Annotated in this window: 101 protein-coding genes, 2 tRNA genes and 2 pseudogenes (1 of these 105 running past the window's edge); 53 read left to right on the forward strand and 52 right to left on the reverse strand. The window is 71.3% G+C overall.

What is annotated here, in order from left to right; genetic code table 11:
* Nucleotides 1-238: 238 nt before the first annotated feature.
* Complete coding sequence (locus ACGF4C_RS23320; RefSeq protein ID WP_030415566.1) at nt 239-1,000, reverse strand: GPP34 family phosphoprotein; 762 nt, start codon at nt 998-1,000, stop codon at nt 239-241.
* A 240-nt stretch (nt 1,001-1,240) separates the two neighbouring features.
* Between ACGF4C_RS23320 and ACGF4C_RS23325 the strand changes: the two genes are divergently transcribed.
* Both ACGF4C_RS23325 and ACGF4C_RS23330 read left to right on the forward strand, forming a co-directional pair.
* Entirely contained in the window at nt 1,241-4,060 is a 2,820-nt protein-coding gene (locus tag ACGF4C_RS23325) for a D-alanyl-D-alanine carboxypeptidase (RefSeq protein WP_393568752.1), read from the forward strand.
* 287 nt (nt 4,061-4,347) lie between these two features.
* Nucleotides 4,348-5,850 (forward strand): hypothetical protein, encoded by a 1,503-nt coding sequence (locus ACGF4C_RS23330; protein WP_393568753.1) that lies wholly within the window; start codon nt 4,348-4,350, stop codon nt 5,848-5,850.
* 45 nt (nt 5,851-5,895) lie between these two features.
* On the opposite strand, the gene ACGF4C_RS23335 is transcribed toward ACGF4C_RS23330, so the two are convergent.
* Nucleotides 5,896-6,735 carry an ArsR/SmtB family transcription factor gene (locus tag ACGF4C_RS23335; protein ID WP_393568754.1) on the reverse strand — a complete coding sequence of 280 codons (840 nt, stop codon included), beginning with the start codon at nt 6,733-6,735 and terminating at the stop codon, nt 5,896-5,898.
* A 63-nt stretch (nt 6,736-6,798) separates the two neighbouring features.
* On the opposite strand from ACGF4C_RS23335, the gene ACGF4C_RS23340 reads away from it, so the two are divergent.
* Nucleotides 6,799-7,632, forward strand: coding sequence for an isocitrate lyase/phosphoenolpyruvate mutase family protein (locus ACGF4C_RS23340; protein ID WP_393568755.1), 834 nt, complete (start codon nt 6,799-6,801; stop codon nt 7,630-7,632).
* A gap of 17 nt (nt 7,633-7,649) precedes the next feature.
* Here ACGF4C_RS23340 and ACGF4C_RS23345 read toward each other — a convergent pair whose 3' ends face one another.
* Nucleotides 7,650-7,934, reverse strand: a complete 285-nt coding sequence (locus ACGF4C_RS23345) for a hypothetical protein (protein WP_362139778.1) — start codon at nt 7,932-7,934, stop codon at nt 7,650-7,652.
* 314 nt (nt 7,935-8,248) lie between these two features.
* On the opposite strand from ACGF4C_RS23345, the gene ACGF4C_RS23350 reads away from it, so the two are divergent.
* Together ACGF4C_RS23350 and ACGF4C_RS23355 are read left to right on the forward strand one after the other, a co-directional pair.
* A complete protein-coding gene (locus ACGF4C_RS23350; RefSeq protein WP_393568756.1) occupies nt 8,249-9,142 on the forward strand; it encodes a hypothetical protein in 894 nt (297 codons plus the stop codon).
* Nucleotides 9,139-10,524 carry a sensor histidine kinase gene (locus ACGF4C_RS23355; RefSeq protein WP_393568757.1) on the forward strand — a complete coding sequence of 462 codons (1,386 nt, stop codon included), beginning with the start codon at nt 9,139-9,141 and terminating at the stop codon, nt 10,522-10,524. Before ACGF4C_RS23350 ends, ACGF4C_RS23355 begins: the two co-directional genes overlap by 4 nt.
* Before the next feature lie 72 nt (nt 10,525-10,596).
* Here ACGF4C_RS23355 and recQ read toward each other — a convergent pair whose 3' ends face one another.
* From recQ to ACGF4C_RS23395, 8 genes are all read right to left on the reverse strand, one after another.
* Nucleotides 10,597-12,573 carry a DNA helicase RecQ gene (gene recQ / locus ACGF4C_RS23360; protein ID WP_393568758.1) on the reverse strand — a complete coding sequence of 659 codons (1,977 nt, stop codon included), beginning with the start codon at nt 12,571-12,573 and terminating at the stop codon, nt 10,597-10,599.
* 311 nt (nt 12,574-12,884) lie between these two features.
* The gene (locus tag ACGF4C_RS23365) at nt 12,885-13,241 is read right to left on the reverse strand and encodes a carboxymuconolactone decarboxylase (RefSeq protein ID WP_393568759.1); all 357 of its coding nucleotides are present in this window, start codon (nt 13,239-13,241) and stop codon (nt 12,885-12,887) included.
* Nucleotides 13,242-13,604: 363 nt separating this feature from the next.
* Complete coding sequence (locus ACGF4C_RS23370) at nt 13,605-14,021, reverse strand: YeeE/YedE thiosulfate transporter family protein (RefSeq protein WP_388963425.1); 417 nt, start codon at nt 14,019-14,021, stop codon at nt 13,605-13,607.
* Nucleotides 14,021-14,695, reverse strand: coding sequence for a YeeE/YedE family protein (locus tag ACGF4C_RS23375; RefSeq protein WP_393568760.1), 675 nt, complete (start codon nt 14,693-14,695; stop codon nt 14,021-14,023). Before ACGF4C_RS23375 ends, ACGF4C_RS23370 begins: the two co-directional genes overlap by 1 nt.
* Nucleotides 14,696-16,120: 1,425 nt before the next feature.
* Nucleotides 16,121-16,196: transfer RNA gene (locus ACGF4C_RS23380), tRNA-Arg, on the reverse strand.
* A 171-nt stretch (nt 16,197-16,367) separates the two neighbouring features.
* Nucleotides 16,368-17,840, reverse strand: coding sequence for an IPT/TIG domain-containing protein (locus ACGF4C_RS23385; RefSeq protein WP_393568855.1), 1,473 nt, complete (start codon nt 17,838-17,840; stop codon nt 16,368-16,370).
* 329 nt (nt 17,841-18,169) lie between these two features.
* On the reverse strand, nt 18,170-18,472 hold the full coding sequence (locus ACGF4C_RS23390; protein ID WP_030416737.1) for a hypothetical protein: 303 nt from the start codon (nt 18,470-18,472) through the stop codon (nt 18,170-18,172).
* A complete protein-coding gene (locus tag ACGF4C_RS23395; protein ID WP_393568861.1) occupies nt 18,469-18,696 on the reverse strand; it encodes a hypothetical protein in 228 nt (75 codons plus the stop codon). Before ACGF4C_RS23395 ends, ACGF4C_RS23390 begins: the two co-directional genes overlap by 4 nt.
* 39 nt (nt 18,697-18,735) lie before the next feature.
* Here ACGF4C_RS23395 and ACGF4C_RS23400 point away from each other — a divergent pair, with 39 nt between their 5' ends.
* Nucleotides 18,736-19,380 (forward strand): TetR family transcriptional regulator, encoded by a 645-nt coding sequence (locus tag ACGF4C_RS23400; RefSeq protein WP_393568761.1) that lies wholly within the window; start codon nt 18,736-18,738, stop codon nt 19,378-19,380.
* A 13-nt stretch (nt 19,381-19,393) separates the two neighbouring features.
* On the opposite strand, the gene ACGF4C_RS23405 is transcribed toward ACGF4C_RS23400, so the two are convergent.
* Nucleotides 19,394-20,641 (reverse strand): M6 family metalloprotease domain-containing protein, encoded by a 1,248-nt coding sequence (locus ACGF4C_RS23405; RefSeq protein WP_393568762.1) that lies wholly within the window; start codon nt 20,639-20,641, stop codon nt 19,394-19,396.
* Between the two features lie 267 nt (nt 20,642-20,908).
* On the opposite strand from ACGF4C_RS23405, the gene ACGF4C_RS23410 reads away from it, so the two are divergent.
* Together ACGF4C_RS23410 and ACGF4C_RS23415 are read left to right on the forward strand one after the other, a co-directional pair.
* The gene (locus ACGF4C_RS23410; RefSeq protein ID WP_393568763.1) at nt 20,909-21,583 is read left to right on the forward strand and encodes a TetR/AcrR family transcriptional regulator; all 675 of its coding nucleotides are present in this window, start codon (nt 20,909-20,911) and stop codon (nt 21,581-21,583) included.
* A 134-nt stretch (nt 21,584-21,717) separates the two neighbouring features.
* The gene (locus ACGF4C_RS23415; protein WP_393568764.1) at nt 21,718-23,244 is read left to right on the forward strand and encodes an MFS transporter; all 1,527 of its coding nucleotides are present in this window, start codon (nt 21,718-21,720) and stop codon (nt 23,242-23,244) included.
* A 149-nt stretch (nt 23,245-23,393) separates the two neighbouring features.
* Here ACGF4C_RS23415 and ACGF4C_RS23420 read toward each other — a convergent pair whose 3' ends face one another.
* The gene (locus tag ACGF4C_RS23420) at nt 23,394-23,891 is read right to left on the reverse strand and encodes a MarR family winged helix-turn-helix transcriptional regulator (protein ID WP_030416731.1); all 498 of its coding nucleotides are present in this window, start codon (nt 23,889-23,891) and stop codon (nt 23,394-23,396) included.
* Between the two features lie 155 nt (nt 23,892-24,046).
* Between ACGF4C_RS23420 and ACGF4C_RS23425 the strand changes: the two genes are divergently transcribed.
* Complete coding sequence (locus ACGF4C_RS23425; RefSeq protein WP_393568765.1) at nt 24,047-24,823, forward strand: dioxygenase; 777 nt, start codon at nt 24,047-24,049, stop codon at nt 24,821-24,823.
* 33 nt (nt 24,824-24,856) lie between these two features.
* Here the strand turns inward: ACGF4C_RS23425 and ACGF4C_RS23430 are convergent, their stop codons facing one another.
* Nucleotides 24,857-25,906, reverse strand: a complete 1,050-nt coding sequence (locus ACGF4C_RS23430) for a questin oxidase family protein (protein ID WP_393568766.1) — start codon at nt 25,904-25,906, stop codon at nt 24,857-24,859.
* Between the two features lie 302 nt (nt 25,907-26,208).
* Here ACGF4C_RS23430 and ACGF4C_RS23435 point away from each other — a divergent pair, with 302 nt between their 5' ends.
* Complete coding sequence (locus tag ACGF4C_RS23435) at nt 26,209-26,736, forward strand: pyridoxamine 5'-phosphate oxidase family protein (RefSeq protein WP_393568856.1); 528 nt, start codon at nt 26,209-26,211, stop codon at nt 26,734-26,736.
* Between the two features lie 59 nt (nt 26,737-26,795).
* Here ACGF4C_RS23435 and ACGF4C_RS23440 read toward each other — a convergent pair whose 3' ends face one another.
* Nucleotides 26,796-27,368, reverse strand: coding sequence for a hypothetical protein (locus ACGF4C_RS23440; protein WP_393568767.1), 573 nt, complete (start codon nt 27,366-27,368; stop codon nt 26,796-26,798).
* A 185-nt stretch (nt 27,369-27,553) separates the two neighbouring features.
* A complete protein-coding gene (locus ACGF4C_RS23445) occupies nt 27,554-28,117 on the reverse strand; it encodes a GNAT family N-acetyltransferase (protein ID WP_393568768.1) in 564 nt (187 codons plus the stop codon).
* Between the two features lie 275 nt (nt 28,118-28,392).
* Here ACGF4C_RS23445 and ACGF4C_RS23450 point away from each other — a divergent pair, with 275 nt between their 5' ends.
* The 5 genes from ACGF4C_RS23450 to ACGF4C_RS23470 all read left to right on the forward strand — a co-directional run bounded on the left by ACGF4C_RS23450 (nt 28,393) and on the right by ACGF4C_RS23470 (nt 34,905).
* Nucleotides 28,393-29,394: an RNA polymerase sigma factor RpoD/SigA gene (locus tag ACGF4C_RS23450; protein WP_393568769.1), complete on the forward strand. Its 1,002-nt coding sequence runs from the start codon at nt 28,393-28,395 to the stop codon at nt 29,392-29,394.
* A gap of 281 nt (nt 29,395-29,675) precedes the next feature.
* A complete protein-coding gene (locus ACGF4C_RS23455; protein ID WP_393568770.1) occupies nt 29,676-30,482 on the forward strand; it encodes a DeoR/GlpR family DNA-binding transcription regulator in 807 nt (268 codons plus the stop codon).
* A 107-nt stretch (nt 30,483-30,589) separates the two neighbouring features.
* A complete protein-coding gene (pfkB, locus tag ACGF4C_RS23460; RefSeq protein WP_393568857.1) occupies nt 30,590-31,537 on the forward strand; it encodes a 1-phosphofructokinase in 948 nt (315 codons plus the stop codon).
* A gap of 151 nt (nt 31,538-31,688) precedes the next feature.
* On the forward strand, nt 31,689-33,776 hold the full coding sequence (locus ACGF4C_RS23465) for a fructose-specific PTS transporter subunit EIIC (RefSeq protein WP_393568771.1): 2,088 nt from the start codon (nt 31,689-31,691) through the stop codon (nt 33,774-33,776).
* Nucleotides 33,777-34,029: 253 nt separating this feature from the next.
* Nucleotides 34,030-34,905, forward strand: coding sequence for an NAD(P)-dependent oxidoreductase (locus ACGF4C_RS23470; protein ID WP_393568772.1), 876 nt, complete (start codon nt 34,030-34,032; stop codon nt 34,903-34,905).
* Between the two features lie 344 nt (nt 34,906-35,249).
* Here the strand turns inward: ACGF4C_RS23470 and ACGF4C_RS23475 are convergent, their stop codons facing one another.
* Complete coding sequence (locus ACGF4C_RS23475; RefSeq protein ID WP_362139828.1) at nt 35,250-36,581, reverse strand: Ig-like domain-containing protein; 1,332 nt, start codon at nt 36,579-36,581, stop codon at nt 35,250-35,252.
* Between the two features lie 83 nt (nt 36,582-36,664).
* Entirely contained in the window at nt 36,665-37,867 is a 1,203-nt protein-coding gene (locus ACGF4C_RS23480) for a CaiB/BaiF CoA transferase family protein (RefSeq protein ID WP_393568773.1), read from the reverse strand.
* 284 nt (nt 37,868-38,151) lie between these two features.
* On the opposite strand from ACGF4C_RS23480, the gene ACGF4C_RS23485 reads away from it, so the two are divergent.
* Nucleotides 38,152-38,466 (forward strand): hypothetical protein, encoded by a 315-nt coding sequence (locus ACGF4C_RS23485; protein WP_030417271.1) that lies wholly within the window; start codon nt 38,152-38,154, stop codon nt 38,464-38,466.
* A gap of 68 nt (nt 38,467-38,534) precedes the next feature.
* Here the strand turns inward: ACGF4C_RS23485 and ACGF4C_RS23490 are convergent, their stop codons facing one another.
* Nucleotides 38,535-39,167: a YIP1 family protein gene (locus tag ACGF4C_RS23490; protein ID WP_362139834.1), complete on the reverse strand. Its 633-nt coding sequence runs from the start codon at nt 39,165-39,167 to the stop codon at nt 38,535-38,537.
* 84 nt (nt 39,168-39,251) lie between these two features.
* On the opposite strand from ACGF4C_RS23490, the gene ACGF4C_RS23495 reads away from it, so the two are divergent.
* The gene (locus tag ACGF4C_RS23495) at nt 39,252-39,968 is read left to right on the forward strand and encodes a VIT family protein (protein WP_393568774.1); all 717 of its coding nucleotides are present in this window, start codon (nt 39,252-39,254) and stop codon (nt 39,966-39,968) included.
* Nucleotides 39,969-39,986: 18 nt separating this feature from the next.
* Here the strand turns inward: ACGF4C_RS23495 and ACGF4C_RS23500 are convergent, their stop codons facing one another.
* From ACGF4C_RS23500 to ACGF4C_RS23510, 3 genes and pseudogenes are all read right to left on the reverse strand, one after another.
* Nucleotides 39,987-41,102, reverse strand: coding sequence for a P1 family peptidase (locus tag ACGF4C_RS23500; protein WP_393568858.1), 1,116 nt, complete (start codon nt 41,100-41,102; stop codon nt 39,987-39,989).
* Nucleotides 41,095-41,928 (reverse strand): L,D-transpeptidase family protein, encoded by an 834-nt coding sequence (locus ACGF4C_RS23505; protein WP_201803475.1) that lies wholly within the window; start codon nt 41,926-41,928, stop codon nt 41,095-41,097. Before ACGF4C_RS23505 ends, ACGF4C_RS23500 begins: the two co-directional genes overlap by 8 nt.
* Nucleotides 41,929-42,283: 355 nt before the next feature.
* Nucleotides 42,284-43,255, reverse strand: a pseudogene (locus tag ACGF4C_RS23510) (low temperature requirement protein A); the annotation flags it as partial.
* Nucleotides 43,256-43,368: 113 nt separating this feature from the next.
* Here ACGF4C_RS23510 and ACGF4C_RS23515 point away from each other — a divergent pair.
* The 5 genes from ACGF4C_RS23515 to ACGF4C_RS23535 all read left to right on the forward strand — a co-directional run bounded on the left by ACGF4C_RS23515 (nt 43,369) and on the right by ACGF4C_RS23535 (nt 48,893).
* Nucleotides 43,369-45,051 carry a recombinase family protein gene (locus tag ACGF4C_RS23515; protein WP_393568775.1) on the forward strand — a complete coding sequence of 561 codons (1,683 nt, stop codon included), beginning with the start codon at nt 43,369-43,371 and terminating at the stop codon, nt 45,049-45,051.
* Between the two features lie 1,394 nt (nt 45,052-46,445).
* Nucleotides 46,446-46,703, forward strand: coding sequence for a hypothetical protein (locus tag ACGF4C_RS23520; protein WP_393568776.1), 258 nt, complete (start codon nt 46,446-46,448; stop codon nt 46,701-46,703).
* Entirely contained in the window at nt 46,696-47,154 is a 459-nt protein-coding gene (locus ACGF4C_RS23525) for a hypothetical protein (protein WP_393568777.1), read from the forward strand. The genes ACGF4C_RS23520 and ACGF4C_RS23525 overlap by 8 nt, the downstream gene beginning before the upstream one ends.
* A gap of 229 nt (nt 47,155-47,383) precedes the next feature.
* Nucleotides 47,384-48,220, forward strand: a complete 837-nt coding sequence (locus tag ACGF4C_RS23530) for a phage major capsid protein (RefSeq protein ID WP_393568778.1) — start codon at nt 47,384-47,386, stop codon at nt 48,218-48,220.
* A 322-nt stretch (nt 48,221-48,542) separates the two neighbouring features.
* Nucleotides 48,543-48,893: an HNH endonuclease gene (locus ACGF4C_RS23535; RefSeq protein WP_393568779.1), complete on the forward strand. Its 351-nt coding sequence runs from the start codon at nt 48,543-48,545 to the stop codon at nt 48,891-48,893.
* A gap of 266 nt (nt 48,894-49,159) precedes the next feature.
* Here ACGF4C_RS23535 and ACGF4C_RS23540 read toward each other — a convergent pair whose 3' ends face one another.
* The gene (locus ACGF4C_RS23540; RefSeq protein ID WP_393568780.1) at nt 49,160-50,500 is read right to left on the reverse strand and encodes a tol-pal system YbgF family protein; all 1,341 of its coding nucleotides are present in this window, start codon (nt 50,498-50,500) and stop codon (nt 49,160-49,162) included.
* Nucleotides 50,501-51,297: 797 nt separating this feature from the next.
* Here ACGF4C_RS23540 and ACGF4C_RS23545 point away from each other — a divergent pair.
* Both ACGF4C_RS23545 and ACGF4C_RS23550 read left to right on the forward strand, forming a co-directional pair.
* Nucleotides 51,298-52,206 carry a radical SAM protein gene (locus tag ACGF4C_RS23545; RefSeq protein ID WP_393568781.1) on the forward strand — a complete coding sequence of 303 codons (909 nt, stop codon included), beginning with the start codon at nt 51,298-51,300 and terminating at the stop codon, nt 52,204-52,206.
* Nucleotides 52,207-52,227: 21 nt separating this feature from the next.
* A complete protein-coding gene (locus tag ACGF4C_RS23550) occupies nt 52,228-52,575 on the forward strand; it encodes a hypothetical protein (protein ID WP_393568782.1) in 348 nt (115 codons plus the stop codon).
* A gap of 120 nt (nt 52,576-52,695) precedes the next feature.
* Here the strand turns inward: ACGF4C_RS23550 and ACGF4C_RS23555 are convergent.
* Together ACGF4C_RS23555 and ACGF4C_RS23560 are read right to left on the reverse strand one after the other, a co-directional pair.
* A pseudogene (locus tag ACGF4C_RS23555) lies at nt 52,696-52,890 on the reverse strand (low temperature requirement protein A); the annotation flags it as partial.
* A gap of 143 nt (nt 52,891-53,033) precedes the next feature.
* Entirely contained in the window at nt 53,034-54,065 is a 1,032-nt protein-coding gene (locus tag ACGF4C_RS23560) for a methyltransferase (protein WP_393568783.1), read from the reverse strand.
* 188 nt (nt 54,066-54,253) lie between these two features.
* On the opposite strand from ACGF4C_RS23560, the gene ACGF4C_RS23565 reads away from it, so the two are divergent.
* Together ACGF4C_RS23565 and ACGF4C_RS23570 are read left to right on the forward strand one after the other, a co-directional pair.
* Nucleotides 54,254-55,573, forward strand: coding sequence for an amidohydrolase (locus tag ACGF4C_RS23565; RefSeq protein WP_393568784.1), 1,320 nt, complete (start codon nt 54,254-54,256; stop codon nt 55,571-55,573).
* Between the two features lie 87 nt (nt 55,574-55,660).
* Nucleotides 55,661-56,788: a MerR family transcriptional regulator gene (locus ACGF4C_RS23570; protein WP_393568785.1), complete on the forward strand. Its 1,128-nt coding sequence runs from the start codon at nt 55,661-55,663 to the stop codon at nt 56,786-56,788.
* A gap of 18 nt (nt 56,789-56,806) precedes the next feature.
* Here the strand turns inward: ACGF4C_RS23570 and ACGF4C_RS23575 are convergent, their stop codons facing one another.
* From ACGF4C_RS23575 to ACGF4C_RS23585, 3 genes are all read right to left on the reverse strand, one after another.
* Nucleotides 56,807-58,012: an FAD-dependent oxidoreductase gene (locus ACGF4C_RS23575; protein ID WP_393568786.1), complete on the reverse strand. Its 1,206-nt coding sequence runs from the start codon at nt 58,010-58,012 to the stop codon at nt 56,807-56,809.
* 149 nt (nt 58,013-58,161) lie between these two features.
* Entirely contained in the window at nt 58,162-59,130 is a 969-nt protein-coding gene (locus tag ACGF4C_RS23580; RefSeq protein ID WP_393568787.1) for a sulfite exporter TauE/SafE family protein, read from the reverse strand.
* Nucleotide 59,131: 1 nt separating this feature from the next.
* Entirely contained in the window at nt 59,132-60,001 is an 870-nt protein-coding gene (locus ACGF4C_RS23585; RefSeq protein WP_393568788.1) for a GntR family transcriptional regulator, read from the reverse strand.
* A gap of 351 nt (nt 60,002-60,352) precedes the next feature.
* Here ACGF4C_RS23585 and ACGF4C_RS23590 point away from each other — a divergent pair, with 351 nt between their 5' ends.
* Nucleotides 60,353-61,903: a rhodanese-like domain-containing protein gene (locus ACGF4C_RS23590; RefSeq protein ID WP_393568789.1), complete on the forward strand. Its 1,551-nt coding sequence runs from the start codon at nt 60,353-60,355 to the stop codon at nt 61,901-61,903.
* 140 nt (nt 61,904-62,043) lie between these two features.
* On the opposite strand, the gene ACGF4C_RS23595 is transcribed toward ACGF4C_RS23590, so the two are convergent.
* Complete coding sequence (locus ACGF4C_RS23595) at nt 62,044-63,552, reverse strand: MFS transporter (RefSeq protein WP_393568790.1); 1,509 nt, start codon at nt 63,550-63,552, stop codon at nt 62,044-62,046.
* Between the two features lie 432 nt (nt 63,553-63,984).
* Here ACGF4C_RS23595 and ACGF4C_RS23600 point away from each other — a divergent pair, with 432 nt between their 5' ends.
* Entirely contained in the window at nt 63,985-64,533 is a 549-nt protein-coding gene (locus ACGF4C_RS23600; protein WP_393568791.1) for an AMP-binding protein, read from the forward strand.
* Between the two features lie 447 nt (nt 64,534-64,980).
* Here ACGF4C_RS23600 and ACGF4C_RS23605 read toward each other — a convergent pair whose 3' ends face one another.
* Entirely contained in the window at nt 64,981-65,430 is a 450-nt protein-coding gene (locus tag ACGF4C_RS23605; RefSeq protein ID WP_393568792.1) for a hypothetical protein, read from the reverse strand.
* 627 nt (nt 65,431-66,057) lie between these two features.
* On the opposite strand from ACGF4C_RS23605, the gene ACGF4C_RS23610 reads away from it, so the two are divergent.
* Nucleotides 66,058-66,363: a hypothetical protein gene (locus tag ACGF4C_RS23610; RefSeq protein ID WP_393568793.1), complete on the forward strand. Its 306-nt coding sequence runs from the start codon at nt 66,058-66,060 to the stop codon at nt 66,361-66,363.
* Nucleotides 66,364-66,414: 51 nt separating this feature from the next.
* Here the strand turns inward: ACGF4C_RS23610 and mscL are convergent, their stop codons facing one another.
* The 5 genes from mscL to ACGF4C_RS23635 form a co-directional block, all read right to left on the reverse strand.
* Nucleotides 66,415-66,918, reverse strand: coding sequence for a large conductance mechanosensitive channel protein MscL (mscL, locus tag ACGF4C_RS23615; protein WP_393568794.1), 504 nt, complete (start codon nt 66,916-66,918; stop codon nt 66,415-66,417).
* A gap of 961 nt (nt 66,919-67,879) precedes the next feature.
* A complete protein-coding gene (locus ACGF4C_RS23620; RefSeq protein WP_393568795.1) occupies nt 67,880-68,713 on the reverse strand; it encodes an S-methyl-5'-thioadenosine phosphorylase in 834 nt (277 codons plus the stop codon).
* A gap of 196 nt (nt 68,714-68,909) precedes the next feature.
* Nucleotides 68,910-69,251 (reverse strand): FmdB family zinc ribbon protein, encoded by a 342-nt coding sequence (locus tag ACGF4C_RS23625; protein WP_393568796.1) that lies wholly within the window; start codon nt 69,249-69,251, stop codon nt 68,910-68,912.
* 213 nt (nt 69,252-69,464) lie between these two features.
* Entirely contained in the window at nt 69,465-70,784 is a 1,320-nt protein-coding gene (locus tag ACGF4C_RS23630; RefSeq protein WP_393568797.1) for an MFS transporter, read from the reverse strand.
* A 327-nt stretch (nt 70,785-71,111) separates the two neighbouring features.
* Nucleotides 71,112-72,638, reverse strand: coding sequence for a potassium/proton antiporter (locus tag ACGF4C_RS23635; RefSeq protein ID WP_393568859.1), 1,527 nt, complete (start codon nt 72,636-72,638; stop codon nt 71,112-71,114).
* A 209-nt stretch (nt 72,639-72,847) separates the two neighbouring features.
* On the opposite strand from ACGF4C_RS23635, the gene ACGF4C_RS23640 reads away from it, so the two are divergent.
* On the forward strand, nt 72,848-75,565 hold the full coding sequence (locus ACGF4C_RS23640) for a penicillin acylase family protein (RefSeq protein WP_393568798.1): 2,718 nt from the start codon (nt 72,848-72,850) through the stop codon (nt 75,563-75,565).
* A 149-nt stretch (nt 75,566-75,714) separates the two neighbouring features.
* Here ACGF4C_RS23640 and ACGF4C_RS23645 read toward each other — a convergent pair whose 3' ends face one another.
* The gene (locus tag ACGF4C_RS23645) at nt 75,715-76,317 is read right to left on the reverse strand and encodes a 5-formyltetrahydrofolate cyclo-ligase (protein ID WP_393568799.1); all 603 of its coding nucleotides are present in this window, start codon (nt 76,315-76,317) and stop codon (nt 75,715-75,717) included.
* Between the two features lie 111 nt (nt 76,318-76,428).
* On the opposite strand from ACGF4C_RS23645, the gene galU reads away from it, so the two are divergent.
* From galU to ACGF4C_RS23680, 7 genes are all read left to right on the forward strand, one after another.
* A complete protein-coding gene (galU, locus tag ACGF4C_RS23650) occupies nt 76,429-77,331 on the forward strand; it encodes a UTP--glucose-1-phosphate uridylyltransferase GalU (RefSeq protein ID WP_030413383.1) in 903 nt (300 codons plus the stop codon).
* A gap of 4 nt (nt 77,332-77,335) precedes the next feature.
* Nucleotides 77,336-78,652: a gephyrin-like molybdotransferase Glp gene (gene glp, locus ACGF4C_RS23655; protein WP_393568800.1), complete on the forward strand. Its 1,317-nt coding sequence runs from the start codon at nt 77,336-77,338 to the stop codon at nt 78,650-78,652.
* Nucleotides 78,653-78,739: 87 nt separating this feature from the next.
* The gene (gene moaC, locus ACGF4C_RS23660) at nt 78,740-79,222 is read left to right on the forward strand and encodes a cyclic pyranopterin monophosphate synthase MoaC (protein WP_030413385.1); all 483 of its coding nucleotides are present in this window, start codon (nt 78,740-78,742) and stop codon (nt 79,220-79,222) included.
* The gene (locus ACGF4C_RS23665) at nt 79,219-79,722 is read left to right on the forward strand and encodes a molybdenum cofactor biosynthesis protein B (protein ID WP_393568801.1); all 504 of its coding nucleotides are present in this window, start codon (nt 79,219-79,221) and stop codon (nt 79,720-79,722) included. Before moaC ends, ACGF4C_RS23665 begins: the two co-directional genes overlap by 4 nt.
* A 14-nt stretch (nt 79,723-79,736) precedes the next feature.
* Complete coding sequence (locus ACGF4C_RS23670) at nt 79,737-80,369, forward strand: GNAT family N-acetyltransferase (protein ID WP_393568802.1); 633 nt, start codon at nt 79,737-79,739, stop codon at nt 80,367-80,369.
* A gap of 146 nt (nt 80,370-80,515) precedes the next feature.
* Nucleotides 80,516-81,568: a hypothetical protein gene (locus ACGF4C_RS23675; protein WP_393568803.1), complete on the forward strand. Its 1,053-nt coding sequence runs from the start codon at nt 80,516-80,518 to the stop codon at nt 81,566-81,568.
* 91 nt (nt 81,569-81,659) lie between these two features.
* Nucleotides 81,660-81,732 (forward strand) — tRNA-Ala (locus ACGF4C_RS23680).
* 170 nt (nt 81,733-81,902) lie between these two features.
* On the opposite strand, the gene ACGF4C_RS23685 is transcribed toward ACGF4C_RS23680, so the two are convergent.
* From ACGF4C_RS23685 to ACGF4C_RS23720, 8 genes are all read right to left on the reverse strand, one after another.
* Nucleotides 81,903-82,127, reverse strand: a complete 225-nt coding sequence (locus ACGF4C_RS23685; protein WP_393568804.1) for a hypothetical protein — start codon at nt 82,125-82,127, stop codon at nt 81,903-81,905.
* A gap of 29 nt (nt 82,128-82,156) precedes the next feature.
* On the reverse strand, nt 82,157-82,687 hold the full coding sequence (locus ACGF4C_RS23690; protein ID WP_393568805.1) for a murein hydrolase activator EnvC family protein: 531 nt from the start codon (nt 82,685-82,687) through the stop codon (nt 82,157-82,159).
* A 118-nt stretch (nt 82,688-82,805) separates the two neighbouring features.
* Entirely contained in the window at nt 82,806-84,074 is a 1,269-nt protein-coding gene (locus tag ACGF4C_RS23695; RefSeq protein ID WP_393568806.1) for a glycosyltransferase, read from the reverse strand.
* Nucleotides 84,075-84,156: 82 nt separating this feature from the next.
* Nucleotides 84,157-84,945: a MerR family transcriptional regulator gene (locus tag ACGF4C_RS23700; RefSeq protein ID WP_393568807.1), complete on the reverse strand. Its 789-nt coding sequence runs from the start codon at nt 84,943-84,945 to the stop codon at nt 84,157-84,159.
* Between the two features lie 135 nt (nt 84,946-85,080).
* The gene (locus tag ACGF4C_RS23705; protein ID WP_362139942.1) at nt 85,081-85,476 is read right to left on the reverse strand and encodes a GntR family transcriptional regulator; all 396 of its coding nucleotides are present in this window, start codon (nt 85,474-85,476) and stop codon (nt 85,081-85,083) included.
* 148 nt (nt 85,477-85,624) lie between these two features.
* Nucleotides 85,625-86,617, reverse strand: a complete 993-nt coding sequence (locus tag ACGF4C_RS23710; RefSeq protein WP_393568808.1) for an ABC transporter permease — start codon at nt 86,615-86,617, stop codon at nt 85,625-85,627.
* Nucleotides 86,614-87,546 (reverse strand): ABC transporter ATP-binding protein, encoded by a 933-nt coding sequence (locus tag ACGF4C_RS23715; protein WP_393568809.1) that lies wholly within the window; start codon nt 87,544-87,546, stop codon nt 86,614-86,616. Before ACGF4C_RS23715 ends, ACGF4C_RS23710 begins: the two co-directional genes overlap by 4 nt.
* Nucleotides 87,547-87,668: 122 nt before the next feature.
* Nucleotides 87,669-88,187, reverse strand: coding sequence for a GNAT family N-acetyltransferase (locus ACGF4C_RS23720; protein WP_393568810.1), 519 nt, complete (start codon nt 88,185-88,187; stop codon nt 87,669-87,671).
* Between the two features lie 118 nt (nt 88,188-88,305).
* Here ACGF4C_RS23720 and ACGF4C_RS23725 point away from each other — a divergent pair, with 118 nt between their 5' ends.
* From ACGF4C_RS23725 to ACGF4C_RS23740, 4 genes are all read left to right on the forward strand, one after another.
* A complete protein-coding gene (locus tag ACGF4C_RS23725) occupies nt 88,306-89,109 on the forward strand; it encodes an exodeoxyribonuclease III (protein WP_393568811.1) in 804 nt (267 codons plus the stop codon).
* A 292-nt stretch (nt 89,110-89,401) separates the two neighbouring features.
* The gene (locus tag ACGF4C_RS23730; RefSeq protein ID WP_393568812.1) at nt 89,402-89,629 is read left to right on the forward strand and encodes a hypothetical protein; all 228 of its coding nucleotides are present in this window, start codon (nt 89,402-89,404) and stop codon (nt 89,627-89,629) included.
* Nucleotides 89,607-90,134, forward strand: a complete 528-nt coding sequence (locus tag ACGF4C_RS23735) for a DUF6879 family protein (RefSeq protein ID WP_393568813.1) — start codon at nt 89,607-89,609, stop codon at nt 90,132-90,134. The genes ACGF4C_RS23730 and ACGF4C_RS23735 overlap by 23 nt, the downstream gene beginning before the upstream one ends.
* Nucleotides 90,135-90,157: 23 nt before the next feature.
* On the forward strand, nt 90,158-91,012 hold the full coding sequence (locus tag ACGF4C_RS23740) for a helix-turn-helix domain-containing protein (RefSeq protein WP_393568814.1): 855 nt from the start codon (nt 90,158-90,160) through the stop codon (nt 91,010-91,012).
* 578 nt (nt 91,013-91,590) lie between these two features.
* Here the strand turns inward: ACGF4C_RS23740 and ACGF4C_RS23745 are convergent.
* The 3 genes from ACGF4C_RS23745 to ACGF4C_RS23755 form a co-directional block, all read right to left on the reverse strand.
* Complete coding sequence (locus ACGF4C_RS23745; RefSeq protein WP_393568815.1) at nt 91,591-92,508, reverse strand: hypothetical protein; 918 nt, start codon at nt 92,506-92,508, stop codon at nt 91,591-91,593.
* A gap of 65 nt (nt 92,509-92,573) precedes the next feature.
* Entirely contained in the window at nt 92,574-93,110 is a 537-nt protein-coding gene (locus ACGF4C_RS23750) for a hypothetical protein (RefSeq protein WP_393568816.1), read from the reverse strand.
* A 98-nt stretch (nt 93,111-93,208) separates the two neighbouring features.
* A complete protein-coding gene (locus tag ACGF4C_RS23755) occupies nt 93,209-94,018 on the reverse strand; it encodes a MerR family transcriptional regulator (protein WP_393568817.1) in 810 nt (269 codons plus the stop codon).
* 228 nt (nt 94,019-94,246) lie between these two features.
* Here ACGF4C_RS23755 and ACGF4C_RS23760 point away from each other — a divergent pair, with 228 nt between their 5' ends.
* From ACGF4C_RS23760 to ACGF4C_RS23775, 4 genes are all read left to right on the forward strand, one after another.
* Nucleotides 94,247-95,785, forward strand: coding sequence for a flavin-containing monooxygenase (locus ACGF4C_RS23760; protein WP_393568818.1), 1,539 nt, complete (start codon nt 94,247-94,249; stop codon nt 95,783-95,785).
* Nucleotides 95,782-96,825, forward strand: coding sequence for an alpha/beta fold hydrolase (locus ACGF4C_RS23765; protein WP_393568819.1), 1,044 nt, complete (start codon nt 95,782-95,784; stop codon nt 96,823-96,825). Before ACGF4C_RS23760 ends, ACGF4C_RS23765 begins: the two co-directional genes overlap by 4 nt.
* Nucleotides 96,822-97,703, forward strand: coding sequence for an SDR family oxidoreductase (locus tag ACGF4C_RS23770; RefSeq protein ID WP_393568820.1), 882 nt, complete (start codon nt 96,822-96,824; stop codon nt 97,701-97,703). Before ACGF4C_RS23765 ends, ACGF4C_RS23770 begins: the two co-directional genes overlap by 4 nt.
* A 125-nt stretch (nt 97,704-97,828) precedes the next feature.
* Nucleotides 97,829-98,068, forward strand: coding sequence for a hypothetical protein (locus ACGF4C_RS23775; protein WP_030413406.1), 240 nt, complete (start codon nt 97,829-97,831; stop codon nt 98,066-98,068).
* Between the two features lie 195 nt (nt 98,069-98,263).
* On the opposite strand, the gene ACGF4C_RS23780 is transcribed toward ACGF4C_RS23775, so the two are convergent.
* The gene (locus tag ACGF4C_RS23780; RefSeq protein WP_393568821.1) at nt 98,264-98,890 is read right to left on the reverse strand and encodes a hypothetical protein; all 627 of its coding nucleotides are present in this window, start codon (nt 98,888-98,890) and stop codon (nt 98,264-98,266) included.
* A 244-nt stretch (nt 98,891-99,134) separates the two neighbouring features.
* Between ACGF4C_RS23780 and ACGF4C_RS23785 the strand changes: the two genes are divergently transcribed.
* Nucleotides 99,135-100,034, forward strand: a complete 900-nt coding sequence (locus ACGF4C_RS23785) for an RICIN domain-containing protein (RefSeq protein ID WP_393568822.1) — start codon at nt 99,135-99,137, stop codon at nt 100,032-100,034.
* An 80-nt stretch (nt 100,035-100,114) separates the two neighbouring features.
* Here the strand turns inward: ACGF4C_RS23785 and ACGF4C_RS23790 are convergent, their stop codons facing one another.
* Nucleotides 100,115-103,477 carry a S41 family peptidase gene (locus tag ACGF4C_RS23790; RefSeq protein WP_393568860.1) on the reverse strand — a complete coding sequence of 1,121 codons (3,363 nt, stop codon included), beginning with the start codon at nt 103,475-103,477 and terminating at the stop codon, nt 100,115-100,117.
* Nucleotides 103,478-103,821: 344 nt separating this feature from the next.
* Between ACGF4C_RS23790 and ACGF4C_RS23795 the strand changes: the two genes are divergently transcribed.
* Complete coding sequence (locus tag ACGF4C_RS23795; protein ID WP_393568823.1) at nt 103,822-104,340, forward strand: DUF6879 family protein; 519 nt, start codon at nt 103,822-103,824, stop codon at nt 104,338-104,340.
* 148 nt (nt 104,341-104,488) lie between these two features.
* On the opposite strand, the gene ACGF4C_RS23800 is transcribed toward ACGF4C_RS23795, so the two are convergent.
* Both ACGF4C_RS23800 and ACGF4C_RS23805 read right to left on the reverse strand, forming a co-directional pair.
* A complete protein-coding gene (locus tag ACGF4C_RS23800; protein ID WP_393568824.1) occupies nt 104,489-104,854 on the reverse strand; it encodes a hypothetical protein in 366 nt (121 codons plus the stop codon).
* A 13-nt stretch (nt 104,855-104,867) separates the two neighbouring features.
* On the reverse strand, nt 104,868-106,121 hold the full coding sequence (locus ACGF4C_RS23805; RefSeq protein WP_393568825.1) for a helix-turn-helix transcriptional regulator: 1,254 nt from the start codon (nt 106,119-106,121) through the stop codon (nt 104,868-104,870).
* Between the two features lie 188 nt (nt 106,122-106,309).
* On the opposite strand from ACGF4C_RS23805, the gene ACGF4C_RS23810 reads away from it, so the two are divergent.
* The 6 genes from ACGF4C_RS23810 to ACGF4C_RS23835 all read left to right on the forward strand — a co-directional run bounded on the left by ACGF4C_RS23810 (nt 106,310) and on the right by ACGF4C_RS23835 (nt 112,357).
* On the forward strand, nt 106,310-106,519 hold the full coding sequence (locus ACGF4C_RS23810) for a hypothetical protein (protein WP_393568826.1): 210 nt from the start codon (nt 106,310-106,312) through the stop codon (nt 106,517-106,519).
* A gap of 452 nt (nt 106,520-106,971) precedes the next feature.
* Nucleotides 106,972-108,150, forward strand: a complete 1,179-nt coding sequence (locus ACGF4C_RS23815; RefSeq protein WP_393568827.1) for a methyltransferase domain-containing protein — start codon at nt 106,972-106,974, stop codon at nt 108,148-108,150.
* Nucleotides 108,151-108,309: 159 nt separating this feature from the next.
* Nucleotides 108,310-109,479, forward strand: a complete 1,170-nt coding sequence (locus ACGF4C_RS23820; protein ID WP_393568828.1) for an energy-coupling factor ABC transporter permease — start codon at nt 108,310-108,312, stop codon at nt 109,477-109,479.
* Between the two features lies 1 nt (nt 109,480).
* Nucleotides 109,481-110,242, forward strand: coding sequence for a cobalt ECF transporter T component CbiQ (gene cbiQ, locus ACGF4C_RS23825; protein ID WP_393568829.1), 762 nt, complete (start codon nt 109,481-109,483; stop codon nt 110,240-110,242).
* Nucleotides 110,239-111,015 carry an energy-coupling factor ABC transporter ATP-binding protein gene (locus ACGF4C_RS23830; RefSeq protein WP_393568830.1) on the forward strand — a complete coding sequence of 259 codons (777 nt, stop codon included), beginning with the start codon at nt 110,239-110,241 and terminating at the stop codon, nt 111,013-111,015. The genes cbiQ and ACGF4C_RS23830 overlap by 4 nt, the downstream gene beginning before the upstream one ends.
* Nucleotides 111,016-111,151: 136 nt before the next feature.
* Complete coding sequence (locus ACGF4C_RS23835) at nt 111,152-112,357, forward strand: serine hydrolase domain-containing protein (protein ID WP_393568831.1); 1,206 nt, start codon at nt 111,152-111,154, stop codon at nt 112,355-112,357.
* A 487-nt stretch (nt 112,358-112,844) separates the two neighbouring features.
* On the opposite strand, the gene ACGF4C_RS23840 is transcribed toward ACGF4C_RS23835, so the two are convergent.
* Nucleotides 112,845-113,672, reverse strand: partial view of an EamA family transporter gene (locus ACGF4C_RS23840; protein WP_393568832.1) — the 3' portion only. 24 nt of this gene lie beyond the right edge of the window; 828 of the gene's 852 nt are visible here — the last part of the coding sequence; its start codon lies beyond the right edge, outside the window; it ends in the stop codon at nt 112,845-112,847.

Genomic DNA, 113,672 nt, shown 5'->3' on the forward strand with positions numbered 1-113,672 from the left:
CGCCCCCCCCCCCGGTGGGCCCCCCCGCAGGTAAAGGCCCCACCCCCGGCGCGCGGGGGGGGGGGGGGGGGGGGGGGCGGCCGGCGGGCCCCCCCCCCCCCCCCACCACCCCGCGCTTCCTTGCTGCGGCTCCCGAACGGGATCGTGGGACGGTGGTGCGCCGGTGGTGCTGGTGGGGCACTGGTGGAACGGTGGGGCGTCCTGACAGGGCGCCCGGTCGTACGGGCCCTTCAAGGCGTCAACGGGCGCCCACGCGGGCCATCCTGCCGTGACCGTGCCGCGACTGGCCCGGCGTGCCGGATGCGTTCGCCGTGGCCCGGGCCGCCGGTTGCCGCACGGCACCGCCGGCGGCGGCCTGCGACCGCCGTGGTTGCGCCGCGGCGCCGTTCTGCACGTCCATGACGGCGTGGGCCACCAGCCCGCCCATGGGGTCGTGCCGGATCAGATCCCGGAGACGGGAGCGCGATGACCGCCCCTCGTTCCCTGGGTAGAGGTGCTTGCCGAGTCCGACCGCATGGGCCAGCGCGGCGAGCGCCGCGGTCCGCGGGTCCGGGGGTACGCCGGTGCGGATCGCGTTGTCCAGCCGGGCCCTGATTTCCCGGCTGATGGCCGTCTCCGTCGCTTGGTAGCGCGTCGTCGGCAGTACTCCGCACATCTGGCCCGCCACGGCATGCACCATGCCGCACCGTTCGAGATGCGTGAGGTAGGTCTGGCGCAGCCCCAGCCGGGGCCCGCCGATCCAGTGGACCGCGCGCACCGGACTGCCGCGTCGGCGCAGCAGTTCGAGCGCGGAGTCCAGAGTCGGATCTCCTGTCGGCCGTGCCATCACCACGGCGATACGATCCCCGTCTGGGGCTATCCGTCCTGCCAGAGCCAGCTCTACTAGCTGGGCCCCGGCCAGGCCGAGGTCGAGCGACTGCGGCTGCGCTGTGGTGCCCGTCGCCGGGTCCAAAGCGAGCAGCAGAAGCTCCTCCGGAATTGTTCTGCGGCTCCTGCCCATCCATGCCTCCCCGCGTGGATGAATGACAGGGTGACCCCTCTCACATTCATCTGTCGAGAGTGCGTGGGGGGTTCGGTAGGGAACCGGTAGGTATGTCGTTCTCGTCTTGCACGTTGGCGACATCTATCCGTGGGGTGCGGCGCGTACCGATTCGCGTGGCGGCGAGGTGTTGCCACGGGAACACAGGACACTTGGAAACACTGGGCCAATGCGGCAGTGCGACATATGAAGGAGACATCGGTGGCGGGCGAGTCCCCCGACAAGTCGGACAAGAAGCAGTCGTCGGGGGAGACGGCGCGGAGCGAACGTGATCCGCGCCTGTCCGTCCTCCGAAGGGAGCCGGCCGAGCCGGCGGAGGAAGCGGCGACGGCCGGGGGCGAGGACTCGAATCCGGCCGAGGCGTCCGAGGCGTCCGGGGCGTCCGAGGCGGGCGAGGCACCCGAGTTGAACGGGGATGCCGAGGCGCCGGAGGCGTCCGAGGGGGCGCAGAAGGCCGCCGGTGACGAGAAGGACTCCGAAGCCGGCGACGAGCGTCTGCGGACGGCTGTGGCCGCCTGGGTCGCCGGGAAGGGCGACGAGGACGCCGAGGGCGGGGCAGCGGACGGGACCGAAACCGGTGCCGAGGCCGGCGCCGAAGCCGGTGCCGAGGGCGGTGCTGAGGGTCGCGCCGAGACCGATGGCGGGGGCTCGAAGGGCGATAAGGGGCGCGCGGAGACGGGCGACGCTTCCGCAAAGCCGGAGGGCGATGCCCGGGTCGAGGCCGAGGCGGAGCCCGGTGCCGGCGAGTCCGAGGGTGACGAGCCCGCGGGTGACGACAAGCCTGCGCCCAAGGGTTCGGCGGACGACGCCAAGTCCGAGGCGAAGGCCGAGTCCGAGTCCGCGTCCGAGTCCGAGGCCAAGTCCCGGTCCACGTCGAAGGTCAAGGCCAAGACTGAGGTTGTTGATCAGCCGACCGCCGTGTTCAAGACCGTCGGGCCGCAGAAGAGTAAGCCCGTAGAGGCGGCCGATGAGGAGGACGGGGCCGGCGGGTCGGCAGTGGATGACGCGACCCGGGTGTTCGCTGTTGCGAAGGCCAAGGGGAAGAGCGCCTCCACCGACGCGTCCGCCCCGGTCGACCAGGCGACCACCGCCCTCAAGATCAACCCGCCTGCCAAGGCACCCACCAAGTCCGCCGCCAAGGCCCCCACCAAGGACTCCGCCGAGGCTGCCGCCAAGGACTCCGACTCCACGAAGGATTCCGAGAAGGACTCGGCGAAGGACTCGGCGAAGGGCTCCGGCAAGGACTCCGCGAAGGACTCCGAGAAGGACTCCGGCAAGAGCGAGGACGCGAAGGGCACCAAGAAGGACAACAAGGAGACCAAGCCGCCCGCTGCCGAGAGTGATGCGGAGCGGACCAGCCAGTTCGTGGCGCTGAAGTCGGCGGACGACGGTACGGCCGGCAAGTCCCTCGGCAAGACGGCGCCCCGCACCCCCCTCGGGACGCCCGGCAAGCCCGCCGGCAAGGCGGGGGAGAAGACGACGGACAAGCCCGCCGACAAGACGACGGACAAGCCCGCGGACAAGGCCGGGACGAAGGAGAAGGCCTCCGGAGCCCAGCCGGCCGCCGCATCCACCTCGTCCGCCGCGCCCGCCGCCCCGTCCAAGCCCGCCGGTCCGCCCGGTGCGCTGCCGCCCGCCGCCCCGACGGGTGCCACCGCGCCGGCCCGTCCCGACGCGCTGCCCGAGTCCGAGCGGACCAAGCAGCAGCCGCTGCCACCGCTCGACCTCCTGGCGAAGCTCACCAACACCCCGCCGCCGCCCGAGACCCCGCTGCGCACGGTCGTCCGCCGGTTCAAGATCTGGACGCCGCTGGTGGTGCTGCTGGCGATCATCTTCGTGATCGTCCAGGGCGTGCGCCCGCTGCCCAACCCGACGCTCACCGTCGGCGACGCCACGTCCTCGTTCACCTTCGAGGGCGGCAAGCTCACCATCCCGTGGCCCGCGCAGGGCCAGGCGGCAATCAAGGTGGTGGGCTCCGGTGACCTGGGGACGTTCGGCCCGCAGAAGCCGGTGCCGACCGCGAGCGTGGCCAAGATCATGACGGCCTACGTCATCCTCCGGGACCACCCGCTCAAGAAGGACGAGGGGGGCCCGCAGATCGAGGTCGACGCCAAGGCGGTGACCGAGGGCGGTTCCAGGCACGAGTCCCGGATCGAGGGGCTGAAGGCCGGGCAGAAGTTCAGCGAGCAGAACATGCTCAAGATGCTGATGATCCCGTCCGGCAACAACATCGCCCGGCTGCTGGCCCGTTGGGACAGCAAGTCCGACAACGAGGCGGCGTTCGTCAAGAAGATGAACGCCGCCGCCAAGGACCTGGGCATGAAGAACACCACCTACACGGACGCCAGCGGCCTGGACCCCAAGACCGTCAGCACCGCGGTCGACCAGCTCAAGCTGGCCGAGGCCGTGATGAAGTTCGACGCCTTCCGGCCGATCGTCGCCACGCCCAACACCGAGATCCCGGGCCTGACGAAGCGGATCAACAGCAACATCGACAACCTGCTGCTGGCCGGCCTGAGCATCAAGGGCATCAAGACCGGCTCCAGCACGGCGGCCGGCGGCACGCTCTCCTGGGCGGCCTACAAGACCGTCGACGGCAAGGACCGGCTGATCCTGGGCACGATGATGGACCAGCACTTCAAGGGCCTGGACCCCGACGGCTCCAACAGCCTCACCCTGGTCAAGGACAACAGCCAGAAGGTCATCGAGGCCGTGCGCAACGCGCTGACCTCTGCCCCGGCGGTGAAGAAGGGCCAGGTCGTCGGCTATGTCGACGACGGCCTGAACGGTCTCACGCCGGTCGTCGCCACCAAGGACCTGAAGGCGGTGGGCGTCCCGGGCCAGAAGCTGAAGCTGAGTGTCGGTGACGGCGGCAAGACCGTCCCGCACACCGCGAAGGCCGGCACCGTGGTCGGTGTGCTGACCGTCGGCAACGGCGAAAGCCTCCAGAAGGTGCCGGTCGCCCTGAAGGAGGACCTGGTCGAGCCGACCTTCGGCGCGAAGCTGGTCCGCATCGGGTGAGCTGACCCGATGCGGAAGTGCGGCCACGGACTCCGGTGGCGGTGACGGGCAGACCGCCCGGCCCGTCACCGGAGTCCGTTCCCGGTCCCGCACCCGCCTCTCCCGCTCGCCCGCCACGCTCGCTCGCCCCGTTCACCGCCGCCCCGCTCCCCCCTCTTTCGCTCGCTCGCCCGTCCTCTCCGTCCCGTACGTGACCGGAGCCCGTCATCGATGTAGCGCAAGCACCGAAGCCGGCCTATGCGTCCGCCGTCGCCACCCGCCGAGCGTGGGCGGCGCAGGGCGCGGTGATGCTGATGCCCTCCGGGGTGATGCTGCTCCTGGGGGCGTGGGGGATCCGCCGCCAGGACGCCATATGGCGCGACGAGGCGGTCACCTACGACATGGCCCACCGCAGCCTGCCCGACCTGTGGCACACGCTGCTGCACGTCGATGTCGTCCACGGCCTGTACTACGCGCTGATGCACGTCTGGTTCCGGGTCTACGACGCCACCCTCGACGGGACGTTCGGCGAGGTGGTGGGGCTGCGGCTGCCGTCGGTGGCCGCGATGACCGCCGCCACCGCCGGCGTCGCCCTGCTCGGGCACCGCCTGGTCGGTCGGCGGGCGGGCCTGCTGGCCGGCTTCACGTTCGCGTGCATCCCCGTCGTCCAGCAGTACGCGCAGGAGGGGCGTTCGTACGCGACCGTCTGCGCGCTGGTCGTCTGGGCCACCTACCTGCTGGTCCTGACCGCGGCCGCGGCGGTCCCCCCGTCCGCGCCTCCGCACCCGCACGCGCCTCCGCAACCGCGTCCGTACCCGCGCCCCCGGCTGTGGCTCGGCTACACGGCGCTCATGCTGGCCGCCTGCCTGCTGCACGAGTTCGCGTGCCTGGTGCTGCCGGTCCACGCCGCCGCGCTGATCCTCGCCCGGCTGCCCCGCCGCGTACTGCGCGCCTGGGCGCTGTCCACGACCACCGTCCTCGCCGGGCTGGCCCCGCTCGCGGTCTTCAGCACCCGGCAGTCGGCGCAGATCAGCTGGCTGATGTGGCCGGACCCGCTGCAGCTGCTGACCTTCGCCGTGCTCGCGGTCCTCGGCCTGGCCTGCGCCCGCGTGCGGATCCGCTCCCGCGGCCCGATCGGCCTGCGCGCCCTGGGCATCCCGCTGCTGCTCCTGCCCACCCTCCTCCTGCTGCTGCTCTCGCACGTCGAACCGGCCTACGTCGACCGCTACGTCCTCTACTACGTCGTCGGCTTCGCCCTGCTCGCCGGCGCCGCGCTGGCCCGGCTGCTGCGTCCGGCCGGCGAAGCGGGGCAGACCCGGGCCCGCCGGCTGCGCCGGACCGCGGCCGTCGCGCTGGTGCTGGCTGCCCTGCTGCCCATCGACGTCCATCTGCGCAGCCCGGACAGCCGGGTCGACGACGTCACCGCGGTTGCCCAGGCCGTGCGCGCGGTGGCCGAGCCGGGCGACGGCCTGCTCTTCATGCCGGCCCGGCGGCGGATCTGGACGGCGACCCGGCCGCACGACTTCCGCGGCCTGACCGATCTCGCCCTGGACAAGAGCCCGTTGGCCTCCCACACCCTCTACGGCACCGAACGCTCCGGCGACGCCATCCGCGCCCGGATGCTGGCCAGCCGCCGCATCGTGGTCGCCGGTGACCCGGACGGCCAGCCCGCCGACGACAACGACCAGGAGATCGCCAAACGGTCCACCCTGCGCGACGCCTTCGACATCTGCAGCACCACGGAGGTCCGCGGCGCCCGCATCACGGTGTACGGGCGGGCCGGGGCATGCGGGGCGGGAGCCGCCCGGTAGGGCACCGGACCAGGGGGCCGATCCTGACCTCGGGCCCTGGGCCACTCACCGCAGCCCCGCCGCCGCCCCGTCGAGCCCCAGCAGTTCCTGGAGGGCCGCCGCGCCGTCGTCGGTGAGGCGTACCGCCCTGCCGCTGCCGATCCGGCGGACCCAGCGGCGGTCGAGCAGCCGGTCGCAGAGCCGGGCACCGGCCGTGCCCGCGAGGTGGTTGCGGCGCTCGGTCCAGTCGAGGCAGCCGCGGGCCTGCGGGCGGCGGCCGGTGCGCAGGTCGGCCGGTTCGACGCCCAGCGCGTCGGTGAACCAGTCCCGGCCGGCGTCGGTGAGCGCGAAGCCGCCGTCCTGGTCGACCAGGCCGCGGGCGGTCATCGCGTCGGTGATCGCCACGCCGAGCCGGCCCGCGAGGTGGTCGTAACAGGTGCGGCCCCGGGCCAGCGCCGTGGAGGCGGACACCGCGCGCAGCCCGCGCGGCGCGCCCTGCGGCGGATCGAGGTGCGCGGTCAGGGATTCCAGCAGCTCGGCGACGTGCGGGCCGGCGAGCTGGAGGTAGCGGTGGCGGCCCTGGCGCCGTTCGACGAGCAGTCCGCCCTCGGTCAGCCGGGTCAGGTGCTCGCTCGCCGTCGAGGGCGCGACCTGCGCGTACGCGGCCAGTTCGCCGGCCGTCCAGGCCCGCCCGTCGAGCAGCGCCAGGCAGAAGGCGGCCCGGGTACGGTCCGCGAGCAGCGCGGCCAGCCGTGCGAGCTCGGTGCTGTACGGCGGAGTGCCGTCCGCCGGGGTGCGGTGCGTCCCGGTCCGGTTCGTCACCGCCGGGTGCGTCCCGGTCCGGTTCGTCACCGCCTGGTTCGCCGCGGTCCGGTTCGTCGCGGTGCTGTACGCCGGAGTGGTCATGACTCGATTGTCCGCCGCGAGTCTTCGGTGCGTACCGAAGGGACTCGTGCCTACGGTGCCCGTATGAGCACCTCCCCGGAGTACGCCACCTTCCACTTCCACGCGTTGCACCACGCCGACCAGCCGCTGCTGCTCCCCAACGCCTGGGATGTCGCGTCGGCGGTCGCCCTCGCCGCGGCCGGATTCGCGGCGGTCGGCACGACGAGCCTGGGGGTCGCGGCGGCCCACGGCTATCCGGACGGCCGCGGGCTCGCCGAGGTCAAGGACGCCACCCTCGCCCTGGCACTGCGCCTCAACGGCCGGCTGACCTGCCCGTACACCGTCGACATCGAGGGCGGGTTCGGTGGCGGGCCACAGCAGGTGGCGGATCTGGCGGGGGCGCTGGCGGAGGCCGGCGCGGCGGGGCTCAATCTGGAGGACGGGCTGCCCGGTGGCGGGGGGCTGCAGGACATGGCGCGGCAGGCCGAGGTGCTCGCGGCGGTGAAGCAGCGGGCGCCCGGGCTGTTCCTGAACGCCCGGATCGACACCCACTGGCGGGTGACCAGCCCGCCTCCGCTGTCGGAGACGCTGGCCCGTGCCGAAAGCTATCTGACGGCGGGCGCGGACGGGGTGTTCGTCCCGGGGATCGTCGCCGACGAGGACATCACGGTGCTGGTGCGCGAGGTCCAGGCCCCGCTGAACATCCTCTTCACGCCGGGCCGGCACACCCTCGCCCGGCTGGCGGACCTCGGCGTGCGCCGGATCAGCACCGGTTCGCTGCTCTTCCGTACGGCCCTGCAGGCCACCCTCGGGACGGCGGAGGCGATCCGCACGGGGCAGCCGCTGCCGGAGCCGGGCGGTGCGGCGCTCATGTACGAGGACGTCCAGCGGATGGTGGGGGAGGAGCAGGGGGAGTAGGTCCCCCTGCTCGGCGCTCAGACCTGCCGGCCCCGGCCCGCCTGGCGGCGGCGGTGGACGGCGACGGCCGCGCCCGCCACACCCAGTGCGCCGGCGCCCCCGATCAGGCCCGCCTTGGGCAGGTGCCCGGCCTTCTCGGCCAGGCCGGCCAGCCCGTTGTCGGGGAGCATGATCGACGTACGGCTTTCCGTGGGCACGGTGGAATCCGCGGCGAAGGCGGCGCCCGTGGGCAGCAGCAGGACGGCGAGCGCACCGGTGGCGACGGTGGCGGTACGGATCATGGAGCGGCGCTGGGCCCGCATGGGTACTCCTCGTCGGGGGCGGCTCGGGCCGCCCGGGGTCACGGTACGGGAGGCACCTTACGGAGCGTCCTTAACGGCAATCCGTACGTTGTGTAACAGTCAGCAAGATCTCTGGGATCGGTCCCGTGACAATGCGCCTGCCAGTCCGGTCCAAAGGCCGCAACCCCGGCAAGGCGCTCGGGCCGTCGGCGGGGCTTCGGACGGGCGACGGCGGAGGCGCCCGCGCCCCCGTCGGATGGCCGCGCTGAAGATTCCCCCGCCCGCCGCGTTGGATAGCTTGAGGAACGGGCCCGACGGGAGGCGGTGACGACGGGATGCGAGGCGGCGAGGACGGCGAGGGCGGCGGCGCGCGAAGACGCCGCCGCTCCTGGGGGCGAGTCAGCTCGCGGCGGCGCAACGGTTCCTGGCGGTGCATCTGCCGCGCCACCGCCCTCTGCACGCTTCCGCTCCTCGCCGGATGCGCCGGTCTGGAGGGCCTGGAGAGTGACGGACCGGCCCGCGACGTCCAGGCGCCGCTCGCGCTCTGGCCGGAGTACACCCCCGCCCCGCTCGGCCGGGAGGACAACCCGGCCGCCCTCAGGCCGGTGGCCGGTGTGCCGCACGTCCCGAGCGGCAGCATGGCGGACGCCGACCCGCTCGCCGTCCTCGACGCGGACATCTCCGCGGAGGGACAGCATCCGCCCGCTCCCCGGGCCGTTCGCCGCCCCGCGCTGCACGACCTCACCGACGACGGCAAACCCGACCTGATCACCGTCATCGACCTCGATCCGCGCACCAGCGAACTCCGCGTCTACAGCGTGCGGAAGACGGTGGTGACCCGGGTGCTGGTGCTGCGCGGCGTGCTGGCCGGCGTCGAGCTGGCGGCCGGTCACCTGGCGGTGCGTGAGCCCACCAAGGACCCGCGCTTCGTGAGCGTCACCGACCTGGTCTGGGACGGCAGGGCGATGGCTCTGTGGGACCTCACCCTCGATGAGGTTCGCAGGCATCAGACCCGCCAGACCGGCGGCGGCAGCGCGAGGAGGGGAAGCGGGGCGAGCCGGGGGAGCAGGGGGAGCAGGGGGGCCGGGGTGACCGCGGGTGCCGGGGGGAGCAGCGGGACCGGGGCGACCGCGGGGGCCGGGGGGAGCAACGGGACCGGGGCGACTGCGAGGGCCGGGGGGAGCAACGGGAGTGCTGGGAGTGGCGGTAGCGGCGGGAGCGGTCCGTGAGGCGCCCGGCGGTCTCCCTCCGCTGGAAGATCGCGCTGACCGTGATGGCGGTGAGCTGCGCGGTCGCCGCCGTCCTCGGCGTGCTCGTCCACAATGCGGTGGCCCGTCAGACCGTGGGGCAGGTACGGAAGGAGACCCGCGCGAACCTCGACACGGCGCTGGACCTCTTCGAGTACGGCACCTCGCGCGAGGGCATCAACTCCCTCCTCGACCCGGTCGAACTACCTGAGCCGCTGCGGGAGTTGGCGCGTGCGGGGCAGCGCGGCAGCATGGTCGGGAGCTATCGCGGCCATCCGGTCATGTGGGCCGCGGCGCCCGCCGACGGCCAGGTCATGGCCGTCTGGTCGCCGTACGGCAACACCCGCCGCTCGCTGGAGAACTTCGACACCGCGATCCTCGGCTCGGCCGTACTCGCCGCCGCGGTCGTCGCGCTCGCCGGGCTGTTCCTCGCCCACCGCATCAGCCGCCGGCTGGCCACCACGGCGGCGGTCGCCCGCCGCATCACCGCCGGCGATCTGGACGCCCGGGTCGGTGACGGTGGCCGTGGCCGTGGCCGTGGCGGTGGCGAAGGCAGCGGCGGTGGCGGTGGCGGTGGCGGTGGCAGTGGGGGTGCCGGTGGGGGTGACGGTCACAGTGATGGTGCGGGCGGTGGCCGGAAGTCGGGCGGCGGGCCGGCGGCGCGGGACGAGGTGGCGGCGGTGGCCGCCGCGCTCGACTCGGTGGCCGGCTCCCTGCAGAGCCGGCTGCGGACCGAACAGCGGTTCACCGCCGATGTGGCCCATGAACTCCGTACGCCGCTCACCGGCATCCTCGCCTCGGCCGAACTGCTTCCCGAGGGCCGGCCCAAGGAGATGATCAACGACCGGCTGCGGGCGCTGCACCGCCTCACCGAGGACCTGCTGGAGATCTCCCGGCTGGATGCCGGCGCCGAACACGCCGATCTCGCCGCCTACGAACTGGGCGCCCTGGTCACCCGCGCCGTGCGCGCCACCGGCCTCGACACCGACGTACGGATCGCCGCGGACATCGTCGTCGAGACCGACCGGCGCCGCCTCGACCGCATCCTGGCCAACCTCGTCCTCAACGCGCACCGGCACGGCCGGCCGCCGGTCGTGGTCACCGTCGGCGCCCTGCCCGGCGGCCCACCGACCATCGAGGTCCGCGACCACGGCCCGGGCTACCCCGTCGACCTGCTGCAGCACGGGCCGCAGCGCTTCCGCACCGACGCGCCCGGCCGGGGCAGGGGCCACGGTCTCGGCCTGACCATCGCCGTCGGCCAGGCCGCCGTCCTGGGCATCGACCTCCGCTTCACCAACGCCCCCGACGGCGGCGCCCGCGCCCTCCTCCGCCTCCCCCAGGAAGACGCCCCGGCGCCTCCCTGATCGGCTCACGGGCCCTGAGCGGCCCACCGGTCAGGGACGGTGGGCCGCTCGATCACCGGCCGAGCCGTCCGCTCACCAGTCGATGTCGTCCGGCGGCTCCGGCAGTACCTCCTCGTCCGTGGGCCCGGGCCCCGCCCCGAGCTCGGGCTCGGGCTCGGCGACCGCCACCGCGTGCCCACCGCCCGCCGCGCCCTCCCCGTCGCTCTCCCGTCCCGCCAGCACGTCCAGAATCGGCTGGCCGTACTTCACGAGCTTGTTCTCGCCGACCCCGTTGACCGTGCCGAGCTCGGCCGTTGTCGCCGGACCCAGGAGGGCGATCTCCCGCAGCGTCGCGTCATGGAAGATCACATACGCGGGCACGCCCTGTTCCTTGGCCGTACGGGCCCGCCAGCCGCGCAGCGCCTCGAAGACCGGCAGCGCCTCCTCGGGCAGATCCACCGGCGCCCGCTTGCCCTTCGCGGTCTTCGCCTTCGCGGCCCGCGCGGCCTTCTCCGGCTCCCGCCGCATCGCCACCTCGCGCCGGCCGCCCAGCACCTCGCCGCTCGTCTCCGTGAGCACCAGCGTGCCGTAGTCACCCTCCACGGCGAGCAGACCCTGTGCCAGCAACTGCCGTACGACACCGCGCCATTCGGCCTCGCGGAGGTCGGCGCCCACCCCGAAGACGCTCAGCGCATCATGGTCGAACTGGATGACCTTCGCGGTCTTCTTCCCCAGCAGGATGTCGATGATCTGGCCCGCGCCGAACTTCTGCCCGCGCTCGCGCTGCAGCCGTACGACCGTCGACAGCAGCTTCTGCGCGGCGACCGTGCCGTCCCAGGTCTGCGGCGGGGTCAGGCACGTGTCGCAGTTGCCGCAGGTGGTGCCGGTGCTCTCCTGCCCGAAGTAGGCCAGCAGCCGGGCCCGCCGGCACTGCACCGTCTCGCACAGCGCCAGCATCGCGTCGAGGTGGGCGGACAGCCGCCGCCGGTGCGCCTCGTCGCCCTCCGAACCGTCGATCATCTTCCGCTGCTGGACCACGTCCTGCAGCCCGTACGCCAGCCAGGCCGTCGACGGCTGGCCGTCCCGCCCGGCGCGCCCGGTCTCCTGGTAGTAGCCCTCCACCGACTTCGGCAGGTCCAGATGCGCCACGAACCGCACGTCCGGCTTGTCGATCCCCATCCCGAACGCGATGGTGGCGACCACCACCAGCCCGTCCTCCCGCAGGAACCGCGCCTGGTGCTCCGCGCGGGTACGGGCATCGAGGCCGGCGTGGTACGGCACCGCGGCGATGCCGTTGTCCACCAGGAACTGCGCGGTCTTCTCCACTGAGGCCCGCGAGAGGCAGTAGACGATCCCGGCGTCCCCGGCGTGCTCGCCGCGCAGCAGCTCCAGCAGCTGCCGCTTGGGCTCGCTCTTGGCCACGATCCGGTACTGGATGTTCGGCCGGTCGAAGCTCGCCACGAAGTGGCGGGCCTCCGCCATCTTCAGCCGGGAGGTGATCTCGGCGTGCGTGGCGTCGGTCGCCGTGGCGGTCAGCGCGATCCGCGGTACGTCGGGCCAGCGCTCGTGCAGCATCGACAGCGCCAGATAGTCCGGCCGGAAGTCGTGCCCCCACTGCGCCACGCAGTGCGCCTCGTCGATGGCGAAGAGGGAGATCTTCCCCCGGTCCAGCAGGCCCAGCGTCTGCTCCACCCGCAGCCGCTCCGGCGCCAGATACAGCAGGTCCAGCTCACCGGCCAGGAACTCCGCCTCGACGAGCCGCCGCTCCTCCAGGTCCTGCGTCGAATTGAGGAACCCGGCCCGCACCCCGAGCGCCCGCAGGGCGTCGACCTGGTCCTGCATCAGCGCGATCAAGGGCGAGATCACGACCCCGACACCCGGCCTGACCAGCGACGGAATCTGATAGCAGAGCGATTTGCCGCCACCGGTCGGCATCAGGACGACGGCGTCGCCGCCCCCTATGACGTGCTCGATGATCTCCTGCTGGCTGCCCCGGAACGCGTCGTACCCGAAGACACGGCGCAGCACCTGCACCGCCTCGCCCGCCTCCGGAGCGTCTGTTCCATCCATGTTCTCGACCATTCCCACGTCCGCCAGAGCCACCCCGAAAGCCTACGAGCTCCGCCGCCCTCCCCGCGGCCCCTGTGGATAACTCCGGGATCGGCCCGTTCCGCATCCCGGGGGCCCGGGACCCGGGGGCCCGGGCGGGTGTGGCACGCGTCCCCGCACATGCCAAAGGACCGGTCACCAGGATCAACCCCTGTGACCGGCCCTTTCGGGGTGCCGCCGGCACGATTCGAACCCGCGACGTCAGAGGTGGATGTCAGTGGTGGATGCCAGTGGTGGACATCAGCGCGGAAGGAGACCGGCTCGGTCCTTGCTCAGGACTTGCTCCGGCTCTGGGCTTCCGCCTTGACCATCGCTTCGGCCTCGGCCTCGGCCATGGCGATGGTGATGCCGAGGGCCTCCGTGATGTGGGTCGCGGCCGCCATGACGCGTGCCGTCCCCACAACCGGGGCGATCGCCACCAGAACGTCTTGCAGTTGCTCGGCTGTCAGGTGGGCCTTGATCGCGGGGTCGACATGGGCGAGGTAGGAGATCGCTGGTGCGTCCATGGCCGCGAGGGCGGCCAGGCGGGTAAGGATGAGCGTGTCCTCGTCCATGCCACATCGCTCGATCGAGTCGACCGTCATGGCGGCGAGCGTGTCGAGAACGGGGGTGTCTGACGTGGTGGCCATGCCTGGACCGTCTTTCGGTGCGGTAGGAACCGACACGCGGCCACGCCCGCTGAACGCGGGTATTCCCCACGCGTCGGCGGTTTGCCCTTCCACCGTAAGAGCCCCAGGTGACGCGCGCATTCCGGTCAGCAGGTGCCTCAGGGGAGGAACGGGAGGCCCTGGCGAAGAGGGGCGCCCCAGCCGTCAGTGACCGCCGCCGTGGATGTCGGACCTGGACGTCAAAAGACCACCTACCAAGGTCGGTAGGTGGTCTTTTGGCCGGTGTCCCAGGCAGGATGCGAACTGCTCCGCACAGGAGCCGGCGGTCTGTGCTCATCGAAGGAGGGCCGCTTCTCCGGCGGGGTGGGCCGTGGGCGCCCTTGGTTACAGCCCGCAGGAGCCGCGGTCGAGGTGGAAGTACCGGGCGTTGGCCCAGCGGCACAGCCGGATGCCGACGGTGACGCCGACGATGGTGATCAGGGCGGGCAGATACCCGCTGGCGACCTGGACGATCGGGATCGCCGGGCACCCGCCTGAGATCGCCCAACCCGTACCGAACATCACCGCGCCGGGGATCACGCCGGCGTGGATGCGCCCTGGGGTGCGGCGGACCCGCAGCAGGGCGAATGCGCACACGATGATCACGACGGCGCCGGCGAAGGAGAGGAGCATGCGCAAGTCCTGGAAGGTGAACATGCGGTTCAGCTCGGTGTAGTCGCCGAAGCCGATGTTGGCGACGGTGTAGCCGAGGGTGAGGCCGGTGAGGATGTTGGCCAGCAGGATCGCGCCCCGAGTACGCATCAGATCACCTTCCACAGCAGGAACGACACCGCGACGGCGGTGCCGAAGAACACGGCGGTCGCGACGAGGCTGACCGGGCGCAGACGGCCGCAGCCGTTGAGTCCGTGGCCGGAACTGCACCCACCGGCCAGCCGGGTGCCGAAGCCGACCAGCACGCCTCCGACGAACAGCAAGACGATCATGGTGATCGGATGGGCGGTGACCACGTTCCGGAATCCCGGACCCATGTCGAAGCGGAGGTGGAACCGCCCGGAGGTGATCGCGGCGATCAATCCGCCGACGAAGATCGATACCAGCAGGGCAGCCTGAGTGACCAGCGGGGCCGGGCTCGGGGCCGCGATCGAGGTGTCCTCACTCGCCGTCGGTTCGTCGTCCGTTTCGAGCAGTTGCGACGCCCCGTACGGAGCCGGCGGCCCGGCGGGCGCGGCGGGGCTGTCGGGTGTGGCGGGGCCGGTGCCGAAGTGCTCCGCTGTAGCTGCGGCGAGAGCGTCGGCGAGAGCACGCTCGTCGGTGAACTCCTCGTCCATCCGTTCGAGGCGGCGCTCCCTTCGCCAGTGCAACACGCGGTCCCACGCGGACGACACTCCGAAGGACCGGTCCGTGGTGAGGGCGTAGTTGATGGTGATCAGAGCGAGCCCGGCGGCGCCGGCCCACCAGGGCCAGTAGTTACTCATGCGGGGCCTCCCATCCATTCGGTGAATCGGGCCCACCAGCCGCGCTTCGAGCTGGGCGCCTGCCGAGAGCGTCGAGACGGGCGGTCCGGAGTCCGGGGACTCTCTGGAGTTGGTGACGGCTGGTCATACGAGACCGGGATCGGCGGAGATGCCGCCCCGAACCGAGCCGCGGTCTCCGGTGCCGCGGTCACGCGTTCTGACGGCTCTGACGGCTCGGACGGCCGGGCAGCCGGTGCCGGCTGCGACCAGGACGCGTCCTCCGGTGACCGCTGATAGTGCGGTGACCACTGATCGTGCTGTGGTGGGTGGGCTTGTCGGGGTCTCTGCTCCGGGTGGGGGGCGCTGGAGCGGTCTGCCTCGGGGGCAGCGGCTTCGAGGTGTCGCGCGCTGGCTCCGTTGGGCAGCAGGCTGATCGGCACGCGCTCACCGGTGAGTGACATCTGGTAGCGGGCACAGTCGAGCCACTGATTTTCGCTGTCGCAGTAGTAGTCGCGCCAGCCTTGCAAGCTCGCCCTGAGCAGCGGGAAAAGGGGGCATCCTGCGGCGTGCGAGCAACCCACGTTGCTCCCTTCTGAGCGGCGCGTACCACCCATTCGGTGAGGGTGGTTGCCGTTCTCGATCTCGGGCCTTCGCCGCGCCAGGGTCGATCTCAAAGCGACGCAATGACGGCCTGTCACAATGCGGAACTGTGCCCTCCACTCCTTCGACCGGGCGAGATGGAACCACTGTTTCGCCGTCCCGAGCAACCTCAAGGGGGATTCCGACCGTGACCACGCGACATCGCTGAGTAAGAATTGTCACGCCGTGTTTATGCTCTATGGCCCCTATTTCCGGATATTCGCGGCCGGTAAGGGGCCTGCTTGGAGTGTGCTGCGGCCTCATGGCCCACACTCCTGGTGGCGGGAATCAGTTGTTCGTGAAGACCCTGCACATATCGATGTTGGTTATGGCGAAATTGTGAATTCGACTGTGACGAAACTGTTGATGTTGCTGGTCGTGAGCGGGGACGTTATGGGAGGGAAATCATGTGCCAACGTGCGGTCTGCCGGTTGTGCCGGAAGATCACCTATGAGGGCTGCGGAAGACACGTGGAGCAGGTGCTCGCCGACGTGCCCACACCTCAGCGGTGCACCTGTGAGCCGGCGAAGCCCGAGCCTGCACGCGCGGGCGAGCCGACGACTCGAACGGGGCCGGCGCCGGCGCCCGTTCCTCGAAGCCCGGACGGTTCGCGGGGCCGGTCGACGGGGGGCCGGTGGGCCCGGCTCGTCTCTTGGATGAAGGGCCCGGCATGATCCGCCGGGCGGTATCCGGCAGAGCAACTCCCCGTTCGCCCAGGCACCGCTCACGCAAACGGCCCCGGACGAGGAGTCCGAGGCCGAGCAGAACCCTCCCCTGGGGAGGAACCCCGGTCAGAGCGGTGGTGGGTGGTGCCCCCGGCAGGATTCGAACCTGCGACACCCGCTTTAGGAGAGCGGTGCTCTATCCCCTGAGCTACGGAGGCGGGGCCCTGCGTGACCGCCGCGAGCGGCGGTCCCAGACAGGGTAGCGGATGGGGGCCGGTGTGCGGTTGGCGCCTCGGCTCCCTGAACGCGAGGCGCTGGAGCAGGCCGCCGCTCCCCGGGCAGCCCCGCCGCACAGCTCCGTGGCCACCCCGGGACGGGGCGCGCGGACGTTACCGTCCGGTGTAGGTGAACTCGTCGTCCGGGCTGGTGGGAGAGGTGGCCCTGCCCACCGTCACGGTGATGTTCACCGTCTGCTGGACGTCGAGCTGGCCGGGCGCTGTTGCGGTGAGCTGGCCGGTGGAGACGAACTTGACCGAGTCGGATGCCTTGTCCTTGAAGTGCACGGTGGCGCCATTGGCGAAGCCCGAGCCGTTGATGGTGACCGGGGTGCCGACCTTTCCGCTGGTCGGGCTGACCGAACTGACCACCACAGGGGCGGGTCCGCCATAGGCGAACTGCGACATGGCGATGGCCGGGGAGGTGCCGAGGGTGTTGGTGACGCGGACGTGGACGACGCCCGTTCCGGTGGGGACCTTGGTGGTGATCTTGAGGCCGGAGGGGTCGATGACGGTTTCGTGCTCGTCGCAGGCGAAGCGGCCGAAGTCGACCTTGCTGTCCGGACTGAAATCCTTGCCGTTGATGGTCACCGTGTCGCCTGCGGCGCCGAAGGTGGGGCTCAGGTCGGTCACCACCGGCGGCGAAGGGACGTCGGGTGCCCCCACCAGGTCCAGGTAGGTGGAGTTGGCGTGCTGGAAGGCGACCTGGCCGAGGAAGTCCTGGGTGGTCTTGTTGACCAGGTTCTTGGCGAGGCTCGTGTAGTCGGTGTTCATCAGGCAGAGCGTGCCGGGCTGGACGTAGACGTTGCCCTTGGTGCGCTTGGCGATCGTCCCGATGAGCAGCTTCACTTCTTCGGTCGCCTGCGGTCCCGGGCTCGGGTACCAGCCGGCGGTGGTGTCGAGATCGGCCCACGCGTGCGGTACCAGGTCGTAGGCGTTGTTCTGGCGCTCGTCGATGATCCACGGCACGGAGTTGAAGTAGTCGACGAAGCTCTGCGTGCCGGCGGTGGGAGCGGCATAGGTGATCACCGCGAACTTCGGCTGTTTCGGCCAGGTCTGTGCCTGCAGATACGGCGCGAGCATGGTGGCGATGCAGCCGCCCAGGCTGTGACCGGTCAGGTAGACGGTCGGCTGCGGAGAGGAGGGCGCCGCCTTGAGCGCGATGGCGAGCGCCTGAGAAAGCGTGACGTTCGGGGAGGGGGAGGCGATCGAGCGGGCTTTGACGACCCGTTGGAACGCATCCATCGCCCCCTTGGAAACGGTGACGGTCTTCGGCGATCCGCTTTCGGGGAACGGGACGACCGTGCCGACGTCGAGGTCCTCGAGGATGTCGGTCAGATCGGCGTCCGTTCCGCGAGCGACCACGGCGAACTCGTTCGAGCCGTTGGTGCTCCGTACGAGGTAGGCCATATTGGCGTTGGCCTCGCTCAGGGCGAGCCACACCAGCTCCCAGTCGCCCTGCGTCGCAAGGCTGCGATCGTCCAGCTGCGCGTTGATGCCGGTGATGATGCGTTCGGTCTGCTGCTCCAGGGTTTCCCCGGACGGACGCGGGGTGGCCCCGGTGGCTGCAAAGGCAGCCAGGGTCATGGTCACCTGGGCGATTGTCGGATCGGGCGCCATCGTCGATCTGCTCCTCGGATGTTCTGCCGGTGCGGAGGCGGGACGGCCTTTCGGCAGCGGCAGGGCAGATCTGCGCCGAACAGACCGTCAGTGGGGATCGCGCACCATCAGAACCTCCCCGCTGCGAGGTCCGGGGCCTTTCCTGCCGTCAGGTTGACCAGGTTCACCTTGTTGGCCCTTCGCTGACCTGCGAGGGCGGCCCGGTTGTTCCCGAACGTTCGGGCAGGTCGGCGCGGCAGGAGTGGGGGGTGGCCGGGGCCCGGCGGGGCGTGTGGGGGGTGCCTCCGGCCTGCGGGTCAGCCTGCGATGTGCCAGCTCACCGTGCCGTCCGTGGTGACGAGGAGGGCGAGCAGGAGGAGGTCCGTGGCGCCGAGGGCGAGGCCCAGGAGGGCGCGGCCGCGGCGGGTGGTGCCGCGGGCCAGGGCCAGGCCGCCGAGGATCAGGGCACAGGGGCCGAGGACGAGGTTGAGGACCAGGGTGCCGAGCAGGCCGAGGATGAAGGAGGCCACGGCCATGCCGTCGGCGTGCGAGCGGGCGGCGCGGGGGGCGGCAGCCGGCGCGGGGGAGGTCGTCCGCGGGGCTTCGCTGAGCACGGTCATCGGGAGGTCACCTCGGTCTTGTGGCGGCGTTCGCGGAGGAAGAAGACGAGCAGCCAGCCGCTGATGACGGCGGCCGCGATGAGGGTGACGGGGACGGGGAGGTGTGCCGCGGTGCCCAGCATGATCCCCATCAGGAGGAGGGCTGCGACGAGGAAGAGCATGATCTGCCTTTTCCACTCGGAGGACACTTGTTCACTCAGTGCCTCCAGCATACGGCGGTTCATGGGTGGAGAAGTTAAGAGAACGGTTGTTTACTGGATGACATGAGTCACACTCTTGGGGTCCGCCAGGCCCAGAAGCAGAAGACCCGCCAGGCGCTGCTCGACGCGGCGCTCGGCCTGTTGGCGGAGCAGAGCCTGAGCAGCCTGGGCCTGCGGGAGGTGACGCGGGTGGTGGGGATCGCCCCGGCCGCGTTCTACCGGCACTTCAAGGACCTGGGGGAACTCGGCGTCGCACTGGTCGAGGAGGCGCTCGGCAGCCTGCATGTGATGGTGCGGGCGATCCTCGCCGAACAGGACGGTGCCGAGGAACGGATAGACCGGACGGTCGCGGTCGTCGAGCGGCACGTACGGGCGTACCCGCTGCACATCCGGTTCATCGCCCGCGAGCGGCACGGCGGCGTACGGGCCGTACGGCAGGCCATCGCGGACGAACTCGACCGGTTCGCCGAGGAGGTGGCGGCGGCGCTCAAGTCCCAGCCGGTGTCGGAGGGATGGCGCGATGACGACGTCCGGATGCTGGCCGAGCTGTACGTGGACCGGCTGGTCACGACGGCCGCCGCGCTGCTCGACGCCGACGAGGACGGGGCGCCCGGGGCCGCCGACCAGGTGGTGCGTACGGCGCGCCGCCAGCTGCGGCTGATCAGTATCGGGCGACAGCACTGGCAGGAGGAGGGGGACCTCTCGTGAGGGCGTCCTGTGGTCAGGCGCGGGCGGGGGTGACGCGGACGCGGTAGGTGCCGTCCTGGTTTTCCGTGAGGACGGTGACCGCGGCCCCGGTGGCGTGGTCGGTGTAGGTCTCGCCGGGGAGGAACGTCGCATCGGTCAGCTCCGGGTCGACGTAAGGGCTCTCCCGGTAGCAGCCACCGCTGTGCGGGGTGGCGTCGACGATCCGGAGCGGGCCGCGGCCCGAGGGCACGTCGGTGGCGACGCGGTAGATCAGGATGCCCGGCCGGCAGACCGCGGGTTCGAGCAGGCCGTGGCTGCGGGCCTCGGCCACCAGGGCGCTGTGCGGCGAGGTCGGGATGACGACGATCTTGGTGCCGCCCGGTGTGGAGACCGGGGTGAGGGTGTGCTCGCCGGGCGTCCCGTGGGGCGGTGCGCAGTGCACCTGTTGGGGGGCCAGCCAGCCGAGCTTCCACTTGTGCCAGCCGACGAAGTCGTTGTTCGGCCCCCAGTCCTCGTCCATCGGGTCCCAGTGGCCCACCGGTGGCGGCTCCTGGCGGTTGTCCGTGTAGTACAGGTCGGGCAGGCCGAAGCTGTGCGCGTTCTCGTGGTTGAGGACCCGGAAGGCGCTCAGGCCGGACTGCCGGCTCCAGATGAAGGACGCGTTGCGGAACGGCACCCCGTCGGCCGTCTTCATCCCCATGTCACCCCCGCTGAAGGTGACGGACAGGACCGTACGGGTGGCGGGAGGCCCCGCGTTGGGCGCTGCGATGATGTTGATGACGTCGTAGTCGCGGAAGTTGACGATCGGGTCGACGGCACGCACGACCTCCTGCGCCAGCGCGTGGTACCCGCCGTCCGAGGCCGGGTCGAAGTTGGTGCCGCGCTGGATGCCGTACGCCGCCAGCGGCCGGGACATCCGGATCCACCGGAACAGCGGCATCGGCAGGTAGGTCAGCCTGCCGTACGAGCTGGTGCGGAAGAAGTCCGTGGTGGCCGGGAAGAACTCGGCGAAGCGGGCGCTGGCCGGCATCGTGGCGCGGGCGTCCGGGAAGTCGATGAAGAGCGTCAGGGCCCGTACGACGCCGGACGAGCGGGCGAAACCGGTGGGGGTGTCGGCCGATTCGGCGACGTCGTTGTCGATGCCGTGCAGCGCGCAGGGGCCGCTGGGCGGGGCGCCGGGCCCGGGAGGTATGGCCACGGCGTTGGGGGGCGAACCCAGCGCTATGGCCGCCGCCGCGGTGGCCGCGCCGGCGGCCAGCACCGCGGATACCTTGAGCTTCATAACGATCACCTTGGGGCGCCGGGTGATCGCTCGCGCGCGGAGTTACATCAATCGGAGGCACCGGGCCACCCGGGGCCACCGGGGGCGCCCAGGGGCAGCCGGGGTCGGCCAGGCAGCCGTGTGCCTCAGGTCACATGCCGGCGTGAAATATCCGGGGAGCGGTTCCCCGTTTAACCAGTCGTCCGACGGAAACGGGGAGGCTTTCCCCGGTTGGTCGGAGTCACCGGAAGTGCGAAGTCGAATCGGAAGTCGGAAGGGGTGAGTCGGATGGCCGTGGGCGTCGACGCCACGAGCGTCACGAAGGCGAAGTGCGGTGCGTCGGCACCCCGACTGCGGGCCGACGCGCTGCGCAACCGGGAACGGATCATCGCGGCCGCCCGCGAGACGATGGTCGAGTTCGGGGCCGATGTCCCCTTCGATGAAATCGCTCGACGCGCGGGGGTCGGCAATGCGACGCTTTATCGTCACTTTGCGGATCGCCTGGAGTTGATCCACCACGTCACGCTCTCCGTCATGTCCCGTACTGCGGACCAGGCGGAATCCGTCCTTGCCGAGGAGTCCGATGCCTTCCGAGCGCTGAGGCGCTTCGTCCACGCCGCGGTGGAGGAGAAGATCGGGGCCCTGTGCCCCCTGCTCTCCGACGGCGTCGACCGTGACCACCCCGATCTGCTCGCCGCGCGCGATCGCCTGGAGGCGGCCGTCGAGGCCCTCATGGGCGCGGCGCGTGACAGCGGTCAGCTGCGCACCGACATCGCCGTCGGTGATCTGATGGTCGCGATCACCCAGCTCACCCGGCCGCTGCCGGGCAGCAGCTGCGTCGATTTCGACAAGTTCGTCCACCGGCACCTGCAGCTGTTCCTGGACGGCCTGCAGGCGCCCGCCCGCTCCGAACTCCCCGGCTGTGCCGCCACGTTGGAGGACCTCAGGCGCCGGAAGTCCTGACGCGCCAGACCTCCTCGCACCGCCCGCCCTCGCACCGCCCGTCACCTCCCTCCCCCCTCTCTTCTCACCCCTCCCGTCTCACCCGTCCCGCTCTTCGCTCCTGTTCGCTCACGCCCCACTAGGTGGATCCCGCCATGCCTGAAACCGTCCCGTCCGTCGATCCCCGGCGCTGGAAAGCGCTGATATTCATCGCCCTCGCCCAGCTGATGGTCGTCCTCGACGCGACCATCGTGAACATCGCGCTGCCCTCCGCCCAGAAGGACCTCGGCATCACCGACGTCAACAAGCAGTGGGTGATCACCGCCTACGCGCTGGCCTTCGGCGGGCTGCTGCTGTTCGGCGGGCGGATCGCCGACCTGTGGGGCCGGAAGCGGACCTTCATCACCGGGCTGGCCGGTTTCGCGCTCGCCTCCGCGCTCGGCGGGGCCGCGGCCAACGAGGGCGTGCTGCTCGGCGCGCGGGCACTGCAGGGCGTCTTCGGCGCGCTGCTGGCGCCCTCCGCCCTCTCCCTCCTCGCCGTGACCTTCACCGAGGCCAGGGAGCGCGCCAAGGCGTTCGGCATCTTCGGTGCGATTGCCGGTGGTGGCGGCGCCGTGGGTCTGATCCTCGGCGGTGTGCTCACCCAGTACATGAACTGGCGTTGGACCTTCTTCGTGAACATCCCGTTCGCCGTGGTTGCCGCGACCGGTGCCTACCTGGTCATCCGGGAGCCCGCGGACAGCCGCAACCCCTCCCGGCTGGACATCCCGGGCGTCCTCCTGGCCACGCTCGGTCTGGTCTCGCTGGTCTACGGGTTCACCCGCGCCGAGTCCGACGGCTGGCTGGCCGGCCCGACGCTCGGACTGTTCGCCGCGGCCGCCGTGCTGCTGCTGGCCTTCGTCCTGGTCGAGTCCAAGGTCAAGGCCCCGCTGCTGCCGCTGCGGGTGGTCGCCGAGCGGAACCGTGCCGGCGTCTACGCGTCGCTCGGCCTGGCCGTGATCGGGATGTTCGGCCTCTTCCTCTTCCTGACCTACTACCTGCAGATCGTGAAGGGGTACACGCCGGTCGAGACCGGTCTGGCCTTCCTGCCGATGGTCGCGGGCATGATCACCGGCTCGACGCAGATCGGCGCCCGGCTGATGACCCGGATCCGGCCGCGGCTGCTGATGGCCCCCGGCTTCACGGTGGCCGCGACCGGCATGCTGGTGCTGACCCAGATCGACCTGGACACGTCCTACCCGGCGCTGATCCTGCCCGGCTTCCTGCTGATGGGCCTCGGTATGGGTACGGCCTTCATGCCCGCGATGTCGCTGGCCACCTACGGGGTCCAGCCGCGCGACGCCGGTGTCGCCTCCGCGATGGTCAACACCTCGCAGCAGGTGGGCGGCGCGATCGGAACGGCCCTGCTGAACACGATCGCGGCGAGCGCCACCACGGCGTACGCCACCTCGCACGCGGCCGGTGCGCGCTCCCGTGACCTGCTCAAGGTCCAGGCGATGGTGCACGGCTACACCTCCGCCATCTGGTGGGCGGTCGGCATCCTGCTGCTGGCCGGCGCGATCGCCTTCACGCTCATCAACACGGGGCGTCCGGGCGCCGGTTCGCCGGCGGCCTCCTCGGCCGACGGCGAGCACGCGGCCGAGGACGCGGATGAGGTCCCGGTCCCGGTGCTGGCCCACTGAGGCGCTCCGCGCCGACTCCCACCGACGCGGCCGCGCCCGACTCTTACCGGACTCCTACGCGCCGCTTACCTCGCTCGGACGGGTGACCCACCCCTACGGGCTTCCGGACGCTTCCGAGGGCGCCGGCTTTCCCCGGCTTCGCTGAACGGTCAGCGGAGCCAGGGGAGGTCGGCGCCTTGGGGTTGCAGTCCTTCGGTCATCACCTGGCAGATTTCGGCCAGGTGGCCGACCTGCTCCGGCGACAGACGGTCGAAGATCGCGGCGCGGACGGCGGCGACGTGTCCCGGCGCGGCCTTCTCCAGCATCCGCATGCCCTCGTCCGTGAGGTACGCGTTCTGGCCGCGCTTGTCGGACGGGCAGTTCTCGCGCCGCACCCAGCCGTTCTTCTCCAGGCGGGCGATCGCGTGCGAGAGCCGGGAGCGGGTGATCTTGGCGTTCTGGGCCAGCTCGGTCATCCGCATCCGGCGCCGCGGTGCCCGGGAGAGCTGGACGAGCAGCCCGTAGTAGACATGCGGCATCCCGGCGTCCCGCTGCAGCTGACGGTCGAGGTGGTCCTCCAGGAGCGTGGTGGCGTGGAGGTAGCACTGCCAGGCGAATTGCTCCTCGTCACTGAGCCAACGCGGCTCGACTGCGGGTTCGTTGCTCATACCATCCACTCTCTCACCGCTCGGAGAGTTATTTAAGTTTTAACAACGTCGGGGTTAGACTGGAAGCCGACGCTTGAAGATTCAAGTAATTGGCCTGCGGTGGCCGGATGTCTCTGCATCACCGACTACCGCCAGTGTGACGCCGTGGAGATGTGATGTCCGTAATGCCGGCTCTCTACCTCAGCCATGGCGCGCCCCCGCTCGCCGACGACCCGTTGTGGCCGGGCCAACTGGCCGCCTGGTCCGCGCAGCTGCCGCGCCCGAAGGCGGTGCTGATCATCTCCGCGCACTGGGAGGCGGCCCCGATCGCCCTCGGCGCCACCGAGACCGTGCCGCTCGTCCACGACTTCTGGGGATTCCCGCGTCACTACTACGAGGTCCTGTACCCCGCGCCCGGTGCGCCGGAGCTGGCCGAGCGCATACGGAAGACGCTGCGGACCGCAGGCACCCCGGTGGTGGACATCCCCGACCGGGGGCTCGACCACGGCGCGTACGTCCCGCTCGTCGAGATGTACCCGGACGCCGATGTTCCGGTCCTCCAGGTCTCGATGCCCACGCTCGATCCGCGCCTCCTGTACGAGACCGGCCGCCGGCTCGCCCCACTACGCGACGAGGGCGTACTGATCGTCGGCAGCGGGTTCTTCACCCACAACCTGGCGGCGCTGCGGCAGTCCCATGACGGCCCGCCCGCCTGGTCGGCGGAGTTCGACGACTGGGGGCGGCAGGCCCTGGAGGCCCAGGACCTCGATGCCCTCTTCGACTTCGTCCACAAGGCACCGGCCGGGCGGCTGGCGCATCCGCGCACCGAGCACTTCGCGCCGCTGTTCGTGACCCTGGGGGCCGCGGACGCCCAGGGGCAGCTGGACAGCGGGCGGAGTGTGATCGACGGGTTCTGGATGGGGCTGGCGAAGCGGTCGCTGCAGTACGGCTGACGACTGGGCGGACCGGCTCGGGGCTCGTCCGGGTCAGTCGTCCACGTCGATCAGCGCCACGGCGTTCAGGGCCGCCGACAGGGCGCGGGTGTCGCCGTCCTCGGAGGCCGCGGCCACGTCCAGCGCGGTGTCGGCGAACTTGATCGCATGCTCGTTCCCGTTGGCGATCGCCCGCGCGAAGACCTCCTCCGGGGTGAGGGAGCCGGCGTCCGGGGCCCGGCGCGGGGTGTCCGCGGCGTAGATGGCGGTGATCGCCGAGGTGGCCGCCCAGGCCACCGTGAAGGACGGCGCCCAGAGGTCCTGGGGGAGCGCGGGCAGGATGCGCAGGACCGCGTTCGGCGCGGTGGCGGCGTGGACCAGCATGATGCCGTTCCCGTGACCGTAGTCGCCGTAGTTGAGGGTGGCGGCCCGGACGAGCGCGGTCAGGCCCTCCCGTACGGCCTCCGGGTCCTCGGGGAGGTGCAGCGACTCGGTCGTCGTCAACCACCCCTCGGTATCGGGTAGTTGAGCGTATCCCTGGACCGGCGCCACACGCTGGTCGGCAATACGGGGAACGGCCGCGAGGGCCTCGGCCGGGGTGGCGCGGCCCGTGGGATGTACGGCGGTGGGGAGCGGCAGGTGCCGGGCGGCCCAGTAACCGAGGGCGTGCGCGAACTCCGCCAGCCGGGGCGCGCTCTCACCCTCCGTCAGGAGGGTGCGGACGGCGTGGCCCAAGCGGATGACCGGGTGGGTGGCGGCGCCCGCGATACCGGGGAGCAGCCGCGGCCACCACTCGGCGAGGACGTCCCGCCAGGGCCGTTCGGCGACCCGCTCGGTGAAGTACGCGGTCCAGTCGGTGACCCGGTCGGTCTCGCCGAGTGCCTGCTGCCAGTTGGCATCGGTGAGGGGCGCCTTGGCGACCGGTACGTCCTCCAGCTTGTGCTCGTAGGTGTCGAGCCAGCGGTGGACGGTGCGGGCCTGGCCGTTGCGGACCATCGCTTCGATGGCCATCGGGCCGTGGTTGCTCAGAAACCCCTTGAATTCGGGGCCGGATGCGTGCAGGCGCTGTAACGCCTCGTCGAGTGTCCCGCTCGTCGTTTCCATGGAGCGAGGCTAGGTCGGCCGCGGGCGGGAACGTAACGGGCTTTCGGCTTACGGCGCTGGTCGTAAGGCTGTGGGGGCGGGGGCCGGGGGACGGGCGCGGGGGTGAGCGACCGCGGTCGGGGGGGATTGTCAGTGGCGGGTGGCACGCTGATGTCAGTGGCGGATCGGCTGTCGGGAGGGGCCGGTCCGAGGCCGGTCCGTCCGGCACGGAAATCCCGACAGGAGGTGTCGGGTATCGGGGGGAGAGTGACGCCATGAGCGACGGCAGCGGTGGCGGCAGCGGTGACGGCATGAGCGGCGGCATGACGGGGGGAAGTCACGCGGGGGCCGCCGGGGTGGCCTGGTCGGTGGTCGAGGAGGCGGCGCCCGAGTTGGCCGGCCGGGTGCGGGTGCGTTTCGCGGAGTACCGGCACCACGTGCTGGCCACGCTCCGGCGGGACGGCGCTCCGCGACTCAGCGGCCTGGAGGCGGACTTCCGGGGCGGGGAGCTCTGGCTGGGGATGATGAACGGCTCGCGCAAGGTCCTGGACCTGCGGCGCGATCCCCGCTTCTCACTCCAGGCCAACCCGGGGCAGCGCGCCGAGGTGCCGGAGCCGGGGGACGTACGGGTGTCCGGGCGGGCGGTCGAGGTGACCGCCCCCGAGCTGATCGCGCGCTATGCGGCGGAGGTGCATCCGCCCGAGCCGTTCCAGTTGTTCCGGGCGGAGGTGACCGACGTGGTGCGTACGTACATCGAGAGCCCGTATGTGGTGGTGGAGACCTGGTCGCCGGGGCGGCCGCTGCGCACGATACGGCGGACGTCGCAGGACGCGACGCTGACGTTCAGCTGACGTTGGGCGCGCGGGCGCGCGGGCGTGTGGGTGCGGCCGCGCGGGTGCGGGTGGCGGGGTCAGTGCGTGGCGGCGGGCAGGCGGCGGTGCTGGGTGTCCTGCGCCTGGCGCGGGCGGTGCCGGCCGTGTGGTTCGCGGGCGCTGTGGGCGCGGAAGAGGTAGAGAGCGGAGATGAACATGATCCCGCCCATGACGAACCCGAAGATGCACGACTTCAGCATCGACTCGCCGCCCAGGCTGTACACCCAGCCCATCGACAGCCCGAAGAGCGCGCCGTAGGCGAGCGCCCGGGTCTCGGTGAGCATGGACGACTGGTAGCGCGCCACCAGCAGCCCGAGGACGCCGCTGACCACGGCCGCGGCCACTCCGTACAGCAGGGCCGGTCCGCCCTTGATGCCGGCGGTGTGGGTGCGGAAGATCGTGAACAGGCCGAAGGCGAGCGCCGCGACGAGCGGCCAGGTGACGGTGGCCGGGACGCGCTCGGCCATGGCCGCCAGGCGTGAGGTCCCCGAGCTGTCGGAGGCCCGTTCCGCGGAGCCGGGGCGGGGGCCGGCGGTGGCTCCGTGTTCGCCCTCGACCGTGCCGTGTGAGCGGGCGGCCCTCGCGCCGTGCCGGCGTGCGTGCTGGTCCATGGCGGGCTCCTCTCGATCGCCCCGCTGGTCCTGGGCCCGCGTTCCCCGGACCCACTCCCGTATGCCTGCGTGCCCGGGCGTCTTCCTGCCGGCCGGGCACGCCTTCTGTCCAGGCGACACCCGGGCGGCCGCCGCGTCAACCGGAGCAGCGAAGGGCCCTACGGCCGGAGCGGCGAAAGGGGTATTCAGCCGAGGTCCTTCTGGTACCAGGCCACGTCCCAGTAGCGGCCGAATTTGCGGCCCACCTCCGTGTACGTACCGATGTGCCGGAAGCCGAAGCGGGTGTGCAGGCGGTTGGACGCCTCGTTCGGCTGGGCGATGCCCGCGTAGGCGCGGTGCACGTCCTCCTTGGCCAGCGCCTCGAAGAGGGCCTCGTAGAGGAGCGTGCCGACGCCGCGGCCCGCGGCCTCCGGCGCGCAGTAGATGGTGACCTCGACGGACGGGGCGTAGGCCGCCTTGGGGCGGAAGGCGCTGCTGGTCGCGTAGCCGAGGAGCGGAGCCGCCGGGTCCGCGTCCGGCCCGGTGTGGGTGTTTTTTGCCCGGTCTGCGGGTACCTGCGCAACCAGAAGGCGGTGGGGGCCGTCTTGAGGGTGGGAGAGCAGCCAGGGGCGGCGCTCCTCCGGGGTGAAGGGCTCCAGGTCGAAGGTGATCGGAGTCTCACGGATGTAGTGGTTGTAAAGATCCGTAAGGGCCGGCAGGTCCGCCTCGACGCCCGCCCTGACCTGCACTTCCCCTTGCCCTATCGGCATACGACCTCCCTCGCTGCGGGCGCAGGGTACTGCATGATCAGAAAAATAGCCGCGCCGGGTGGGAATTCTGTCCGGATTCCAGCCGTTGTTTCCTTCGGACGGGCCACTCGGCAAGCATCGCAGTCGATGCCCTACCGGTATCGGCGCACGTCAGTCGGTGCGACGCGCCATGTCGCACGGCACACGTGTCGCACCGCACACGTCGCAGTGCGTCGGTGCACCAACCGGCCCGCCCCACCGTCCCGCGACCGACTCATCGCAAAGGGAGCACACGCATGGCAACCCGTGCCGTCGCCCGTCGTCAGGAAAGCACCAGCGCTTCTGACGGGGCCAACAGTGTTCGCGCCGTAGGCGGGGAGATCGCCGACCGCGACCTGGTCGGCATGTACCTCGACGAGATCGCGCGTACGCCCCTGCTCGACGCCGCCAAGGAAGTCGAGCTGTCCCAGACCATCGAGGCGGGCGTCTACGCCCAGCAGATCCTGGACGGCGAGGTGACCGACGGCAATGCCGCGGGTGCCGGCCGTGAGGAGCTGGAGGCGCTGGCCGCGGAGGCCGCCAAGGCCAAGGACGTCTTCATCCGCTCCAACCTGCGGCTGGTCGTCGCGGTGGCGCGCCGCTACCCGCGCGCCGGCCTCCCCCTGCTCGACCTGATCCAGGAGGGCAACGCCGGCCTGGTGCGGGCCGTGGAGAAGTTCGACTACGCCAAGGGCTTCAAGTTCTCGACGTACGCCACGTGGTGGATCCGTCAGGCGATCACCCGCTCCATCGCCGACCAGTCGCGCACCATCCGGCTGCCCGTGCACCTCGTCGAGGAGCTGGGCCGGATCCGCCGGGTGCAGCGCGAGTTCAACCGCGAGAACGGCCGCGACCCGGAGCCCGAGGAGGTCGCCGGCGAGCTGGGCACCACGCCCGCCCGTGTCACCGACGTACTCGACTGGGCCCGCGACCCGGTCAGCCTCAACATGTCGGTGGACGACGACGGCGACACCCAGTTCGGCGACCTGCTGGAAGACACCTCCGCGGCCTCGCCCGAGCAGTCGGTCCTCACGCTGCTGCGCAGCGAGGAGCTGGAGGACCTCATCGACCGCCTCGACCACCGCACCGCGTCGATCATCAAGGCGCGTTACGGCATCGAGGACGGCCGCGAGCGCACGCTGACCGAGGTCGGCAAGCAGCACGGCCTCACCCGCGAGCGGATCCGGCAGATCGAGAAGCACGCGCTGCTGGAGCTGAAGCGGATGGCGCACGACACGGGGTTCGACGCGGCCGCGTGACCCCGGTGACCCGGTAACCCCTCCCCGGCAAGCAGGACGAGCCCCGGCGCCCTTCGCGGCGCCGGGGCTCGCTTTTTCCCCTGCTCCTTTCGCTGCCCGGCCCCCTCCCTTTCGCTGCCCGGCCCTCCCCTCCCCTCCCCTCACCTCCCCTGCCCCTGTCCCTGCCTCCCCGCCCATGTCTGTTTGAGTCCGACTGACGCCCGAGTCTGTTTACTTCGCCAGCATGTGGGCGTAGCATCACAGAGAAACCACAGGTTCGGGCAGGGAAACGGACGCAAATCATGTACGCACCGGAGCGACAGCAGGAGATCCTGCGACTGGCCCGTGAGAGCGGGCGGGTCGATGTGCTCTCGCTCGCCGAGGAGTTCCAGGTCACCGCCGAGACCGTTCGGCGCGACCTCAAGGCGCTGGACCGGGCCGGTCTGGTGCGCAGGGTGCACGGCGGTGCCATTCCGGCCGGCCGGCTGGACTTCGAGCCGGACCTCGCCGAGCGGGACGCCGTCGCCGCCGACGAGAAGGTGCGCATCGCCCGCGCCGCCCTCGCCGAGCTCCCGGGCAGCGAGAACGGCGAGCACGGCGGCGGGTCCGCCCGCGGCGGCGGCTTCGGCAGCGTGATCCTGGACGCCGGCACGACGGCCGCCCGGCTCGCCGCCGAGATCCCGCTGGAGGCCGAGCTGACCGTCGTCACCCACGGCCTGCCGGTGGCCGCGCGGCTGGCCGACCATCCCGGGCTGACCCTGCACCTCGTAGGCGGCCGGATCCGGCACCGTACCCGGGCCGCGGTCGACGACTGGGCGCTGCGCGCCTACCGCGAGATCAACGCCGACGTGCTGTTCCTGGCGACCAACGGCTTCTCCCTCGACGGCGGGCTGACCACCCCCGACCTGGCGGAGGCCGCGGTCAAGCGGGCGCTGATCCGCGCCGCCCGCCGGGTCGTCCTGCTCGCCGACTCCGGCAAGTTCGAGCAGCGGCACTTCGCCCGCTTCGGCGACCTCTCGGACGTGGACCTGCTCATCACCGACACCGGGCTGAGCCCCGACGACGCCCTCGCCATCGAGCGCGCGGGCACGGAAGTAGTACGCGCATGACTCCCTCCGAGACGCCCATGACCCCCTCCGAGACGTCCATGAGTCCCTCCGGCCGGCCCGTGACCCACCCGGCCGGGCCCGAGGTCCCCGCCGGCGCGGCCAGGCCCCTGATCCTCACCGTCACGCCCAACCCCAGCCTGGACCGTACGTACGAGATCCCGGCGCTGGACCGCGGGGCCGTGCTGCGGGCCACCGCGGACCGGGTCGACCCCGGCGGCAAGGGCGTCAACGTCTCCCGGGCGCTCGCCGCCGCCGGACACCGCACCCTCGCCGTACTGCCCCTGGGCGGGCCCGCGGGCGCGGCGCTGGCCGCGCTGCTGAGCGGGGAGGGGATCGAGGTGGCGGGCGTACCGGTGGCCGGACAGACGCGTTCCAACATCTCGGTCGCCGAGCCCGACGGCACCCTCACCAAGATCAACGCGACCGGTCCCGAGCTGTCCGCCGACGAGTCGGAGGCGCTGCTCGCGACGGTCGGCGAGCGGTCGGCGGGCGCCGGCTGGATCGCCTGCTGCGGCAGCCTGCCGCGCGGCCTGGCGCCCGAGTGGTACGCGGAGCTGGTCGCCCGGGCGCACGGCGCCGGGGCCCGGATCGCCCTGGACACGTCCGGCCCGTCGCTGACCGCCGCCCTGCGCGAACGGCCGGACGTGGTCAAGCCGAACGCCGAGGAGCTGGCACAGGCCGTCGGCCGCCCGCTCGCGACCGTGGGCGAGGCGGTCAAGGCCGCCGAGGAGCTGCGGGCGCGCGGTGCGCGGGCGGTACTCGCCTCCCTGGGCGCGGACGGCCAGCTGCTGGTCGACGAGGACGGCACCCACTTCGGCAGCGCGCCGGTCGTCGCCGTCCGCAGCAACGTGGGGGCCGGCGATGCGTCGCTGGCCGGATTCCTCGCGGCCGGTGGTGCGGGAAGGGCCGCGCTGGCCGCCGCGGTGGCGCACGGCGCGGCCGCCGTCCAGCTGCCCGGCAGCAAGATGCCGACCCCGCGGGATCTCGTTCCCGCGGCGGTCATGACCACCGATTCCGTGCCGTACGACCGGCTGCTGAGGGAGCCGGTGTCATGAACGGGCGGGCGGGTGTCATCAGGAGCCGGGGGAGCGGGGGCAGGGCGGTGGCAGCCGCGGAGCGGTTGTGCGTGCTGCCGTCCGCCGACGAGTTGTTCGCGAGGGTCGGTCGCCCGGCAGGCGCTCGGGCCGGTATGGAAGGGAGCCCGCGATGAGCGAGCTGATCACCGCGGACCTGGTCGATCTCGACCTGTCCGCAGACACCAAGGACGCCGCCGCGCGGTCGCTGGCGGAGCGGATGGTCGCATCCGGTCGCGTCACCGACCTGGAGGGCTTCCTCGCGGACGTGGCCGCCCGTGAGGCCCAGATGCCGACCGGGCTGGACGGCGGCATCGGGATTCCGCACTGCCGCAGCGCGCACGTCACCGAGCCGACGCTGGCCTTCGGGCGGAGTGCCGCCGGGATCGACTTCGGGGCGCCGGACGGCCCGGCCGACCTGATCTTCCTGATCGCGGCCCCGTCGGGCGGCGACGCGGACCACCTGTCGATCCTCTCCACCCTCGCCCGCCACCTGATGGACGAGTCCTTCACCGGCGCCCTGCGCTCCGCCACCGAGCCGGGCCGCACGGCGGCGCTGATACGGGGCGAGGCGCCGGAGGAACCGGAGGAGCCGGGTGAGGCCACTGCGGCGGAGGAGCCGACTGCCGCTCCGGAGCCGGAGACCACCCCGGAAGCGGAGGCCGCCCCGGAGCCGGAGCGGGAACCGGAGACCCCCTCGGCCCCCGAAACCACCCCTGCCCCTGCCCCCTTCCGCCTCATCGCCATCACCTCCTGCCCCACCGGCATCGCGCACACCTACATGGCCGCCGAGTCGCTGGAGAAGGCCGGACGGGCCGCCGGTGTCGAGGTGTTCGTCGAGACGCAGGGCTCGGCCGGGTTCAAGCGGCTCGATCCGCAGGTCGTGGCCGAGGCGGACGGCGTGATCTTCGCCCATGACGTCGAGGTACGGGACAGGGAGCGGTTCGCCGGCAAGCCGATCGTCGACGTCGGGGTGAAGGCGGGCATCAACCGCCCCGCCGAACTCATCGCGGAGGTACGGGAGAAGGCCGCCCGGGGCGAGACCGGTGAGATCGGCGGGGCCGGCACCGCCGCGCGGCCCGCCGTGCCCATGGACCGGGGCGCCGACGCCGCCGACGGCTACGCCACCCGCCTGCGCAAGTGGCTGATGACCGGCGTCAGTTACATGGTTCCGTTCGTCGCCGCCGGTGGTCTGCTCATCGCGCTCGCCTTCGCGATCGGCGGCTACACGATCAACAAGGCGCCGTCCGTCGCCGACCACTTCCTCTGGACCGAGTCCGCCAGCTGGGCGGCCCTGCTGTTCCAGATAGGCAGCGTCGCCTTCGGCTTCCTCGTCCCCGTGCTGGCCGGCTTCATCGCTTACGGCATGGCCGACCGGCCCGGGCTCGTCCCCGGATTCGTCGGCGGGGCCATCGCGCTCACCATCAACGCGGGCTTCCTCGGCGGTCTGATCGCCGGTCTCCTCGCGGGCGGGGTGGTGATGACGATCCAGCGCCTGAACGTCCCGGCGCCGCTGCGCGGCATCATGCCGGTCGTCGTGATCCCGCTGGTGTCCTCCGCACTCGTCGGTTTCCTGATGTTCCTGGTGGTCGGCAAGCCGATCGCCGCACTGCAGAAGGGGCTGACCGACTGGCTGTCCGGACTGTCCGGGGCCAACGCGATCATCCTCGGCGCGCTGCTCGGCCTCATGATGTGCTTCGACCTCGGCGGGCCGCTGAACAAGGTCGCCTACGCCTTCGCGGTCGGCGGTCTGGCCAACCCCAACGAGGGCAGTCTGAAGGTGATGGCCGCGGTGATGGCCGCCGGTATGGTCCCGCCGCTGGCGATGGCCCTGGCGACGACCGTCCGCGGGCGGCTCTTCACCAAGACCGAGCGGGAGAACGGCAAGGCGGCCTGGGTGCTCGGGGCGTCCTTCATCACCGAGGGCGCGATCCCCTTCGCGGCCGCCGATCCGCTGCGCGTCATCCCCTCCGCGATGGTGGGCGGCGCGGTCACCGGCGCCCTGTCGATGGCCTTCGGCTGCACCCTGCGGGCCCCGCACGGCGGCGTCTTCGTCGTGCCGCTGATCGGTCAGCCGCTGCTCTACCTGCTCGCCATCGCCGCAGGTACGTGCGTCAGCACCGCCCTGGTCCTCCTCCTCAAGACCCTCCGCAGGCCCACCCCCACCACCCCGGCCGAGGCCCCGTCCCCCGACCACCCCGTCGTCCCGGCCGCCGCCTGACCCGCCACCCCCACCGGGGCCCGGAACCGTCACCCCGGACGGCCCGGGCCCCGGCTTCATGGCGGCGCCTTCGTGGCGGCGGTTCTGGATCCTGCGCCTCACTCACCTGGAAGTAAGGCACCCACCTCCAGGTAAGTACGCACTGAAAAGTGGGTACTTGTTCCTGCCTTTGCCCGGGCCAAGACTGAGCGGGAGATCGAAAGATCGAGAGCGCGAGAGATCGCGAGTGCCCAGGTGGAGGGGGAATTCTGTCGTGTCGGTGGAGAAGACCGGTGTTGCGGTGCTGGGGCTGGGGAGCATGGGCAGTGCGCTGGCCGGGGCGTTGTTGACGGGCGGGCACGCGGTGCGGGTGTGGAACCGTACGCCGGGGAGGGCCGGGGAGCTCGTTGCGCGGGGGGCGCGGGAAGCCGGGTCGGTGGCCGAGGCGGTGGACGGCTGTGACGTCGTGATCGTCTGCATCCTGGATTACGGCGATGTCGGGCCGCTGCTGGAACAGGCCGGCGGGCCGGCGGGGTTGCAGGGGCGGGTGGTGGTCAATGTGACCAACGGGTCGCCCGAGGAAGCCCGGGAGATGGCGAAGCGGGTGACCGCGCTCGGGGGCGAGTACCTCGACGGCGGCATCATGGCCGTACCGGAGATACTGGCGACGCCGCATGCGTTCGTGCTGTACAGCGGGTCCCGGGCGGCCTTCGACGCGCACCGGGGGCTGTTGGACTCCTTCGCGCGGAGCGTCTACCTGGGGGAGGAGCCCGGGCTCGCACCGCTCAACGACCTTGCGCTGCTGAGCGGGATGTACGGGATGTTCGGCGGCTTCGCGCACGCCGCGGCGCTGATCCGCTCGGCGGGCGGGTCGGTTGCCGGGTTCACGAGCACGCTGCTGGTGCCCTGGCTCCAGGCGATGGCCGGCAGCTTGCCCGCGATGGCGGAGCAGGTCGATTCCGGCGACTACTCGGTCACCGGGTCGCCCCTGGCCATGCAGGTCTCGCACGACGCCCTCGGGGACGTCTCGCGGGCGCAGGGGGTGAGCCCGGAGCTGTGGACACCGGTGCTGGCGCTGATGGAGCGGCGGGTGGCGGACGGCCACGGGAGTGAGGGGTTCGCGGGGGTGGTGGAGTTGTTGATGCGGTAGCCGTTGGCTGTCTTCCCATGTACCTGGCTGTCCCGCCGTGGGGCTTCTCGCCGTTGCGCTTTGCGGCGCCCCCTACGTACTTGGCCGTCCCGCCTTGTTGCTTCTCGCCGTTGCGCCTGCGGCGGGCTGGGTTGTTGGTGGGTGCGGTGACGGGCCTGCGGGGCCGGTGTTTGGGACTGCTGGCGCTTTACGTCCCAAACACCGGCCCCTCCGGCCCGTCCCCTCCCGTTGGGGGAGTGTGCGGGTGAGTGGGGGCGGGCCTGAGCGTTTGCGGGTGGGATAGACGAAGCGGTGGCCGGCCCCTCCTGGGGCCGGCCACCGCTTTGTTCGGCTGGGGGCGCGGGTCAGGTTGCGCTGCCGGCCTTCCAGTCGGACCAGGAGAGGTTCCAGCCGTTGAGGCCGTTGTCCGGCTGGACCATCCTGTCGTGGGAGTTCTTCACGACGACGACGTCGCCGACCAGCGACTCGTTGAAGAACCACTTGCCGGGGGTGTCGCCCCCGCCGCCCTTGCTGTCGCGCAGGCCGACGCAGCCGTGGCTGGTGCCGGAGTTGCCGAAGACGGAGGGGGAGCCCCAGTAGTTGCCGTGGATGAAGGTGCCGGACGACGACAGCCGCATGGCGTGCGGGACGTCCTTGATGTCGTACTCACCGCCGAAGCCGACCGTCGAGCCGTCCATCCGGGTCTGCTCGAACTTCTCCGAGATCACCATCTGGCCGTTGTAGGTGGGGTGCTCGGGGCTGCCGCCGGAGATCGGGACCCTCTTGAGGACCTTGCCGTCCCGCTTGACCGTCATGGTCTGGGTGTTCATGTCGACCGTGGAGACCTGCGAGCGGCCGATCGTGAAGGACACCGTCTTGGACTGCACACCGGTGATGCCGTTGCCGCCCTTCACGCCGTCCAGGTCGATCTGCATGGTGACCTTGGAGCCGGCCTTCCAGTAGTCCTCCGGCCGGAAGTCCAGGCGCTGGGCGCCGAACCAGTGGCCGACGACCTCCTGGCCGCTGCTGGAGGTCACCTTGATGTGGGACTGGACGTCCTTCTTGTTGGTGATCACCTTGTCGAAGTTGAAGGACACCGGCATGCCGACGCCGACGGTCTTGCCGTTGTCGGGGGTGTAGGTGCCGATGAAGCTGTTGGCCGACGAGACGGTCGAGAAGGTGGCGTTCTCGGTGGCCGAACGGCCCTTGGCGTCCTTCGCGTTCGCCGTGATCTTGTACTTGGTGCCGCGCTCCAGCTGGGCGCCGGGCTTCCAGGACGTGCCGTCGGCCGATATGGCGCCCGCCACGGTGGCGCCGGTGTCGGCGACGGTGAGCTTGACGTCGGTCAACTTGCCGCCGGTGACCTTCACACCGGTGTCGTTGATGCTGGCGTCGGTGGCGCCGTCCTTCGAGGAGACGGTGATCTTGGCGTCCGAGGCGTCCTTCTTGGCCGCGGCGTCCGCGCCCGCCTGGCCGTTCTTCCCGTCGTCGTTGCCCCCGGCCTCGGCGTCGCCGCCACAGGCCGACAGGGCCAGCGCACCCGCTGCGAGCAGGGCGGTCACCGCGAGCGTGCGACGCATCCGGCGGGTGCGGCGCGGGGCGCCGGTCACCTGCTGCTCGGCTGACGGGAACAGCTGGTGCGGGGTGCGGGACCGATCGGGCGCGGGGGTGTCCGGCGATGTCACGAGCTGCTCCATACAGGGGGGTTGTGTATTTCCGTGCTGGTAAACAGCACCTACGGGCAGATTTGGTTGCGGGTCAGGCCATGTTGTGACGAAGGTCACATTCTCGGCGGGAGAGGGTGGTCGGCCGGTCCCGACAGCCAGGTTCGCAGCGCGGTGCCGTGTTCGTCCAGGCGGGGTGGGGCCGTCGGGGGTGTCACCGGCGTGTCCGAGAGCCGGAGCGGGCTGGTGACTTGGGGGATCCGGCCCTCGCCGACCGGGGTGACCGGGTCGAGTCCGAGCCGTCCGGCCAACTCCAGGGCCTGCGAGAGGGTGTTGACCGGGCCGCAGGGGACGGAGGCGGCGAGCAGGCGATCGGTCCAGTTCTCCGGGGTGTCGGAGGCCAGTCGGTCCTCCAGTGCTTTGACGAGGTCTGTACGGTTTTGTACCCGGTCCTGATTGCGGGTGAAGCGGGGGTCGTCGGCCAGCTCCGGGGCGCCCAGCGTCGTGGCCAGGGCCCGGAATTGGCGGTCGTTGCCCGCCGCCACCGCCAGCGGCCGCCCGTCCCGGCAGGCCAGCGTCTCGTACGGGGCGATGCTCGGGTGGCGGTTGCCCATCGGGCCCGGGTCGTGGCCGGTGGCCAGGTGGCCGGACGCCTGGTTGACCAGCGAACCCAACAGGGACGACAGCAGGTTGACCTCCACCAGCTGGCCCCGGCCGGTGCGGTCGCGGTGCCGCAGTGCGGCGAGGATGCCGGTCGTGGCGTCCTTGGCGGTCAGCACGTCCACCAGGGCGACCCCTGCCTTCAGGGGTGGGCCGCCGGGCTCGCCGGTGATGCTCATCAGCCCGCCGACCGCCTGCACGACGAAGTCGTAGCCGGGCAGCGAGGCGCCCGCGCCGGAGCCGAAACCGGTGATGGTGCAGTGCACCAGGCCCGGGTTGGCGGCGCGGGTGGCGGTGTGGTCCAGGCCGTATTTGGCGAGCGAGCCGGGGCGGAAGTTCTCGATCAGTACGTCGGCCCGCCGCGCCAGCTCGCGGGCCGCGGCCGCGTCGGCCGGGTCGCCGAGGTCCAGGGCGAGCCCCCGCTTGGAGCGGTTGGCGGCGTCGAAGTACGCGGCCGTCCCGTCCGCGGCGAACGGCGGGCCCCAGGCGCGGGTGTCGTCGCCGGTGCCCGGCCGTTCCACCTTGATCACCTCGGCGCCGAGGTCGGCGAGCGTCGCGGCGGCCAGCGGGCCGGCCAGTACCCGGCTGAAGTCCGCGACCAGGATGCCGTCGAGGGCCCGGGCGGGCGGGGACGCGGGCGGGCGGGGCGGCTGCGGCACGGCGGTGCTCCTCACGTCGCGGGCGGTGTGCCGCCATCGTGGGCGGCCCGCCGCGCTGCGGGGAAGCGTCCGGGGTGTCCAAGGACACGTCCCCGACCCTGACGGGTCGGCCTCTTCGGTACGTATATGTAGTCGGACGGGCCCGGAGGGGCGCCAGAAATGTGCCGAAATGTCATAGGAGATGCGTCACTTCGGGACTTAAGTCCCAAGATCCTCTGTTGTAACCGTCGATGCGTGGTGTCTACTGGCTCTAGCCCAGCGCCTCATACGTCCTGGAGGACCGCATGCTCCCCTCCGTTTCGATTCTGCAGCAGATCGGCCTCGGCGTGCTCCTCGCGGTGGCCGTGCTCTGGGTCGTCGGCATCGTCAGACTGCTGCGGAACGGCCGGTACGAGGCGGCCATGCGGCGCGACCGGCGCGAGATGCGGATGCGGTACGCGACGCCCGGCCCGGAGCGGCTCCCCGAACCGCCGGAGCTGCTCGGCTCGGTGCCCCGGCAGACCGGGCCGGCCGGGCCCCCGGCGGAGTGCGTGGAGCTGAGCGCCGCGGAGCGGGAGGCGTTCGAGGAACTCGTCCGGCAGCTGACCAGCCGCAGCTGACCGGTGCCGCGGGGGCCGGACCGTAACGGGCCGGCCCCGGGGACGGAAAGAGGAAGCGGCGGCCCGGCTCAGCGGACCGGGCCCAGCCTGAGCAGGGCCAGTGCGGCCAGCATCTGCACCGTCACCGACAGCGCCGACTTCCCCGTCGGCAGGTGGTGCTGGCCGCGTATCAGCAGTACCGCGAGGACGTAGCCGAAACCCCAGGTCGTCCAGGTCGCGGCCTGGACGAAGGTGGCGTCGGTCGGCAGCCAGGCGACGATCGCCAGCCGCGGCAGGTCCGTCACCCAGAAGAGCACGATGAACAGGCTCGCGGTCGGTGCGAACCGGCCGCTGCCGCCGAGCGTGCGGGCTATCGCATGGGTCACCGCGCCCAGTGCCAGGCTCGCCACCAGCACCCCGGCCTCGGCCAGCCCGACGAGCTGCAGTGCGGCCGACCGGTCGGCCGCCCACTGGCCGCGGAACGCGTCCACCGACAGCACCCCGATGCCGCCGCTGATCAACGACAGCAGCACCGCCGCGCTCCACGCGCTGCGGTCCCGCGCCTCGTCCAGGACTTCCACCGGCCGGTACCAGAGCCCGAATATCAGCCGGTGCCACCACAGCCGGCGGCGTGGCGCGGGCGCCGCGGGAGCCTTGGGAGCCGGCTGGACGAGCGTGGGCGGCGGGTGTTGGGGAGGACGGGAGGGGGGTGGTGCGGACATACGGCCGTTTCTACCACCGGCCGAACCGGGGTGCGGCGGGGGCGTCGGGCGGGGCACAAGGGATACAGGTGAGAACCTCAGGAGGTGACCTTGCAGACTCCGGAGCACGACGAGGCGCACGGCGGCGGCCTCGGCAGCCGGCTCAACTGGCTGCGGGCGGCGGTGCTCGGCGCCAACGACGGCATCGTGTCCACCGCCGGGCTGGTCGTCGGGGTGGCCGGCGCGACCCAGGACCGCACGACTCTGCTGACGGCCGGTCTGGCCGGGCTGCTGGCCGGGTCGATGTCGATGGCGGCCGGCGAATACGTCTCGGTGTCCACCCAGCGTGACTCGGAGAAGGCGGCGCTGGCCCTGGAACGGCGGGAGCTGGCGACCGCACCGCAGGCCGAACTGGTCGAGCTGACCGACCTGTTGGAGGGCAAGGGGCTGGAGCGGCAGCTCGCCCGCGAGGTCGCCGAGCAGCTCACCGAACACGACGCGCTGCGTGCGCACGCCGAGGTCGAGCTGGGCATCGACCCCGACGAACTCACCAACCCCTGGCACGCGGCCGCGGCCAGCTTCCTCGCCTTCACCGCCGGGGCGCTGCTGCCGCTGCTCGCGATCGTGCTGCCGCCCGCCGCGCACCGGCTGTGGATCACGGTGGTGGCGGTGCTGGTCGCGCTGGCGGTCTGCGGCTGGTCCAGCGCCCGGCTCGGTGCCGCGCCGCCCGGCCGCGCGGTACTGCGGAACGCCGGCGGCGGCGCCCTGGCCATGGCGGTCACCTACGCGGCGGGCACCCTGCTGGGCGCCGCCGGCGCCTGACCCGGCCGCCCTGGAGGGTCACTCGCCCTCGTACAGGTCCCGGTACGAGGGGAAGCAGCCGCCGGGGCCGTCCACCGTCCGGGCGGTGAGCGCGGCCCGCACCACCGCGCGGGTCAGTACGTCCGCACCGGCGGCCAATATGTCGTTCAGGGCACCGGCCTCCACATGGACGCCGAAGGCGGGGTCGGTGGCGGCGGTGTCGTCCGGGACCAGCGGGCGGGCCGCGGTGGACAGCGCGAAGACGGTGTCGCCGTCGGAGAGCAGATGCACCGGGCGGAGCGCGCGGGCCAGCCCGTCGTGCGCGGTACCGGCGAGCTTCTGGGCCTGGGCGCGGGTCAGCACGGCGTCGGTGGCGACCACGGCGAGGGTGGTGTTCAGCGGCGGACGGACCGAGGCGGCGAAGCGGGCCGCGGAGGTCTCCCGGGCCTCGGCCAGGCGGCGGAGGGCGGCGGTGTGCACCTCGGGGTCGGGCGGGGCCGCGTCCGGCAGGCCGTAGAGGGCGCCGGTGCGGGGATCGGCGAACGAGCCGGCGGCGTTGACGGCGGCCAGCGCGGCGACCGTCACGCCCGAGGGGAGGACCGCGCTCGCGGTGCCGGTGCCGCCCTTGAAGCCGCCGGCCACGGCTCCGGTGCCGGCGCCCGTGTTGCCCTCGGCGACCGGTGCGCCGGGGCCGGTGGCCGCGGCGGCCTCGGCGGCCGCGCGGCCCAGGGCGGCGTCCGGGCGGGCCCGCCAGTCGCCGCCGCGGCCCAGGTCGAACAGTGCGGCGGCCGGGACGACCGGTACGACCTGCGCGGGGTCGGGGCCGGCGCGGAAGCCGCGGCCGTGGTCCTCCAGCCAGCCGACGACACCGGACGCGGCGTCAAGACCGTAGGCGCTGCCGCCGGTCAGGACGACCGCCTCGATGCGCGGTACGAGATTGCGCGGGTCCAGCGCGTCGGTCTCCCGGGTGCCCGGGCCGCCGCCGCGCACATCGACGGCCGCGACCACGCCGCCCTCCGGGGCGAGGACGACGGTGGTGCCGGTCAGCGCGCCCCCGCCGGTCCGCCGGGCGTGGCCGACCCGCAGGCCGGGGACGTCGGTCAGCGCGTCCCGCGGCCCGGCGGGGAGCCCGGCGGCCGCGGCCTGCTCAGTAATGGGCCGGTCCCATCACGACGACCGGGTGCAGATCGGGGTCGAGGGTGCGCAGCAGCTCCCGCATCACCTTGGGTTTGAGGCTCACACAGCCCTGGGTCGGGCCGTCGTGGTCGACGTGCAGCCAGACGCCGCCGCCCTTGGAGTCGCCCCAGGGGCGGTGCGGGTCCAGCGGGGAGGTGCCGGGCTCGCGGTTGTAGTTGATGGCGATGACGTAGTCGAAGGCGCCGGCCAGCGGCTCGCCCTCCACGCCGGTGCCGTCGGCGACGAAGCTGTCGTTGTGGTCGTAGGGGAGCTTGGTGCCGTCGGGGGCGGGCAGCCGGCCGCCGGCGTCGGTGAGGGCGTAGACGCCGATGGGGGAGCGCAGATCGCCGTAGCGGTGGTCGTCGGTCCAGCCGTGGGCGGCGTTGTGCGCGGACCAGGTGGGGCCCGGCTCCCAGGTGTCGGAGTCCTCCGCGCGGGTGTAGAGGACGACCTGGGACTCGTAGGAGTCCATGCCCTTGCCGGTGACGACGAGCACCTGCCGGGAGTCGGCCGGTATCGCCTTGCGGGCCGCGTCGCTGAGGCCGGGGATGGGCCGGCCGGCCGGGACGCCGGGTGCGGCGTTCGGGGCGGATTTCGCCGCGGCGGCGGGGGTGCGTGGCGTGTCCGGGCCGGAAGCCGTCGTGGACATGGTGCTCTTGGCGTCGGTCCGGGTTTCGTGGTCGTCACCCGATGCCGGCCACGCCCACAGGGCGGTGCCGACGAGCGTGGAGAGGGCGAGACCGCTCACGGCCTTGCTGCGCCGGGACAGTCTCGTCCGCGCGCGGGTCTGGGCGTGGCGGGCCATGTCTGGCGTCTCCTCAGGTACGGACGGTGGGCGTGCCCTCCGGGGCCTCCCGTAAGGGACTCCCCTGTCATAAAAAGGGCAATCTGCACCCTACCGCGTCTGTGTCGGGGCGCCTCCGCTGGCCGGGTGGAAGCCGGGGGAACAACAGGGCGAGCCCTGGGGAAGTGGGATCCATTGGTGGGTAATTGACGGGGAATGGGCCGGCGGGCCGCGCGGCCCGTGTTGCTGAGCAGGGGCCGGGGCGGGCCCGAAGATGGCCGGATCTGATGCGGAATCAGGGTGCTGCCCGGACAGTACGGCCGTTCGGCACGCTTATGGGCGACGCCCTGCCGGGGGGCATCGGGCCGGTCCGGGCCTATTCCGCCAGAGCGGTGCCCTGACGGGCCGTAAGGGTGACGCCCACCGCGACCGTGGCCGACGCCACCAGCCCGGCCGCGAGCACCGCCCAGCGGCCCGCGAAGGTGCACGCCAGCACCAGTACGGACGACACCGGCAGCACCAGCTGCTGCGCCGGCCCGCGCTTCTGGTGACGGGAATGGATCAGCCAGACGGTGAACATGAACAGCGCGGCCGGCACCGTGACGCACGCCGCGGCCGCCGCCGTCGACAGCCGCGTCTTCCCGAACGCCTGCCCCACCGCGATCTCGATGCCCGCCCCGACCGCGGCCGCCGACCCGAACACCAGGTAGTGCCCGTAGCCCCATACGAACGCCTGGCGGTTCGAGCGCAGATGGAGGTGGATGGGCACCGCGAAGTAGATCCAGTACGCGCAGAAGACCACCAGCAGCCCGCCGGCCGCGATCGGCAGCAGGCTGCCCAGCTCCTCGTGCTCGTCCAGCGCCGCCTGCACCGCGAGGGTGGCCGCGGCGACCGTCTCGCCCAGCACGATGATGGTGAACAGGCCGTAGCGCTCGGCGATGTGGTGCGGATGCCAGGTCGTCTGCCACGCCCGCTCCGCCAGCGCCGGAACGGCCAGCTCCAGCAGGCCCACGACGAGGAACACCCACGGCACGTCCGCCCGGGGCAGGACCAGCAGGCCCAGCCAGCCGACCTGGCACACCGTCACCCCCAGGGCGTAGCCCAGCGCGGTCCGCCGTTCGGCGCCGGCGCTGCCCAGGGCGGCCCGCAGCCACTGGGCGACCATCGCCAGCCGCATCACCAGGAAGCCGAACCAGATGACGGTGAAGTCGCTGCGGACGAACGCCCGCGGCACGCCGGCCGCCAGGATCAGCACACCCGCCATCTGGACCAGCGTCACCACGCGGTACAGCGGGTCGTCGGTGTCGTACGCCGACGAGAACCAGCTGAAGTTCATCCACGCCCCCCACCCGTGAACCAACCGTGCATCACCGCCTCTGACCTGGTGAAACGCGGAATCTAGGCATTCCACCCGCTCACACCAATCCGCAGAGGCGGTCACCTACGGCGGATGGATGAACGATGGAACGGGATGACCTTCCCACCCTGCGCGCGCTGGGCTTCAAGGACGAAGAGCTTCAGGCGCTGGGGCTCTGGGAACCGGCCACGGGTGACCCTGCCGACTTGGCAGAGACGTACATCAGGCGCAGCAAGAAGCGTGACGACTTGGCCACTCTCCGGGCGCATGTCCGGGACGTCTGCCGCGCGGCTGCCACCGATGGCAGGAAGATCCGGCACGTCTGGTTCGAACAGCGCTCAGCAAGTAAGGCACACGTCCGGCGCGAGGAATTCGAGAAGGCGACTGCCGCCATTGTCGAAGGGCGCAGTAAGACGCTCTATGTGTGGAAGCTGGACCGACTCAGCCGCCGGGGCATGGGCGCTGTGGGCCTCTTGCTGGACGAATTCGAGAAGCGCGGGGCACGGCTGGTCAGCGTCACTGAGGGGTTGGACAGTTCCCAGCGTGGTGCACGGATGGTCATTGCCTTCCTGAGCGAGCGTGCCCGGGAAGAAGCCGCTGATATTGCGCTTCGCACGAAGGCAGGCGGAGACGCACACAAGGCAGAGGGTCGCTGGCCCGGCGGAGTGGTGCCCTACGGCCTTTGCTGCCCCAAGGGAACGGGGAAGCTGGAACACGACCCGGCGGAGTACCCGACAGCGCGCCGTATCGCTGAGGCGCTGCTGAATGGCGACACCCCGGCGGCAATCGCTGAAATGCTGAACAGTGAGGGAACCAAGACCCGCAAGGGCAAGCAATGGCGGGCGCAGACCATCATTCACCTTGCTCAGTCTCCTAGCTGGGCAGGACTGATCCCGGACCGGGAGCGCGCTAAGGATGAGTTCGGCAATCCGCTGGACAAGTGGCACCGTGGCGGTAATCCCCTCATGGGGTCGAACGGGCACCCGGTCAAGGCTGGTAAGGGCGTCATCACTTTTGCTGAGCGGGAACAGATTCTCTCGAAGTTCGCTGCCCGTTCCCGCCCCGGTACGGCCATCGGTGACCGGACGCGTGGAAAGCGGAAGGCGGCAACCATTCTCACGGGTGTCCTGCGCTGCCCGCGCTGCAAGGGCCCCATGGGCAATGGCGGGCGGAATTACAGGTGCCTCGCCCGTATCAACCAGGGGCCGTCTGTGTGTGAGGGAATCGCAACCATGCGGGAACGCGCCGACGAAGCCATTGCAGTGATGTGGATCAATCACATTATGAACCTGTCGCCGGACTCTCCGACCATTCTGGCCATTGCCCGGCGCTGGCTGACCTACCAGGACCCTGCAAAGGAAAGCCGTAAGCGGGCTGTGTCGGCAGCGCTGGACCACGCGGCAGGGCGTGAACTCAAGCTTCAGAAAGAGTTCTTCATTGGCGGGGGAATGGACGACACGCTTTACGAAACACTACGGGCTGAACTCACGGCACAGATCAGCGCACTCAAGGCGGAGTTGGCAGAGCTTTCGGAAGAGGTAGACCTTTCGCCGTTGATGGACCCCGAAGCACTGGCTGGCCTTTGGCAGGTTGCAGGGATTGAGGGGCAGCGCGCCCTACTGCAAGCCGCGTTGAAGAGCGTCACTCTGCTGCCCCCGAAGTTCAGGGGGGACCGGACCCCGATTCTTGAGCGCCTTGAGCCGGATTGGCGCGACGACAGCATGCACCCGGCGACAGAAGCCGCATGGGATGCATGGGAAGCCCGCAGGGCGCAAACCGCAGCCTGAGGCAGGCTGACCAGGACGCCAAAGGGCGCTACAGGGCTTCCCGGAGGCTCTTGCCGCGTAGCAGCACCAGGCCCCGTCAGGCAGCAATGCCCGGCGGGGCTTTCCGCTGCCCCGTGAGCCCCACTGAGGGGCTTTCAGGGCTCTGGGCCGCCCCCGCCCGGCGAGGGATGGACGGGGGCTCAGGTGGCGGCTCAGAGCCTTGAGGGGGACAGCGGGAAACGGAGCGAAAGTCGTCCCAATGTAGAGACATGCCTGACGCACCGACAGAATACCCCATCTGACCTGCACTAATGTATGAAGTGTAGAACTGCACCTATCTCCGGTTTAGCTATAGGAGTTCCTAAGCAATACCGGGACCAGCCCCCGAAAGTGCACAACTACACACCCCAGCGTCACAGCTCGATAACGGATCACTGGGTGTTCTGAAAGCGCGTCTTTTTTGGCCCCTGCTCGGCATTCGACACACTAGATCCATTTTGTAGGGGCAGTGATGTCCTTCCTGCGGACCGCACCCTTTCTGAGGTCTGCCCACATACGCCCGTGCGGGGGCTTCTAATCCGTACACGCTAGAGGTCCGTTCCGGGTTGACTCGCATGACTGGCAGGGGTGCCCATCATGCTGAGCCTCGGAACGGGCCTTTAGTCGTTTCTGCACCCCATCGAAAGCGACCCTTCCCATGACCTCCATTGCATCCGAGTACCGGGCAGTTCACAGACGGATTGACGAGATGCGGCTACCGGCCAAGTATCACAATTGCGCCTGGTGTCTCCTGACCGCTGACCAGTGGGCTTACCTTCACAACGATCCGGGTGAGCGCAACGAAGAGGGCTTCGTGTGGTCTGAGAACAGCCGGTCATACGTTGCTCTCTGCCGCTCTTGTCATCGCAAATTTGATCAGGCCTACCGACGCGCTGGCCGTGAGGGACTGGCTGAGGCCATTGCCCCACTCATCAAGGCCGCGTATGCCGCTGTGAACCCCGAACGTCGCGCCATTGAGGGTCGGGCCCGGGAAGCCAGCGCGAAGGCCGCGCACGCGTTTCTAGACGCTCAGGACAAGGGTCTAGGAAATCGCCACGGCAGGCCATCTATCGAAGTTGAGCGCGCGACGCATGACCGGCTCGTGCGAGCCTACACAAAGCGTTCTTGCGACTGACGACCGGGATAGCACCTCCCAAAATTCGTAGGTGCTTAAGGACTCCGCTGACTGACTTCAGCGGTTAGGGCTAGACATGGCTCTCTCCTAGAAGCGGGATTGGTTACCCCGCATGTACCTGCCCCCGGGTCGCTCAGGCGCGATGCCTGCCGGGGGTGGGCCCACATTCTTCCCCGCCGCTCCCGGGTTCCGTGTCCTGGTCTGGTTGAGCAGCGGGGATTCAACAAAAAGGACACAGCACGTGAAGTCACTTCTTGCGCAACTCGCAGATGATCAGTTTGCCGCCTGTCAGATGGTTGCAGCTCTGGCACGGGATAAGTCGGCTACGCCGCTTCCCATCTCTGCGCTGGTGCAGCTCCTCTTTCTTGATGTAGCCGAGTTGCATGAGCTGTTCGGTTCCCACATGACCGCTTCTCAGGCTGTCACATACGCGCGCACGGGTCCGGCCGCGCACCTTCTCACGTTTATCCATGACGAAGGGGTGAGGGCGAATGGCTGAGCACACCACGGAATCGCCCGGTACCACTGAGCAGAATTCCCCAATTTCCGAGCCGGCTCCGGGTGATCAGAATTCTACTTCGGAGAATTCCGGCGCAAACCGCGAGGCGGCGAAGTACCGCACAAAGCTACGGGAAACCGAAGGAATGCTAGAGGCTGCCGAAGCTCGAATCACGGCGCTACTGCGCAAGGAGATCGAGGCGCACGCCGGAAAGTCTCTAGCCGTTGGCGCTGATCTTTTCACGCTGAGCGAAGTGGCCGTAACTGACCTTCTGGATTCCGAAGGTAATCCCGACGCGGAGACCATTGATGCAGCCGTTGAGGTGCTTCTCAAGGCGCGCCCTGGTCTCGGCAATCCCAATCGCCCGTGGGGTGACGTGGGTGGGGGTCATCGCGCAGTAGTGGAACGCGCCCCGACGATGCATGACGCGCTTCGGTACAAGGGGCGTTAACAAGGGTCCGGGGCTGTGCATGGTCCCGGACCTTCCCACAACTGAATATCGACCTACGGATTTTCGTAGGTGCCTTCTGAGAATCCGCTAGTGCCCCAGGTGGGCGGCGGATTTCTCGCTGTTTGTTTGGGCCGGGTGCCCGCTTTCCCGTGCTGCCAGGTGCAGCGGGCTTCCTCTTTCACGCGCTGGCCATTAGCCGCGCCTAGGCCCAAACACAAGGACTCTCGCAATGACCATGCTTACGCCTGCCAACGGTGCCGTTCTACCCCCGGAGTACGGGGAGATTGTCACGAAGCCCGTTGAGGCTCTATCCGTCGCCTACCTGACCGGTACGAAGGTCACCACTCAGGCGCATGACTACCGTATTCCGATTCTCGCGTCTGACGTGACCGTTGGCGCTGTGGTTGAGGGCGCGGAGATCACCCCTTCTGACGCTGACTTTGATGAGCTGGTGGTTACTCCGGCGAAGTTCGCTGGGCTGACCATCATCAGCCGGGAACTGGCCGATGACTCCAACCCGTCTGCGACTGATCAGATCGGCCGGAGCATCGCACGGCAGATTTCCAAGGGTGTGGATAACGCTCTGTTCAACGCGCTGGGCGGAGCCAACCCCGCTGGCTTTGCTTCGCTGGCCGGTATTTCGACGGTTTCGGCTCCGGTGACGTACACCAACCTTGACCCGTTCGAAGAGGCGGTTTCGCTGAGCGAGGCTGCCGGAGGCCGGATCACCTCTTGGGTTACCGGCGCTACCACTGCCCTTGAGATTGCGAAGCTCAAGGATGCGACCGGTTCTAACAAGGCGCTTCTGAACCCGGACCTAACCGCTGATGGTCGCCGTACCATTCTCGGCCGTCCGATCATCGTGAGCCCGCACGTTCCGGCGGATGTGGTCTACGGAATCAGCAAGGACGATTTCCTTGTGGTCACCCGTGAGGACACGCGCCTTGACGTTGACCGCTCGGCTTATTTCTCGTCTGACCGTGTTGGCGTGCGAGGCACCATGCGGGTTGCTTTCGGTATGCCTGTTGCTGGTGCTCACGTCCGCATCACCAATGCTTCGTCGTAATGGCGTAGCCACATGATCTAGCCCGGTCTCTCCTTTCCCCGCAGGGATTCCTGCCTGAAGGAGAGACCGGGCTATTCCTGTATCCAGACCTGTTCGCTCATGCAAGATCACACCCCGAGCCGGCGAGAATGGCCACCTTCTCTGACCTGCCCTTATCTCCCACAGTGACGTTGCTACCCCCTGTGCTGCTGCTAACCCACCACGTCCGGAAGTCCGTAGGTGCCCCCATATGCCATACCGCCCCCGGCGTCCCTGCCCTGCCGTACCTAACTGCCCTAACTCCATATGCGGTAAGGAACGCGCCTGCCCTGATCATGTACACATGCTGACTGCCCGACGCGCTGAGAAGGGGACCAGCGCATACGGCAAGGATTGGCCGCGCAAACGTGAGTCATTCCTGTACACGAATGCATGGTGTGTGCTGTGCGGTCAGCCTTCCAAGGTGGCTGACCATTACCCGCTGAGCCGCAAGGAACTGGTTAAGCGTGGTGTCGCGGACCCGAACGCACATGAGTACCTGAGAGCCCTTTGTGTGCGCTGCCATAACCGCGAGACCGGCCGTAATCAGGCTGGTGGTGTTGTCGCTGAGAGGCGGAGGCAGTCACAGGCTCAGCGTGAATGGAAGCACTGGACAGAGAAGCGTGACGCCGAGAACGAAGCGCCGCCGTACTGACCTGGGGGGTGACCCCCTCCACCCCTCACAGGAGCGCGGCAGGGAGGGGAAAAGCTAGCGCCGCAACTCGGAACGTTTGCGCGGAGATATCCAGCTACGACTAGACCCAACTAGGCCCCCGACGTCCGCCCCAGCGAAAGGCAGACATCGGGGGTCTTCTGCGTTTCTGGCGCACGCCTTAGAAATAGAGGTGGGAAGCCCGGCCGGCGAAGGGCGCTCAGGCCACGGAACGCGGATTTTTCAAGGGATTCAGACCCCTTCGATTCCTAGGTCGGTAGGAGGCTTGAAGGCGTCACTAGCCGTGCCCGTTCGTGGAGATCCCGCGCTGTGGGGTTCTTCAGGAAGGGCCGAATCCGGCTGTGCATGGAAACGATGCTTCGGTCACACTGCCCGGACTGGACGAGTGGATATATCTCCAGTACCCGACCCCAGGTCTTGCACGCGGCCTCCAAGTGACCCACCTGCAACTGCCGTTCGGCCAGCATGGAGAGATAGCGGACACTCGTCCGCCTGAACGTGTTGGGGCGTAGCCGGTCCGACTCTTCTAGCGATTGAATGGAGCCAGTCACGTCCCCGAGTTCGTAGCGCACCTGCCCCACGTGGTAGGCCAATGAGGACGGGTTGTAAGACCCGAAAGTCTTGGACTGAGACTCCGCCTTCTCCATTGCCGTTTCGGCTTCCTTGATCCACTGTAGGGCCATTCGCGTGTTGCCCTCCTGTGCGGCAGCATGCGCCTGTTGTCCGGCGAGGAATGCACGCATTCGGGGACCGGCCTGCGGAGAAGCTGCGGCGGCTGCATCAGCGAGTCTCAACGCTTCGACGCTGTGACGTAGATCTACAGCTTGGACACTCATCCCCCGCAGCGTCGTGCAGTAGGTGAGGTGATCCTCGCTAGCCCCGGCAAGTTCCAACGCTTTGAGGTAGTAGTGCTGCGCCATTTTGTGAACACCTTCATCTACCGCCATGTATCCCGTGAGATATGAGAGGTCTGATGCGGCAGCCATCATGGCTTTGCGTACGTCTTCCGGCGCGTCAGCACGGAGATACGGCGCAATGGTGTTCACGAGATATGCGGCGGCCATCGGTCGCGCGGTTCGACCGCCGAACTGGTCGTCAATGTCTGAGAGACGTTCCGTCATCGCAATAACTGACTGAACGTCGGACATTCCTATGCGCTGTGTCTCGCTCTTTCGGACAGCTTCCATTCGACCGACTACGTCCGGCCAGTTCGGCACAGTGAGGGCGACAGAAAACAGACCTACTCCGAGCACGCTCCGGCGCGACGGGTCCATATCTTGCCTCCCCAGGTCTAGCAGTCCCTCCACGGTACTGGGGAGTGCGCCTGACTCATCGGCGGGAGGGCTCGGGAAACCCGCTTCGCTGTGGGTAACGGGGCGGCTCAACTTCCGGGCCAGCGCCTCCAAGATCAACGGGCGGACTGACTCCTTTGGAAGGTGCCCGTTGAGCCACTGGTGAACGGAGGGTTCGCGGTATCGAAGCGGCGTCCCTCGCTCGGTTCCCAGCTTGTTGACCTCTTGGGCGAACTGGCGGAGCGTCCAGCCGGTTTCGCGGTGCAGTCGGGCAAGTGTTTCGTTGGGGCTAGCCACCGTTCATCAACTCCCCACGTCTTCAAGCCGCTTAAAGCTCTTAAGTCCTGGCGCTGTTGCAACGGTACCCCTCCCCTGTGGTCACGCGGTTGTCTTCTGTGAGCAGCCGGACGAGCACGAGAGGTGCAGCCATGAGCAGCCCTGAGAGCGCACGTGAGCACCCCCGACAGTGGGAGGCAGGGGAAACGGCGCTGGACGTCTCTAAGGGGCGCGTGGGGCGCGTCATGGGCCACGTGGGCCCGCGCTACCAGCTCCGCCCGCTAAACGGGGGCAAGGAGTGGGAAGCCGACCCTGGCCAAATGACTCCGGCCATACAGTCGGACGCCCTCAGTGACGCTGTAGCTGAGGCGAACGCGCGCAGTCGCTGGGGGCTTTGAGTGCCTGCGGAAGCGATTGCCGGGAAGCGCAAGAGGAAAGCGCCTGCCAAGAGCACAGCTCCCATCCCTGCCTACGCAACCATTTGCGCTGGGTGCTTCGGACACCGTGCAACGTGGTGTTCCGACTGCTGCGGGTTCGGCGGCTGCAAATCGTGCCACTACCGGGGACGTGTTCGCTGTCCTTGGTGTGCGGGTGGAGACGGAGAGCCGTTCCGATGGTGAAAAGGTTCCTGGGGCGGGTGGCTTGGCCCACATTCGCATTCGTCGTGGCTGCTCTTGTCACTGCCATTCCCACCATGGCCGCTACCGGTCACCTCTGAACTCCGCCCCTGCCGAGCGTAACCGAATCGGTTCCCCCACCGGCCTTCGAAATCTCGGCAGGGGCGGGAACCACAACCACCAGTTGCGAGGAGTCTCAGGATGAGCACTGCCCAAAACCAACTGAAATTCGCATGGTTGGAGGTAACGGGGTTATGCAATGAGTTCTGCGATCACTGCTATGCGGACTCGTCACCCAAGGGAACGCACGGCACCATGACTGTAGAAGACTGGGTGCGCGTCATCGATCAACTCACGGATATCGGCGCCGATGACGTTCAGTTCATCGGAGGTGAACCGACCCTGTACCCGAACCTTCCGGCGCTGATCCAGCACGCGCACGGTTCCGGGCTGTCCGTCGAAGTCTTCTCCAACATGACCCACATTCGGGATGAGTTGTGGGAGACGTTCACGGGCTGTGGCGTCAAACTCGCAACGTCGTACTACTCCGACACGGCAGAGGATCACGACCAGGTGACCAGGCTCCGGGGTTCTCACCGGAAGACCCGCGCGAACGTGGAAAAGGCGCTGAGCCTCAATATCCCCCTGCGCGGCGGGGTCGTGGCGGTCCGGGAAGGTCAGCGCGTCCAAGAGGCGGCAAGGGACCTTACGGCGCTCGGAGTCGGCATGGTCGGCGGAGACAAGACCCGGGCATTCGGACGAGCGAGTAAGGGCGCTGCCCCGACCATCAGCGACCTGTGCGGGCACTGCGCCCATGAGAAATGCGCCATCGGTCCGACCGGCGACGTGTGGCCGTGCGTTCTCGGTCGGTTCCTGAACATCGGAAACGTGCTGCGCGAACCGCTTTCCGAGATTTGGGGCGGAGCACAGATGGCGGAGGTACTTGCCAACATCACAGCCGAGCATGGAGAAGGCGCACAGTCATGTGCTCCGCCTCAATTCCTGCCCATGTGCGGCCCGTGTGGTCCCTGCGTTCCCTCGGTCGGGCACTGTGACCCGAGGGAAGCCAACAGCGAGCCTGCGACGGCTACGATCAGCGCACCCGCATGAGTCGCTGAACAAGGAGGATCAGTGGATCACGGCGACGACTTCCACAGTTGGTTGAATGGCGACTACGCCAGTCAGCCGGTACAGCGATCAGAAGAAGAATGGGCCTTGATCGCTGGATACGTGCGGCATGCGGCGAACCAGGTCGGGCCGACGCTGCCGTTGTGTCTCCCCGGCGAACCGCAGGAGTGCGGGCGGACGGCACAGCAACACGTGCTCGTCTGGGGTGCAGCTCTCAAGGCAGCAGCCCAACACCTGATTGAGGACGCCGCACCAGCCCCGGCTAACGCAGCGTTTGCCTCGGGACCGCTGTACCAGCGCCACCTAGCGGAAGTGCGCGCCTCGAAGTCCACGCCACCCGGCAACGGGTGATCGATCCCCCTAAGCGGCCCCGCTCGTGTGCTTCCCCCCGTGGCGCATGGGCGGGGCTTCCGCATGTTGGCCTGTAGTCGTTGGTGACGGGGCGCGGTAACGTGTTGCTGCGTTGGTTCACGCCCACCAGACGGCGAAGAAGAGCATCAGATAGCCCGACACGCCGTGCCCCCAGTGGCCCTCGGCCAGTGCGTGCGCCAACTGGCGGCCGGCCTGGGCGACCGCCACGACGAAACACAGGTCGAAGAAGAGCTCCAGCGGGGTGGCGGCGCGGTGCGCCTCGTCGCGGTGGCGGGCGCGCATCCGGACCGGCACATCGGCTCCTCTCGTCGGCCGGGCCGGCCGGCCGGGAAGGCAGGTCGGCCGGGGCGGACGTGATCAGTAGAGCGCGGGCGGCGGATACCGCCCATGAGGGGCGCACGGCGTGTCGCGCGGCATCCGGGGGCGCGGCGCGGCGCTCACTCGGCGACGGCCTCCACGATCGACGGGAACGCCGCGGTCGGCAGCACCCGTGTCAGCCGGAACCCGCCCGCCGACAGCAGCGTCGCGAACTCCTCCGCGGTCCGCTCCTGCCCGTCGAGGACCGCCATCATCGCCACGTCGAGGGTCTTGCCGAAGTGCGGGGCGTTGCCCGGCGGTAGCACGCAGTCGACGACCAGCAGCCGGCTGCCGGGCGTCATCGCCGCACGGCAGGCCCGCAGGATCCGCCGGCAGTGGTCGTCCGGCCAGTCGTGCAGCACGTGCTTGAGGACGTACACGTCCCCGCCCTCGGGCACGGCCGCGAAGAAATCGCCCTCCTGGGTCCGCCAGCGCCCCTTCAACTCGTCGCCGTCCAGCAGGTGGTGGGCCAGCGGCGGTGGCTGGTCGAAGAGCACCCCGGTCAATTGCGGACGGCGGCGCAGCACGGCACGCAGCAGCCCGCCGCGGCCGCCGCCGACGTCCACGACCGTGCCGGCCTCGGGGAACGGGTAGGCGCCGGCCACCGCCTCGTCGACCGGGGCGGACAGCGACGCCATCCCGTCGTCGAACAGCTGACGGGTGCCCGGGTGGGTCCTCAGGTGGTCGAAGAACGGCGCGCCGAAGAGCCGCTCGAAGGACGCGCCGCCGTGCCGTACCGCCTCCGGCATCCCGGCCGAGGTCCGCACGAACAGCTCGTCGGTGGCCATCAGGACGGCGGTGTGCAGGGAATCGGGCACGTCGGTGCGCAGCGGCCGGGCGGCCGGGGTCAGCCGGTAGGCGCCGGTCGCGTCCTCGTGGAAGATGCCCCGCGCGGCGAGGTAGCGCAGCACCCGGCGCAGGTGCGGGGCGTGGGTGCCGGTGGCGGCGGCGAGCTGCTCGACGGTGCGCGGGCCGCCGGCGAGGTGGTCGGCGAGGCGGTGCTGGGCCGCGGTGCGTAACGCCGCGGAGAAGAGGTGCCCCATGGCGTGGTCCATCAGGTGGGCCGCGATGTCCTGGGGCGCGCCGGTCGGTCGCTGGGATGAGGTGGCCAACGTCAGCCTCCGGTCGTCGGCTCGGCCTGCGGATCGACGGTCGCAGGCGGGTGATCCACGGTTGCAGCAGCGGGCGGTGGTGTCACGGAGCCGGTTCTGACCAACCGCTAAGTCCGGCCAGGGCAGCGGGTCTACGGGAGGTGGGCCGGCGCTCGATGGCGGGCGGCGGTTCATGGTCGAATGCGCGTATGAGCGACAGTGACAGCGACACGACCGGAAAGACCGATACGGCAGAACGACCCGACAGCGCGGAAGCGGCCGCGCCCGCCGCCGTCCTCGCCGGCCTCGACGACCGCCTCCCGGACCTCGAAGCGCTCTACAAGGACCTCCACCGCCACCCCGAACTCGGCTTCCAGGAGACCCGCACCGCCGCCGAGGTCGCCCGCCGGCTGACCGTCCACGGCTACGACGTCACCACCGGCATCGCCAAGACCGGCGTCGCCGGCGTGCTGCGCAACGGCCCCGGCCCGGTCGTGCTGCTGCGCGCCGACATGGACGCGCTGCCGGTCACCGAGGACTCCGGCCTCGACTACGCCTCCACCGTCCCCGGCCGGATGCACGCCTGCGGCCACGACGTGCACGTCACCTGCCTGCTGGGCGCCGCCGACCTGCTCGCCGCGGGCCGCGCGCACTGGTCCGGCACCCTCGTCGTCCTCTTCCAGCCCGCCGAGGAGGTCGGCAGCGGAGCCCGGGCGATGATCGAGGCCGGCCTCTACAGCGAGGGCCTGGTCCCCACCCCCGACGTGGTGCTGGCCCAGCACGTCGCGCCGTTCGGCGCCGGGCTCATCGCGTACTGCCCCGGCGCCTGCATGGCCGCCGCCGACAGCCTGGAGATCACCTTCCACGGCACCGGCGGCCACGGCTCCCGGCCCGAGACCACCATCGACCCGATCCTGATGGCGGCCTCCTTCGTGCAGCGCGTCCAGACCGTGGTGGCCCGCGAGGTCGCGCCCAAGGACCGGGCCGTGGTCAGCGTCGGCTCCTTCCACGCCGGCGACTCCGCCAACGTCATCCCCGACCGCGCCGTCGTACGGCTGAGCGTCCGCACCTTCGACGAGGCGGTACGCACCGCCGTCCTGGCCGCCATCGAGCGCATCGCCCGCGCCGAGGCCGCCGCCTCCGGCGCCGACCGTGACCCGCAGATCACCACCCTCGACACCTTCCCGGTCACCGTCAACGACACCGACCTTCTGACGCAGGTCAACCGGGACTTCACCCAACTCTTCGGCGAACAGCGGCTGTTCGCCTACGACCCGGCGACCGGCAGCGAGGACGCCGGGCTGCTGGCGACCGCGGCCGGCGCGCCCCTCTACTACTGGTGGCTGGGCGGCTGGGACCCCGACGCCTTCCGGACCGCGCTGGCCGCCGGCCGGCTGGCTCAGGACATCCCCTCCAACCACTCGCCGCACTTCGCCCCGGTCGTCCGGCCCACCCTCACCATGGGCGTCGAGGCACTGACGGCGGCGGCGCTCAACCAGCTGGGAGGCGGGGCGCGGGCGGGCGATTGACCTTGCCCTTGGGGGAAGCCCCAGCATCGGTGGCGCCGGGCGAAGGGCCCGGCACGAGGAGGACGGCGTGGAAAGGGGAGGTGCGGCGTGGAGCTGCTGACCATCGGCGCGTTCGCCCGCGCCTCCCGGCTCTCGCCGAAGGCCCTGCGCCTCTACGACGAGCTCGGTCTGCTGCGCCCGGCCCGGGTCGACCCGCACAGCGGCTACCGGCACTACGCGCCGGCCCAGCTGGAACGGGCCCGGCTCGTCGCCTGGCTGCGCCGGCTCGGCATGCCGCTGGCCCGCATCCGTGAGGTGTGCGAGCTGGCACCGGCCGCGGCGGCCGAGGCGGTCGCCGCGTACTGGGCGCAGGTCGAGGCCGACACGGCAGCCCGCCGCGATCTCGCCGCCTTCCTCGTGGACCAGCTCTCCAGGAAGGACCCCACCACCATGACCGCATCGTCCACGCCGCTGACCCTGCGCGCCGCCGCCCGTACCGACCGCGGCCTGGTCCGCCCGGCCAACCAGGACGCCGCCCACGCGGGCCACCGGCTGCTGGCCGTCGCCGACGGCTACGGCCCCGACGGCGCCGCGGCCGCCACCGCGGCCATCGACGCCCTCCGGCACCTCGACGCCGACGACCGGCCCGACCTGCCGCCGGCGGACCTCCTGGCCGCGCTGGAGGAGGCGGCCGGGCGCGCCCACCAGGCCCTCCGGGACGCACCGTCGGCGGGCGGCCCCACGGGCGGTGGCAGTACGCCCGACACCACCGGTACGACGCTCACCGCCCTCCTCCAGCGCGGCGGCCGGCTCGGACTGCTGCACATCGGCGACTCCCGCGCCTACGTCCTGCGGGACACCGGCCTCATCCGCCTCACCCAGGACCACAGCTTCGTGCAGTCCCTGATCGACGAGGGCCGCCTCACCCCCGAGGAGGCCCCCGCCCACCCCCAGCGCGCCCTGCTCCTGCGCTCCCTCGACGCGAGCACCGACTTCGCCCCCGACGTGACGCTCCTGGAGGTCCGCCCCGGCGAGCGGTACCTGCTCTGCACCGACGGCCTGACCGGTGTGGTCCCGCCGGAGACCCTCCAGCAGGTGCTCGCCACGGCCGCCGGTCCCGACGAGGCCGTGACGGAGCTCATCGCCCTGGCCCGCGAGGCGGGCGCGCCCGACAACGTGGGGTGCGTGGTGGCGGACGTGCGGGCGGAGCGCACGACCGAGATGGCAGCTGCGTAGCGCACGGCAACGCCGCGGCTACGCAAGGCCCTTGAGCATGCCCTTGAAGTAGAGCTGCGGCAGGCCGTACCGCTTGAGGAACCACATGTCGGTCCGCTCCCGGGTCGTGTCGAGGAAGGGGAACGAGGGGGCGGGCCGCAGGTCGTAGTCGAATTCGGCGAGCAGCATCTTGTGCCGCGCGGTGACCAGCGGGCAGGAGGTGTAGCCGTCGTAGCGTGCGGTGGCCGGGCGGCCGCGCAGACCCGCGAGGAGGTTGGCGACCACGACCGGGGCCTGTTTGCGGACGGCCGCGCCCGTCTTGGAGGTGGGCAGCGCCGCCACGTCCCCCAGTGCGAAAACCGTGGGGAAATCCGGGTGTTGGAGGGTTTCGCGGTCGGCCTTGACGTACCCCTGGGGCGAATCGGGGTCGGCCAGCGGGCCGTCCGCCAGCCACTCGGGGGCCCGCTGCGGCGGTACCGCGTGCAGCAGGTCGTAGCGGACCGTCTCCGTGGCGCCGGTGGTGTGATCGGTGATCACCGCCTCGCGCGCCGCACCGTCCAGGCGGGTCATCTCGGAACTCAGCCGCACCTCGATGCCGTAGCGCCGGGCCGTCTCCGTCAGCGCCCGCGAGAAGACCGGGACCTTGAACATCGCCGGTTCGGGCAGCACCAGGATCGTGCGGATGTTGCCGAGCACGCCGCGCTTGCGCCAGTAATCGGCCGCCAGGTACGCGATCTTCTGCGGTGCGCCACCGCACTTCACCGGCCCCGACGGCATGGTGAACAGCGCGGTACCCCGCCGCATCCGCCGGATCAGGTCCCAGGTGAACGGGGCGAGATCGGGCCGGTAGTTGCTGCTCACCCCGCCGTGGCCCAGGGCGGCGGCCAGCCCCGGCACACCGTCCCAGTCGAGCTGCAGACCGGGCGCGAGGACCAGCCGCCCGTAGGAGAGCACCCGGCCGGAGGCGGTGCTGACGGTACGGGCCACCGGATCCACGCCGGTGGCGCGCTCCCGCAGCCAGCGCACACCCGGCGGTATCAGCTCCGCCTCGGTACGCAGCGAGGCGCGCAACGGCGCCTGCCCGCCGCCGACGAGGGTCCACAGCGGCTGGTACCAGTGCGTCTCGGACGGCTCCAGCAGGGCGATGTCCGTGACCCCGGCCCGGCGTAACCGGGCGGCGACGGTGATGCCTGCGGTGCCGCCGCCGACGATGAGGACCTGGTGGCGGGCGGGGGCGGTGGACATCTGGTGCCTCCTATGGGGGCGGGGAGTTGTTGTTGCTGCGGTTCTTGCTGCGGTTCTTGTTGCTGGTCTTGCTGTTGGTCTAGCTGGTGTTGGTGTTGGTGTTGGGGGTGCTGCTGTTCTTGCTGACGGACCTGGTGTGGGTGTCCGGGTTACGGGGGCCACAGGTGGGGGACGGCGGCCGCTGCCGTGGTGAGGGCGAGCAGCGTGACGAGGGTGGCGAAGGCGGTGGTCAGGACCTGGGCGGGGAGCCGGGTGGTCAGGCGGTTGCCCAGGTGGCTGCCGACCGCCGCGCAGGCCGCGAAGCCGGCCAGCAGCGGCCAGTCCAGGGCGCCGGTACCGGCCCGGGTCGCCAGCGCCGTAAGGGAGTTGAGGAGGATGACCAGCAGCGACGTGCCGATGGCGACCGGCATCTCCAGGCCCAGGACGAGGGTGAGGGCCGGCACGACGACGAATCCCCCGCCGACCCCGAAGAACCCGGTGAGCAGTCCGACGACGGAGGCGGTCACGGCGATTCGGCCGGAGCGGAGTGCGGGATGCAGGGGGCGGGAGCGGGTCGGGTGGTCTGGGTGGTCCGGGTGATCCGGGTGGTTCGGGTGGTCCGGGTGATCTGGAGGGCCCGGGTGGTTCGGGTGGCCCGGGTGGCCCGGGTGGGGCGTGCGTAATCGGGCCCATCGAGCCGATCGAGACGATCGCGCTGAACGGGTCGTGGATCGGCGGGGAAGCGGGGCCGACCGTGCCGCGCGCCGTTCGCTCCGGACGCGTAACAGCAGCAGCGCCGCAACGACGAGCAGCAGCCCCGCGAACGCCGCCATCAGGACGGCGGGCGGCACCGCCGCGCTCCACCGGGAGCCGAGGTAGCTGCCGGCCGTACCGAGGGCACCGAAGGTGACGCCGGCCGCCCACCGGACCCGGCCCGCGCGGGCATGGCAGAGCAGCCCGGTCACCGCGCCGACCGTGACGACGATCAGCGCACCCGCGGTCGCCTCGTGCGGCGACTGGCCCAGCACGTACACCAGCACCGGCACGGCGAGCACCGAACCGCCGCCGCCGAGCGCCCCCAGCAGCAGCCCGATCAGCAGCCCGCACGGCAGGGCTGCGGCGGCTATGAGGACGGACACGCTAGGCGGTCGGGGACGAGGTGCGCGGGGCGGAGGGGCCCGAGGTGGGCGGATGTGGGGCGGTGGGTGGGTTCGCCGCGCGGGGGGCCAGGGCGACGGCCGGGCTGCTGTCCGACCACTCCGCCACGAACGTGAACCGGTCACCGCGGACCACCGTTTCGCGCCATTCCACCGGCCGTTCCCCGGACCGCCCCAGCCGCTCGATCGCGAACGCCGGCTCCCGGTCGGCCAGCCCCAGCAGCCACGCCTGCCGGATGTCCGGCAGGAACGGCTGGATCCGCTCCCGGCCACCGGTGACCTTCACCGCACAGCGCCGCGAGAGCTCGCCGTAGAGGGAGGTGTGCCCGAAGTCCGCGTCCAGCAGCGGCTCGGCGATCTCGGCGGGCAGATACGCGGTGTCGTGGGCGAGCGGTTCACCGTCCGCGAGCCGCAGCCGCTCCAGTACGACCAGCGGTGCGTCCGGCACCAGCCCCAAATGCCCCGCGATCGTGCCGTCCGCGGTCCGTTCGAGACGCAACACCTCACTGCGCTGCTCCACGCCCTGCCCCTCCAGCTCCCGGAAGAGGCTGTAGAGCGAGCCGAGCGGCTGCTGTATGCGGCGGGTGTCCAGGCGGCTGGCGCGCCCGCGTTCGGCGATCACCAGGCCGTCGGCGCGCAGCTTGCGCAGCGCCTCGCGGACGGTGTGCCGGCTGACCTCGTACTCGGCCGTGAGCCGGTGCTCGGCGGGGAACTCCTCGGTGAACGCGCCGGCGTCCATCCGGCGGCGCAGATCGTCGAGGAGCTGCGCCCAGAGGGGGAGCGGCGAGCGCCGGTCCAGGGGGCGCGCAGCGTACGCGCCGGGGGCGCCGTGAGCCTCGCGGGCACTGTGCACATCGTGAGCGCTGTGCGCACCGCGAGCGCTGGGTGAACCGTCCTCACGGTTCGTACCGTGCTCATGGTTGGAACTGTGCTCACGATGCGCCCCGTGCTCACGGTGCGTACGGTGCCCACCGTGCGGGGGGTCTGCCGGCTCGGTCGACATGTGCGGGATACCCCTCCGCGGCCTGGGGGACGGATCGGCTGATGCCGGGTCAGCTCGGGGCGCTCACACCGGAACCCGGCTTGTCGCCCGCCAACCCGGCTCCCTAATGTACGTACATCCGTGCATCCGCACAACGCATCGTCCCGCCCGCCCGAGCGGACCTCAGCCGCCGCCCGGGGCGCCCACCCCTGGAGGCCGACCGTGCACTTCGCGCAGTACTACCTCGACTGCCTCTCCCAGGCGTCGTACCTGATCGGTGACGAGACCACCGGACGCGCCGTCCTCGTCGACCCGCGCCGTGACATCGACGACTACCTCCAGGACGCGGCGGCCGCCGGCCTGCGCATCGAGCTCGTCATCGAGACGCATGTGCACGCCGACTTCCTCTCCGGCCACCTCGAACTCGCCCGCGCCACCGGCGCCACCATCGCCTTCGGGGAGGCCGCCCGAACCGGCTTCCCCATACGGCGGTTACGGGACGGCGAGCGCATCTTCCTCGGCGAGGCGGACAACGGCGGGAGCGGGGGCGTCACCCTCACCGTGCTCGCCACCCCTGGCCACACCCTGGAGTCCCTCTGCCTGGTCGTCCACGAAAACCCCGACGACGCCGTACCGTTCGGCGTGCTCACCGGCGACACCCTGTTCGTCGGCGACGTCGGCCGCCCCGACCTGCTCTCCGCCGCCGGCCACTCCCCGCACGACATGGCCGTACGCCTGCACCACTCCCTTCACACCAAACTCCTGACGCTCCCGGACGCGACCCGGGTCTTTCCCGCACACGGCGCCGGGTCGGCCTGCGGCCGGAGCCTCTCCACCGAGACCAGCTCCACCATCGGGGACCAGCGACGCCTCAACTACGCCCTGCAGCCCATGCCGGTGGCCGAATTCGTACGGCTGGTCACCGCCGGACAGCCCGCCACACCCGGTTACTTCGCTCACGACGCTGCCCTCAACCGGGACGGGCACCCGCTCCTGAATGCCGACGAACCGCCCGCCCTCACCCTGGAGGAGGCCCTCGCGGCCCGCGACCAGCAGGGCGCCGTACTGCTGGACTGCCGTCCGCTGGCCTCCTACACGCGGGCGCACCTGAAGGGGTCACTGCACACGAGCCTGGACACGCGGTTCGCGGAGTACGCGGGCAGCGTGGTCGCCCCGGGCACCCCGATCGTGCTGCTCGCCGACCCCGGTAAGGAACGGGAGGCCCGTCTGCGGCTCGCCCGCATCGGCTACGACCACGTCCTCGGCCATCTCCCCGACCCGGCCGCCGTATTGGACCGGGAGCCTGCACTGGTCCGCCGCAGCCACCGCGTCGGTCCTGAGGAACTTCCCGAGGAATGGGTCCAGTTGACCGGCGACAGCTCGGATACGGATATGACTACGGCTACGGCTACGGCTACGGCTGTGGGTTCGGGTACGGGCACGGCTGTGGGTTCGGGTACGGGCTGGGATGCGGCTATGGCTACAGCTATGGCTGCGGCAACGGGTCCCGATACCGGCGGTCGGTTTCCCCGGGCCCAGTTGGTGGACGTCCGCAACCCCGCCGAGTACGCGGCGGGCGCGCTCCCGGGCGCCCGCAGCATCCCGTTGGCCACCCTCCCGGACCGCATCACCGAACTGGACCCGGCCCGCCCGGTCGTCCTCTACTGCCGCAGCGGAAACCGCTCGGTGATCGCGGCGGCCCTCTTGGAGGCGCGGGGGTTCGGGGACGTGTGCGATCTGGAGGGCGGTTACGAGGCGATGGCCAGTACCTGAGGCCGGTACCCGAGGCCGGACATGAGGTGCGAGCGGCGGGCGTGGGGGCCGCGGCCCGGTAGGGGTGGGCGTGGAGGCCGCAGCCCGGGAAGGGCGACCATCGTGGGACGGCCGCTTCCCTCCCCCCGGCCGTCGACCGGTCACTGTCGCCGCCCCGGTTGCCGTACGCGGACGAGTACCAGCGCCCCGCCCGCGACGAAGCAGGCCGCGGCCGGGAACGCCAGGGACGGGCCCGCACCGCCGCCGGCCCTGAGCCCGAGGCCCGCCGTGGCCGTCATCACCGCCTTGGTCAGGCCGGACGCCGCACCGGCGCGCTCGCGGCGTACCACCGCCTGGGTGCCGGTGAGGGCCAGCCCACCGGCCACCCCCAGCGCCGCCGCGGCCACCGTGGCGGCGGTCGCGGTCGCGGCGGTCGTCGCCGTGGGGGTGGTCATCGTGGCGGTCGTCGCCGTGATGGCCGCGGCGGCCCTCGCCGCCAAACCGGTCCCCGCCGCCACCCCGGCCCCCGCCCTCGCCCCCGCCCCCACCCACCCGAGTGCGCAGAGCGCCGCCGCCGCGGTGAACAGGCAGAGCGTCATCACCCGTACGGCCGCCGCGGGACGCACCCGGCCGGCCAGCGGGCCGCCGACGGCCAGTGCCGCGGCCGGAACGAGAAGTGCCGGTTCCGCGCCGGGCGCCGGCCACCCCCGCCCGCGCGACAGCAGCAGGGGGAGGACGTACAGCAGCGCCACCGTCGCGGCGTTGGCCACCGCCCCGGCCGCGGTCAGCGCCACGTACGGCCGGTTGCGGAACAACGAGGGGTCCAGGAGCGGCACGGGCGAACGGCGCCCACCCCGGTGCTGCCGTGCCGCCCGGCGCTCGGCCCGTACGAACAGCGCGCCGAACAGCGCCGCGACGGCACCCCAGAGCCCGTCGGCGGGCTGCTGCAACCAGCGGGCCAGGCAGGCGAGCGCCCCGGTGGCGGTGACCGCACCGATGACGTCGAGGGGGCGCGGGTCGGCGGCGCGCGAGGCGGGCGCACGCAGGGCGCAGAGCGCGGCGATCGCGGCCGGCGGCACCGTGAGCCAGAAGACGGCCCGCCAGGACACCGAAGCGGCCAACACACCGCCCAGGAACGGCCCACAGACCGTGGCCACCCCCGCCAGGCCCAGCGCCCTGCCGATGGCCCGGCGACCACCAACTCCCCGTCCCTCGTGCCCCGGTGGGGACATGTTCGTCAGCAGTGCCAACCCGGTGGGCATGATCAACGCACCACCCGCCCCTTGGAGCACCCGCGCCGCCACCAGGAGCGGCAGCGAGGGCGCGAGCGCACAGAGGGAGGCGGCGGCCGCGAACAGCACCAACCCGACGAGCAGCATCCGACGCCGGCCGTAGAGATCCCCGAGCCGACCGGCGACCGGCATCAACGAACCGGCGGCCAGCAGATATCCGCTGACGGTCCATGCGGCGGTGGCCGCGGAGCCGTGCAGCTCGGCACGGATGACGGGCAGCGCGGGATGCAACGCGAACGAGTCCAGCTGAACGCAGAAGGCGCCGGTCGCAACGGCCGCCAGCGCCCATCGGGCCTGGCGCCGCGCCGCCGGCCCCTGCCGCCGCCTGGACGGCGCGGAAGCGGGCATGGGCATCGGCATCGGTGTGGGCTCGGACATGGAAAGGGACGGACCACCTCTCACGGGTGCGCTGCCAGCCAGCCGACGAACGCCAGCCGACGAACGCCAACCGACGCGGTGCACGGGCCTACGGCTAGTGCCTACGGCCAGCGCCGCGCGCCATGCCGTACGCGACATCCGGCCGTGCGTCATGCCGTACGCGACATCCGGCCGTGGGGCATGCCGTACGCGACGTGCTTCGTGGCGGCGTGCTTCGTGCGACGGCTCCGTACGACGGCTTCGTGCGACGTGCGGCAGGCAACGGAAGACGCCAAAACCGAAAACGGAAGCGGAAAGGAGGGATGAAGTGCACCGGAAGGGGCAGGACTTCAGTGCGCTAGCCGGCTGCCTGGGTGCGAGAAGGGGCGGGCGCGGAGCCCCGTACAGCGGACGTTCAGCGATCGTTGATCGGTGATCTCCATGCTGATCCGCATGTTGCGCCGTGTGATCACCAAGCATGCAGACCCCGCCGGGGAAATACAAGAGCCCGATTCCTCGCGGATCGCCCTCACCTGGAGCGGGGAACCGGGCCGCCTTGAAGAGCTCACCCACGGCATGCTCCTCGACCAGGCCGAACGGGCCGCCGGCGCGCTCGCCCGGCTCGGGGTCCGGGCCGGTGACCGGGTCGCGGTGCACCTGCCGCTGGTGCCGGAATCCGTGATCGCCACGCTCGCCTGCGGTCGGCTGGAGGCGATCCGGACGACCCTGCCGGTCTCCCTGACGGTGCCCGAACTCGTGGCGCGTACGCGGGAGTCGTCGGCGCGGGTGGTGATCACGGCGGACGCGGCGTTCTGGGACGGGGCGGTACGGCCGGTGAAGCCGCTGCTCGACCACGCACTGGCGCGCGCCGCCGCGTCGGGGCAGACGCCCGTAGGGAAGGTCCTGGTGGTGAACCGCTGCTCCCGGCCGGTCTCCTGGAAGCCGGGCCGCGACCTGTGGTGGCACGAGGCGCTGGAGGGACGGACAGCCGCCTGCCGGTAGGGGAGGGTCTCGCTCTCTCCCGCACACGTCACCCACTGAGGCCACAAAAACGGGCGAACCGCCCAGTACCTTCCTAGCGTGGGCCTCGTGCCCCAGCACCCGGACGCCGCCCCACCCGCCCCTGCCGCCACCCCGGCCGGGCCCGCCGGGACCCAGGCGGACAACGCAACCGGAACGCCTGCGGCAACCAGCAGAGCCAAGCCGACCAACGCCACCAAAACGCCCGACGGCGACACCACGCCGACCTGCGGCTCCGGGTCGACCTACGGCGCCGGGCCGACCAGCGGCAGCGAGACGACCAGCGGTAGCGAGGTGGTCGGCGGTATCGAGGCGACCAACGGTAGCCAGGTGACCGGCGATAGCCAGATGACCGGCGATAGCGGGGCGACCGGCGGTAGCGAGGTGACCGGCCGCCCTCAAGCCCCCGTGGGCCCGCCGCCGACCAGGTCAACAGCGACCGTCCGCGCCCCACTCATAACCTCCGCCGTCGCGCTGCTCCCCGCCATTGCGCTGCTCCTCGCCCTCGCCCTCGTTCTCGCCATGGCCCTCGCCCTCGTCCTGGGCGGCCGCCTGCTCCGGGACTCCGACTCGACGCTGCTCCTGTACGCCGTGGCCACCGTCTTCTGCGCCATCCGCGTCGCCTACCGCCACACCGTCCAGGTCAGCGAACCCCTCGCCCGCCGCCTGCTCCGACAGGGCCGGCACACCCTCTTCTCCCGCGGGAATTTCCGTAAAGCGCCCACCGCCCTGCCCCAACTGGCGACCACCTACCGGGGCTTCCTGAAATTCCTCGGCGCCCGTTCCACCGCCCCCTGGGCCGCCCAGCAACTCGCCTTCCGGGGCTGCCTGCTCGCCGCGCTGATCACCTTGCCCCTCGCCTGGGGACGGACGGGTCACCGGCACCGCATCGACCGGCGCCGACCCTGGCCCGGGCTACGCCATGCGCCTCTGGGCCCCGAAAACCCCCGGTTTTCCTCCCTCCGACGCCTTCGGCCGGGCCCTGTGCCACGGCCTCCACGTCGCCGCCGGCCTCGTCATCGCGGGCGCCGGCCATTTCCTGTGGCGCCACCTACGCGACCGAACAGCCGACACCGGCCAGCGATTTGCCTACGACGTCGTCCCGCTGTTGCCCCCTGCTCGCGGCAGCGCCGACCTCTCACAGGTCAACGGGGGTTCAAGTGACGTACCTGTTCCAGGTCCATCTGAAAGGTGACCGGCCCATGCCCTCCCCTCACTCATCATCCGCACCCGCTCGCCACTCCCTCCCCGGCAGCACCGACCGGACGCGCCCCCACAAGCGCAGCCACGCCTCACAGAGCCCGCCGACCCGGCCCAACGGCGGCCAGCGCCCGCGCCCCATACCCACCCACGACAAGGGCCACTAGGCATCGGCGCCGCAGGGGGAACGCGGGGGGCTGAGGGACGTGCCGGAGGCCGTCGGCGTCGGGGCGGTGTACCGCGGAAGGAGTGCCGAGGGCCCTTGCCGCTCGGTGGCTTCGTTGGGCTCGCCCGTACTCTGGAGGGGTGAGTACCACCCCTGATTCCGAGCGGGATGCTGAGCCCCAGGCCGCTCCTGCTGCCCCGGACTCCGCCGTCGAAGGAGACGGTGACCGTGGGCAGGAAGCTGCCTCCGAGGCCGCGTCCGAGCCCGCGACCGTGGCCCCTCGGCGGGCGACCCCCAAGGCTGCCGCGGCGCTGATCTTCGACGACCCGCTGAACCAGCAGTCCTCGGACGACACCGACAGGGGCTGGGGCGAACGGCCGGCCGGTGGAGACAGCGCCTCCGACCTCGCCCGTTTCCTCGCCGAGAAGCCGCCCCATCACCTCTGAGATCCCAGAGATCCCAAAGCCCGGCCGCCGGGCGTGGCCGCTTCCGACCTGCTACCTCTGCGTCTTCTGAGTGCCGATCGTGCCCGAGGTGGAGGAGGGCACGGGGGCAGAGGTAGTGCGCTGGGCGATGAGGGCGTCGCGGATCTCGGTGAGCAGCTCGACCTCGGTCGGGGCCAGCGGGGCGTCGTCGACGGGCTTCCTGGCAGCCTGGCGCTCCTTCCACTTGTTCATCGGAAGGATCATGAGGAAGTAGACGACCCCGGCGGTGATCAGGAAGGTCAGTGCGGAACTGAGCACCGAACCCCAGAGGATGTAGATCCCGTCGGTGAACGCGCCCGTCTTCTTGTCCGTGTGGCAGGTGGTGAGGCACGCCTTGTAGTTGTCGAGGTTCTGCGAACCCAGAGCGCCGACGATCGGGTTGATCACGCCCTTGACCACGGCGTTGACGATGTTGGTGAACGCCGCACCGACAACGACCGCGACCGCGAGTTCGATGACGTTGCCCCGCATCAGGAATTCCTTGAACCCCTGCAGGACGCCCTTGCTCTCGCTCACCTGACAGCCTCTTTCCACGCTCACGACGCTCACCACGGACGGTGCACGAACAATCAGCACCGCAACTTACGGCAGGGCACGGCAGAGCTGTCCAGTCGGGCAACACGGACATTGGTTTCTTGCGGTGGACCGGTCCGGCGGTTCCGGTGCGGGCGGTGCGCCACCGTTGGCGCGACCGGCCCCGGTCCTCCGCGGCAGGTGCCCCGCCACTCGCAGCAGTCTCGCGGGCGGTGTGCAGGGAAGCCACTCGATCTTGCGGCATGGCTACCGCCCTCCCAGGGCCGCCGTCGACGGGCAGCCCGTCGCGGGTAAGGCTCGTACGGCCCCATACGAGGCCGCGCCGGCCAGTGCTGCGGCGGTCATCGCGAGCCCGGCGATCAGCATCCGGCGGGGCCCGACCCTGCCCCATCGGCCCCTGCCGCCGCCGGCTCGTACCGGTGGAAAGTGGGGCACTTCACACCGTGGGGGAGTGGGGAGGGGTGGCGACGAGAGGTCGGGCGGAAGGTCGACCGAGAGGTCGGACGAGAGGTCGCGCGGAAGGTCGGCCGAGAGATCGGAGGGGAGATCAGTAGAGGGAACGGGAGAGCGCGAGGCGAGTGGGGTGTACGGCGTGGTGGGCATGGTGGTCCGCCTTGGCTGGTGAGGGGCTCGTCGGTAACTCGGAGATCGGCGACTCGGAGATCGGCGACTCGGAGATCGGCGACTCGGAGGTCGCAGATCGGAGATCGGAGATCGGACGAGCCTTGATGGAATCGGCGAGCACCACCGTGCCGTGTCGCGCCCGTGCCTGCTGTGGCCTGTGGAGAAGCTTCGGGATGTGGATAACTTCGCCACCCGGGTGGGGGACGGGGAACGAGCGGGGCAGGGAAAAGGTGGGGGCCCGGGCCTGGCCCCAGCCCGTGCCTGACCGCAGAGCCGGCCCTGGTCCCAGGCCCGGCCTGTCCCCGGCCCGCCAGGCGTCTTACGGCAGTTCGATGCCCAGGTCCCAGCCCGCGTGGGCGTCGGCGCAGGGGCAGGTGCGGTCGTTGGACCGGGGCAGGGCGGCGACCGCGTCGAAGAGGACCTCGCGGAGCCGGCCGACATTCTGGGCGAAGACCTGGAGGACTTCCTCGTGGGAGACGCCGTCGCCGGTCTCGGTGCCCGCGTCCAGGTCGGTGACCAGGGTCAACGAGGTGTAGCAGAGGCTCAGTTCGCGGGCCAGGACGGCCTCGGGGTGGCCGGTCATGCCGACCACGGACCAGCCCTGGGCGGCGTGCCAGCGGGATTCGGCGCGGGTCGAGAAGCGCGGGCCCTCGATGACGACGAGCGTGCCGCCGTCGACCGGCTCCCACTCGCGGCCGCGGGCGGCAGCGAGGGCGGCCTGGCGGCCGGCCGGGCAGTAGGGGTCGGCGAACGTCAGGTGGACGACGTTGGGGACGCTCCCGTCAGGCAGCGGCTCGCCGTCGAAGTAGGTCTGGACGCGGGCCTTGGTGCGGTCCACGAGCTGGTCGGGGACCAGTAGCGTGCCGGGGCCGTATTCGGGGCGCAGCCCGCCGACCGCGCAGGGGCCGAGGACCTGGCGTACGCCGAGCGAGCGCAGCGCCCACAGGTTGGCGCGGTAGTTGATGCGGTGCGGCGGGAGGCGGTGGTCGCGGCCGTGCCGGGGGAGGAAGGCGACCTGGCGGCCGGCGATCTCGCCGAGGAACACCGAGTCGCTGGGGCGACCGTAGGGGGTGTCGACCGTGATCTCGGTCACGTCGTCGAGGAAGGAGTAGAAGCCCGATCCGCCTATTACGCCTATTTCCGCGTCAGCCATGGCGGTCACCTTAGCGGGGGCGGCCACCGCGAGATCCGCCACCCCGGAGGCGTACATGCAGCGGACCGGGGCGGCAGAGGGTTGGCCAACAGTGATCCTGCATGCAGTGCCCCGCACGCAGCAGGCCCCGCCGTCCGACGACGGCGGGGCCCGAAGATGTCTGTGCTGTCTGTGCTGCCAGCGCTGCCGGTCAGGCTCAGGCCGCGGAGCTGGTGCTCGACGCGTTGCCGGAGGACGACGCGGCGGACGCGGACGGCTTGCTGTCGGAGCTGGAGCTGCTCGACGAGGAGCCGGCGGAGTCCGAGGACGACGTCGTGCTCGACGAGGAGGAGCTCTTCGCGGGGCTGCTGCTGGACGACGAGCCGCGGCTGTCGTTGCGGTAGAAGCCGGAACCCTTGAAGACGATGCCGACCGCGGAGAACACCTTCTTGAGGCGTCCGTTGCAGCTGGGGCACTCCGTCAGCGCGTCGTCGGTGAACTTCTGCACCGCCTCAAGGCCCTCGCCGCACGCGGTGCACTGGTACTGGTAGGTCGGCACTTGACTTCCTCCTGGCACTCTCACTCGATGAGTGCTAACGACGCTCCATATTGCAGTATTCCGGCGCGTCAGTCCACTGCGACCGGGCAGACGGTGACCGACCCCACGTCCGGGGCCGGTCCGCGACGGACGGCGCCAGGCGTTCCCCGGCACCCCGCCGACACCGTTCGACGCCCCCCGGTTACCCGTCCGCCCCCATCCGCGTCCGTCCCGTCACGCGTTCGCCAGCTCCCGCCCGCGGTCCTCGGCCGCCGTGCCCGCTCCGGCGCCGGAGTCGGCCCCGGACGCCGTGTCCGGCCGGTCCGCGTCGGCCGCGGCGGACGAGGTGCGCGGCAGCAGGTGGGCGCGCAGGGCCAGCAGCACCACCAGGGCCAGGGCCGTGCCGGCCAGGGGGACCAGGAAGCCGGTGCTGGGGGTGAAGCGGTCGGTGAGCTGGCCGGCGGAGGTGGCGGCGGCGGCCTGGCCCAGGGCGACCGCGCCGGTCAGCCAGGTGAACGCCTCCGTGCGGGCGGCGGCCGGGACCAGGGACTCGACCAGGGTGTAGCCGGTGATCAGGGCGGGGGCGATGCAGAGGCCGACGACCAGGCCGACGGCGCCCAGCAGCGGTACCGCGGTCACCGCCCACAGCGGGGTGGTGGCCAGCGCCAGCAGCCCGTAGGCGACCAGCAGCCGGCGGCGCGGGCCGACCTTCCAGGCGATGGCGCCGCAGGCGATCCCGGCGAGCATGTTGCCGCCGGCGAAGATCCCGTAGAGCAGGCCGTTGATGCCGGGCTGGCCGATGGCCTGGGTGAACGCGGTCAGTGAGACCTGCATGCCGCCGAAGACGGCGCCGATGCCGAGGAACGCCACGATCAGCACGCGGACGCCGGGGACCGACAGGGCCGAGACGCGCGGCCGGTCGTCGGCCTGCGCGCGGTGGACGGGCGGCTGGGTGCGGCGCTGGGAGGCGAAGAGCAGGCCGCCGGCGAGGGTCAGTACGGCCTCGGCGATCAGGCCGGCGGCCGGGTGGATGCCGGTGCACAGCGCGGTCGCCAGGACCGGGCCGACCACGAAGGTGAACTCGTCGGTCACCGACTCGAAGGCGGCTGCCGTCGGCATCAGCGGGCTGCCGCCGAGGCGGGATGCCCAGCGGGCCCGCACCATCGGGCCGACCTGCGGAGTCGAGGCGCCCGTGGGGACGGCCACGGCGAGCAGCGCCCACAGGGGGGCGTGCGCCAGGGCCAGGACGATCAGCGCCGCGACGCCGGCGGTGTGCACGAGGACGCCGGGGATCAGCACCGCGCGCTGGCCGAAACGGTCGGCGAGCTTGCCGCTCTGCGGGGCGAACAGTGCCATCGAGACACCGGTGGCGGCCGAGACCGCGCCGGCGGTGCCGTAGGAGCCGGTGGTGGACTGGACGAGCAGCACGATGCCGATGGTCAGCATCGCGAACGGCTGCCGGGCCAGAAAGCCGGGCAGGAGGAAGGTCCACGCACCAGGGGTGCGGAGCAGTTGTCCGTAACCGGGACGGGATTGCTTGACCGCGGATGCCACGGCCGGGCCTTTCTGCCGCCTGGTAGCGCGTCGCCGAGAGGTCGTCACGGGTACGCGCCGAGAGCTGTCCTCTCGCGCTGGACCGAGTGATACCGCGTGGTCCGCACCCCGAGAGGTGGCTGCAGGTGGCAGGGGACCGCGGCCGCCGAGCGGTCGCGCCAGCTCTGCATCAGGCAGAGGTGGTTCGTCAGTTGTTCCTTCTTGATTGTACAGGCCCGGGCGGGTGAAGCCCTGGGATTAGCCAGCGCTTCACCTGCTTTTCCTTGGGTTGCTTGGAGATGTCCGCCACATTGCCTGGCGGCCCGCAATCGTGGAGCCCTACGGACGTCAGCGGTGGCCGTGGCCGTGTCCGCGCCGTCGCGGGGCGCCGCCGGTGCCCAGCCAGCCGGCCAGCTTGCCGCCCCGGGAGACCGCCTGCAGCCGCCGCTCGGCCGCGTCGCGCACCGGGTCCGTGGCGACGACCAGCAGTTCGTCGCCGCGGCGCAGCACGGTCGACGGCGACGGCACGAAGCTGGAGCCGTCCCGGACGACGAGGGTGACCGCGGCACCCGCCGGCATCCGCAGCTCGCCGACCTCGACGCCGTGCATCCGCGAGGCCGGCCCGATGGACGTCGACAGCAGATGGCCGCGCAGCCGCTCCAGCGGGGCGGACTCGATGCCCAGGTCGGCGGGCTCCTCGCCGTCGCCCAGCCGGAGGTGCCGGGCGAGCCAGGGCAGGGTCGGTCCCTGGATCAGGGTGTAGACCACGACCAGGACGAAGACGATGTTGAAGACGCCCTCGCTGCCGGGGACGGCGCCCACCATCGGGATGGTGGCCAGCACGATGGGGACCGCGCCGCGCAGCCCGGCCCACGACAGCAGGGTCTTCTCCTGCCAGGGCACGTGGAACGGCAGCAGCGAGACGAACACCGACGTCGGGCGGGCGACGAGGGTCAGGATCATGCCGATGACCAGGGCCGGCACCACGTCGTCGAGGAGGTTGTGCGGGGTGACCAGCAGGCCCAGCAGGACGAACATGCCGATCTGGCCGATCCAGCCGAGCCCCTCGGCGAAGCCGCGGGTGGCCGGGGCGTGCGGCAGTTTGGCGTTGCCGAGGATCATCGCGGCCAGGTAGACGGCGAGGAAGCCCGAGCCGTGCGCCAGGGCGCCGGCGGCGTAGGCGGAGACCGCGATGGCCATGACGGCGATGGGGTAGAGACCGGAGGCCGGCAGCGCCACGTGCCGCATGCAGTAGGCGCCGAGCCAGCCGATCGCGAGGCCGAGGGCGGCGCCGATCGCCAGCTCCAGGGCGATCTCACCGAGGAGGACGTACCAGTGGTCGACCTCCCGCGCGGTGGAGAAGGCGACGACCAGGATGACCACCGGGGCGTCGTTGAAGCCGGATTCCGCTTCGAGGACACCCGAGAGCCGGGCCGGCAGCGGCACGCTGCGCAGCACGGAGAAGACCGCCGCGGCGTCCGTGGACGAGACCACGGCGCCGATCAGCAGCGCCTGCCGCCAGCCGAGTCCGGCCAGGTAGTGCGCTCCGGCCGCGGTGACCCCCACGCTCACCGCGACGCCGACCGTCGACAGCACCGCCGCCTGGGGCAGTGCCGGCTTGATCTCTTTCCATTTGGTGCCCAGACCGCCCTCGGCGAGGATCACGACCAGCGCGGCATAGCCCAGGAGTTGGGTCAGCTCGGCGTCGTCGAAGACGACCCCGCCGAGACCGTCCTGGCCCATGGCGATGCCTATCCCCAGGTAGATGAGCAGGCTGGGGAGCCCGCTGCGCGAGGAGAGCCGTACCGCGGCGACCGCGATGAGCAGTACGAGCGAGCAGAGCAGCAGGAGTTCGTTGAGGTGGTCGACAGTCAGGAGCTGGTCCTTCCTCGCACGGGTTCCGAAAATCGACGGTCCGGGGGTGGTCTTCGGGCGCTCTTTCCTTACCGTATCTAGTTACTGAGGCTAACAATTTACCATTGCTTGAAGGTTGGGGGTGCTGGCGGTGACTCCGCGTAGGGGTCGCCGAACCCGTGCGCCTATGGTTGCTCCAGCACTCCCACCCTGCCCCTCGAAGGACAGAGATGCCCGCCAACAAGTCCGGCCCAGTCCCCAGGAAGAAGAAGGGGCGGCGCGGCCGCCTCGTCGCCATCACGGTCGTGCTGCTGCTCGTGGCGGGCATCGGCTTCGGCGCGTTCTGGGGAGTCAGCACAGTACGGGCCTCGTTCCCGCAGACCACCGGCTCGCTCAAACTCCCGGGCCTGGCCGACCCGGTGGACGTCGTCCGTGACGCCAACGGCATCCCGCAGATCTACGCCGACACCGACGAGGACCTCTTCCGCGCCCAGGGCTACGTCCAGGCCCAGGACCGCTTCTGGGAGATGGACGTCCGGCGCCACATGACCGCTGGCCGGCTGTCCGAGATGTTCGGCAAGAGCCAGGTCAAGACCGATGAGTTCCTGCGCACACTGGGCTGGCACCGGGTCGCGCAGCAGGAGTACGACACCAAGCTCTCGCCCAGCACCAAGAAGTACCTCCAGGCGTACTCCGCCGGCGTCAACGCCTACCTCAAGGACCACGAGGGCTCGGCGCTCTCCCTGGAGTACGCGGCGCTGGACTTCGAGAACGACTACAAGCCCGAGAAGTGGACGCCGGCCGACTCGGTGGCCTGGCTCAAGGCGATGGCCTGGGACCTGCGCGGCAACATGCAGGAAGAGATCGACCGGTCCCTGATGACCAGCCGCTTCGGCCAGCAGCAGATCAACGAGCTCTACCCGGCATACCCGTACAAGCGGAACAAGCCGATCGTGGACGGCGGCGCGGTCGACCCGGCCACCAAGAAGTTCACGCCCAAGGGCTCGGCCAACGCCACCCCGGCCGGCGGCGCCGTCACCGGACTCCGGTCCCAGCTGTCCTCGCTGTCCAAGACGGTGAACGAGGTCCCGGCGCTGCTCGGCCCCAACGGCAACGGCATCGGCTCCAACTCCTGGGTCGTCTCCGGCGCGCACACCACCACCGGCAAGCCGCTGCTCGCCAACGACCCGCACCTGGCACCGCAGATGCCCTCGCTCTGGTACCAGATGGGCCTGCACTGCCGTAACACCGGCCCCAAGTGCGGCTACGACGTCTCCGGCTTCACCTTCTCCGGGATGCCCGGCGTCGTCATCGGCCACAACCAGGACATCTCCTGGGGCATGACCAACCTCGGCGCCGACGTCACCGACCTGTACCTGGAGAAGGTCAACGCCGACGGCTACCTCTACGACAACCGGCAGCGGCCGTTCCGCACGCGCAAGGAGACCATCAAGGTCGCCGGCGGCGAGAGCCGCCAGATCACCGTCCGCGCCACCAACAACGGCCCGATCGTCTCCGACCGCGACGACGAACTCGGCAACGTCGGCAAGGACGCCCCCGTGGGCAACGCCGCCCCGGACCGCGGCGACGGCTACGCCGTCTCGCTCCGCTGGACCGCGCTCGACCCCGGCCGCTCCATGGACGCCGTCTTCGAGCTCAACCGCGCCCACGACTGGACCGGCTTCCGCAAGGCCGCCGCGCACTTCGAGGTGCCCTCGCAGAACCTGGTCTACGCCGACGCCAAGGGCAACATCGGCTACCAGGCACCCGGCCGGATCCCGGTCCGCGGCAAGGGCGACGGCCACTTCGACGGCACCTACCCGGCGCCCGGCTGGGACCCCCGCTACCAGTGGAAGAGCTACATCCCGCAGGCCGCCCTGCCGTACGAGTACAACCCCGAGCGCGGCTACATCGTCACCGCCAACCAGGCCGTCACCGACGAGAAGTACCCGTACCTGATCACCAAGGACTGGGGCTACGGCTCCCGCAGCCAGCGGATCAACGACCTGATCGAGTCGAAGATCAAGGACGGCGGCAAGGTCTCCACCGACGACATGCAGGCCTTCCAGAAGGACAACAGCAGTGAGATCGCCCGGCTGCTGACGCCCTACCTGACGAAGATCGACATCAAGGACAAGTACGTCCGCGACGCCCAGCAGCTGCTGGAGGGCTGGGACTTCACCCAGGAGCCCGACTCCGCCGCGGCCGCCTACTTCAACGCCGTCTGGCGCAACACCCTCAAGCTCGCCTTCGGGAACAAGATGCCCAAGGAGCTGCGCCCCGAGGGCCAGTGCCTGACCGTCCGCCCGGCCGACGAGACCGGCCCCGCCGACGAGAACGACACCTACGTCCGCGAATGCGGCGAGCGGGCCGGCGACACCGCCCAGCCCGACGGCGGCGACCGCTGGTACGAGGTCGTCCGCAACATCCTCGACGACCCCGGCAACGCCTGGTGGAAGACCGAGGACCGGCCCGGCCGCCCCGGCGACAAGAACCGCGACCAGCTCCTCGCGCACGCCATGAAGGACGCCCGCTACGAACTGACCTCCAAGCTGGGCAAGAACATCGACAACTGGACCTGGGGCCGGCTGCACCAGATGTTCCTGAAGAACCAGACCCTGGGCACCGACGGCCCCGGGATGCTGCAGGGCCTGTTCAACCGCGGCCCGTGGAACCTCGGCGGCGGTGAGGCCGCGGTCGACGCCACCGGCTGGAACGCGGCCGGCGGCTACAAGGTCACCTGGGTGCCGTCGATGCGGATGGTCGTCAACCTCGCCGACCTCGACAAGTCCCGCTGGATCAACCTCACCGGCGCCTCCGGCCACGCCTACGAGTCCCACTACTACGACCAGACCGACAAGTGGGCCAAGGGCGAGCTGCTGCCCTGGGCGTACAGCGAGGACGCCGTCAAGAAGGCCGGCAAGGACACCCTGACGCTGTCGCCGTAAGGCCGAAGCCGTCACGAGCCGCCGGGCGGGCCGGAGATCTCCCACGGGACGATCTCCGGCCCGCCCGGCGGCGTCCGGGCCCGGTCCGGTGGTCCGCCCGCGGGTCCGGCCGCGACCGGTGGCTCCGTGTGCGCGGCGGTCCGGCGGGCTCAGTGCCGGAACCGGTGCACCCCCGACGGGGTCACCGCGGCGTGCACCCGCCGGTCGTGCGGCTCGGCCGGCACCTCGTCCCGCACCTCCGCGTCGAACAGCAGCACCACCAGGTGCGCCGGGGCCCCGGCCCGGTCCAGCCGCTCCAGCACCCGGTCGTACGAGCCGCCGCCGCGGCCCAGCCGCACCCCGTCGCGGTCCACCGCCAGGCCCGGCAGCAGCACCACGTCCGCCTGCGCGACCGCCTGCGGGCCCAGCCGCTCACCGGCCGGCTCGTGCAGCCCCCAGCCCGCCGGCACCAGGCGGTCGGCGCCCTCGTACGGCGCCCAGTCGAGATCGTTGTCCGGCATCAGCACCGGCAGCAGCACCCGCACCCCCGCCTCCCGCAGCCGGTCCAGCAGGGCCCCGGTGGGCGGCTCCGAGCCCATCGACACGTACGCCGCCACCGTCGGCCGGCGGGCGGCCCCCTCGTCCGCCGTCGACGGGGCGAGGAACGGCGCCAACTCCTCCAGTTCCAGGGTCCGTCGGGCCAGCGCCTCGCCCGCCGCCGCGAGGACATCCGGCGGCAATGATCTCCTTACCTCCTGGAGATCCCGCCGCAACCTTCGTTTCCTATCGTGCTGCTTGCTCACTGTGTGCCCTTGCTCCCGCTCTCATGCTCTATTCACCGGACCCTCATCATCGTTCCGAAAGGGCCGGTTATGGTGTCGCGCATGACTCCATCGCACACACGGATCAGCAAGGCTGTCATTCCGGCAGCCGGCCTCGGCACCAGGTTTCTCCCCGCCACGAAGGCCACACCCAAGGAGATGCTCCCGGTCGTCGACAAGCCCGCCATCCAGTACGTGGTGGAGGAGGCGGCCGCCGCCGGGCTCTCCGACGTCCTGATGGTCACCGGCCGCAACAAGCGCCCCCTCGAGGACCACTTCGACCGCAACTACGAACTCGAAGAGGCCCTGCACCGCAAGGGCGACGAGTCCCGGCTCGCCAAGGTCCAGGAATCCAGCGACCTCGCGACCATGCACTACGTCCGCCAGGGCGACCCCAAGGGCCTCGGTCACGCCGTGCTGTGCGCCGCGCCCCACGTGGGCGACCAGCCCTTCGCCGTGCTCCTCGGTGACGACCTCATCGACCCCCGCGACCCCCTGCTGGCCCGCATGGTCGAGGTGCAGGAACAGCACGGCGGCTCGGTCATCGCCCTCATGGAGGTCGACCCGGCCCAGATCCACCTCTACGGCTGCGCGGCCGCCGCCCCCACCGGCGACGACGACGTGGTCACCGTCTCCGACCTGGTCGAGAAGCCCGACCCGGCCGAGGCCCCCAGCAACCTCGCGATCATCGGCCGCTACGTCCTCGACCCGGCCGTCTTCGAGGTGCTGCGCAAGACCGACCCCGGCCGCGGCGGCGAGATCCAGCTCACCGACGCCCTCCAGGCGCTCGCCGCCGACCCGTCGCTCGGCGGACCGGTGCACGGCGTCGTTTTCAAGGGCCGGCGCTATGACACCGGTGACCGTGGCGACTATCTGCGTGCCATTGTCAGACTGGCATGCGAACGTGAAGACCTGGGCCCCGACTTCCGGACCTGGCTTCGCAGTTACGTCACCGAGGAGATGTAGGACGTTGAACCACGCCACCGGCCAGACCAGCCACCCGGACCGCGTCTGGTCGGTGGCCGAGCACCTCGACGACGTCCTGTCGAAGATCGTCCCGCTGGACCCGATCGAGCTGCAGCTCCTCGACGCCCAGGGCTGCGTCCTGGTCGAGGACGTCACCGTCACCGTCCCCCTGCCGCCCTTCGACAACAGCTCCATGGACGGCTACGCGGTCCGTGCCGCCGACGTCGCGCAGGCCACCGAGGCCGCCCCGGTCACCCTGACCGTCATCGGCGACGTCGCGGCCGGCAGCGGCGAGCTCCCCGAGGTCGGCCCCGGCCAGGCCGCCCGCATCATGACCGGCGCCCCCCTCCCGCCCGGCGCCGAGGCCGTCGTCCCGGTCGAATGGACCGACGGCGGCGCCGGAGCAGGCCCGGCCGCCACGATGGAGGCCCACAGCGCCGCCCCCGAGGGCGCTGGCGGCGAGGTCCGCATCCACCGCCCGGCCCCGGCCGGCGCCCACATCCGCGCCCGCGGCAGCGACGTCACCCAGGGCGAGCTCGCGCTGCGCGCCGGCACCCTCCTCGGCCCCTCCCAGATCGGCCTGCTCGCCGCCCTCGGCCGCGGCACGGTCCGGGTCCGCCCGCGCCCCCGCGTCGTGGTGGTGTCCACCGGCAGCGAACTCGTCCAGCCCGGCGAGGCGTTGGGCCCCGGCCAGATCCACGACTCCAACAGCTTCCAGCTCACCGCCGCGGCCCGCGCCGCCGGCGCCCTCGCCTACCGCGTCGGCGCGGTCGCCGACGACGCCGAGACCCTGCGCGCCACCCTGGAGGATCAGCTCATCCGGGCCGACGTGCTGGTCACCAGCGGCGGCGTCAGCGTCGGCGCGTACGACGTGGTCAAGGAGACCCTGGCCGGCCTCTCCGCGGACGAGGGGAAGGTCGAGTTCCGCAAGCTCGCCATGCAGCCCGGCAAGCCCCAGGGCTTCGGCCTGATCGGCCCCGACGACATCCCGCTGCTGGCCCTCCCCGGCAACCCCGTCAGCAGTTACGTCTCCTTCGAGCTGTTCGTCCGCCCGGTCATCCGCGCGCTGATGGGCCTGCCGGACGTCCACCGCCCGACCACCACGGCCCGCTGCACCGCGGCCCTCGCCTCCTCGCCCAAGGGCAAGCGGCAGTTCCTGCGCGGCTCCTACGACGCCGCCGCCGGCACCGTCACCCCGGTCGGCGGCGCCGGCTCCCACCTGATCAAGGCCATGGCGCACGCCAACGCGCTGATCGTCGTCCCCGAGGACACCACCGAGGTCCCCGAGGGCGCGGACGTGGACGTCGTCCCGCTCGGATAACCGGCCCCCGAAAACCCGTACCGGGTGCTCCGCGGCCACCGGAGGTACGGTGTCGTCCCACAGGCGGCAGTTTGGACCGGGAGAACGATGAGCAGCGGCCAGCAACACCTCACCCACCTCGACGCGGCGGGCGCGGCCCGGATGGTCGACGTCTCGGCCAAGGACGTCACCGCCCGCACCGCCCGCGCCCGCGGCCGGGTGCTGGTGTCGCCGCAGGTCATCGAGTTGCTGCGGGGTGAGGGCATGCCCAAGGGCGACGCCCTGGCCACCGCCCGGATCGCCGGGATCATGGGCGCCAAGCGCACCCCCGAGCTGATCCCGCTCTGCCACCCGCTGGCCGTCTCCGGGGTGAAGGTGGACCTCTCGGTCACCGACGAGGCCGTGGAGATCACCGCCACCGTCAAGACCACCGACCGCACCGGCGTGGAGATGGAGGCGCTCACCGCCGTCTCCGTGGCCGCCCTCACCGTCGTGGACATGATCAAGGCGGTCGACAAGGCCGCGGTGATCTCCGACATCCGCGTCGAGGAGAAGACCGGCGGCAAGTCCGGCGACTGGAGCCGGTCATGACCCCCGCCCGCGCCCTGGTCATCACCGCCTCCAACCGCGCCGCGGCCGGCGTCTACGAGGACAAGGGCGGCCCGCTGCTCGCCGAGGGCCTGGCCGCCATGGGCTTCGAGGTCGACGGGCCCGAGGTCGTCCCCGACGGCGACCCGGTCGAGGCCGCCCTGCGCCGGGCCGTCGACTCGTCGCGGTACGCCGTCGTCCTCACCACCGGCGGCACCGGCATCTCGCCCACCGACCGCACCCCCGAGGCCACCGCCCGGGTGCTGGACTACGAGGTCCCCGGCATCCCCGAGGCGATCCGCGCCGCCGGCCGCGACAAGGTCCCCACCGCGGCGCTCTCCCGCGGTCGCGCCGGCGTCGCCGGCACGACCCTGATCGTCAACCTCCCCGGCTCCTCCGGCGGGGTCCGCGACGGCCTCGCCGTCCTGGCGGACCTGCTGCCGCACGCCGTCGACCAGATCCGCGGCGGCGACCACCCCAGACCCTCCGGGAGCCCGAGCTGAACGCGCCCTGGCCCGTGGTCCTGACGGACGGTGAGATCACCCTCCGCCCCATAAAGCTGCGCGACCAGCGGGCCTGGCGCGAGGTCAACCGCCGCAACCGCGACTGGCTGCGGCCCTGGGAAGCCACCATTCCGCCGCCCCCGCCCGGTCTCGTCCCGCCGCACCGGCCCACCTACCGCCAGATGGTCCGCCATCTGCGCGCGGAGGCGCACGCCGGCCGGATGCTCCCGTTCGTCGTGGAATACCAGGGCCGCCTCGTCGGACAACTGACCGTCGCCGGCATCACCTGGGGCTCGATGTGCTCCGGCCATATCGGCTACTGGGTCGACCAGGAAGTCGCCGGCCGCGGTGTCATCCCGACCGCCGTCGCGCTCGCCGTCGACCACTGCTTCCGCAGCGTCGGACTGCACCGCATCGAGGTCTGCATTCGCCCGGAGAACTCTCCGAGCCGGCGGGTGGTGGAAAAGCTCGGTTTTCGCGAGGAAGGCCTCCGCCCGCGCTACCTCCACATCGACGGCGCCTGGCGCGACCACGCGGTTTACGCCCTCACCGCGGAAGAAGTGCCCGAGGGCCTGCTCAGCCGCTGGCGCCGGGAGAATCCCAGCAGGCCCGGCACCGCCCCCGGCATGCCCCCACAAATAAAATAAATGTTCGAATGCAATCCCCAATTGGCCGGATTGGGGTGGGTGCGGATCTCTACCATCACAAAAAAGTTCGAGATATCAGCCAGATCGTGCGACACACCGGCCCAATTGGCGGATGGCCCCCTGCAAACCCCTCTACCGTGTGAGTTGTGAGAAGCAGCGGCCTCATCTACGCAGTCATCGTCGGGGCCTGGGCCGCCTACTTGGTGCCGATGTGGCTCCGTAGACAGGATGAGCTCAACGAGGCCCGTCCGACCGAGCGCTTCAGCACCGCCATCCGGCTGCTGTCCGGACGTGCGGCCATGCAGCGCCGCTACGACAAGGCGCACGGGGAGTATCCCGCCGACGAGGCGGGCGACGACATGGACCCGGACGAAGCGGCCGACGAGGCCGCCGCCGGGCCCTTCACCGACCCCGCTCCCGCCGAGGAGTCCGAGGCGCCGCCCACCCGCGTGCAGCCCGCCCCGCCGCGGCCCTCGCTCACCGAGCGGACCAAGCGCGCCAAGGTCCTCGCCCGCCGCCGGCGCACCATCACCATCCTGTTCCTCACCTTCACCACCGGCGCCATCGTCGCGGCCGTCGGCGGCATCCCCTTCCTCTGGGCGCCCGCCATCCCCGCCCTCCTCCTGACCGCGTACATCATTTACCTGCGCGCCCAGGAGCGCCGCCGCTTCACCTTCACCATGGACCAGCGCCGCGCGGAGGCCGCGGCCCAGCGCCTGCGCGAGGGCCGCCGCCCCCGCCAGGCCGTCGATCAGCCGCCCGTCGAGGACCACCCGGCCGACGCCCGCGCCGACCACCACCCGGCCGATGCCGCGGTGGAACCGCCCCGCCCGGCACCGCCCGCCCGTCCTTCCCCCACCGCCGGCCGCCGCGCCGTCGTCGAGGAGACCGACCACGCCGAGTGGGTCGACCAGCAGCGCGAGCGCGAGCGCCCGCGCCCCGCCGCCGGCAGCTGGGACCCCGTCCCGGTCCCGCTCCCCACCTACGTCACGGCCCCGGTCGCCCCGCGCGCCACCAGCCACGTCGACCTCGACGCCGAGGACGCCTGGAGCTCTGCCCGCTCCAGCGCCGCCGCCGAACGCCCGCAGCCCGACGCCCCCCAGCAGGACCGCCCCGCCCCCGGCCGCCGCACCCGCGGCCGCACCCCGCTCTTCGACCAGTACGAGGACGAGGACCGCCCCCGCGCCGCCAACGAGTGACCCGCGCCACACCGGCCGCCCCGTCGCTGACCAGCACCGGAAGCGATTTCCGAGCACCGCGGCCGAGATGCTAGAGTTTCACTCGTCGCAAGGGCCTGTGGCGCAGCTGGTAGCGCACCTCGTTCGCAACGAGGGGGTCAGGGGTTCGAATCCCCTCAGGTCCACCGCAGTAGTAACGAGCGCAGTAAAGCCCCCTCCGGGATGATCCGGTGGGGGCTTTTTCGCGCCGTGCAGCGGTGAACGCCGCCCGCCTGGCCGCCTCACTGTCCAGTGGGTCAGCCTCGCTTCCCGGTTGCAGGGCAACTCCTCTTCCCCGCGCCTGTCCTGTAGTTCGTCAGAAGCCAGCCAGCAAGGCGACCACCTGCAGAACGGTGGAAATCGCCGGCAGGTCCTTCACCGCCCTGCCCTGCCACGTGCGGAATGCCGCGATGCCCCGGACCAGAGGGAACAGCAGGCAGGCGATCACAGCAACGGCGAACATCGGCACGGCGGTCAGGTTCCCTGCGTTCGCGGCGATGCCGGGTGAATCGTCGCCGGGGACGAACACCGGGTGTTCCACGTGCCAGTTCGCGCCGGCGGGGTCGGACGTTACGTCAGGAGGATGCCGTGGCGGGCGAGGTAGGCGAGGGGGTTGATGTCGGAGCCGTAGTGGCGGCGGGTGCGGACCTCGAAGTGGAGGTGGGGGCCGGTGGCCCGGCCGGTGGCGCCGGCGTAGCCGAGGCGGGTGCGGGCGCGGACCCGCTGGCCGGGGTGGACGGTGATCCGGGAGAGGTGCCCGAAGAGCGTGTAGTGGCCGTCCCGCATCCGGACCGTGACGGCCTTGCCGTACGCGCCCGAGCGCCGGGCGAGGACGACGGTGCCGGGCCCGACGGACCTGACCTTGGCCCCGGAGCGGACCGCGAGGTCGACGCCGGTGTGGTGACCGGCCTGCCAGGCGCCGGGTACGCCGTAGGGCGCGCTGATGCGGTAGTGGGCGGCGACCGGGTGGGCCCAGTTGCCGGCGGGGGCGGCGAGGGCGACCTGGGCCGCCGTCACGGTGACGGCGGGGCCCGCGGCCGCCAGCAGGGCGGCACGGAGGAGCGCTCTGCGAAGCGGGGTGCCTTTGCGGAACGTGGTCATAGTTGCGAGCCCACGCCCTCGGGCGGGCGGTCGCATCCCGGGACGGGCCGACGGGCCTCCGATCGGGTGGCAGTCCGCCGCGTACGACGTTATGAGCCCGGATGCGACCGCCCGTGACTCAGGCCATGAGGCGGTCGACCGTTTCGGCGACCGCGCCGGCGCCGTCCTCCGTGGCGAGGCGGGCGGCCGCGGCGCGGGCGCGGGTGTGGCGTTCGGGGCCGGTGGTGGCCTGGGTGAGGGCGTGGGCCAGGCGGGCGACGCCGGTCTCCCCGGTGAGGTGCGCGAAGGGGACCGGGGCGGTGGCGACGCCGGAGGCGGCCAGGCGGGCGGCCCAGAACGGCTGGTCGGCGGTGACCGGGACGGGGACGGTGGGGACCCCGGCGCGCAGTCCGGCCGCGGTGGTGCCCGCGCCGCAGTGGTGGACGACCGCCGCCAGGTGCGGGAAGAGCAGGGCGTGCGGCACCTCGCCGATGGTGAGGACGTCGTCCGCGCCGGGTGCGTGCGCGGCGGACAGGCCGGCCCAGCCGGACTGGAGGATGCCGCGGACCCCGGCGCGCCGCAGGGCCCGTACCGCCAGCTCGCCCAGGCGGTCGCCCTCGCCGCCCGCCATGCTGCCGAAGCCGATGAAGACCGGGGGCGGGCCGGCGGCGAGGAAGTCCCTTACGGCGGACGGGAGTTGGGCGTCGGGGGAGTGCCAGGGCCACCAGTTGCCGACCACGTCGAGGCCGGTGCGCCAGTCGGTGGGGCGGCGGAGGAGGGTTTCGCTGAAGCCGTGCAGGACCGGCCAGCCGGCCGCTTCGGCGCGGCGCCGGACCGTGGCGGGCGTGGCGGGGGGCAGGCCGAGGCGGGCGCGCAGGGTGCGGGTGGCGCCGGCGTAGAGGCGGTCGATGACGCGGAGGGAGAGGCGGCCCAGGGCGCGGTTGCCCCGGCGGCCCAGGCTGCGGCCGCCGCTGACGACGGGGGCGAAGTCGCCGGTGGGGGCCTGGGGGACCAGGAACAGGCCCAGCGACGGGATGCCGTGCGCCTCGGCGAGGTGCTGGCCGAGCGGTGCGGTGGTGGCGGAGAGCAGCAGGAGTTCGGTTCCGTCGTCGGCGGCGTCGGCCATGCCCCCGCCCAGTTCCTCGATGAAGGCGGCGGCCCGGCGCATCAGCGCGCGGCGGCCGGGCGGGGCGCCCTCCGCCGGTGCGGCGCCGTCGGCCGGGCGCCGGCCGCGCGGGTCGGCGGGCAGCCGGCGGAACGTGAGGCCGGCGGCGCGGACCAGGGGCTCGTAGGCGTCGTGGGTGGCGAGCGTGACGTCGTGGCCGGCCGCGCGGAGCCGGGCGCCGACGCCGGTGTAGGGGGCGACGTCGCCGTACGACCCGGCGGCGGTGAGCAGGATTCTGGGCATGGGTGGGCAGCCTTCGGGAGGTTCGGGAGGTGCGGGGGTGGGAGGCGCGAAGGGGCGCGCCCGGGTTGGGTGCGCGCGGGCCTCAGGCCGGCGCGTCGCCGTCCGGGTGGCGTACGGCGTTGGCGTGGACGGCGGTGCGCAGGTACGCGGCGAGGCCGGGGCGTTGTTCCGTGGGTGGGACGATCAGCGCGAACGCGCGGGGATCGGCGGCGAAGTCATCGGCGATCCGGCCGTGCATGGCGGTGGGGCACGGGGTGAACCAGCGGCTGATGTGCCGGCGGTGTTCCTCCGCGAGGTCCATGGCGCGCTCGCCGTCCGCGGGCTCCTCGGCGTCGAAGGCGGTGAGCAGCCGCCGGCGCCAGTCGGCGGCCTCGGCCATGAGCGTGGCCCAGTCGTCCTTGGAGTGCGCGGCGGCCCGCGCCATCGAGCGCTGATGACCCTCGCTGTGCTGCCACTTCAGATGGGCCTGGGTGGCGTAGGTGAGGTCGAAGGCCACCTCGCCGAAGACCTCGAACCGCTCCTGCGGCGTCAGCTCGACGCCGGTCTGCTGCACCTCCATGGCCCGCTCGGCGACCTCGACCAGCCGCCGCAGCTTGCCGATCTGCTCGTTGAGGAGCCGGTGCCGGGCGCGGAGGTGGTCGAGGGCGTTGGCCTGGGGGTCCGCCAGGATGGCGGCGATCTCCTCCAGCGGGAAGCCGAGCTCCCGGTAGAAGAGGATCTGCTGCAGCCGGGTGAGGTCGGCGTCGCTGTATTGGCGGTAGCCGGCGGGGCTGCGGTCGCTGGGGCAGAGCAGACCGGTCTTGTCGTAGTGGTGCAGGGTGCGCACCGTGATCCCGGCGAAGCCGGAGACCTGCCCGACCGAGTAGCTCATCGCAGCGCCTTTCGTCCCGTGGGGCCGTACCGCTTCAGGCTGCGGCCTGACGTGACGTGAGGGTCAAGCAGGGGCCGGCCCCCGGGACGGTCCGCAGCGGCCGGGCCGGGTCCAGCGCGGTGGACCCGGCCCGGCTCAGCCGTTCGGATAACGCTCCTCCAGCAGGGAGTTCATCAGCGCCTGGACGTCCTCCCGGGCCAGCCCCTCGGTACGGGCGCGCTCCATCCAGGCGCGCAGTTCCTCGCGCAGCAGGGCGTCCGCCGCGGTGGTGGGGCGGGCGAGCGTACGGCTGACGAACGTGCCGAGGCCGGGGCGCGGTTCGACCAGGCCCTCGCGCTCCAGCTCGCGGTAGGCCTTCAGCGTCGTGTTGGGGTTGACCTTGGTCGTCGCGGCGACCTGCGCGGCGGTCGGCAGCCGGTCGCCCTCGACGAGGATGCCCAGCCGCAGCGCCTGCTGGACCTGCTGGACGATCTGGAGGTAGGTGGCGACGCCGCTGCGGCGGTCGATGCGGAATTCCACGGCGCTCACCACCTCTCTGCTGCTTTCCCCCGTGCCGCCGGGACCGCGCCCGCGCCGCTCACGGGCGGCGCCGGGGCCGTGCGGCCCGACCGCTCGATGATCGGCCCGCCCGTGCGGGGTGTCAAAGCGCCACCCGTGGCGCGGCGCCGGGTCGCGCCGTTCAGAGCGGCCGCCTCCGGGTGCGCCACACGACGAACGCCAGCACCAGGGCGGCCAACGCCACCAGGACGGCCGCGCCGAGCCACTGCATCCCGGCCATCTGGTCGTAGTCGAAGTACTGGATCACGCGGTGGACGATGCCCAGCTTGGCCCGGCAGGCACGGTCGGCCGCGCTGTCGGGGCTGACGCAGGTGCCGAAGCCGTAGAGCTTGCCGTCGGCGGTGGAGACCCAGTCGTCGAACCGGGCGGCGTCGAACGGCAGGTTCGGCCCGTCGCCGTCGTACGGAGAGGTGACGCTGCGGACGGCGGCGAGGTGGCCGCGGAGCTTCTCGCTCCACACCACGGAGGTGGCCAGGCCGACGAAGGCGGTGGCGGCCATCGCCGGTACCACCCGCTTGATCAGCATGCCCAGGGCGATACCGCAGGAGGCCAGGAAGAGGGTCCGGGCGGCCGGCACCGGGCCGGTGGCCTCGAAGGCGCCGCCGGTGAGCCAGTCCCCGTTCACGGCCAGGCCGTGCACCGGCGTCCACACCCAGGTGAAGACGGCCGACAGCAGGGCGGAGCAGCCCACGGCGACGGCCAGCGGCAGGCCGAGCGTGGCGGCGAGCCAGCGGCTGCGGCTGACCGACTGGGTGGTGACCAGCTTGAGGGTGCCGTGTTCCTGCTCGCTCGCGATCAGGGGGGCGCCGAGGAAGACGCCGACGACCAGCGGCACGTACTGCAGGTACTCCATGTCGCGCGCGAAGTCCGCCCCGAAGCGGGTCTGGAACTCGCTCATCAGCTTCTCGTCGCCCCCCGGCGGGACGCCCTTGCCGTGCAGGAAGTCCATGACGCCGATGCGCTGGTAGACGAAGAGGGCGCAGCCGGCGAGGGTGAGCAGCAGGGCGGCGCGCAGGAACGTGCGGTGCCGGCGCCAGACCACCCAGGGCAGTCCGCGCAGCGGGCCGCGGCCCGGGGCGGCGGTGCTGGGGGCGGGGGCGGTGGTGGTCGTCATGCCGCCACCTCCCCGGAGGTCCCGGGCCGTGCCTCGCCGGCGATCAGGTCCGGTGCGCCGGGCGACCGCAGATAGGCCAGGAGTACTTCTTCCATGCCGGGCACCAGGGCCTCCCAGCTGTCGGAGAGCGGGCCGCCGGGCCGCACCAGGGCGCTGAACTGCCGCCCGGTGACCCGCGCTTCGACGACGGTGTGCCGCTCCCGCAGCTCCTCGGGGACCCCGTCGTCGCCGGACGCCACGCCGGTCACGAGCAGGTGCGCGGGCACCAGTGCGTCGGTGGGCCCGGCCATCCGCAGCCGGCCCTCGGCGAGCAGCAGGAGGTAGTCACACATCTCCTCCATCTCGGAGACCAGGTGGGAGGAGATCACCACGGTCGTGCCGTGCTCGGCGGCCTCGGCCATCAGCAGGCCGGACAGTTCGTGCCGGGCCAGCGGGTCGAGGTCGGCCATCGGCTCGTCGAGCAGCAGCAGATCGGGCCGCTTGCCGAAGGCCAGGGCGAAGGCGACGCGGGTGCGCTGGCCGCCGGAGAGGGAGCCGATCCGGGCGGTGAGCGGCACGTTGCCGGACCGTACGACCCGCTCGGCCAGCGCCTGGTCCCAGCGCGGGTTCAGCTCCCGGCCGAGCCGCAGCATCTCGGCGACCGTGAAGCGGGCGTAGAGCGGCTTGTCCTGGGCGAGGAACGCCGTCCGCGCCATGACGGCCGGGTCGGTCACCGGGACGCCGAACAGCCGCAGCGTTCCGGTGGTCGGCGCCACCAGGCGGGTCGCGGTGCCGAGGAAGGTGCTCTTGCCGGCGCCGTTCGGGCCGACGAGGGCGCAGATGCGGCCGGCGGGAAGCCGGAAGGAGCAGTCCCGCAGCGCCCAGCCGCGGCGGTACTGCTTCCCCAGTCCTACGGCCTCGATGGCCCACGGGCTCGGGTCGTCGCTCACGGATCCCCCCTTTAGCTAGTTGATTAGTGGAATGAGTATGGGGAGCGGCCGCGATCACTGTCAAACAGCGTCCGGTGCCGCCGAAACCGCGGCACCGGACGGGCGGGTACCTCCGCGGCGGCTCAGCCGGCCGCCGCGTCCCCCAACGTCTTCGCCAGGCAGCGGCTGTCCTCGTACGTCCGGTACAGCCCGAACTTCTCCACCGGCAGATAACCGGTGGAGGCGTACAGCGCCAGCGCCTCGGGCTGCTTGATGCCGGTCTCCAGCACCATCCGGGCCCGCCCAGCGGCCCGGGCGTCCGCCTCCAGGGCGGCCAGGATCCGCCGCGCCAGGCCCCGCCCGCGCGCCTCCGGCAGCACGAACATCCGCTTGATCTCCGCGTCCCCGACGGCGTACCCCTCGGCGGCGTCCTCCTGCACCCGCCAGCCGCCCGTGGCCAGCGGGCGGTCACCCTCGTACGCGACCAGGAACGTCCCGCGCGGCGGCACGAACATCTCCGGGTCCAGCGGAGTCATGTCCCCGTCGCCGTAGCGGCGGACGTACTCCTGCTGCACCAGCGCGTCGAGCGTCTTGACGTCGGGGTGGTCGTAGCGGACCGGGCGTATCTCGACGGGGCCGGTCCGGACGGGGCGGGTCTCCATACCGAGGAAGGGTACGGGCCGGGGCCGCGCGCCCGACGAGGGGCGGACGGCCCCCGACGTACGGCCCCGACGCACGGGCCGAAGACGATCACCGCCCCGGTCTGGGTATCGTGCCCGGATGCTCACCGTGACCTCTGTGAATGTGAACGGGCTGCGCGCCGCGGCCAAGAAGGGCTTCGTCCCGTGGCTGGCGGAGACCGCGGCCGATGTGCTCTGCCTGCAGGAGGTACGGGCCGAGACCGCCCTGCTGCCGGACGAGGTCCGCGAGCCGGCCGGCTGGTTCACCGTGCACGCCCCGGCCGCCGCCAAGGGCCGCGCCGGCGTCTCCCTCTACACCCGCCGCGAGCCGGACCGGGTCCGGATCGGATTCGGCTCGTCCGAGTTCGACACCTCCGGCCGCTACGTCGAGGCGGACCTGCCCGGCGTGACCGTCGCCAGCCTCTACCTGCCCTCCGGCGAGGTCGGCACCGAGCGCCAGGACGAGAAGGAACGCTTCATGGCGGAGTTCCTGCCCTACCTCGTCGACCTGCGCAAGCGCGCCGCGGCCGACGGGCGCGAGGTCGTGGTCTGCGGCGACTGGAACATCGCCCACCAGGAGGCCGACCTCAAGAACTGGAAGGCCAACCAGAAGAAGTCCGGCTTCCTCCCTGAGGAACGGGCCTGGCTCACCGACGTCCTCACCGAGACCCGCGGCGGCTACGTCGACGTCGTCCGCGCCCTGCACCCCGACACCGAGGGCCCGTACTCCTGGTGGTCCTACCGCGGCCGCGCCTTCGACAACGACGCCGGCTGGCGCATCGACTACCACCTGGCCACGCCGGGCCTGGCCCGGCGCGCGGCGAAGGCGTACGTGGAGCGGGCGGCCGCGTACGACCAGCGGTGGAGCGACCATGCACCGGTGACGGTGGTCTACGAGCAGTAGTCCCCGTCCGGTCCGCCGGCCCCTGGCTACGAAAACGGCCCTCTTCCCCATGGCGTGAAGAGGGCCGTAGTGCTGCGCTCGCGCTGCGCTCCGAGGTCAGAACACGTTGTTCTTGAGGGCCGCGATGAGGGCAGAGGGGAGCGCGGAGGCCATCCGCGGTTCTGGTGCGGAACTGCGGATGGCTCAGCAGGGGAACCTTGAAAGCGTGCAAGTCCATGCAAGTCGGCTGCGCTGCACCGCGAGTTGAGTGCAAGCTCGTACAGCTCGTCCACCGCGAACGAGGGAGGTCACCATGGCTCTGCACATGCTCGGCAAGGACCCCGAGTCGCCCGAGGGCAAGTCGCCGACCGTGTACTACGACGACCAGACCGGCAACTACCTAGTACAAGGGTGGAAGGTCTTGGACGACGAGCGGCTGTTCCAGCTCGACCTCCCGTCCCACGAGACGGTTGTCGAGATCCCCAAGCGCATGATGCAGTTCTTCCCGGAGGTGAGCGGTGGCCGAGGAACCGACGTTTGAAGACCTGTTCCGGCAGGCCAAGCACTCCGCCGTACATCTGGAGATGCGGGACGGCTACATGCGATCTGACCCAAGCTTCCTCTCCTGGCAGCAAGACCCCTGCATCCTCCTGTCCGAGTGGGAACCGAAGTCGCGCCCTTGGCTTGCACTGATGCAGGAGATCACCGGCCGAGGGGTGGAGGTTCGTCGCGCCCGGGTCTTCTCGGAGCCGATGAGCGACTACCTTCGCTTCGAGCACCACCTCACGCCGGCCAACATTGCGGCCGGAGAACAGGTTCGGTGGCTCCCGCGCCGCAGGGCTTCGGATCTGGCTCTCCCTGGCAACGACTTCTGGCTCTTCGACGACAGCCTCGTCGTGTTCCTGCACTTCACCGGCGAAGGGGAACTGTCCCCCGAGGGCGATGAGGAGCGAACGACCGAGCCGTCAGTGGTGCGTCTGTGCTCCGCAGCCTTCGAGTCCGTGTGGCAACGCGCAGTCCCCCATGAGGAGTACAGGCCGGCCTGAGCCATCACCAGGGCTGAACATCTGTGTACCCGTCCTCGCCGACTTCCCGTGTCCGGGAAGCCAGGGAAACGCTCGGGAAACGCCTCCGAGAGATCCGTAAAGACTCTGGCCTGACTGCTCGTGCCCTGGCAGCGGCGGCGGGGTGGCACGAATCGAAGAGTTCACGGCTTGAGAACGGCAGGACCTCGCCTTCCGATGAGGACATCCGGGCCTGGACCCGCATCTGCCACGCTGAGGAAGAAGCCGCGGACCTCATTGCCACAGCTCGTGGCATCGACGGCATGTACGTCGAGTGGCGCCGCCTGGAGAGCGCCGGCCTGAAACGCGTCCAGGAGTCTGTACTGCCACTATTCGAGCGAACCCTCTGGTTCCGCTTCTATCAGTCCCAGGTCGTTCCCGGCCTGCTCCAGACGCAGGACTACACCCGAGCCATCCTCGACACGGTCGTTGCGATGAGGCAGACGCCTGACGACGTCGACGAGGCCGTTGCCGCACGCATGCACCGTCAGCGCATTCTGCACAGGGGAGGGCGCCGTTTCGCCTTCCTGATCGAGGAATGGGTCCTTCGCTCCATCATTGGCACACCCGCCACGATGGCGAACCAACTCGGGCACCTCATCGGGGCGACCGCCGCCCCCGCTCTGAGCCTTGGTGTGATCCCCATGGGCGTTGTACGAGGCAACGCGTGGCCTGCCGAACCCTTCTCCATGTACGACGACAAACAGGTATCCGTAGAGCTTGTCTCCGCCGGCCTCACCGTGACGCAGCCCCGCGAGATCGCCGAGTACTCGAAGACCTTCAGCGAGCTGGCAGGTATCGCCGTCCATGGAGCCTCCGCCAGGAGGCTGATCACGTCAGCAATCGACGCCCTCGGGTGAACTCATGCAAGTCCGTAGAAGCTTGTTGAGCCCCGTTGGCCCGTAGCCGTTGACTGAAGCGAGCCGGCGCGCGAGGGCCAGAACGATTGGCGGGCGGCTGACGAACTCCCGCCCCGGCGGCGGAAACCTGGACAGTCGAGCAGCCGGGGCGGGTGACCCAACCGCAGGAACCCTGCGGACCTTCGGGCCACGCTTTCGACGGTACGGCGGCGCGGTCCCTCACGGAAGAGGAGGTTGATGGATGAGCGCCGTAGCGGTTGAGACGTTCGAGACGCGCACCCCTGATGCGGAAGGCTGGCGCGGCATCCCGTTCCGGCGCCCTGCCGATATGGAGGCAGACGGCGGAAAGCACGACGGGGGCCCCATGCCCCCGGAAGCACCCCGCGACCCCGCCCCGCAGCCCAGCGGCGGAGACGAGTAGGCCGGTCTCCTGAGACTCCTGCCCTCCGAGATGGCGGCGCCAGGCGGTAGGGGCGGGTTCCAGATGAGTAGGGCCGGGGCCGACTTCCGGAAGTGTGGGAGTCGGCCCCTCAGGAGGATGCACTGACCCGGATGGGAGCCAGATCGTGCCTTTCGGTTCAGGTCGGCGGCAGGGCCAGTGAGGCCGTCACCACCACCGGTGTCACCCGGCCCGCCGTGCGCAGGCCGTCGGCGACCATTTCCACCAGCCAGACCGCGAGGTCCGGTGACCACTCCCGGGTGGTGCAGCCGAACCGGAACGCCTCGCGCATGCCCTCGGTGTGCACCCCGCGCCCGAGGTCGAGGTCCAGGCCGGGCGGGTCGGTGGGGGCGGCGCCGGACGCCCCGGAGTGTGGCCCGGCGAGGGTGACCTCGACCGCCCCCTGTGCCGACTCCCGCACCGCCTCGCCCACCGCCGCGGCATCCTCCCCGGTCACCGCGCCCTTCCCGGGACGGCAGGAGACCGTCACCACGACCTCGTGCCGGGCGTCCGGATCCGCCAGGGCGAACCACGGTGCCAGCTCGGTCTGGTGGAAGGCCGTGTTGCGCCGGGCCGCCGGCAGCGGCAGCAGGGCGTGCAGACCGGTGAACGTCACGGTGCCCACGCGGGCCAGCGTTTCCGCCAGCACCAGGGCGATCGGGCGGACGGGCAGACCGGGGCGCGGCGGGTCGGTGCGGATCCCGGCCTGCAGCCAGGCCAGTTGGTGCACCCGGCCGTCCGGCGTCCAGTCGCCGCCGACCTCCTCGTGCGCCCATGCGGTGGGCTCGTGCCGGGCGGTGACCCGCCCGTTCTCGGTCAGCCAGCGGCTCACGGTCTGCCAGCCGTAGGAGCCGGCCCGGTCGAGCGCGAGGCTGAGCACGTCTTCCTCGATCGAGCCTTCGTCCCTGTCCCCGTTCTCGTCCCCGTTCTCGTTCTCGTTCTCGTTCTCGTTCTCGTCGGGTTGCTCTCTGTACTGCGCGATGACGCGGTCGCACCACGGGGCGCGCCGGAGGATGCCGTGCAGGCCGATGATCACGGTGGGGGGAACCACAGGCACTTCGCACTCCCGGAAAGACGGACGGCGCCGGAAGGCTATCTTCCAGCGCCGCCGTCAGTCGTTGCTCAGGTACCGCAGAACAGCGTCTGGGTGTCGGTGATCTTCTTGTGCGCGTCGTCGGGGTACCCGATGATGTCGACGTCGATGACGCTCCGGAACGAGTACTTCGCGACCAGGTTCGTGCACTTCCAGGCGGCCGACGCCCGCTTGCCGCTGCCGCCGCCGGAGTAGACGGTCTTGACGCCCTTGTTCAGGGTGTACCAGTGGCCGTTGTTCTTGACCTGGAGCCAGACGGTGACCTTGGCCTTCTTCGCCGGGCCGTTCAGCCGCTTCCACCAGCCGTGGGCGTTGATGGCGCCGCGCACCGTGTGCGAGAAGTGCACCCGGTCGCCCTCGGTCACGAAGGCACCGACGCCCCCGCCGGCCGCCACGCCCGGGCCGTGGCCGTTGCTGTAGGTGCTGCTGGGCGGCTGCATCGGGTCGCGGTCGTCGGCCTGGGCCGGGGCGGTCGCGGCGACGGCCAGCAGGCCGGCCAGCGCAGCGGATGCGGCCCCCGTACGGATGCGCACGTGGATTTCCCCCTTGATATGCGGTCGGGTCATACCTGACGCCGCACCCAACCACGCAGGCGATCCACCGGCAATTGTCCTTTGGGACAGGGCGGGACAACGGCCGGCCCGCTCGGTGAGGTGGCGAGGTGTCAGTCCGGGGCCGGTCCCTGGGCCTTCAGCCACTGATCCAGTTCGGCCTGGATGCGGCGGTCCATGGCCATGGAGAGTTCGGCCTCGACGACGCCCTTGGAGAGCGGGCGGAGGGCCTCGATGGTGGCGGCCAACTGCTCGACCTCCTGTGCGGTGGGCGGGTCCGTCGCCGTGGCGCGTTCGAGGATGTCGGCGAGGACGTGGGTGCGGATGAGGGTGGTGAAGACGTCGGCGAGCGCGTCGGCGTGGGCGCGCACCTTGCGGCCGGCCTCCAGGACGGCGGCGAGCGGAATGCCCTTGCCGACGAGCTCGGTGGAGGCGTCCAGGAGGCGGCGGCTGATGTGCACGAACTCGTCGCCGTCGACGGCCAGATAGCCGATGTCGAGGGAGGCGGAGAGGTTCTCGGCGGTGATGTCCTCGCTGAAGTGGTCGGCGAGCTGCTCCGGGCGGAGCCGGACCGGGGTCTCCTCGGACCACGGGGGGAGCAACGCGGGCCGCAGGCCGAGGAGTTCGCCGACGTCGCGGCCGGACTCGAAGGCGGCGAGGAGCTCGGCTATCCCGCCGAGGGTGTGACCGCGCTCCAGGAGGGCGCCGATGGTGTGCAGGCGGGCGAGGTGGTGTTCGTTGTACCAGGCGATCCGGCCCTCGCGGCGGGGCGGCGGGATGAGCTTGCGTTCGCGGTAGAAGCGCAGGGTGCGGACCGTGATGCCGGCCTCCTCGGCCAGCTCGGTCATGCGGAATTCGCGCGCGGGGCGGCGGTCGTCCCCGGGCTCCGCGCGGTCGTCCTTCGGCTTCTCGTTCGCTGCCACGGGAGTCAGCCTATGCCGGAGATGTGACAACGGTCCGGGGTGCAACTGCCGGTAACTTCCTGCCGCCGGCCCCCTACCGCTCGGTACGTGGCTGCCCTACGCTCCCCCTGTGCCCAATCGTGCCAGTGATTGCTGGCGTGATTGACGGGCGGTGTGCGGAACGCCCGTGGCCGCGGTAAGTGTGGGCCGCGGGCAGGCAGGTGGAGCGTCGGACTCGGGAGGCGGCGGATGGCCGGGCGCGAAGAGCAGCACGTGCGGGTGGCGGTGATCGGATCCGGATTCGGTGGTCTGGGGGCGGCGGTACGGCTGCGCCGTCAGGGCATCACCGACTTCGTGGTCCTGGAACGGGCCGACTCGGTGGGCGGGACCTGGCGGGACAACAGCTATCCGGGGTGCGCGTGCGACGTGCCCTCGCACCTGTACTCGTTCTCCTTCGCGCCCAATCCGGAATGGCCGCGGAATTTCTCCGGACAGCCCCATATCCGGGCGTACCTGGAGCGGGTGACCGACATCTTCGGGCTGCGGCCGCACCTCAGGTTCAACGCCGAGGTACGGCACCTGCGGTGGAACGGGGACGCGCTGCACTGGGAGATCGAGACGGCGAACGGAGGGCTCACCGCCGATGTGGTGGTGTCGGCCACCGGCCCGCTGTCCGACCCCAAGGTCCCGGACATCCCGGGGCTGGACTCCTTTCCGGGGAAGGTCTTCCATTCCGCGCGCTGGGACCATGAGTACGAGCTGCGCGGCAAGCGCGTCGCCATGATCGGCACCGGCGCCTCGGCGATCCAGATCGTGCCCGCCATCCAGCCGGAGGTCGAGCGGCTGACGCTCTTCCAGCGCACCGCGCCGTGGGTGCTGCCGCGCGCCGACCGCCGGATCAGCGCCGTCGAGAAATGGCTGCACACCAAGGTCCCGGCGACCCGGGCCGCCCGCCGCCAACTGCTTTGGAGTATTCGGGAGTTGCAGGTCAGCGCGTTCACCAAGCGCCCCGACCGGCTGGGCCTGATCGAGTTCCTGGCCGGGAACCACCTGAAGAAGGCGATCAAGGACCCGGCGCTGCGGGCCGCGCTGACGCCCGACTACCGCATCGGCTGCAAGCGGATCCTGCTCTCCAACGCGTACTATCCGGCGCTCGCCCGGCCCAATGTGGACCTGGTGACCTCCGGGCTCAAGGAGGTGCGCGGAAGCACCCTCATCGGCGCCGACGGAAGCGAGGTCGAGGCCGACGCCATCGTCTTCGGGACCGGATTCCATGTGACGGACATGCCCATCGCCCAGCGGGTGACCGGCGCCAAGGGCACCACGCTCGCCGAGGAGTGGAAGGACGGTATGGCCTCGCTGCGCGGCGCCAGCGCGGCCGGATTCCCGAATTTCCTCACCATCATCGGGCCGAACACCGGACTCGGGAACAGCTCGATGATCCTGATGATCGAGGCCCAGCTGAATTACCTGGCCGACTACCTCCGGCAGCTGGACCTGCTCGGCGACCGGACCGCGCTGAGCGCCCGCCCGGAGGCGGTGGAGGACTGGAACCGCATGATCCAGGAGAGGATGAAGCGCACCGTGTGGAACACCGGCGGCTGTGACAGCTGGTACCTCGACGCGAACGGGCGGAACACCACCGCCTGGCCCGGGACCACCGGCGAGTTCAAGCGGCTGACCCGACAGGTCGACCTCGCCGAGTACGAGGTGCTGCGCCCGAAGAGCGGTACCGCGGCCGGGCCCGTGGGCACCTCCGCCGACACCCGGGCGGAGGTGGCCGCATGAGCCGCCGGCCCGGCCACGTCACCGGCGGCCCCTACGCGCCGCCGGTCCCGCGCACCAGCACCGAGGTCACCTCGGCCGACGGCGCCCGGGTCTACGCCGAGACCCACGGCCCCGAGGACGCCCCCGCCGTGGTGCTGGCCCACGGCTGGACCTGCTCCACCGCCTTCTGGGCCCCGGTCGTCCGCGACCTGGCCGTCGACCACAAGGTCGTCGTCTACGACCAGCGGGGCCACGGCCGCAGCCCGGCCACCGGCCCGGCGGGCTACGGCACGACGGCGCTCGCCGACGACCTGGTGGCCGTACTGGAGGCGACCCTCGGCCCGGACGAACGCGCCGTGGTCGGCGGCCACTCCATGGGTGGCATGACGATCATGGCCGCCGCCGAGCGCCCGGAACTGCGCGCCCGGGCCGCCGCCGCCCTGCTGTGCAGTACGGGCTGCGCCGGACTGCCCGCCGCGTCCCAGGTGTTCCCGTTCCGCAGCGAGCGTGCCCGGCGTCTCGCCCACCGGCTGCTGCTGGGCTCCCGGTCCCCGCTCGGCCCGGTCTCGCCCCTCACCCGGCGCGCGCTGAAGTACGCCACCATGGGCCCCGATGCCACTCCCGAGCAGGTCGAGGCGTGCGCCCGCATCGTGCACGCCTGCCCGTCGGCCGTACGGGCCCGCTGGGGCAATGTGCTGTCCGTCCTCGAACTGACCGGTGGTGTCAGCCGACTGGAGGTGCCGACGGTGGTGCTCGCCGGGTCCGCCGACCGCCTGACCCCACCGGTGCAGTCCCGCCGGCTGGCCTCCGCACTCCCGGACTTCCGGGGGCTGACCGAGCTGCCGGGCAAGGGCCACATGACGCCCATCGAGGACCCCGGCGCGGTCGCCGGCCTGTTGCGGGAACTCGTCCGGGACCACCTCCGGCCCACCGCCGACCGGCCCGCGCCGCCGCCCGCCGTCCCCGCCCAGAAGACGCCACAGGAGACCGCCCAGAACACCGCGCAAAAGACCGGGCAGGCAGCCCAGCAGACCTCGCAGCAGAAGGAGAAGACCGCATGAGCGGGAGCAGGAGTCTGGACGGGCAGGTCGTCGTCGTGACCGGCGCCGCGCGCGGGGTCGGTGCGCTGCTGGCCCGCAAGCTGTCGGCGCGCGGCGCCACACTGGCGCTGGTCGGCCTGGAACCGGACGAGCTGGCGAAGGTGGCCGCGGGCCTGCACGGCCCGGCGCACCACTGGCACGCCGACGTCACCGACCACGAGGAGATGACCCGGGTCGCGGCCGGGGTCAAGGAACGCTTCGGCAAGGTCGACGTGGTCGTCGCCAACGCCGGGGTGGCGACCGGCGGCCCGTTCGTCGACTCCGATCCGGTCTCCTGGAAGCGGGTCATCGAGGTCAACCTCATAGGCGGTGCGGTCACCGGCCGGGCCTTCCTGCCCGTGCTGATGGAGTCCCGCGGCTACTTCCTGCAGATCGCCTCGCTCGCCGCGATCACTCCGGCGCCGATGATGACCGCGTACTGCGCCTCCAAGTCCGGCGTCGAGGCGTTCGCGCACAGCCTGCGCGCCGAGGTCGGCCACAAGGGCGTACGGGTCGGGGTCGGCTATCTGAGCTGGACCGACACCGACATGGTGCGCGGCGCCGACCGACACGACATCATGCGCGAACTGCGCGCCCGGATGCCCTGGCCGGCGAACAAGACCTATCCGCTGGGGCCGGCGGTGGACCGGATCGTGGCGGGCGTCGAACGCCGTTCCGCGCACGTCTACGGGCAGTGGTGGCTGCGCGGGATGCAGTCGCTGCGCGGGTACCTGCCGTCGGTCATCGGGGCGGCGGGTCAGCGGGAGATCCGGCGGTTCGGGGACCGGCTGGACGGTATGCGGGTCGGCCTGGTCGGCGCGGGCGGCGAGGCGGACGAGAAGGCCCGCGCCGACCGCTGACCGACCCGCTCCCTTCCTGGTGTTTGTGACGCTGGGTAGTCGAACGTGATCGAAATGCGAGCAATGTCCGGGCGTGTCACTCTTGTCCGGGGCCCTCCCCCTACGCCCCACTAGGAGTGAACAGCATGGGCATCAAGGACCAGTTCCAGGACAAGGCCAACGAGCTCAAGGACCAGGCCCAGAAGGCCATGGGCAGCGCTCGCGACGAGGCGGACGAGCGCGGCCGGCAGGGCCAGGACCGGGCCCGTCAGCGCGGCCAGCAGGGTCGTGAGCGCGGTCAGCAGGAGCGCGGCCAGCAGGGCCGTCGTCCTGCCCCCGACCCGATGGACGAGCTGCACGACGAGCGGGACCGCTTCCAGAGCTGATCCGCAGTCCTGAAGGTCACGCGTGGCGGCGTACGCGTCATGCGTGCGGGGCGCACCCGGTCGACCGGGTGCGCCCCAACTGCATTCCACTGCCTTCCCCCGTTGTTCCCCCGTGGCCCCGTCCCCCGTTGTCCCCCCGTTTCCCCGTTCCCCCGTTCCCCCGTTCCCCCGTGGTCCCGGGCGCTCCCTACCGGGTCAGTTGACGACCTTGAGCCTCGTCGGCCAGCCGCTGCGCGCGGCCTTGGCGAAGAGCTTCTTGATGTCCGTCGGGGTCAGCTTGATGCAGCCCAGCGAGTAGTAGTCGCGGACGCCGTCCCAGCGGTAGGGGCTGTCCTGGCCGGGCTTGCGGGGGCCCTGGGTGCCGTTGACGTTCATCTCGCTGTGCACGAACAGCTCGGTGCGCTTGGTCCGGTGGTTCTTGCACACCTTGTCCTGCACCTGGATCGCGTAGCCGTTGATGCCGCTGCGGCCGCCGTTGTGGCGCTTGGTGTGGTTCAGCACCCGGTAGGTGCCGGTGGGCAGCCAGCCCTGCATGCTGGCGCACTCGTTCGTGCCGTTGCGGCCGCCGTTGCCGGAGCCCGCGCGGTACTTGGCGAGCACCTGGTCCTTGGCGTTCGGGATGCTCTTCATCAGGTAGAGCCTGGAGTTGCTGGGGTTGCTCCAGTTCTTGTTGAAGTACAGGTACGTACCGCCGGCCGCGGCCGTTGCCGCCTTCCCGGGCGCCGGGTGGGCGGCCAGCGCGGGGGCGGCCTCGGTGGCCGCGAGGCCGCCGGTGAGGGCGACTGCGGCGGCGAGCGGAACGATCCGGTGACGGATGCGCATCGAACATCTCCCGTTGGGTGAGCGGTAGTTGGTGGCTGTTGCGGTGTGCCCGGCCGGGACAGGACACGACCTTGCTGGGCCGGGCGGTGTCCGGCAAGGCCCTTTGGTATCCCGGACAGACCGCGCGCTGTCCGGGCAGGTCGGACGGGGGGTGCGGGACGTGTCCGGAAGGGTGAAACGCGCTGTCCGGGACTGACCGGAGGGGGTGTTGTGGCCGTGGCCGGGCGGCGGTTCAATGACCGGCATGACACGCACGGGGGGAACCGGCGGTGCCGGGCCCGCGACGGCCCACGACCCCGCCGCACTCGTCGCACTGATGCAACGCCTCAAGGACGACAGCGGCCTGACCTACCGTCAGCTGGAGCAGCGGGCGGCGGAGCGCGGTGAGGCGCTCGCCCGCAGCACCCTCGCGGACGTGCTGGGCCGGAAGTCGCTGCCGCGGGCCGAGGTGCTCGGCGCGTTCCTGCGGGCGTGCGGCCGCCCCGAGGACGAGGTCGGGGAGTGGCTCGCGGCCCGGCGGCGCATCGAGGAGGGCCCGGCGGCCCCGCCCGCCCGTACCGACCCGCCCGCCGTGGGCCGGCGGCGGCAGCTGACCGGCGCCGCGCTGCTGGGCGTCGTAGCGCTCGCCGTCGGTGTCCCGCTGCTGGCCGGGGACGGCGGCGCGGAGCCCGGCCCCCCGCTGCCCACCGGCGAGGTGCGGATCCGTCCGCTGGCGGCGCCCGGACTGTGCCTGACGGACGGGCGGGTGCTGCGGGCGCACGCGTACCGCACGGTCGCGGTGGTGCGGCCCTGCGCGCAGGCGGTGCCCCCGCACACCCGGCTGACGGCGGCCGGCGGCGGCCGGCACCTCGTCCAGTGGTCACACCCGGACGAGGGCACCGGCTGCCTGGTCCTGCTGCGCGCACCGGGCCTGGCCGGACTGCTGGAGCCGCAGAACGACTGCAGTGCGGGCGGGCCCGCACAACGGTTCCGGATCGAGCCGGTCGACGGGCGGACCGACGGCGGACGGCCCGCGTACCGGCTGCGGCTGACCGACGGCGACCGGTGCGTCGGCCTCAGCGGCCGGGCGGCGGGCGCCCCGGCCGTCGGCGTCCCCTGCCGCACCGGCGCGGACGACCAGACCTTCGCGATCGGCCCCGGGTGACGGGGGCGCCCCACCACGCCGGCCGGGGATGACGGGACGCGCGGCAACCGGCCGGAGAGCCCCGGCCCCGCACCGCCCGCTCAGGCCCCCGCCGCCTCCTCGGCGTCGCCGCCCGCCGCCCGCGGCGGCAGGGCCGGACGCCGCCGGTCCGGTACGTCCGAGAGGTCCGGAGGCGTCGCCGCCGGATGCCGCTCCAGCAGCTCCAGCGCGGTCCGCACCGCCACGCCCAGCGTCGGATGCCGGCCCTCCGCCCAGTGCAGCGGCGAGCGCAGCGCCTCGATGTCCACCTCGACGCCGTGGTTCTCCACGCCCCAGCCGTAGAGCCGGAACCACGCCGCGTTCATCGGCACCGTGATCGTGGTGCCGTCCCCGAGCCGGTGCCGGCCGGTCATCCCGACCACCCCGCCCCAGGTACGCATGCCCACCACCGGGCCGATGCCCTGCAGCTTGAAGGCCGCGGTGATCATGTCGCCGTCGGACGAGGTCATCTCGTCGGCGACCGCCACGACCGGGCCGCGCGGCGCGTTGCTGGTGTACGACACCGGCTCGGCGTCCCGGGTCAGGTCCCAGCCCATGATGGTGCGGGTCAGCTTCTCGATCACCAGCTCCGAGATGTTGCCGCCGGCGTTGCCCCGTACGTCCACGATCAGCGCGGGCATCGACATCTCCATCCGCACGTCCCGGTTGAACTGCGCCCAGCCGGAGCCGCCCATGTCGGGGATGTGCAGATAGCCGCACCGGCCGCCGCTCAGCTCCCGCACCACCGCACGGCGTTTGGCGACCCAGTCCTGGTAGCGCAGCGGCCGTTCGTCGACCAGCGGCACCACGGCCACCCGGCGGGCGTGCCCGTTGCCCTCGGCCGGGCAGAAGGTCAGCTCGACGGTGGTGCCGCCGGCCGCGGCCAGCAGCGGGCCCGGCCCGGCGACCGGGTCCACCGGCCGCCCGTCGACATGGGTGAGCGCCGCCCCCTCCCGGATACCCGTACCGGCCAGCGGGGAGCGCGCCTTGGGGTCGGAGGACTCACCGGGCAGGATCCGCTGCACCACCCACCGCCCGTCCCGGCAGACGAAGTTGGCGCCGAGCAGGCCGATCGCGCGCTGGTAGTGCGGCGGCCCCTCGTTGCGCCGGGCACCGGTGACGTACGCGTGCGAGGTGCCCAGCTCGCCCAGCACCTCACGCAGCAGATCGGCGAACTCGTCCGGGGAGGCGACCCGTTCGACCAGCGGCCGGTACTGCGCGAGCACCGCGTCCCAGTCGATGCCGCACATCCGCGGCTCCCAGAAGTACGCCCGGATGATCCGGCCCGCCTCGTCGTACGCCTGCCGCCACTCCGCACCCGGATCGACGTCGTGCAGGATCCGCCGCAGGTCCAGATAGACCATCGAATCGCTGTCCGCCGGCTCGGTCGCCGGGACCGCCCGCAGCTCGCCGTCGTCGTTGACCACCAGCCGGGAGCCGTCGCCGCTGAGCGCGAACTCGTCGATCGCGCTGGTCAGTTCGGTGCGCCGGGCCTTGGTCAGGTCGAAGTGCTCCAGGGTGGGCTTGCCGGAGGTGTTGTCCGGGCTGGCGAAGGTCTCGCCCAGCGCGCCGGAGATCGGCCAGCGCAGCCAGACCAGCCCGCCACCGCTGACCGGCTCCAGGGAGGAGTACTTGGACGCCGCGACCGGGAACGGGGTCACGCGGTTCTCCAGCCCCTCGACCTCCACCAGCACCGTCCCCTCGCCGGCCGGCGGATTCTCGTCCGGGTCCAGCCCGCCCGCCGCGGGCCGCCCCTCCGGCGACAGCGCGAACGGCGACGGCGTCGCCGACGACAGCGGCACCAGGTGCGGACGGCAGCCCAGCGGGAACGACAGGTCCCCGGTGTGCACGTCGTAGACCGGGTCGAAGCCGCGCCAGGACAGGAACGCCAGATAGCGGCCGTCGCGGGTGAACACCGGCTGCTCGTCCTCGAAACGGCCGTTGGTGACGTCCACGACGAGCCGGTCGGAGAGCCGGGCCATCTTGATCATCCGCAGCGAACGGCCGATGCCGGGGTGCGACCAGGTCAGCCAGCGCGAGTCGGGGGAGAAGGCCAGGTCACGGACCGGGCCGTTGGTGGACCGGATCAGCTCGGTGACCCCGCCCGGACCGGCGGCCTCCTCCTCCGCGGAGCGGTCCTCCTCGGTCGTCTCCTCGTCCGGCCGGGTCACGTCCACCAGCAGCAGCCGGCCGTCGTGGGACGCCACCGCCAGCCGCTCACCGTCCGGCGACGAGGTCATCTCGTGCACCCGGCCCAGCTCACCGGCGGCCAGCCGGCGCGGCCGCCCCGGATCACTGGCCCGCGGCAGATTGGCGATCTCGATGGCGTCCGGGCCCTCGGCGTCGGTGACGTAGGCGATCCGGCCGCTGGAGCCCAGCATCTCGGGCAGCCGGACGCGGACACCCGGGGTGTCGTGGATCGCCCGGGCCGGGCCGTCGCGGTGGGTGAGCCAGTACAGGCTGCCGCGGACCCCGATCGCGCTGGCCCGCCCGGTGGCGTCCACCGCGAGCGAGGTGACGTGCGAGGCGGCCGGGACCTGGTAGCTGCGCCGGCCGGCCCGCGGCCCGCCCAGCCGCACCGCCAGCTTCCGCGGTACGGCGTCCGGGCTCAGATCCTCGACCAGCCAGAGCTCGCCCGCGCACTGGTAGACGATCCGCTCCCCGTCGGTCGAGGCGTGCCGGGCGTAGAAATCCGCATGATCGCTGTGCCGCCGCAGATCCGTCCCGTCCGCCAGGCACGAATAGACATTGGCCGTGCCTTCATGATCCGACAGGAACGCGATCCGCCCGCCCACGAACATCACCGAGTCCAGATGCCCGTACAGATCCGGCAGCAGCCGGGTCCCGTGCAGCCACATCCGGCCCATCGCCCCGCCCCGGTAGCGCTTCCAGGAGGCGGGCTCGTGCGGCGGTTTGCCGGTGAGCAGCAGCGTGCGCCGCTCACCTTCCACATCGGCGACCGCGATGTCGGACACCGGCCCCCACGGCAGCTTGCCGCCGGGACTGCCGTCGGTCGGCAGGCTGTAGGCCCACGAGTAGTACGAGAACGGCTGCCCGTGCGAGGACACCGCGAGGACGTGCGCCTGCCCCTCATGATCCGGCGGCGTCCACCCGCACACCCGCGCATCGGTACTGCCCCAGTACGTCAGCCGCCGCGCCGGACCGCCGTCCACCGGCGCGAGATGCACCTCCGGGTCGAGGCTCCGCCACGTCGTGAACGCGATGTGCCGCCCGTCCGGCGAGAACCGCGGATGCCCGACCCGCGTCCGGTCCACGGTCAGCCGCCACGCCCGCCCCGGCTCCTCCCCCTCCGCCGCGATCGGGGCCACCCACACATCGTCCTCGGCGACGAAGCAGAGCAGATCCCCGTGCAGATGCGGAAACCGCAGGTAAGCCCCCGGCGGCGCCCCCGGCCCAGCCGGCATCCGCCGCAGCCGCCCCTCCGTCTCGACGACATCCGTCCCCTGGCGAGGCCCGACGGCCTCGGGTACATCGCTCACGCCCCCATGGTTTCGGGCGGGGGAGTGGGTGGCAACTCGGATGGGTGTATACGTGCGCCTTCAGGCCCGGGGCGCACGAGTGGGGGGCGGGGGCGTGTGGGGCCGGAGGGGGCGTACGGGCGGGTACGAGTACGCGTACGCGACGAGTACGCGTACGGGCCGAGAGCGACGACTGGAGCCGTGAGCGCGGAGCGAGCGGGTCCGCGCCCACCACCACCCCGCCCACCACCTGAAGCTGAAGTACATTCCTCGACCGGAGGACCGAGACGGTGAAGTACCCCGTACGTGAAGGGCTCGCCAAGGCGCAGCACTCTGCCGTGCACTTGGAGATGCGGGACATCTGCACGCCAGATGATCCCGAGTTCGCAAGTTGGCGAGCTGGCAACCGGTACGACAACGACCCAACGAAGCTGCCGGACTACTGGGGGTCGTGGGGTGGCCTGGCGACTGAGACGACAGCACGCGGAGTCGTCATCAGGCGAGCCCGGATCGTCTCGGAGCCGGTAACCGACTACATCAGGTACGAGCACGACATGTCGTTCGCCAATGTTGCTGCCGGCGAGCTGGTGCGGTGGCTCCCCCGCCGCAAGGCCGCTGACATTCCGCTGCCCGGGACTGACCTGTGGATGTTCGACAGGAAGTCCGTCCTGTTCACGTACTTCTCAGGTGCAGGCGATGTAGTCGACCGAGAATGGCGCGCCGAACCAGCTGTCATCGAGTTCGTGAGTCTGGCATTCGAAGCGGTGTGGGAGCGAGCCACTCCGCACGAGGAGTACAAGCCCGTCTGACCATGGCAGTCTCGTGTCGGTGGCTCACCAGAGTGCCGAGTGGATCGGTGCCGGCGTCAGCCTTGCGCGGATCGCAGAACCCGAGCCTGAGGACTACTGAGGCCCCGCCACTCGGGCACCTTCGGAGTGGCAGGGCTTTCGCTGCTGATCAATTCAGCGATTTCTCGATGGCTTCAAAGATGTCCGCGTCGGTCTTCTGCTGCCACTCCGGCAGATCGCTCCAGTCCGCCACGTACCCGGGCTTCGGGTCCTCGAAGTGCTTGAACATCTGAGCGGTCCAGCACATCGCGACGAAGCGGCTCTTCTGCTCGGGGGTCAGCCTCGACGCGTGGCCGGCGCTCACGTCCAGCAGTTGGCGTACTTGCTCGTAGACGGCGCCGGCGGCCTGGCGCTCCCACTCCGGAGTGTCCTCCCAGGGAGTCACGTAGCCGGGCTTGGGCTCGCCGGGAAAGTGCTCTCGCACACCGGCGATCCATGCCTCACGGAACAGGCGCGCGCCTTCAACCTGTGACATACCTACCCTCTCGTCACGTCGTGCTCAATGCGTCCATCTCCGCCTTCAGCTCGGCCACTCGAGCATTCCTGACCAGAGGGCCGAACTCAGCTCGTAGCCTCTGGAGTCTACGGGCGACATACCCTGACGAGGACGCACGAGCGAGTTGCGCGGCCTCGCTGCCGAAAGCGAGGAGCTGATCGCAGTCGCGGCGCTTGGCGGCGATCGCTGCCAGGTCGGCAAATACGGCACCACGGCGTCGGAACGACTGCCCCTCGGCAAGACCGTCCTGCTCCAGGGCGGAGGTGAGGGCTTTCTCGGCAAGGTCGAGACGTCCCAGCTGTACATAGCGGGCTCCTCGTTCCTCGGCCAGCCGTGAGCCGTCGAACCGAAGCCAGCCCCTGTTGCGGCCGGGGCCAAGGTCCAGCACCTTCTCCGCCGCGTCGAGTTCCTGCTCGCATGCCCTCAAGTTGCCCAGCCCTGCCTGCGCTTCTGCCTTGACGGAAGCAATCCAATGCCGCGTGGGCAGGGTGCTGTCTCCACGCCTGGCGACCTTCTCAGCGGCAGAAAGGATGTCGTCGGCCTGTCGGTACCGACATTCGTACACGTCGACATAGGCAAGCCGTACGAGGGCACAGGCACAGAGGTCATACGCACCGGCCTCTTTGCTGGCAGTCGCGGCGAGAGTGTAGGAGGCTGCCGCGTCTGTGTAGCGGTTGTTGTCGAAGGCCAGCTCCCCGGCGAGCTGGAACAGCTCACCCGCAGCGCCGCACAGCGCACGTCCCTCCCCGCCCGATCGCTCATCAAGAGCCGCGTTGAGAGCCGCCAACTGGTCGCGAACAACCAGTTGGACCGACCCCTTGGTACGGGCGAGTTGGTACACCTGCCAGAGGTGGTCGTTCATCCGCAGGAAGCCGGCCGCGGACCGCCGGCGTGCTCCGTTTTCGAGTGCTTCCGCTCCCTCGGCGGGCAGAGCTGACAGCGCGCCTGTCACAGCTACGGCACGGAGAAATTCGCGTCGGATCATGTCATCGGTGTCCCTAGAGCCGTAGTGGTCGCGGGGCGGCAACCCTGCGGACTCCTGTGGGGAGGCAGGTAACTGGGCCACCAGAACGTCAAGTTCGCCAAGGTCGACGTGCAGGACCTCGGCCAGTTTCGGTCGTAACTGCGGCTGAGGCTCGGTCTTTCCGTTCTCCCAGCGGCCAACCGTTGTGCGGTCGACGCCGAGTGTGTGAGCCAACGATTCCTGACTGTAGCCCAGGGCCTTCCGCCGTTCAGCAAGACCCACGCCGACCCCCTTCTCGTCCGTCCCGCTCCTCGGCGAGGTGCACCGCGTGCATCGGGTGTGCCTCAAGACTGCCGCATGGATGCCGTGGAGTGGTGGGTGTCATCGCGGTTCCCTTGATGGTGTGAGCACCAGCCCCCCCGTGAGAGGGGTTGGCGGGCTCTTCCCTCAACCCTTCGAGGAGTTACACCGTGATCTCACACATCACGCCCGACCGACGAGACATCGTCTACGACGACCGAGCACATCAGGCCGGCCTGCCCGTGACCGTTCATCACCGCCACGGCGTTGCAGAGCCTGCCGTGCTCGTCATGGACCCGGGACAGATGGAGCTCTATGCCGTTCAGCTGGAGCAAGCCATTGCGAAGCGGAAGGCGGCGCAGGAAAGGGTGCCCCGATGAGCGCTGGTCAGTGGCCGGAGGTCGGCGATGAGGTCGAGTACGAGGTCGGTCGCTCCGCCATCGTGACGGACATCAGGAAGGGCATTCCTTACCTGCGGTGTGCCGGGCGCCGGGAGTGGCCGGCTGAAGGATTCGAAAGCCTGAGGGTGGTCCGGACGCGGGAGGAGCGGAGTGCGGAAGGTGATCTGTGGTGAGGGGCCTGCCCGCTGAACTGCAGCCGAGCCGTTCCAGAGAGACCTCCCGTCCCGGTTCGGGGCGGGCAGCACGACCCGTTCGGCTCCTGCCTGACGGGTTCCGTACGAGTCAAAGGAGGGATCGACGATGACGGGACCGATCGTGTGGAACGGGGGTGACGGGGGCAATGGGGACGGGCACCCTGGTCAGCCCTGGGAGCCGCCGCCACCGCCACCCCCGGACGGGGAGATGCCCGAAGGCGACGGGAAGCACCGCAAGTGAAACGCACCCCGGAGCATGAAGACCGCGCCAGTGAAGAGCTGGCGCGGTTCCTCCGCGAAACCGGAGCCCTCACGCCCGCATGGGCGGAGACTCTCAGGGCGGTACCGCGCGCGCTGTTCTTGCCGGATCTGGTCTGGTCACACGACATGGCTACCGGCCGCAGTGTCCCGGTTTCCCGCACCGACGATCCTGTGGCATGGGAGCACGCCGCCTACGCGAACGTCCCTCTCGTCACCCAGTGGGACGACGGCCGGCACACCGGCGTCCAGCCGGGCACCGTGCCGACCAGTTCCGCGAGCATGCCGTCCGTCGTGTTCTCCATGCTGCGCGACCTGGACGTGAGCGATGCCATGCGCGTGCTCGAAGTTGGTACCGGGACCGGCTGGAACGCCGGACTCCTCGCCCACCGGCTGGGCAGCGGCAGGGTGGTCAGCATCGAGATCGACGCTGCTGTCGCCGAGCAGGCCCGGGCCGGGTTCGAGCGGGCCGGGCTCAGCCCTGAGGTGGTCCACGGGGACGGTCAGGAGGGCTGGTCGGCACGAGCGCCGTATGACCGCGTGATCGTCACCGCAGGTGTGCGAGCCATCTCGCCGCGCTGGCTGGAGCAGACGCGGCCGGGTGGGATCATCCTCGCCCCCTGGGGCACCCACTACACCGACCAGGACGCATTGGTCCGGCTGTCCGTCAGGGAGGACGGAAGCGCAAGTGGGCCATTCCTCCGCATGGTGGAGTTCATGAAGTTGCGGGACCAGCGCCTCGACTGGAGCCGGTTCCACGACTACGTATCGGAGTTCCCCGGGGAAGCGGAGGTGTCCCGCACGTCGGTCACCCTGGCCGACCTGGGCGACCGCTACGAGACCGTACGGTTCGTGACAGGGCTGTGCGTGGCCGGTTGCGCCCATGTCGTCAACCGCTCGGACAAGGGGACCGGGAAGGCCTGGTTCTTCGACCTGGCGAGCCGGTCGTGGGCGGCCGTCGAGTTCGGTAGCAGTACACCGGACGCCGTGGTGTACCAGTCGGGACCACGGCGCCTGTGGGATGAGGTGGAGCAAGCCCTCAAGTGGTGGATGGATCAGGGCCGGCCCCGTCTTGATCGTTTCGGGCTGACGATCGCGCCGGACGGAACCTGTCACCCCTGGTTCGAGCGGCCGACACAGCCCCTCCCGTTCGGCTGACGTTCCCGAGGGGCCAGTAACGCGGGCGGGGGCGCCCGCCCCGGGCGCCCCCGCCCGTCCCGCATTCAAGGCGCTCTTGCGACTTTGTTGCAGTAAGCCTCACCATTGGCTGATTGCAAACCCTTGGCTGGTTGCAGACCCTGAAGCGGAGACCCTGAGATGCACGTACCCGATGGATTCATCAATGCGCCGGTGTCGGCGGCGACCGGTGTGGTTGCTGCGGTGGCCGTTGCGGTCAGCCTGCGTGGGGCGCGGCGGGAGCTGGCGGGTGCGGGGCAAGGGGTCGGGGCCGGGGCGGAGCGGACCGCGCCGCTGGCCGGGCTGGTGGCGGCGTTCATCTTTGCCGTGCAGATGCTGAACTTTCCCGTGGCGGCCGGTACGAGTGGGCATCTGCTGGGCGGGGCGCTCGCGGCGATACTCGTCGGGCCGTACACCGGTGTGCTGTGCGTCTCGGTCGTGCTGCTCATGCAGGGGGTGCTCTTCGCGGACGGTGGGCTGACCGCGCTGGGCGTGAACATCAGCGATATGGCGATCGTGACGACCGTGGTCGCCTATGCGGTGTTCCGGCTGCTGGTGAAGGTGCTGCCGCGGCGGCGCAGTTCGGTGACCGTCGCTTCGTTCGTCGGGGCGCTGGTTTCCGTGCCGGCCGCGGCGGTGGCGTTCACCGGGATCTACGCGCTGGGCGGGACCGCCGATGTGCCGATCGGGAAGGTGTTCGCGGCCATGGTCGGCGTGCATGTGCTGATCGGGATCGGCGAGGCGGTCATCACCGCGCTGACGGTGGGTGCGGTGATCGCCGTGCGGCCCGACCTGGTGTACGGGGCGCGGGGGCTTGCCAAGCCGTTGGAGCTGCGGACCTCGCCGCTGGCCGGGGCCGGCAGTGACCCCGTTCCGGCCACTGCTCCCCACGAGCCCGTCGCGGCCGCCGCCCCCCGCCGTTCCGCCCGCCGCGTCTGGCTGGCCGGGGTCGCCGCCGCGCTGGTGTGCGCGGGCGGCCTCAGCTACTACGCCTCCGCGAGCCCCGACGGCCTGGAGAAGGTCGCCCACGACCAGGGCATCGACGCCAAGGCCAAGGACCACGCCACCAAGGACTCGCCGCTCGCCGACTACAGCGTCAAGGACATCGCCGACCCGCGGCTGGCCGGCGGTCTCGCCGGGGTCATCGGGGTCGGCGCCACCCTGGCCGCCGGCACCGGCGTCTTCGTGGCCGTACGCCGCCGCAGGAACGCCGGGCCGGCCGGGAACCCCGCACCGGCCGCCGACGGAACCGGAAACCCGGCAGCGGCCGAGAATGCCGTACCGGCCGCCGAAGGAAGCGGGAACGCCTGACATGGGGGCCGGCCACGCACACAAGCTCTACCGGCACGGGCACTCACCGGTGCACGCGCTGCCCGCGCACTGCAAGATCGCCGCGGTGTTCGGCTTCGTCCTGATCGTCGTCTCCACCCCGCGCGAGGCGGTCTGGGCCTTCGGGCTCTACGCACTGCTGATCACGGCCGCCGCCGTCGCGGCCCGGGTCCCGGCCGGCTTCCTCCTCAAGCGGCTGCTGATCGAGGTGCCGTTCGTCGCCTTCGCCCTGCTGATGCCGTTCGTGGCCGAGGGGCCGCGCCTGCACGCCCTCGGGCTGAGCCTGAGCGAGTCCGGTCTCTGGGGCGCCTGGAACGTCCTGGCCAAGGGGACGCTGGGCGTCGCCGCGTCCGTGCTGCTCGCGGCCACCACCGAACTGCGCGAACTCCTCCTCGGCCTGCAGCGCCTGCGGATGCCGCCGCTGCTCGTCCAGATCGCCTCCTTCATGATCCGCTACGGCGACGTGATCACCGACGAGATGCGGCGGATGCGGATCGCCCGCCTCTCCCGCGGCTTCGAGGCCCGCGGCGTACGCCACTGGGGCGTGCTCGCCAAGTCCGCCGGAGCACTGTTCATCCGCTCCTACGAGCGCGGCGAACGGGTCCACCTCGCCATGGTCAGCCGCGGCTACACCGGCACCATGCCCGTCATCGACGCCACCACCGCCACCCGCACACAATGGACCCGCGCGGCCGCCCTCCCCCTGGCCGCGTTCGCCGTCTGCCTCCTGGGATGGACCCTTTGAGCACCGCACCACCCGCCGCCGCGCCCGCCCCCTCGCTCGCCGTCTCCGGCCTCGCCTACGCCTACCCCGACGGCCACCAGGCGCTGTTCGGCGTCGACCTGACCGTCGCCCGCGGCGAACGCGTCGCCCTGCTCGGCCCCAACGGCGCCGGCAAGACCACCCTCGTCCTGCACCTCAACGGCATCCTCGAAGCCGGCGCCGGCAGCGTCGCGGTGGCCGGACTGCCGGTCACCAAGCAGCACCTCGCCGAGATCCGCCGCCGGGTCGGCATCGTCTTCCAGGACCCGGACGACCAGCTGTTCATGCCCACCGTCCGCGAGGACGTCGCCTTCGGCCCGGCCGCGTCGGGGCTGCGCGGCGCCGAACTTCAGGAGCGGGTCACCGAGGCGCTCACCCGGGTCGGCATGGAGGACTTCGCCGACCGCCCGCCGCACCACCTCTCCTTCGGCCAGCGCCGCCGGGTGGCCGTCGCCACCGTCCTGGCCATGCGTCCGGAGATCCTCGTCCTGGACGAGCCGTCCTCCAACCTCGACCCGGCCTCCCGCCGCGAACTCGCCGATATCCTGCGGTCGTTGGACGTCACCGTCCTGATGGTCACCCACGACCTGCCGTACGCGCTGGAGCTGTGCCCGCGGTCCGTCGTGCTCTCCGGTGGCGTACTGGTCGCCGACGGCACCACCCAGGAGCTGCTGTGCGACGACGAGCTGATGCGCACCCACCGCCTGGAGCTCCCCTTCGGGTTCGACCCCCGCTCGGTCACCGTCCCGCAGTGATGACGCCCCGTCCCGCAGTGCGGCCCCGGACTACCGCCCGCCCCGCCGCCCCCGTGTGACGAACGCCACGGCCCGAGGCCCTGGTCATCAGCACCGATCCGCGCGTTGCACCATTGATGGGTCACGAAAGCGACGGATGAGTGGGAAGCGGGAATCAGTGGTGGACGTCCAGGGCACGGTCGAGGACGGCTTCGAGCCGGTCCGGGACGCCTTCATGGCCAACTTCGCGCGACGCGGAGAGCGGGGGGCGGCGGTCGCCGTCTACCGGCACGGCCGGAAGGTCGTCGACCTGTGGGGCGGTACGAAGGACGGTGACGGCGCGCAGGACGGCACGGCCGCACCCTGGGAGGCCGGCACCGCCCAGGTGATCCGCTCCGCGACCAAGGGCATCGCCGCCGTCGTCCCGCTGCTGCTGCACCAGCGCGGACAGCTCGACCTGGACGCGCCCGTCGGTACGTACTGGCCCGAGTTCAAGGCCGCCGGCAAGGAACGCGTCCTCGTCCGCCACCTCCTCTCCCACCGCGCCGGACTGCCCGTCCTCGACATCCCGCTCACCCCCGCCCAGGCCCTCGACGGCACCAGCGGCCCCACCGCGGTCGCCGCCCAGGCACCAGTCTGGGAGCCGGGCACGGACCACGGCTACCACGCCCAGACCTTCAGCTGGCTGCTCGGCGAACTGGTGCTGCGGGTCACCGGCCGCACCCTCGGCATCTGGGTCGCCGAGGAGATATCCGGGCCGCTCGGCCTGGACCTGTGGATCGGCCTGCCGGACGCGGAACAGTCCCGGGTCGGCCGCCTGGCCCCCGTCACGGCCCCCGCGCCGCCCGCCGCCCAGGGCCTCCGCGTCCGCCCCAAGCGGACCGTCGCGGCGGCGTACGAGGACCCGACCTCCCTCACGAGCCGCGCCTTCGCGGCGATCTCGCCGGGCCCCGACGAGAACGACCCCGCCTTCCGCGCCGCCGAACTGCCCGCCTCGGCGGGCGTCGCCACGGCCCGCGCGCTGGCCCGTTGCTACGCCGCGCTGATCGGCGCGGTCGACGGGCACCCGCGGCTCTTCGCCCCCGCGACCCTCACCCTCGCCCGCACCGAGGAGTCCGCGGGCCTCGACCGCACGCTGCTGGTCTCCACCCGCTTCGGCCTCGGCTTCATGCTCCACGGCCCGGCCTCGCCGCTGCTCTCGCCCGGCTCCTTCGGCCACCCCGGCCGCGGCGGCGCCCTTGCCTGCGCGGACCCCGAAACCGGCGTCGCCTTCGGCTACGTGACGAACGGGATGCAACGGAACGTCACGGCGGACCCCCGTGCGCAGGCGCTGCTGCGAGCTGTATCCCACGTTGTCGGGTGACCCCGCCGTACCTCTTCTGTTTTTTCGCCTTCGGCGGGGTGGGGTTTAGGGCCGGGGGCGCCTGGTGGGTGGTGGGTGCCGGGTTCGGCCCTCCGGCGCCTGTGTTGTGGACTGCTTCGCTTTACGTCCACAACACAGGCGCCTCCGGTCCGCCCCCTCCCGCCGGTGGGGCGCCCCCGCCCGGGGAGGGCATGGGACTGGGGCAGAGCCCCAGTCTTTTTCCCCCACCGGGCGGGGGGCGCGTTCACGACCGCAGGGGGTGGGCCGGAGGGGGCGGGTTTCCGGGCTTCGCTTCCAAGGGCCTAATAAGGAGCGAAGGCGGAGCGCCAGCGGAGCGTAAAGCGAAGCAGTCCGGAAACCCGCCCCCGGAGGACCGCACCCGGCACCACAACGAAACCGAGCGCCCCCCGGCCCAAACCCCCACGCCCGCCGAAGGCGGAAGAACAGCAACCCCCACGGCGGGCAAGCCGAACACGTGCGGCGAGTCTCAGCCTGCGTAAAGCATCAGGCCGATCCCCACCACCATCAGCCCCGCGGCAGCGATCCGTGGGGTGCCGAAGCGTTCCTTGAAGAACAGGGCGCCGATCGCCGCGCCGACGATGATGGAGGACTCGCGGAGGGCGGCGATGGGGGCGAGGGGGGCGCGTGTCTGGGCCCACAGGACCAGGCCGTAGGCGAGGACGGAGAGGATTCCGCCGGCCAGGCCGCGGGCCGCGAACGGGCGGAGGGCGGTGAGGAGTTGGCCCCGGTGGACGGCGAGGGCCCAGAGGGGGATCACGAGGCCTTCGAGGATCATCAGCCAGGCGATGTAGCCCAGCGGCGTGCCGGCGGCGCGGACGCCGAGGCCGTCGACGGTGGTGTAGGAGGCGATGGACAGACCGGTGGCGAGGGCCGCGATGATGGCCGGCCAGTGCGGCCGGGTGCCGGCGGCGCGGACGCCCCAGAGGGCCACGCCGACCAGGCCCGTGGAGGCGAGGGCGACGCCCGCGAGGGCCCAGGGGCCGGGGGTCTCGTGGACGAAGACGGCGGCCAGGACGGTGACGACGAGCGGGGCGCTGCCGCGGGCGATGGGGTACATCTGCCCGAAGTCGCCCAGCTTGAACGACCGCATGAGCAGGGCCTGGTAGACGATGTGCAGGACGGCGGAGCCCAGCAGGTAGGGCCAGGCGCCGGCGGCCGGCAGCGGGGTGGCGAAGGCCAGGACCGCGCCGCAGAGGGCACCACCGCCGCCGACGAGCGTGAAGGCGAGGAGCTGGTCGCGTATGCCGTGGGCGATCGCGTTCCAGCTGGCGTGCGTCACGGCGGCCGCGAGGAC

The sequence above is a fragment of the Streptomyces sp. NPDC048197 genome (assembly GCF_043202395.1).
GTDB lineage: Bacteria > Actinomycetota > Actinomycetes > Streptomycetales > Streptomycetaceae > Streptomyces > Streptomyces siderophoricus.

Bases quoted from the DNA above. Each gene is read 5' to 3' on its own strand.
- ACGF4C_RS23320 (WP_030415566.1), bottom strand. From the start codon at position 1,000: ATGGGCAGGAGCCGCAGAACAATTCCGGAGGAGCTTCTGCTGCTCGCT.
- ACGF4C_RS23330 (WP_393568753.1), top strand. From the start codon at position 4,348: ATGCTGATGCCCTCCGGGGTGATGCTGCTCCTGGGGGCGTGGGGGATC.
- ACGF4C_RS23335 (WP_393568754.1), bottom strand. From the start codon at position 6,735: ATGACCACTCCGGCGTACAGCACCGCGACGAACCGGACCGCGGCGAAC.
- ACGF4C_RS23340 (WP_393568755.1), top strand. From the start codon at position 6,799: ATGAGCACCTCCCCGGAGTACGCCACCTTCCACTTCCACGCGTTGCAC.
- ACGF4C_RS23345 (WP_362139778.1), bottom strand. From the start codon at position 7,934: ATGCGGGCCCAGCGCCGCTCCATGATCCGTACCGCCACCGTCGCCACC.
- ACGF4C_RS23350 (WP_393568756.1), top strand. From the start codon at position 8,249: ATGCGAGGCGGCGAGGACGGCGAGGGCGGCGGCGCGCGAAGACGCCGC.
- recQ (WP_393568758.1), bottom strand. From the start codon at position 12,573: ATGGATGGAACAGACGCTCCGGAGGCGGGCGAGGCGGTGCAGGTGCTG.
- ACGF4C_RS23365 (WP_393568759.1), bottom strand. From the start codon at position 13,241: ATGGCCACCACGTCAGACACCCCCGTTCTCGACACGCTCGCCGCCATG.
- ACGF4C_RS23370 (WP_388963425.1), bottom strand. From the start codon at position 14,021: ATGCGTACTCGGGGCGCGATCCTGCTGGCCAACATCCTCACCGGCCTC.
- ACGF4C_RS23375 (WP_393568760.1), bottom strand. From the start codon at position 14,695: ATGAGTAACTACTGGCCCTGGTGGGCCGGCGCCGCCGGGCTCGCTCTG.
- ACGF4C_RS23385 (WP_393568855.1), bottom strand. From the start codon at position 17,840: ATGACCCTGGCTGCCTTTGCAGCCACCGGGGCCACCCCGCGTCCGTCC.
- ACGF4C_RS23390 (WP_030416737.1), bottom strand. From the start codon at position 18,472: ATGACCGTGCTCAGCGAAGCCCCGCGGACGACCTCCCCCGCGCCGGCT.
- ACGF4C_RS23395 (WP_393568861.1), bottom strand. From the start codon at position 18,696: ATGAACCGCCGTATGCTGGAGGCACTGAGTGAACAAGTGTCCTCCGAG.
- ACGF4C_RS23400 (WP_393568761.1), top strand. From the start codon at position 18,736: ATGAGTCACACTCTTGGGGTCCGCCAGGCCCAGAAGCAGAAGACCCGC.
- ACGF4C_RS23405 (WP_393568762.1), bottom strand. From the start codon at position 20,641: ATGAAGCTCAAGGTATCCGCGGTGCTGGCCGCCGGCGCGGCCACCGCG.
- ACGF4C_RS23410 (WP_393568763.1), top strand. From the start codon at position 20,909: ATGGCCGTGGGCGTCGACGCCACGAGCGTCACGAAGGCGAAGTGCGGT.
- ACGF4C_RS23415 (WP_393568764.1), top strand. From the start codon at position 21,718: ATGCCTGAAACCGTCCCGTCCGTCGATCCCCGGCGCTGGAAAGCGCTG.
- ACGF4C_RS23420 (WP_030416731.1), bottom strand. From the start codon at position 23,891: ATGAGCAACGAACCCGCAGTCGAGCCGCGTTGGCTCAGTGACGAGGAG.
- ACGF4C_RS23425 (WP_393568765.1), top strand. From the start codon at position 24,047: ATGTCCGTAATGCCGGCTCTCTACCTCAGCCATGGCGCGCCCCCGCTC.
- ACGF4C_RS23430 (WP_393568766.1), bottom strand. From the start codon at position 25,906: ATGGAAACGACGAGCGGGACACTCGACGAGGCGTTACAGCGCCTGCAC.
- ACGF4C_RS23435 (WP_393568856.1), top strand. From the start codon at position 26,209: ATGACGGGGGGAAGTCACGCGGGGGCCGCCGGGGTGGCCTGGTCGGTG.
- ACGF4C_RS23440 (WP_393568767.1), bottom strand. From the start codon at position 27,368: ATGGACCAGCACGCACGCCGGCACGGCGCGAGGGCCGCCCGCTCACAC.
- ACGF4C_RS23445 (WP_393568768.1), bottom strand. From the start codon at position 28,117: ATGCCGATAGGGCAAGGGGAAGTGCAGGTCAGGGCGGGCGTCGAGGCG.
- ACGF4C_RS23450 (WP_393568769.1), top strand. From the start codon at position 28,393: ATGGCAACCCGTGCCGTCGCCCGTCGTCAGGAAAGCACCAGCGCTTCT.
- ACGF4C_RS23455 (WP_393568770.1), top strand. From the start codon at position 29,676: ATGTACGCACCGGAGCGACAGCAGGAGATCCTGCGACTGGCCCGTGAG.
- ACGF4C_RS23465 (WP_393568771.1), top strand. From the start codon at position 31,689: ATGAGCGAGCTGATCACCGCGGACCTGGTCGATCTCGACCTGTCCGCA.
- ACGF4C_RS23475 (WP_362139828.1), bottom strand. From the start codon at position 36,581: ATGGAGCAGCTCGTGACATCGCCGGACACCCCCGCGCCCGATCGGTCC.
- ACGF4C_RS23485 (WP_030417271.1), top strand. From the start codon at position 38,152: ATGCTCCCCTCCGTTTCGATTCTGCAGCAGATCGGCCTCGGCGTGCTC.
- ACGF4C_RS23490 (WP_362139834.1), bottom strand. From the start codon at position 39,167: ATGTCCGCACCACCCCCCTCCCGTCCTCCCCAACACCCGCCGCCCACG.
- ACGF4C_RS23505 (WP_201803475.1), bottom strand. From the start codon at position 41,928: ATGGCCCGCCACGCCCAGACCCGCGCGCGGACGAGACTGTCCCGGCGC.
- ACGF4C_RS23515 (WP_393568775.1), top strand. From the start codon at position 43,369: ATGGAACGGGATGACCTTCCCACCCTGCGCGCGCTGGGCTTCAAGGAC.
- ACGF4C_RS23525 (WP_393568777.1), top strand. From the start codon at position 46,696: ATGGCTGAGCACACCACGGAATCGCCCGGTACCACTGAGCAGAATTCC.
- ACGF4C_RS23530 (WP_393568778.1), top strand. From the start codon at position 47,384: ATGACCATGCTTACGCCTGCCAACGGTGCCGTTCTACCCCCGGAGTAC.
- ACGF4C_RS23535 (WP_393568779.1), top strand. From the start codon at position 48,543: ATGCTGACTGCCCGACGCGCTGAGAAGGGGACCAGCGCATACGGCAAG.
- ACGF4C_RS23545 (WP_393568781.1), top strand. From the start codon at position 51,298: ATGAGCACTGCCCAAAACCAACTGAAATTCGCATGGTTGGAGGTAACG.
- ACGF4C_RS23565 (WP_393568784.1), top strand. From the start codon at position 54,254: ATGAGCGACAGTGACAGCGACACGACCGGAAAGACCGATACGGCAGAA.
- ACGF4C_RS23575 (WP_393568786.1), bottom strand. From the start codon at position 58,012: ATGTCCACCGCCCCCGCCCGCCACCAGGTCCTCATCGTCGGCGGCGGC.
- ACGF4C_RS23595 (WP_393568790.1), bottom strand. From the start codon at position 63,552: ATGTCCGAGCCCACACCGATGCCGATGCCCATGCCCGCTTCCGCGCCG.
- ACGF4C_RS23600 (WP_393568791.1), top strand. From the start codon at position 63,985: ATGTTGCGCCGTGTGATCACCAAGCATGCAGACCCCGCCGGGGAAATA.
- ACGF4C_RS23620 (WP_393568795.1), bottom strand. From the start codon at position 68,713: ATGGCTGACGCGGAAATAGGCGTAATAGGCGGATCGGGCTTCTACTCC.
- ACGF4C_RS23640 (WP_393568798.1), top strand. From the start codon at position 72,848: ATGCCCGCCAACAAGTCCGGCCCAGTCCCCAGGAAGAAGAAGGGGCGG.
- galU (WP_030413383.1), top strand. From the start codon at position 76,429: ATGACTCCATCGCACACACGGATCAGCAAGGCTGTCATTCCGGCAGCC.
- moaC (WP_030413385.1), top strand. From the start codon at position 78,740: ATGAGCAGCGGCCAGCAACACCTCACCCACCTCGACGCGGCGGGCGCG.
- ACGF4C_RS23665 (WP_393568801.1), top strand. From the start codon at position 79,219: ATGACCCCCGCCCGCGCCCTGGTCATCACCGCCTCCAACCGCGCCGCG.
- ACGF4C_RS23690 (WP_393568805.1), bottom strand. From the start codon at position 82,687: ATGACCACGTTCCGCAAAGGCACCCCGCTTCGCAGAGCGCTCCTCCGT.
- ACGF4C_RS23695 (WP_393568806.1), bottom strand. From the start codon at position 84,074: ATGCCCAGAATCCTGCTCACCGCCGCCGGGTCGTACGGCGACGTCGCC.
- ACGF4C_RS23700 (WP_393568807.1), bottom strand. From the start codon at position 84,945: ATGAGCTACTCGGTCGGGCAGGTCTCCGGCTTCGCCGGGATCACGGTG.
- ACGF4C_RS23710 (WP_393568808.1), bottom strand. From the start codon at position 86,617: ATGACGACCACCACCGCCCCCGCCCCCAGCACCGCCGCCCCGGGCCGC.
- ACGF4C_RS23720 (WP_393568810.1), bottom strand. From the start codon at position 88,187: ATGGAGACCCGCCCCGTCCGGACCGGCCCCGTCGAGATACGCCCGGTC.
- ACGF4C_RS23725 (WP_393568811.1), top strand. From the start codon at position 88,306: ATGCTCACCGTGACCTCTGTGAATGTGAACGGGCTGCGCGCCGCGGCC.
- ACGF4C_RS23730 (WP_393568812.1), top strand. From the start codon at position 89,402: ATGGCTCTGCACATGCTCGGCAAGGACCCCGAGTCGCCCGAGGGCAAG.
- ACGF4C_RS23750 (WP_393568816.1), bottom strand. From the start codon at position 93,110: ATGACCCGACCGCATATCAAGGGGGAAATCCACGTGCGCATCCGTACG.
- ACGF4C_RS23760 (WP_393568818.1), top strand. From the start codon at position 94,247: ATGGCCGGGCGCGAAGAGCAGCACGTGCGGGTGGCGGTGATCGGATCC.
- ACGF4C_RS23765 (WP_393568819.1), top strand. From the start codon at position 95,782: ATGAGCCGCCGGCCCGGCCACGTCACCGGCGGCCCCTACGCGCCGCCG.
- ACGF4C_RS23770 (WP_393568820.1), top strand. From the start codon at position 96,822: ATGAGCGGGAGCAGGAGTCTGGACGGGCAGGTCGTCGTCGTGACCGGC.
- ACGF4C_RS23775 (WP_030413406.1), top strand. From the start codon at position 97,829: ATGGGCATCAAGGACCAGTTCCAGGACAAGGCCAACGAGCTCAAGGAC.
- ACGF4C_RS23780 (WP_393568821.1), bottom strand. From the start codon at position 98,890: ATGCGCATCCGTCACCGGATCGTTCCGCTCGCCGCCGCAGTCGCCCTC.
- ACGF4C_RS23785 (WP_393568822.1), top strand. From the start codon at position 99,135: ATGACACGCACGGGGGGAACCGGCGGTGCCGGGCCCGCGACGGCCCAC.
- ACGF4C_RS23790 (WP_393568860.1), bottom strand. From the start codon at position 103,477: ATGCCGGCTGGGCCGGGGGCGCCGCCGGGGGCTTACCTGCGGTTTCCG.
- ACGF4C_RS23800 (WP_393568824.1), bottom strand. From the start codon at position 104,854: ATGTCACAGGTTGAAGGCGCGCGCCTGTTCCGTGAGGCATGGATCGCC.
- ACGF4C_RS23820 (WP_393568828.1), top strand. From the start codon at position 108,310: ATGCACGTACCCGATGGATTCATCAATGCGCCGGTGTCGGCGGCGACC.
- cbiQ (WP_393568829.1), top strand. From the start codon at position 109,481: ATGGGGGCCGGCCACGCACACAAGCTCTACCGGCACGGGCACTCACCG.
- ACGF4C_RS23835 (WP_393568831.1), top strand. From the start codon at position 111,152: ATGAGTGGGAAGCGGGAATCAGTGGTGGACGTCCAGGGCACGGTCGAG.